Genomic DNA, 114,988 nt, shown 5'->3' with positions numbered 1-114,988 from the left:
CATCGACGCTCGTAAATCAGATCAAAACGTACGTGGCGCAACTGTTCTACCTAACGGTACAGGACGCGACGTTCGAGTAGCTGTATTCACTTCTGGCGCAAACGTAGATAAAGCAAAAGCTGCGGGCGCTGACTTAGTAGGCATGGAAGACCTTGCTGAACAGGTGAAGAAAGGTGAAATGAATTTTGACGTGGTAATCGCAACTCCAGACGCAATGCGCGTTGTTGGTCAGTTGGGTCAAGTATTAGGTCCTCGTGGTCTTATGCCTAACCCTAAAACTGGTACGGTTACTCCAGACGTTGAAACAGCTGTACAAAACGCGAAAGCTGGTCAGGTACGCTACCGTAACGACAAGAACGGTATCATTCACTGCACCATCGGTCGTGTAGATTTCGAAGATGCGAAATTGAAAGAAAACTTAGAAGCACTTTTGGTTGCATTGAAGAAAGCGAAGCCTTCTTCAGCCAAAGGTACTTACATCAGCCGCGTAAGCCTTTCAACCACTATGGGTGCTGGCGTTCGCGTTGATCAAGGTACTTTAGACGCGCGCGGTTAATCGCGACGTATAAAGCATGGTTTTAGGGTTGGAGTCGCCTCCTCAAGTAGTTGTTGAAGTGGCTCTCATCCAAGACCGCAGGTGTTCATGCCGCGAGGCACGAACTTAATTGCTTCTTCTTTGAGAAGGGCCTGCGCAGATGGTGATATCCGACTCAGACTCTCTGGGTAAGAGATTCACCGTGACAAAGCGGTGAGTAAGCATTATGCGAGCTCACCAAATTGTAACGATAGGGTACGGTTTTTCCGTTTCCCTTAAAAAACGAGGTGATACTAGTGGCACTAGGTTTAGAAGCAAAAAAGCTGATCGTTAAAGAAGTTAACGAAGTAGCTTCAGAAGCTCTATCCGTCGCTGTTGCTGAGTATCGTGGTATGGAAGTAGCGGACATGACCGTACTTCGTGCACAAGCTCGTGAGCAAGGTGTTTACTTAAAAGTTATTCGTAACACTTTGGCGAAGCGCGCTTTACAAGGCACTAAGTTCGAAGACATGGATCCGGCACTAACAGGTCCTCTTGTTTATGGCTTCTCTATTGAAGCACCTGGCGGAGCAGCTCGTCTGTTTAAAGATTTCGCTAAGGAAAACAAGAAACTGCAAGTGACTGCACTTTCTCTCGGCTCTGGCCTACTAGGTCCTGAGAAGTTAGACGCTGTAGCATCACTTCCAACACGCGACGAAGCGTTGGCCAAATTGCTTGCGACATTCAAAGCGCCTGTATCGAAATTTGTTCGTACTATCAACGAAGTACCTACGAAATTCGTTCGCGTTATGTCTGCAATCAAAGACGCCAAATAAGCGACTTAACAATTTATTTTTATTTACTTAAACCCGGGAGTTTAGAGAAATGGCTCTGACTAAAGAAGATATCTTAAACGCGATCGCTGAAATGCCAGTTATGGAATTGGTTGAGTTGATCGAAGCTGCTGAAGAAAAATTCGGTGTTGACGCTTCTGCTGCTGTTGCAGTAGCTGCTGGTCCAGCTGCAGGCGGTGACGCTGGTGCGGCGGAAGAGAAAACTGAATTTGACGTAGTACTTAAAGCTGCTGGCGGTAACAAAGTTGCTGCAATCAAAGCTGTACGCGGCGCAACTGGCCTTGGCTTGAAAGAAGCTAAAGCAATGGTTGAGTCTGCTCCAGTAGCAGTTAAAGAAGGCGTGTCTAAAGACGAAGCCGAAGAACTGAAGAAGCAGCTTGAAGAAGCTGGTGCTGAAGTTGAAGTTAAGTAATACTCTTAACTTGAATTAAGGCCGTAAAAGGCTTTAGGCTGGTGATTTTACAATCACCAGCCTTTTTGCGCTAAAAAGGATAGGTCGGTTTCCTGTGTTCCGACTTCATCTTACAACCGAACACAGGCGGACGGATTGTGACGAAATCTGTTGGCTGCTGCCAAAATATAGGCAGCTTGGGTCAGAAATCAGCTAGCTGAGGAACCCCATGGCGTACTCCTACTCTGAAAAAAAACGTATTCGTAAGGACTTCGGGAAACGTCCCCACGTACTAGAAGTTCCGTATTTGCTCTCAACACAGCTTGACTCATTTAAGAAGTTTATTGAACCAGACGACGAAGGCCAATATGGCTTAGAAGCAGCGTTTAGTTCGGTATTCCCTATTGCAAGCTACTCCGGCAACACCGAGCTGCAATACGTCAGCTATCGCCTTGGAGAGCCTGTTTTTGATGTTAATGAATGTCAAATTCGCGGTGTTACATATTCTGCTCCTTTGCGCGTAACTTTACGTCTTGTTATCTATGACAAAGACGCGCCGGCAGGCACCGTTAAAAACATTAAAGAACAAGAAGTGTACATGGGCGAAATTCCGCTCATGACTGAAAACGGTACCTTTGTTATTAATGGTACAGAGCGTGTTATCGTTTCTCAGCTACACCGCTCACCTGGTGTGTTCTTTGACCACGACCGTGGTAAAACACACTCTTCAGGTAAAGTTTTATATAACGCACGCGTTATCCCTTACCGTGGTTCATGGCTCGACTTCGAGTTTGACCCGAAAGACAACGTATTCGTGCGTATCGATCGCCGTCGTAAATTGCCTGCAACTATTATTTTGCGCGCACTTGAGTTCAACGACGAGCAAATTCTCGAAATGTTCTTCGAAACTACAAAATTCGAAGTACGCCGCGACAAGATCTTCATGGAACTGGTTCCAGAGCGTCTTCGTGGTGAAACTGCATTGTTCGAGATTAAGAGCCCAGACGGTGATGTGATCGTTGAAAAAGGCCGTCGTGTAACGGCGCGTCACATCAAGCAGATAGGCGACTTAAAAATCAAGGAAATGGAAGTACCAGTAGATTACTTGGTCGACAAAGTACTTGCGAAAGATTATGTGAACAAGAAGACAGGTGAAGTTGTAGCGCCTGCGAACAGCTTGCTCACATTAGAGCTACTTGCGGAACTGCGTGAAGCTGGCTTTAAGAAATTTGAAACGTTGTTTGTAAACGACCTAGACCATGGTCCTTACATCAGCGAAACCATGCGTATTGACTCAACTACCAACAAGTTAGAAGCGTTAGTTGAAATTTACCGCATGATGCGTCCGGGCGAGCCGCCAACTAAAGACGCAGCAGAAAGCTTGTTTGAAAACTTGTTCTTCACAGACGACCGCTATGACTTGTCTACAGTAGGTCGCATGAAGTTCAACCGCCGTTTAGGTCGTGACGAACAAACAGGTGCTGGCACATTAGCGAAAGAAGATATCGTTGATGTCATGAAGAAGCTTATCGAAATCCGTAACGGTATCGATGTAGTGGATGACATTGACCACTTGGGTAACCGCCGTATTCGTTCAGTAGGCGAAATGGCAGAGAACCAATTCCGTGTTGGCCTAGTTCGTGTAGAGCGCGCTGTGAAAGAGCGTTTAAGTCAAGGTGACTTAGACAGCATCATGCCGCAAGACCTAATTAACGCGAAGCCTATTTCAGCTGCGGTTAAAGAGTTCTTTGGTTCAAGCCAATTGTCTCAGTTCATGGACCAAAACAACCCGCTTTCAGAAGTTACGCACAAGCGTCGTATTTCTGCATTAGGTCCGGGTGGTTTAACACGTGAGCGTGCAGGCTTCGAAGTACGTGACGTACACCCAACACACTACGGTCGCCTATGTCCGATTGAAACACCGGAAGGTCCGAACATCGGTCTAATCAACTCTTTGTCTACGTTCTCACGTACCAATGAGTATGGTTTCCTAGAAACACCTTATCGTAAGGTTGTTGACGGTGTGGTTACCGACGACGTTGATTATTTGTCTGCGATTGAAGAAGGTAAATTCGCAATCGCACAGGCGAACATCGAATTGAACGACAAAGGCGAGATCGTTGAAGAATTAGTACCTTGTCGTTTCAACAACGAATTCACGTTAATGAACCGTAGCGAAATTCAGTTCATGGACGTTTCACCGCAGCAAATCGTATCGGTTGCAGCGAGCTTGATTCCGTTCCTAGAACACGATGACGCCAACCGTGCATTGATGGGCTCGAACATGCAACGTCAAGCAGTACCAAGCTTGCGCGCAGACAAACCTCTAGTAGGTACGGGTATCGAGCGCACAGTAGCGGTTGACTCAGGTGTAACTGTTGTTGCTAAACGCGGCGGTGTTGTAGATTTCGTTGACGCGGCGCGTATCGTTGTTCGTGTAAATGAAGAAGAAATGGTACCTGGAGAAGCGGGTATCGACATTTACAACCTGACTAAGTACACACGTTCTAACCAGAACACGTGTATTAACCAAATTCCTAACGTTCGCAGTGGCGAGCCAGTGCAACGTGGCGACGTACTTGCAGACGGTCCTTCTACGGACATGGGTGAACTAGCGCTTGGTCAAAACATGCGCGTAGCGTTCATGCCTTGGAATGGTTATAACTTTGAGGATTCAATCCTTATTAGTGAACGCGTAGTTCAAGAAGACCGTTTAACCACGATTCACATTCAAGAGTTAAGCTGTATTGCACGTGACACCAAACTTGGTTCTGAAGAAGTAACTTCAGATATTCCAAACGTGGGTGAGTCTGCATTGAGCAAGCTGGACGAATCTGGTGTTGTTTACATCGGTGCTGAAGTGAATGGCGGCGACATCCTTGTAGGTAAAGTTACACCTAAAGGTGAAACGCAACTTACACCTGAAGAGAAGCTACTACGTGCAATCTTTGGTGAGAAAGCGTCAGACGTTAAAGACAGCTCTTTGCGTGTACCAAATGGTGTAAATGGTACGGTTATCGACGTACAAGTATTTACTCGCGACGGTATCGAGAAAGACAAACGTGCGTTAGACATTGAAGCAATGCAACTTGAGCAAGTTAAGAAAGACTTAACTGACGAGTTCAAGATTCTTGAAGAAGGTATCTTCACTCGTGTTCGTAGCTTGTTGCTTGCAAACGGTTTTGATGAGTCGAAACTTGCTGCACTTGATCGCCCAAAATGGCTAACACAGAACTTGAAGAGCGAAGACGCTCAACAAGATCTTGAGCAACTTGCTGCTCAGCACGCGGACATTCGTGACGACTACGACAAGCGTTATGAAGCGAAGCGTCGCAAAATCACTCAAGGTGATGACCTACAGCCTGGCGTACTGAAAATTGTGAAAGTTTACCTAGCGGTTAAACGTCGCATTCAGCCTGGTGACAAAATGGCAGGTCGTCACGGGAACAAAGGTGTTATCTCTACAATCGTTCCTGTAGAAGATATGCCTTACGACGAAAACGGTGAGCCAGTGGATATCGTATTGAACCCACTAGGTGTACCGTCTCGTATGAACGTCGGTCAGATTCTTGAAACGCACCTTGGTGCAGCTGCTCGCGGTATCGGTCGTAAGATCGAGCACATGCTTGAAGCACAAGAAAAAGTGAAGTCTGTACGTGAGTTCCTACAGAAAGTTTACGACCTCGGAAGTGGTCGTCAGCAAGTTAATATTAAAGATTTCAGCGACGAAGAAGTATTACGTTTAGCTGGAAACTTGAAGAAAGGTCTTCCAATTGCAACGCCAGTATTCGACGGTGCTGTAGAGGAAGAAATTAAAGGCTTGCTAGAGCTAGCAGACCTACCACGTTCAGGTCAGATTACATTGTTTGACGGCCGTACCGGTGACTCTTTCGAGCGTCCAGTTACGGTGGGTTACATGTACATGCTGAAACTGAACCACTTGGTAGACGACAAAATGCATGCTCGTTCAACAGGTTCTTACAGCCTCGTAACGCAACAGCCATTGGGTGGTAAAGCTCAGTTCGGTGGTCAGCGTTTCGGTGAGATGGAAGTTTGGGCACTTGAAGCATACGGCGCAGCGTACACGTTGCAAGAAATGCTGACGGTGAAATCAGACGACGTCAACGGCCGTACGAAGATGTACAAGAACATTGTTGATGGTAACCATCAGATGGATCCAGGTATGCCGGAGTCGTTCAACGTATTGTTGAAAGAAATTCGCTCTCTCGGTATCAATATCGAGCTGGAAGACGATTAAAGACCCCGGGGTAGGAGCCCTGCGGGGCTCCTAGCAAGACTTAACTCCGACAGGAGATGAAACGTGAAAGATTTATTAAAGCTTTTGAAGCCGACAAAAGATGGTGATGAATTTGACCGCATTCGTATTGGTTTGGCGTCTCCAGACCAAATCCGAAGCTGGTCTTTTGGTGAAGTGAAGAAGCCAGAAACCATCAATTACCGTACGTTCAAGCCAGAACGTGACGGTCTTTTCTGTGCGCGTATCTTTGGTCCGGTCAAAGACTACGAGTGCTTGTGTGGTAAATACAAGCGTTTGAAGCATCGTGGTGTGATCTGTGAGAAATGTGGCGTTGAAGTTACATTGACTAAAGTTCGCCGTGAGCGCATGGGTCATATTGAACTCGCAAGCCCGGTTGCACACATTTGGTTCTTGAAGTCATTACCAAGCCGTATCGGTTTGATGATGGACATGACGCTTCGGGATATCGAGCGTATTCTTTACTTCGAATCTTATGTGGTTATAGACGCTGGCCTAACTTCACTAGAAGTTGGTTCATTGTTGTCTGAAGAAGAATACTTAGACGCACTAGAAGAGCACGGCGACGAGTTCGAAGCGAAAATGGGTGCAGAAGCTGTACTTCATTTATTACGTGCTATCGACCTTGAAGCTGAAATCCGCTCTATGCGTGAAGAGTTGCCAGAAACTAACTCTGAAACTAAGCGTAAGAAGATCAGCAAGCGCTTGAAATTGCTTGAGTCATTCCACTTCTCAGGAAACAAACCTGAGTGGATGATCTTGCGCGTATTACCAGTGCTTCCACCAGATTTACGTCCGCTTGTACCACTAGACGGTGGTCGTTTTGCGACCTCTGACTTAAACGACCTATACCGTCGTGTAATCAACCGTAATAACCGTTTGAAGCGTCTACTTGACCTTGCTGCGCCAGACATCATCGTGCGCAACGAAAAACGTATGTTACAAGAAGCGGTTGATGCGTTGCTAGACAACGGTCGTCGTGGTCGTGCAATTACGGGTTCTAACAAGCGTCCATTGAAATCTTTGGCTGACATGATCAAAGGTAAGCAAGGTCGTTTCCGTCAGAACCTACTTGGTAAGCGCGTTGACTACTCTGGCCGTTCTGTAATCACAGTTGGTCCTAAGTTACGCTTACACCAGTGTGGTCTTCCTAAGAAGATGGCACTTGAGCTATTCAAACCATTTATCTACGGCAAGCTAGAAGGACGCGGTTTAGCGACCACCATTAAAGCTGCGAAGAAAATGGTAGAGCGTGAAACTGCTGAAGTTTGGGATATCCTAGACGAAGTAATTCGCGAACACCCAGTACTACTAAACCGTGCACCAACACTTCACCGTTTGGGTATCCAAGCGTTTGAACCGGTGCTTATCGAAGGTAAAGCGATTCAGTTGCACCCACTAGTGTGTGCGGCATATAACGCCGACTTCGACGGTGACCAAATGGCTGTTCACGTTCCATTAACGCTTGAAGCGCAAATGGAAGCACGTGCGTTGATGATGTCAACGAACAACATTCTTTCACCAGCAAGTGGTGAGCCAATTATCGTTCCTTCACAAGACGTTGTCTTGGGTGTGTACTACATGACACGCGAGAAGGTAAACGGAAAAGGCGAGGGCATGGTATTTAAGAGCCCTAAAGAAGCCGAAAAAGCATATCGTGCTGGCCAGGCAGAGCTTCACTCACGCGTGAAGGTGCGTATTAACGACTCTCGCCTAGACGAAGAAGGTAACTTGGTTCGCGAAACGCATATCGTTGAAACAACGGTAGGTCGCGCAATCTTCTCTTTAATCATGCCTGAAGGCATGCCTTTCGAGTTGATTAACCAAGATATGGGTAAAAAGCAGATTTCACGTTTGTTGAACCGCTGTTACCGCGACTGTGGCTTGAAGCCAACAGTTATCTTCGCTGACCAATTGATGTACACCGGTTTCCATTTCGCAATGATTTCAGGTGCTTCTGTTGGTATCAACGACATGGAAATCCCAGCAGCGAAAGCAGAAATCATCGAAGACGCAGAAAACCAAGTTGCTGAAATTCAAGAACAGTTTGAGCAAGGCTTGGTAACTGCGGGCGAGAAATACAACAAAGTTATCGATATCTGGTCTACAGCGAACGAAAAAGTTTCTAAGGCCATGATGGAGAACCTGTCGAAAGAAACTGTAGTGAATGCGAAGGGCGAGCAAGAAGAGCAAAAAGCATTTAACTCAGTATTCATGATGGCGGACTCTGGAGCGCGTGGTTCACCTGCACAGATTCGTCAGCTAGCGGGTATGCGTGGTTTGATGGCTAAGCCAGACGGCTCAATCATCGAAACCCCAATCGTTGCGAACTTCCGTGAAGGTTTGAACGTACTTCAGTACTTCATCTCTACGCACGGTGCGCGTAAAGGTTTGGCGGATACCGCATTGAAGACAGCGAACTCAGGTTACCTAACACGTCGTCTAGTAGACGTTGCTCAAGATTTAGTTGTGAGCGAGTCTGACTGTGGCACGTTCGATGGGTTGTCAGTGAAGCCATTGATTGAAGGTGGTGACGTTGTAGAACCATTACGTGAGCGTGTTCTCGGACGTGTTGTTTGTGAAGACGTGATGAAGCCAGGTACTGAAGAAGTATTGGTTGCACGTAACACAATGCTTGACGAAAAATGGTGTGACGTTCTTGAAGAGAACTCAGTGGACGAAGTTAAAGTTCGTTCTGTAATTACCTGTGAGTCTCTACATGGTGTGTGTTCACACTGTTATGGCCGTGACCTTGCACGCGGACACTTAGTGAACGACGGTGAGTCGGTAGGTGTTATTGCTGCACAGTCAATCGGTGAACCAGGTACACAGTTAACGATGCGTACGTTCCACATCGGTGGTGCGGCATCTCGTGCGTCAGCTGAAAATAGTGTTCAAGTGAAAAACGCGGGTAGCATCAAGCTACATAACGCGAAGCACGTTGAAAACTCAGACAAGCACTTAGTCATTACTTCACGTTCAGCAGAGCTAACGCTTATTGACCAACACGGTGCAGAGCGCGAGCGCTACAAAGTGCCTTACGGTGCGGTGTTGAAGAAGCGTGATGAAGCTGAAGTAGAAGCTGGCGAAATCGTAGCGAACTGGGACCCGCATACACACCCAATCATTACCGAAGTAAAAGGTAAGATTAAATTTGTCGACATGATCGACGGTGTGACCATGCGTACACAAACGGACGAACTAACAGGCTTAACCAGCGTAGTTGTTCTAGAAACTGGTGAACGTACCAGTGCTGGTAAAGACATGCGTCCGGCTGTAAAACTTGTTGATGGTAAAGGTAAGGACGTAAACATCGCTGGAACAGATATGCCAGCGCAGTACTTCCTACCTGGTGGTGCAATCGTATCTCTTGGTGACGGTGAAGCGGTTAACGTGGGTGACACGTTGGCACGTATCCCTCAAGAAGGTTCGAAAACACGCGACATCACGGGTGGTCTACCACGTGTTGCTGACTTATTCGAAGCGCGTAAGCCGAAAGAACCTGCAATTCTTGCAGAAGAAACCGGTACGATTACCTTCGGTAAAGAAACTAAAGGTAAGCGCCGCTTAATCATCACTAAAGGTGATGGCGAGCAGTACGAAGAGATGATTCCGAAGTGGCGTCAACTTAACGTGTTCGAAGGTGAACAGGTTGCCAAAGGTGAAGTTATTGCCGACGGTCCTGAAGCACCTCACGACATCTTGCGTCTACGTGGTGTGTCTGCTGTAGCAAACTACATCACTAACGAAGTGCAAGAAGTTTACCGCTTACAGGGTGTAAAAATTAACGATAAGCACATCGAAGTCATCGTACGTCAGATGTTGCGTAAGGTAATTATTATGAGCCCGGGCGACTCTCAGTTGCTTGAAGGTGAACAGGTTGAGTACTCAGACGTAATTGAAGTAAACCGTGCGCTAGAAACTGCTGGCAAAATGCCTGCTACATTCGAGCGTCAGTTACTAGGTATTACCAAAGCGTCACTTTCAACTGAGTCGTTCATTTCTGCGGCGTCGTTCCAAGAAACAACGCGCGTACTGACAGAAGCTGCGGTACAAGGAAAAGAAGACAACTTACGTGGTCTGAAAGAGAACGTTATCGTAGGTCGTTTGATTCCTGCAGGTACAGGTTATGCTTACCACCAAGAGCGTTTGCGCAAGCGTCGCGAAACTATGGTCGAGCAAACCGTAACTGCCGAAGAAGCTTCCCAGCAGCTATCTGAAGAACTAAGCAGAAGCGAAGGTTCAGACGAAAGCGAAGCGCAAGACGATTAAGCAATTCATATTGCGAACAAAAACCCAGCCTCGGCTGGGTTTTTTATTGCCTAAATAAATATCGACTGCTAGCCTGATACAAGTTGTATAAAAAATAACCACAAATTTTCTAAAGAAAAAAGAAAAAAGAAAAAGGAAAAAGGAAAAAGGAAAAAGGAAAAAGGAAAAAGGAAAATGAAATTTTTAAAATCTTTAATATTTGTTTCACTCGTTATTTCAACTTTTATTCTCTCCTCGCCCGCTGAAGCTAATCCAACTCGTAGTGTATTGTCTGCTGAGCAATTGGAGTGTCAGTTGAATTGCACGGAAATCGTGAGAGTTGGACATCAATATTTGGTCGTTGCCCTAAACCATAGGGGTGAGATATTTTTCGTAGAACCAGTTGATATTCCTCGCAATGCGAGAAAAATTGAGGACTCCGCTTACGGCCAAACGGATCACTTGATGACTGCATCATCAGGAGCAGGCACCGTAGATGTGAGTACCGAAACTTATGTAACTTCCACTGAGATTGTAGTTGTTACAACTATCATTTTTTATAATGCCGATGGCGAAATTATCGATGTTCAGGTCAGTACCCACAGAACCTCGCTCGATGATCGGATAGAAGAGTAATCTAATAAAACCTCTCAGCGTTGAGTTACAAGCTTTATTGCCAAGCCTTGTAACTCAACGCATAGATCGCCGTTACGCCTTGACAGTCCATTTAATGACCTATAAAATTCGCCCTCCCCAAGTAGGGGAAACAGTTTGTTTTAGGTCACGATTTAGCGACTGAGACCATAAAACACGCATAAACATTGAAGTGGCGCTTGATGGGGAAACTCATGAAAGTGCCGCTCTTTTGTTGCAATTATTGATGTTAAAAGTGGAGAAACCATGGCAACAGTTAACCAATTAGTGCGTAAGCCACGCAAAAAGCCGGTGGAGAAAAGTTCTGTCCCCGCGCTTCAGGCTTGCCCACAACGTCGTGGTGTTTGTACTCGTGTGTACACCACCACTCCTAAGAAACCAAACTCAGCACTTCGTAAAGTTTGCCGTGTTCGTTTAACGAACGGCTACGAAGTAACTTCATACATCGGCGGTGAAGGCCATAACTTGCAAGAGCACAGTGTGGTACTTATCCGTGGCGGTCGTGTAAAAGACTTGCCAGGTGTTCGTTATCACACGGTTCGCGGCGCACTTGACTGTGCAGGCGTAAATGACCGTAGACAAGGCCGTTCTAAATACGGCGCGAAACGGCCTAAATCTTAACGGTTCTCCGTTCTAGTAAGGCCAAACTGAATTATAACGTTTTGGGTAATACCCTGAAGATATCGGAGAAATCTAATGCCTAGAAGACGCGTCATAGGTCAACGTAAAATCCTTCCAGATCCTAAGTTCGGATCAGAGTTGTTGGCTAAGTTCATCAACGTTGTCATGGTTGATGGTAAAAAATCAGTCGCTGAAAAAATCGTTTACGGTGCTTTAGACATCGTGGCCGAGAAAGCAGGAAAAGAGCACCTCGAAGTATTCGAGGACGCACTAGACAACATCCGTCCTGCGGTAGAGGTTAAATCTCGCCGTGTGGGTGGTTCTACATATCAAGTACCAGTAGAAGTACGTCCTGTACGTCGTAACACGCTAGCAATGCGCTGGATGGTAGACGCTGCACGTACTCGTGGTGAAAAATCAATGGCTGGCCGTTTGGCTGGCGAAATGCTTGACGCTTCACAGAACAAAGGTTCTGCAGTTAAGAAGCGTGAAGATGTTCACCGCATGGCTGACGCGAACAAAGCGTTTGCACACTACCGCTGGTAATCACGCTCTAACTAAGAGGATTGTATTGTGGCAAGAAAAACTTCGATTGAGCGTTACCGTAATATCGGTATCTGTGCTCACGTAGACGCAGGTAAAACAACCACGACTGAGCGTGTATTGTTCTACACTGGTATCTCTCACAAAATTGGTGAGGTACACGACGGTGCAGCAACAATGGACTGGATGGAGCAGGAACAAGAGCGTGGTATCACCATCACGTCTGCTGCTACTACATGTTTCTGGTCTGGTATGGCTCAGCAATTCCCTGAGCACCGCATCAACATCATCGACACCCCTGGTCACGTTGACTTTACTGTAGAAGTAGAGCGTTCACTACGTGTACTTGACGGTGCGGTAGTTGTACTTTGTGCATCATCTGGTGTTCAGCCGCAAACTGAAACAGTTTGGCGTCAGGCGAACAAATACGAAGTACCTCGCATGGTATTCGTAAACAAGATGGACCGCATGGGTGCGGACTTCATGAGCGTTGTTAACCAAATGAAAACGCGCTTGGCAGCTAACCCTGTACCTCTTCAGATTCCAATCGGAGCTGAAGACGACTACAAAGGGCTTGTTGACCTTGTAAAAATGAAGGCAATCAACTGGAACGAAGAAGACCAAGGTACTACGTTTACCCTTGACGAAATTCCAGCTGACCTTGTAGACGAAGCTGAAGAACTTCATTCAGAACTAGTGGAAGCTGCTGCTGAAGCTACTGAAGAGCTTATGAACAAATACCTTGAAGAAGGTGAGCTCACTGAAGAAGAGATCAAAGAAGGCTTACGTATTCGTACCCTAGGTAACGAAATCGTACCTGTTCTTTGTGGTTCTGCATTTAAGAACAAAGGTGTTCAGGCTGTATTGGACGCAGTTATCGACTACTTACCATCTCCTACGGAAGTTAAAGACATCCGTGGTGTTCTTGAGAATGGTGAAGAAGCGAGCTGTGCTTCAGACGACAACGAACCTTTCGCTGCACTAGCATTTAAGATCGCAACTGACCCGTTCGTAGGTACGTTGACGTTCTTCCGTGTTTACTCTGGTGTAGTTAACGCTGGTGATTCTGTATATAACTCTGTTAAGCAGAAGAAAGAGCGTTTTGGTCGTATCGTACAGATGCACTCAAACAACCGTGAAGAACTTAAAGAAGTTCGCGCGGGTGACATCGCAGCAGCTATCGGTCTTAAAGACGTAACTACTGGTGACACGCTATGTGCTCACGAACGTATTATCGTTCTAGAGCGTATGGAATTCCCAGAGCCTGTAATCTCTGTAGCGGTAGAGCCTAAAACTAAGGCTGACCAAGAGAAAATGGGTATCGCGCTTGGTAAATTGGCTGCGGAAGATCCGTCTTTCCGTGTTAAAACTGACGAAGAGTCAGGCCAAACGATCATCTCTGGTATGGGTGAGCTTCACCTAGATATCATCGTTGACCGTATGAAGCGTGAATTTAAAGTTGAATGTAACGTTGGTAAGCCGCAGGTAGCGTACCGTGAAAGCATCCGTCAATCTGTTGAAGTCGAAGGTAAATTCGTACGTCAATCAGGTGGTCGCGGTCAGTACGGTCACGTATGGCTTCGTCTTGAACCTCTAGCCCTTGATCAAGGCGAGAGCGACGATGAAGAAGACGAAGCGCCTACTTACGAGTTCGTAAACGAAATCGTAGGTGGTGTTGTACCAAAAGAGTACATCCCTGCTGTAGACAAAGGTATTCAGGAACAAATGCAGAACGGTGTTCTTGCAGGCTTCCCGGTACTTGGCGTTAAAGCAACGTTGTACGATGGTTCATACCACGATGTTGACTCGAACGAGATGGCGTTTAAAATCGCGGGTAGCATGGGCTTCAAAAAAGGTGCCTTGCAAGCGAAACCAGCAATTCTTGAACCTATCATGCAAGTTGAAGTTATCACTCCTGAAGACTTCATGGGTGATGTAGTTGGTGACTTAAACCGTCGTCGCGGCATGATCGAAGGTATGGAAGACGCTCCAGGTGGTTTGAAAGCTGTAAACGCAATGGTTCCGTTGTCAGAAATGTTTGGCTACGCAACTGACTTGCGCTCTCAAACACAGGGTCGCGCATCTTACTCGATGGAGTTCTTGAAGTATGCAGAAGCTCCGAACAACATCGCAGAAGCAATTATTGCTGCTCGCAGCACTAAAGAATAGTTGAGGTCTGGTCCCGGTCCTTGCGGGCCGGGCTTTTAACTTAAATAGGAAAGTAAAGTCATGGCAAAAGAAAAGTTTGAACGTTCAAAACCGCACGTTAACGTAGGCACAATCGGTCACGTTGACCACGGTAAAACTACTCTAACCGCTGCAATCACAACGGTTTTGGCAAAAACTTATGGTGGTGCTGCAAAAGACTTCGCAGCAATCGATAACGCACCAGAAGAGCGTGAGCGTGGTATCACGATTTCAACGTCACACGTTGAATACGACACGCCAACACGCCACTACGCGCACGTAGACTGCCCAGGTCACGCTGACTATGTTAAGAACATGATCACGGGTGCGGCGCAGATGGACGGCGCAATTTTGGTTGTAGCGTCTACTGACGGCCCAATGCCACAAACACGTGAGCACATCTTGTTGTCACGTCAGGTAGGTGTACCTTACATCGTAGTATTCATGAACAAATGTGACATGGTAGACGATGAAGAGTTGTTGGAATTGGTAGAAATGGAAGTACGTGAATTGCTTTCAGAATACGAATTCCCTGGTGATGACTTGCCAGTAATCCAAGGTTCAGCGTTGAAAGCGTTGGAAGGCGACGAAGCTTGGGAGAAGAAGATTGTAGAGCTAGCAGAAGCTTTAGATTCATACATCCCAGAGCCAGAGCGTGACATCGACAAGCCGTTCTTGATGCCGATTGAAGATGTATTCTCAATTTCAGGTCGTGGTACGGTAGTAACAGGTCGTGTAGAGCGCGGTATCGTAAACACTGGTGACGAAGTAGAAATCGTAGGTATCAAAGACACTACGAAGACTACAGTAACGGGTGTAGAGATGTTCCGTAAGCTTCTAGACGAAGGTCGTGCAGGTGAGAACATCGGTGCGTTGCTACGTGGTACGAAGCGTGAAGAGATTCAACGTGGTCAAGTATTGGCGAAGCCAGGCACAATTACTCCGCACACTAAATTTGAAGCGGAAGTATACGTACTGAGCAAAGAAGAAGGTGGACGTCACACTCCATTCTTCAAAGGCTACCGTCCACAGTTCTACTTCCGTACAACGGACGTAACAGGTGCGGTACAGTTGCCAGAAGGCGTAGAGATGGTCATGCCAGGTGACAACGTTAAATTCGTTGTAGACTTGATTGCGCCAATCGCGATGGACGAAGGTTTACGCTTTGCAATCCGTGAAGGTGGCCGTACAGTAGGTGCTGGCGTAGTATCTAAGATTGTAGACTAATCTAGAGCTAGCAAGCTGAATTGAAAAGCCCGCTTCGTGCGGGCTTTTTTGTATTTGGAGGCCAGCTTCACGGTTTGCGGGAAGGGCGAACGCGTTAAGAAAAGGGTCCGGTGGACCCTTTTTAGCAGGTGAGCGCCTTGAGCCTGCGAAAGGCCGGAGGCCGTACAGTAGGTGCTGGCGTAGTATCTAAGATTGTAGACTAATCTAGAGCTAGCAAGCTGAATTGAAAGCCCGCTTCGTGCGGGCTTTTTTGTACGCAAAAGAAGATGGGGTCAGAGCACTAGGTGCTCTGACCCCATTTGTTTTTTAGGAAAAGGTTCTTATAAACAATAGATTAAGAGGTAAACTCAGCTTCAACAGGGGGATTGCACGGAGCCTCTTAGAATTTCTCTGAAACCCCCAAAGCCTATGGCTTAGAGCGATATTGAAGACGGGGTCAGAGCACTTAGTGCTCTGACCCCATTTTGTTATTTACGTTTGAACCTGATGCTTACTAACAGTAGCCAAATGCCTGTGGTAATGAACCATAGAAAAGCAGCAGAGAAGGTCCAAGTCAGAGGGTTATTAAAGTTTTTGCCACCGTTATAGTCCATGAAGTGAAGCCTAAATGCCCAGTCATTCAGCGTTGACCACTTATTTCTATGCGTTATGACCTCACCATTTTTTTCAGCGACATAGACTGTGGTTTCCAACGTGTCGTCGAAGATCACTTCATAGACACCGTCACCTAGGTCGCTAAGCTCTTCATTAATAAGCACATCGATACCATTTGGATAAAAGTGAACATCAGTTGCACTGAGCGCACCATGATAGCTTTGCTCGGCAATAACGCGAGCAACTTGGGCGTTAGCCGTCCATGTGTCCCCTGTTTCTGCGCTGAGCCAGTTAGACCCTGTTGTGGTGACTATATTCCAAACAAGTTGGTTAGCTACGCGCTGAAGTGTTGCCGACTCAATTTCTTCGTGGTCTGGATACCATTCGGGGGCACTAAGCACTGCTGTATTATTAGGATGCATTCGGTTTTGTTCAGCATTAAGCCATTCATGACCTGTTAAGGAGAAGTAAAGCCCTGTAATAGACCAAATGAGAAACTGAGCTCCGACAACCACAGCAGTCCACTTATGGAGCATAAATAGCGTTTTACGTTTCATCGTGCACCCACCACTCTGCGCTTACGAGGCTTTAAACGGCGGACCGTTAAAACCGTTCCAGTGCCAATAAACCCGATAGAGAGTAGGGTGAGGAAAACTAGCCACGGAGTTTGAATATTAGCTCGGGTTTTATAATCCATAATGTGGAGCATCCAAAAGAAGTCGAACGCGCGCCAAAAGCTGAAGCGTCTTGTCACCAACTCAGCTGTTTCAGCTTTAAAATACAACGTCGTATTTACCCAGTCGTCAAACTCAACTTGCCATACCGGCAAATGTGAAGAAGATAGTTCGCCTGGACCGCTTTGATGAAGGAAGGTAATGCTACGAATCGATGCTTCGCTGGAGGCTGTATAAACACGGCTCGCGATGCGCTCAATGTCTTCGCGGCTTGGCTGAATGGGGAATAAAGACTCTGAAGAGAAGAGTATAAGCTCGTCTCTTGTTTTCACTTCGATTGCTCCTTCGGGAGCGTCTACCAAGCCTCGGTTAACCCATTTTATGTATTCAGCGTTGGGGTAACGTTCCGTAATCGTGCGAAATGCTTGCTGATTAATGGTTCCGGTCGTAATTTCGGCGTTTTCGGCTAAATGGCCGCCATGGATATAGCTAAGCTTCATCCACACCATGTAGGCGCCACTTATGCCCCAAAGTGCAACCTGTATGGATAATATCCACGCAATCCATTTATGTAACTTGCGAATTGTTATTCTTTTCATCGTGTACCAAATATTTTGTCGCCGGCATCGCCTAGGCCAGGAATAATGTAACCATGCTCATTCAAGTGTGAATCTAAGCTGGCGGTATAAATATCCACATCGGGGTGTGCTTCACTAACCTTTTTCACACCCTCTGGCGCGGCGACAAGCACTAACACCCTAATATCTCGGCAGCCTCTTTCTTTCAGCATATCGAGGGTTGCGATCATGGAGCCTCCCGTAGCTAGCATCGGATCTATCACCAACGCTACCCGTTCTTCTATGCTACCTGCGAATTTTTCAAAATAAGAAACTGGCTGTAAGGTTTCTTCATCACGGTATAAACCCACAACACTAACTCTTGCACCAGGAATAAGCGTCAATACTCCGTCGAGCATGCCCATGCCAGCTCTCAGAATAGGCACTACGGTTACCTTTTTACCCTTTAACGTTTTTACTTGGATAGGGTTGCCGCTCCAGCCTTTGATTTCTTTAGTTTCTAACGGCATGTCTTTGGTAGCTTCGTAAGTGAGAAGGTTGCCCAACTCATTCGCTAATTCGCGGAAATTCTTGATGCTGATGTCGTGTTCGCGGAGCAACCCGAGTTTGTGCTGAACCAGAGGATGGTCGATTACATGCAGCGCCATAGTACAGCTCCTTATTTGGATTCTTCTTTTTATTGATTAAGCTTAAGTTTCGCATAGTTAACATCTCATTATAACGGTCTGCTACCAAGAGTCACCGCTTTCATATAGAATGGTGCGCTTGATTTGTTTTGTTGTAACGAGAACGCGCCAGAAGAGCGCGACCAAAGGAGCGATTTATGTCTGCAGACAATACGCAGAATAACGACCTAATGGGACGTAGAGGTTGGTTTACTAGGTTTCTTGACGGTGTTGAGTGGCTTGGCAATTTGCTACCGCATCCAATTACTTTATTTGCGCTTTTTAGTGTTTTTGTCATCTTAGCGAGTGGTATCGCGAGCTATTTCGGTCTTGCTGTAGCTGATCCTCGCCCAGGTAGCGAAGGCGAAATGATTGCCGTAAACAACCTGTTAAGTGGTGATGGCTTACGCTATATCGTTTCTAATCTAGTCACTAACTTTACGAACTTCCCGCCTTTGGGCGTGGTGCTAGTGGCCATTCTTGGTGTGGGTATTGCCGAACGTAGTGGCCTGCTAGAAGCACTGCTTAGAGGCATGGTTATGCGTGCTTCTCCGCGTATGGTTACCGTTACTGTAGTATTCACTGGTGTTATTTCTAACACAGCGTCTGAGCTTGGTTATGTGGTGCTAGTACCATTAGCGGCGATGATCTTCCATTCACTGGGCCGTCACCCGCTAGCGGGTTTGGCTGCAGCATTTGCGGGGGTTTCTGCAGGCTATAGTGCTAACTTGTTCATTGGTACGGTAGACCCGCTTCTTGCCGGCTTCACCACTTCAGCGGCGCAACTTATTGACCCAGATTATGTGGTTGGCGCGGAAATGAACTGGTACTTCATGTTTGCGAGTACTTTCCTGATTGCTATTCTTGGTGCTTTTGTTACCGAGAAAATTGTTGAACCGAAGCTCGGTAAATACAATCCGGACGATATCGATCCAGACGCAGAAATCGACCCGAACGTTAAAATGGAAAAGCTGTCTAAGACAGAGAAGAAAGGTCTTATCTTCGCAGGCCTCACTTTTGTTGCGTTACTGGCGTTATTGGCGATCACCATCATCCCTGAAAACGGTGTATTACGAAATCAAGAAACAGGTGAAATTGCGAAATCACCGTTCTTGAACGGGATCGTGGTATTTATATTTATTACCTTTGCTATTCCAGGCTTTGTGTACGGTTATGTAACTAAAGTAATGCGTAACGACCGGGACGTCATTGACGCGATGGCGAAAACCATGAGTTCTATGGGCTTATACATTGTATTGGTTTTCTTTGCCGCTCAGTTTGTTGCGTTCTTTGGCTGGACTAACTTTGGTACGATTCTGGCCGTAAATGGCGCAAATTTCTTGCAGTCGATAAACCTTACTGGGCCTATGGTATTCATTTTGTTCATTATGATGTGTGCATTCGTGAACCTGATGATTGGTTCTGCGTCTGCGCAGTGGGCGGTAACAGCTCCTATATTCGTACCGATGCTGATGCTAATTGGTTATGCACCAGAGTTGATTCAAGCGGCGTATCGTATTGGTGACTCGGTAACGAATATAATTACTCCAATGATGAGTTATTTTGGTCTAATATTGGCTGTAGCAGCGCGTTACCAGAAGAACTTAGGTATCGGCACTCTGATATCGATTATGCTACCTTACAGCATGGTGTTCTTCGTAGGTTGGATGACCTTGTTCTTTATCTTTGTATTTGTGCTCGGCTTCCCTGTAGGTCCGGGTGCGGAAACATACTATACGATGCCAGGAAACTAGAGCCAGGTAGAAAACCAAAGAAAAGGTAGGCAGCTTAATAGGGTTGCCTACCCTAAGTTAAATAGTCTTGAGTTCATTGGAGCTTAAATGGCGAAATTGAGGTTTGTGTTTTTGCTTGTGGTACTGTGCAGCGCGCTGTGTAGCGCTAGCGTTTACGCACAAGAATCTGAGCCTCAAGTTATTCGCGTTGCAGCTTACGAATTCCCCCCATACTACTCGCCTCGTTCAGACCAACATATGGTCTCCGTAGTCGTCGACGCTCTGAATGAAATACAAGACGACTTTCGATTTGTGATTCATGAAGTGCGCCCCTCGGAACGATATGATTCGCTTAGTGAAAACGGTTGTTGCGACTTAATGATGTTCGAATCGCTGAGCTGGGGATGGAGTAGATATCCTAATGTAGTGGCGGGGCCTGTGCTGAATAAAGGTACGGAACGCTTGTATGGACTAAGGTCGCGACTCGATAGTGGCGAGATTGGCTTCACTGTAGATGGCTCATTAAAAGTGGGTGGGGTGTTAGGTTATCACTACCGATTCGCAGGTTTTAGCACTGCTCGCGACGTGCTCGAGCTTGACTACAACGTGTATAGTACCGACTCGCAAGCGTCTCTAATTACCATGCTAACGAACCGTAGAATTGACCTTGCGGTACTTACCGACGAATACGTACATTGGCTGGCATTGCGAGAGCATCTTGATATCAACGGTTTGTCACCTAATCCCGAGATTGACCATAGCTACACTACACACTTGATTTTGAGTGAGAGAATCGCGCACAACCATGCACGTATTAGAGCACTATTTGATGAACTTCATCATTCAGGACGTTTACCAATGGTGTACAGCGACTTCGGTATTTCTCATTCCTACTTATATTCACCGCGCTGTTTAGAAAACTGTTAGCTATAAACGCTTAAGCCAAGTTCTTCAGCGAGCTGCGTCACCATGTATACGCCTTTGTGAGGGTTGCCGAACGCATTTAACTTGGGACTCCAAGCACAAATCACGCCGTAGTCTGGAACTATTGCAACTAATCCACCGCCTACTCCGCTTTTGGCCGGTAAGCCCACGGTAAAAGCGAACTCACCAGACTGATCATACATACCACTGGTAGATAGCAGCGCGTTAATACGGTGAGTTGAGCGGTGATCGCAAATAGTTTCGTTAGTGCATGGGTGAACCCCACGGTTTGCCAGAAATGAAAGACTAGTGGCTAAGTCAACGCAGTTCATACTCACAGCGCATTGATAGAAATAGTGGTCGAGAACGTCTGGAACTTCCGCTTCAATATTGCTGAAGCTTTTCATCAAATACGCCATTGCTGCATTGCGGTTGCCATGCTCTAGCTCGGAGTGCCAAACTTCCTCGTCCGCAATAACGCTGTCGTTCTGCGCTAGGTTTCTGATAAATTGAATGAAAGCGGCTCTGCTTGCTGAGTAATGGCGCGTGAGCACATCGGCAACTACAAGCGCGCCTGCATTAATAAACGGATTGCGCGGAATACCATGCTCCCATTCCAGCTGTACAATCGAGTTAAACGCTTGCCCAGAAGGCTCCATGCGGACACGTTGCCATAAGTCGTCACCTAATCGCTGCATGGCTTGAATCAAGCTAAATATCTTGGAAATACTTTGAATTGAGAAAGGTACGTACGCGTCGCCGGCTGTATGAACATCGCCGTTAATTTCGACTACAGCTAATCCTAAATGCTCTGGGTTCACTGCCGCCAATGCCGGAATGTAGTCTGCTAGTTTACCGTCGTTCGGCAACGCACGAGCATTCTCGAGAATTTTCTCAAGCAGTGCTTGCGTACGTTTAGGGTGAACAACTGTACCTTCCATTCTTCTCCTATTAACCCTTTTCGCTTAAAGCATTACCTTTATAACATTGGCGCAAGGAATTTTGCGGTATGAGAGGTTTCGCTTTGGCTCACCTCTTCCGGTGTTCCTGCAATGAGGATTTCCCCGCCGCCGCTGCCGCCTTCTGGACCTAAATCAACAATCCAGTCTGCGGTTTTAATCACATCCAAGTTATGCTCAATGACAACGATCGTATTGCCATGGTCACGCAAACGATGAATCACTGCAAGTAACTGCTGGATGTCATGGAAGTGCAGGCCGGTGGTTGGTTCGTCCAGGATATACAGGGTTTTGCCCGTATCCCGTTTGGACAGCTCCCGCGAAAGTTTAACGCGCTGCGCTTCACCCCCAGACAAGGTCGTTGCCGACTGGCCTAAGCGAATATACGACAAGCCTACGTCCATGAGTGTTTGCAGTTTTCGCGCTATAGCAGGTACAGCATCGAAGAATTCTCGTGCGTCTTCAACCGTCATTTCTAGCACTTCGTCTATGGTTTTACCTTTGTAACGAACTTCCAGAGTTTCTCGGTTGTAGCGCTTACCTTTACAAATGTCGCAAGGCACGTACACGTCGGGTAAGAAGTGCATTTCAACTTTAATTACACCGTCGCCTTGGCATGCTTCACAGCGCCCACCTTTCACGTTAAAGCTGAAGCGGCCAGGTTTGTAACCTCGAGCTCTTGCTTCCGGGACACCCGCGAACAATTCCCGAATTGGGGTGAAAATTCCCGTGTAAGTAGCGGGGTTAGAGCGCGGTGTTCTACCAATAGGGCTTTGGTCAATATCAACGACTTTGTCGAGGTGTTCTAAGCCACGTATTTCATCGTGCGGCGCAACCGTGTCCGACGTTGCTCCATTGAGTTCTTTATGCGCTAATGGCCAAAGTGTGTCGTTAATGAGCGTCGATTTTCCTGACCCCGAAACACCCGTAATACAGGTCATAAGACCAATCGGCACACGCAGGTTAACATTCTTGAGGTTATTTCCCCGAGCACCATCAAGTTCTAGCCAGTCTTTACCAGCTTTCACACGTTGTTTCGGTACGTCAATGTTGAGCTTGCCTGAAAGGTATTGTCCTGTAAGTGAACGCTCACTTGCTAAGATGTCATCCATGGTACCTTGCGCGATGATCTCACCACCGTGCACTCCAGCACCCGGGCCAATGTCAATCACGTGGTCGGCTGCACGTATGGCGTCTTCGTCGTGTTCTACAACGAGCACCGTGTTGCCTAAGTCACGTAGGTGGGTAAGCGTGTTTAAAAGTCGTTCATTATCGCGTTGGTGTAATCCAATCGACGGCTCGTCCAGCACATACATAACTCCGACTAGGCCGGCACCGATTTGGCTTGCCAATCGTATACGCTGTGCTTCACCGCCAGACAGCGTTTCCGCACTACGGTTAAGTGTCAGGTAGTTCAAACCAACGTTCACCAAAAAGCGCAGTCGGTCATTAATTTCTTTTAATATTTTTTCCGCGATTTTTGCGCGCTGACCCGTAAGTTCGAGGGCGTTAAAGAAAGCCAGTGAGTCGGCAATTGATCGCTCAACAACTTCTGGCAAAGTAGTCTCTTGTACAAATACATTACGCGCTTCTTCACGTAGCCTAGTCCCCTCGCATGAACGGCAAGGTTTGGTGGCAATATACTTCGACAGATCTTCACGTACCGCGTTAGAGTCAGTTTCACGGTAGCGACGCTGCATATTGGGCACAATACCCTCGAAACTATGTTTGCGCGCAACCGTATCGCCTCGGTCGTTCACATAGGTAAATTTGATTTCCTCTGATCCGCTTCCGAAGAGTACCTTTTCACGGACTTCTTCCGGCAAGTTCTGGAACGGTGTATTGAGGTCAAATTCATAGTGTTTCGCCAACGAGCGAAGCATCTGGTAATAGTAGAAATTTCTCTTGTCCCAACCGCGTATGGCGCCACCGGTTAAACTTAGTTCGGCGTTGGTGACTACTTTTTCAGGATCAAAATATTGTTCAACCCCCAAACCGTCACAGGTAGGGCATGCTCCCGCTGGGTTGTTGAAAGAAAACATTCGAGGTTCGAGTGCCTGCATGCTATAGCCACATTGCGGGCATGCAAAGTTGGCAGAGAATAGTAGGTCTTCAAAGGTGTTTTCTTCCATAGAAACCACCATCGCAGTACCACCACTGAGCTCCAATGCTGTTTCGAAACTCTCAGCAAGGCGTTGTTCAATACCTTCACGAACTTTCAAGCGATCGACTACTACATCAATGTCGTGCTTTTTATGGAGTTCAAGTTCAGGTGGGTCACTTAAGTCGCATACGTTACCGTCGATACGAGCGCGCAAGAAACCTTGTGCTGAAAGGTTTTCTAATGTTTTTTGGTGTTCACCTTTGCGGCTTCTCACCACTGGCGCTAACAGCATAATCTTGCTGTTTTCGGGTAGTGTTAAAACTTGGTCTACCATTTGGGAAATAGTTTGCGCGGCTAGCGGTTCATGGTGTTTAGGGCAGCGTGGCTCGCCGACGCGAGCAAACATCAGTCGCAAATAGTCGTATATTTCTGTAATTGTACCCACGGTGGAGCGCGGGTTATGAGAAGTCGACTTCTGTTCAATAGATATCGCTGGCGACAAACCCTCAATGCTGTCCACGTCCGGCTTTTCCATTAAGCTCAGGAATTGACGAGCATAAGCCGACAAAGACTCTACATATCGCCGCTGCCCCTCTGCGTACAACGTGTCAAACGCAAGTGAAGACTTACCCGAACCTGAAAGCCCTGTAATAACAACTAGTTTGTCTCGCGGAATTTCAAGATGAATATTCTTTAAATTGTGTGTTCTTGCACCGCGGATATCAATTTTATCCATGTAACCAGCTTTCCTCGTGTGAAGAATAATCGACCATTATCGCACAGCGACAACCGCATTTTGAAGTACGTAAAGCATTAAAGAAAAGTGCAACAGCGAGGTTATGTTTCAGTGTGTCGAATTGCTCGCGGTTCTGGTAAACTTGCGTTCCATTTTTACCCCGCGTAACGGAATTGCAGTTTTGGCTTCAACCGACACCATGAATCAAACAGAAAAGCGCCATGCGGTATCGCTCGCGTCTATATTCGGCCTGCGTATGCTTGGCCTGTTTTTGATCATGCCCGTGTTAGCCATATTCGGTCAAAACTATCCTGACTATTCGCCAATGTTGGTCGGTATTGCCATTGGTGCATATGGTCTTACTCAAGCGTTTCTGCAAATTCCGATGGGAATGCTTTCCGACAGAATAGGCCGTAAACCGGTCATCGTTGCGGGCTTGCTTCTGTTTACAATCGGCAGCGTGGTTGCCGCAGCTGCGCCTACGCTCGGATGGGTTATTGTTGGGCGTGTTTTACAGGGTGCAGGTGCTATAGCTGGCGCAATTCTGGCACTTGCTGCAGACGTGGCTCGGCCGGAACAACGGCCCAAGGTCATGGCCACAATTGGTATGGGCATTGGCTTAAGTTTTGTGGTGGCGTTGGTCGCCGCCCCCGTTCTGGCTGAATATATTGGCATTTCCGGGATATTTTGGGTTACAGCAATCTTGAGCGCATTAGCGGCTTTATTTGTGGTGCAATTTATACAAGCGCCACAACAAGCAGCAGGCTCAAGAGAAGTGATTGCTGTGCCTGACGAAATGAAGCAGCTCTTAAAAAATACACAACTACTTAGACTTCAGTCTGGGGTCGGTGTGCTTCATTTAGTGTTAACCGCATGGTTTGTAAGCTTTCCCATAAACTTAATAGAAGCTGGACTAAACGCTTCGTGGCATGGATTAGCATACTTAGTCACAGTCCTGGTGTCGTTTGCAGTTATGATTCCTTTCATGCTGTGGGTGATACGTCGTCAGAAAACGGTTTTGGGGATTCGAGTAGGGGCATTATTTTTATTGATTGGTTTTGCAGTTATTGCGTCTTTTTCTCAGCAATTACCAGCGCTAATGCTAGGCGTAACGCTATTTTTTGTAGGCTTTAATTATTTGGAAGCTACATTACCCGCCCAACTAAGTCAGCACGCACCTGCGGGTAGCAAAGGATCTGCGAGTGGAATTTACACCACCTTTCAATTTTTCGGAGCTTTTTTAGGTGGTACATTGGGTGGTGCAATTTCTGCTTGGGGAGGGCACAATGCAGTTATGATTTTTTGCATTGTGCTGCTACTATGTTGGTTACTCGTAACAACAGGCATGAAAGCGGAAAAACCTACCACTCGAGTTACATTGTCGTTACCAGAAATGTCGGGCCAGCAGGCTAATTTAATGGCCGAACAGCTAACTCAGTTACAGGGTGTAGAGGAAGCCTCCGTAGTGCATACAGAGCAAACAGCTTATTTAAAAGTTGACCCCAAATTATATAAGCCTGAAGCAGTGAAAACATTGCTGTCAGGAGTTCAGTAAAATAGGAGAGGATTATGGCGAGTCGTGGTATCAACAAGGTTATTTTGATCGGTAACTTAGGTTCAGATCCAGAAGTCCGTTACACGCAAAATAGTCAAGCCATGGCCAACCTAAGTGTCGCAACGAGCGAAACTTGGAAAGACAAACAAACTGGTGAGCAGCGTGAAAATACCGAATGGCACCGTGTGGTTTGTTATCGCCGTGTGGCTGAAATTGCAGGTGAGTACCTGAAAAAGGGTTCTAAGGTTTATATCGAAGGCCGTTTGCAAACGCGTAAGTGGCAGGGCCAAGACGGGCAAGACCGTTACACCACTGAAATTGTTTGTAACGACCTACAAATGCTAGACAGTCGCGGTGACTTTGGAGGCCAAAGCCAAGGTTCTAATAACTGGCAGCAACAGCAGAAGCCTGCTCAGCAGCCTCAGCAAAACCAAGGCGGATACGGCCAACCACAGCAACAACAGCAAGGCGGTGGTTACGGTCAGCCTCAGCAACAGTCGCAAGGTAATCAGGGGGGACAAGGTGGTTATGGCCAGCCGGCTCAGCCGCAGCAGCAACCAGCTCCGCAACCTGCTCCAATGCCAAACAACGACTTTGATGACGATATTCCATTTTAATCAGAATGGAATATCACATAAACTAGATAAGCCTCGCATTTGCGGGGCTTTTTTATGTTGATAATTCAGTACACTAAGCGTGGATAACCTTTCGTTTTTAGTCTAATTTTAAAGTTATATGAAAATAGCTTGGACATGACTATGTTTGGTTTTCTAAAAAAAGAAAATGATAAACCTGCTCCTTCCTCTGCAAACGAAGTTTCTATTGATTATTTAAAGTCGATTAGACAACACGTTCCTTATATCGAGTTCACTCCCCAAGGTGTAATAGAACAAGTAAACCAGCTCTTTGCAGATGTTACCGGGTACAGCCCTTCCGATTTGATTGGGAAACATCATCGTATCCTCTGTGAGGACAAATATTCTAATTCTGAAGACTATAAAAAACACTGGCGTATGCTGGCGGAGGGACATGCCAGCTCAGGCAATATTCGTCGCGTTAAGAAAAACGGCGACCTCGTGTGGTTAAGTGCGACCTATTTTCCGGTAACGAATAGTAATAACGAAGTCGTAAAGGTCATGAAAATTGCTTCAGACATTACAGAGAGTAGACACAGATTACGAGAGCTAGAAGCTCTGACCGATGCACTGAACAGGTCGATGGGCGTTATAGAATTTACCCCTGAAGGCGTTATTGTCAGTGCTAACGAGAACTTTTTATCTCTTGTTGGTTATGAAGAAAGTGAGGTTGTGGGTAAACATCATAAAATGTTTTGTGACGAGTCGTTTTATAAGGAAAACCCAGACTTTTGGACCAAGCTTCAACGCGGTGAGTATTTTGATGGGCGGTTTCACAGAAGAGATAAACGCGGCAACGATATTTGGTTAGAGGCTACATATAATCCAATTTATAACCGTGATGGCGTAGTCAATCGTATTATTAAAGTGGCTTCCGATGTAACACATCGAGTCGTTGCGGTCAGAGACATTAGCGATCGCGTGAATACCCAATGTGACCATGCAAACTCTCAGTCTTCAACGTCCAAACAAAAATTGTCTTCTACCCGAGCCTCGGGAGAAGAACTTTCGGGCATGATTCGAACTGTGGGTGAATTGTCTTCGCAGCTCAACGAACAGTCTAAAGATATTGTAACCATTGTAACCACGATTAACGCAATTGCAGAGCAAACGAATTTATTGGCACTTAATGCTGCGATAGAAGCTGCGCGAGCGGGTGAATCAGGTCGAGGGTTTGCCGTAGTTGCAGACGAGGTGAGAACGCTTGCGAAAAGAACCCAAGAGGCGACTTCGAAAATTGAACATGTAGTTTCTCGTAACGCTAGTTTAATGGGTGAAATTTCGACCACTGTAGAAGAAGTTTCGGCAAGTTCAGACGCCAACGTAACGCAAATGGAAGAAGCTGTTTTAAGCTTCGGCCAGCTCGACCAAACCATCGAAGAGTTAAGAGTGCAGATGGGTAACTTGAACGAGCTGCTCAAATAATATTAGTTTGTGATGACGAGGTTACGGCCGCGCTCTTTCGCTTGGTAAAGGGCTTTGTCTGCTCTTGAAATAAGCTGAGTAGGTGTGTCGTTGGGATGCGCCGTAACCACTCCAAAGCTAAGCGTTACTGATTTACCGTCGAGAGTTTGTACGCGTTTAGCAACTTGGTCTCGTAATTTCTCAGCTAATGTCGCTGCACCTGTGGAAGCAGTGTCGGGACACACTAGTAAAAATTCTTCTCCGCCCCAGCGACCAATGATATCTGTCTCCCGTATTCCCGACCTTAAATCTTTCGCAGCTTGTTTAAGAACTCTGTCTCCTTCCAGATGACCAAACTCATCGTTAACGTTTTTAAAGTAATCTATGTCTGCTAGCACAATAGATAGAGGCGATGAATCCCGCTTTGCAAGTTGTAAGTGGTAGTCCAGTAAATCTTCCAATCGACCGCGGTTATGTAAACCGGTTAGACGGTCGGTAATGGACACCTTTTCGAGTGCTTGATACGCGTCTTGCCTAGCGCGTTCGTAATACCTAAATAGGAACCACAGCACTACAAATACTTCTGCGACGTTAAGTAATGCGCCAACTTTAAGTGGGTGTGGGTTCGAGTTAGGAAGTGAAAATCCCACATAAATTAATGCTAAAACAAAAGCGATTGCGGATACCCAAGAAGCTGCAGTTTTCCCGAGTAAGAAAAAGCTGAGCGGCGCTAAGACCGTAAACCAAATTAATGAATATGCTTGTCCTTTTGCAATAAAGATAAACATAAAGAGATTAAAAATTACGGCCAGAATGACCGACCATGAAGCAACATTAAGATTTTGGGTCCGTTTGAAATATAGAAGAATCACCAATCCCAGTACAGCTGAAGTGAAATTAAAAGATGCTATGGTGTTCGCTTGAAAAGAGACAACATTGATTGATCCTATGACTAATGAGAGCGTAATAACCAACCATAATGTCACAAAAAGAAGTTTTCTCTGGTGCTCAAGAGCCTGATATGCATTCATTTATTTTGTACTTTTTTTATGGTTAACTGCTCGATTCTATGACAATCGTCGTATTTAAGCTATTACCTCTGAACTCTATGGTTTAAGAGCTGTAAAATATCACTGTCCTGTACAGTCGGTCGCATTTGCGAACAAAGGATCCAATGAAAAAAAGCATAACAATATACTTAGCTGTTCCTTTGATGCTTTTAAGCATTGTAGGCATTGAATATGCACAATCTGCATACCGCGACCAACTCCTTTCAGAAGAAAGAGCTGAACGCTCGCTGAAATTTCAGCTCGCAAGAGCGCAACTAGAATCCATTATTTTTCATGACATCTACTTGTCTGAGTCCTTAGCAACTTATATATCTGCGAATCCGAATTCTGACTCAGAGGAATGGGAACCTATAGCAAGAGCTTTGTATGAGCGGGCGGACGCTATTCGTAATATCGGTCTGGCCCCTGACAATATTATTCGCTATGTCTATCCCCTAGAGGGCAATGAGGAAGCCATTGGCTTTGATTTTCGAACTAACCCAATTCAGTACGCATCTGTTCGCCAAGCGATGGAATCTAAGGAAATGGTGGTTTCAGGACCCGTAAACTTAGTGCAAGGTGGTACAGCCTTGATAGCACGAGTTCCTATTTTCGAGGTCAACAACCCTGATCGTTATTGGGGAGGAGCAAGTGTAGTTATCAATACAGATATCTTGTTTGATGAAGCAGGCCTGACGGAGTTAGCCGATCAAGGTGTTCGGTTTGCGTTACGGGGCAGACACGGGCGTGGTCGAGATGGAGATATATTTTACGGGGAAGAATCGATATTCGAAGGGGGTAACCCCGAGTTAGTTGTTAATTTACCCAATGGCAACTGGATCCTAGCTTATGAGAAGCTGACGGCTTTTTCTGAGCGCATCGCCTGGTACCGGGAACACCTTGTTCGTATTCTGGGTATATCTCTATTGTTCGCTATCCTAGCTATACTTGGATACACCGACTGGGCCTTGAATTTGGCGCGTAAACACGCACGCGAGGATAAACTCACCGGATTGACAAATTTAAGATATTTGGACCAATTCACAGAGCTTTTGATGTCCAAGAACGCAAAAGAAAGAATTCAGTTTGCCATTTTGTATATAGATTTAGACGGTTTTAAGCAAATTAATGACCTGTATGGGCATAAAGTTGGTGACGATATGCTAATTGCTGTCGCTGACACGCTGCGTAAGTCGATCTCAAGTACAGATGTGGCAGCTCGAATTGGAGGCGATGAGTTTTTACTGCTTCTTACTCGAATGCGTAGCTTTAAAGATTTAGATTTTGTGGTTGAGAAGATTCGTACAGCCATTGTGGAGACCACCATTGAGCACAACGGAAAGAAGCTTTATGTAGGCGCGAGTATAGGCACTGCTACCTATAGTGAAGAGGGTAAAAGCCTTGATGATCTGCTAAAAACAGCAGACAAGAAAATGTATGAAAATAAACGAGAAAGAAAAGAGAACGAGAGCTAGGTAAATTCCTAGCTCTTTTTTGTTTTTTCGTTAAATTAATCCGTACTTGTGCGCAATCGTGTCAAAGTAATTCAACGTATGCTTCGCGTACGCACGCTTTTCAATATAGCTGCCTGGGAAGAAATTCTTTTTAAACCCATAAGCAACCATATCTTTTAAACGTTTTACGGGTACCGGGAAGTTATCGAGTGCTAGTTTATACTCGTCACTGACAGTGGTTCTCGATACCAAACGGTTGTCAGTACATATCACGGTAGCCAGGCGGTTCTCTAGCATGTGCTTGAAGTTATGGTTCTTAATGTCACCAATAGCAGGGTTAGTTTGTAAGTTGCTGGTTAAGCAAACTTCTACCGCAATTCTTCTATCAGCAATATAAGACGCTAAGTGTTCGCTATACGCTTTCTTGTCTTTAATGCTGGCGTCTTCAATCATGTCAGGTGAGAACAAAGAATAGCCGTGGCCTAAACGATCTGCGTAGCACTTAGTAAGCGCTTCGAAAATACTTTCTGCACCATAGGCTTCGCCGGCATGTACGGTTTTGAGTAAAAAGTTCTGGTGTGCATACTCGTATACTTCCTTGAATTTTTTGGCAGGGTAACCATTTTCTTGTCCGGCTATGTCTAACCCTACGATAGGTAGACCTTCTTCGTCACGCATACGAATACTGGCGCGTATCATTTCCATAGCAGCAGCTTTGATCACTGCCATATCATCGTGGTCGCGCATTAAGTTAAATAGTTGCGTGTAATACGGAGAAAACCCTTTCTTACCAAACATACGCATTGCGCAGTTAATGATGCCGTATTCAAATGGAGGCTTTAACCCTTCACTTAACCCTACGTCTGGGCGCTGGTTATACTCACTTTTCGCTCGGGCTAAACCGTTGTTCACAGCATGCATAACTTCGTCGAAGCCAATGCCATTGGCTGGGTCCATCAGCAGTTGCGGGGCGAAACGAACTTCAATGTAGTTTACGCCTTCCTCTAGGTTGTCCATTGCCAATTCGTAAGACGCACGTTCCATATTCTCTAAATCACGTAGTACGGCACAGGTGTATTGGAAACCGTTCAGGTATTCACCTAGGTTCGCATAGTGCGACTTGAAAACCTTGTCGTACAAACCGTCTACGGTATAAGAAGGAAGCTCGATTTTACCTGCTTTAGCCATCTCAATAAGTGACTCAATACGTAAGCTGCCGTCTAAGTGCAAATGCAAGTCGGCTTTTGGCATTTCGCGAATAAAGTCGAGAGAAAACTTGGCGGGTGAATCTGAGGCTTTCGGGCTAAATGGCATAAGCGTCTCCGTGGCGTGAATTTAACCGAATATTATATCTGAAAATATACTGAATTGCTCGGTTTGGAAATTGTCTTCATGAGTCGGCTTCGGTAAAGTAATCGGGCAAATAGCTAAAATAAAAATAATCTCACCACGCTTTATAACGGACCAACAATGGCTTCACTTTATTTTACATACTCTGCAATGAATGCAGGGAAAAGTACTTCTTTGCTACAAGTTGCCCACAATTACGAAGAAAGAGGGCAGAAAGTTTTATTACTTACACCGAACTTAGATAACCGAGCAGGTGTTGGAAAAATTCAGTCTCGCTTGGGTATTGGGCGTGAAGCCATGCCGTTTACCGAAAATGAAAACTTAGCTGAACTAATTCAGAGCATCGAGCAAAAATGGCAGCAAACACGTAAAGCCCGGCCTGCTATAGACTGTGTACTTATCGACGAAGCTCAGTTTCTTACCGAACAACAAGTGTGGCAACTTACCCGTGTGGTCGACGAGCAGAACATTCCTGTAATGTGTTACGGCATTCGCACCGATGCCTTTGGTAAAGCATTTGCCGGTAGTGCTGTGCTGTTGGCTGTGGCTGACAAACTGGCTGAAATGAAAACGATTTGTCACTGTGGTCGTAAAGCTACGATGTCGTTGAGAGTCGACGAAAATGGCAATGCTGTAAAAGCCGGTGAGCAAATTGCCATTGGTGGTAACGACCGTTATATATCCTGCTGCAGACAACATTGGTCTGAGGCGATGTCAAAGTAACCGGTTTCCAGTATAATTCCTCGCACATTTATCGACTGAGGACTGTACATGGATACTTTGAGTATTATTCGCCCCGACGACTGGCACCTTCATTTACGAGACGATGACCTATTAGCCGGTACAGTTCCAGCTTCTGCGAAGGTGTTCAATCGTGCTGTCATTATGCCTAATCTGGTTCCGCCGGTAACTACGGTTGCTGCGGCTATGGAATATCGGCAGCGCATTATGGCCGCTCTTCCTCAGGGCCATACATTCCAGCCGTTGATGGCACTTTACCTCACGCAAACGACGTCAGTGAATGATATTCGCCAAGCAGCGGCGAATCCTGATGTTATTGGCTTTAAGCTCTACCCAGCAGGAGCAACTACAAATTCAGACGCAGGTGTAACTTCGGTAGCAGACATGGGACCTGTTTTTGAGGCCATGGAAGAAGAGGGCGTTCCATTGCTCGTCCACGGCGAAGTCACGGAGTCTGAAATCGATATCTTTGATCGTGAAAAAGAATTTATTGATCGCCACTTAGTTGGGATTGTAAACAAGCACCCACGTTTAAAACTGGTACTTGAGCACATTACTACAAAAGATGCAGCCGACTTTGTGAAAGAGTCTCACGCTGGCGTGGGTGCAACGATTACTCCGCAGCACCTATTAATGAACCGTAACGACTTATTAGTGGGTGGCGTAAGGCCGCATAACTTTTGCTTACCGGTATTGAAGCGCAGAACACACCAAGAAGCCTTACAAGCTGTTGCAGTTAGCGGTAGTCCGAAATTCTTTTTAGGTACAGACTCTGCACCACATGCTCGTCATAAAAAGGAAGCCGCATGTGGTTGTGCAGGTTGTTATTCGGCTCCTGCTGCTATTGAGTTATACGCTGAGTTCTTTAGCCGTATGGACGCATTAGATAAGTTAGAAAACTTCGCGAGCCGTTTTGGTGCAGAGTTTTATGGTTTACCCGTGAATGAAGACAAGATCACATTGAAACGTAGCACTTGGACAGTACCTGCAAGCGTTCAAATCGGTAGCGAACCTTTTGTTCCTTATTGGGCAAACGAGCAGCTGCAATGGAAATGTGAAAATTAAGTTCAAGCTCTGCTGGTAACATCCGATAGCTAGTTAAACCATTTGAAAAGAATTCCTGCCCCCGCAGGAACCCCTGCCACGCTCCGCGCTGTGAATTTCACGCCGGGGCGTGCACTTTTTTCACCCCTTAAAATACCCTCTTTGTTATATCGAAATTACAAGACTTTTAACACGATTGCCGTTAAAATAGACAAATGGATAAAATTCCTATGGTCAATTATTATTTTACCCTGGCGAAGGTCATGTGAAATAAGCGCAAACACACGGTGTTGTAGAATTCGCGGGGGATATCTTTCGCGAGCATAATTATAATAAAATTGAAGTACTGGTAGGACGCCAGTAATTCGCCGAAGGGAGCATGAGTTTTAACGTGTTTAAATGGCCGCAAAGAAATCAGCAGCAATATGTATATGCTGTTAGCGTGCAGAAAAAAGCACTTCATTTAGCTATCCTGAAATCTAAGAAAAAGGATGGCATAGCCTCTTCGTCAGTTCTTTCCTGGAATAGTAAAGCGTGGGAGCTTGTTGTTAATGACGAAATTGAAGTTGCTAACGACAACCATGCCAAAGCATTAGCTAAATTACTCAAGCGTTACGACAAATTCGACTTCAAACAACAGCCGTTGCAGATCGTTTTAAGCTCTGCATACGTTGAGCAAGTGAGTGTCGACAAGCCCGATGTTGCTGAAGATGACATTCCCGCCGCATTACAATGGACCTTGAAAGATTTGGTGAATATCGACGCCGCAGACATGGTTGTCGACTACTGCGACTTGCCTATTCAGGCCGGTAGCGAAAACAAAATTGTGGCTATCGCGGCTAGCCGTTCGTTTTTACAGCCTCTACTCGACATTATTCACGAACAGAAGTTTGATGTTCAGGGTATTGTAAATGCAGACGTCGCCTTTACGTATTGGTTTGCCCCTGATGAGCGTATTTTGGCACTTTCTCAAACCCAGCATGAAAGTAACGAACTACATATTATTGCGCAGCAAAGGTTAGTGTTGAACAGAGAGTTAACGCGTATTACCCAGATCGGGAAAATGTCTCCCGAAAACATGGACGAGGTCGAACAGCTGGCCTTGGAAATACAGCGCTCACTCGACTTCTATACAAGCCAACTTAGGCAAGCGCCGCTCACGCAAGTGGTTTTAGCCACCAATCATCCGCAAGCCCCGCAAATTGTCGATATGGTGGGCGCGCAACTGGGTATGCAGAGTAGTGTCTTGCAATACCCGGACTGGGCGAAAGAGCTTCGCGCGGGTGACTTTAGTGACCTCGCAGTATTAAGTGGCTTACTGTGGCTCATAGCAGCAGACTCTGACGCGGAGGCAGCGGCATGAAGTATCGCGTTAACCTCTACCAAGCGTCTTTAAAACCTGAAATAAAGCTTATATCGGCAAACAAAGTAAGTATTGCCGCAAGTTTGGTTGTAGTGTTTTTGGTCACAGCGCTGATTATGATTAAAGTGTCGACTGCATCGTTGCAGAGCAAAGTGAACAAACAACAGGCTGAGCTAACCGAGTTACAAAATGAAGTAGCTACATTAAACGCGCGCGTAAGTAACGCCCGGGTAGCACCTGAGTTAGTGAGAAGCGAACGTGTGTTAGAGCGAGAAGTAACTGCGAAAACAAGGTTGCTACAACGTTTTGACACAACGAACAGGTTGAGCAATATCGACTTTAGCCAAGTATTGGGTGATCTGTCTCGAGTGCATATTGAAGGCATTTGGTTAACGCGAATCTATGCTGACCAAAGTGGATTAGAAATATACGGAAAAACCGTGCAACCGGCAGCAATTCCAAATTGGATGGAGCGATTTAAGGAAGTAGATACGCTTAGTCCATATCGATTCTCAGTTGTTGAATTACAGCGAGACAGTGAACGTGCATTGAATTTCGCCATAGTCTCTAGCCCTAGAGAAGTTGCAAGTTCTGGAACCAGACAAGCTCGAGGTTCACAGCAATGAGAATTTGGGCACGGTTAAAAGATGGTTTTGACAGCCGCTCAATCAGAGAACAGTGGATTCTTGGTGTTTTATTGATCGGGATCATTGGCTGGATAGGCTTTTTGGTTATGATAGAACCAGCATTAGAAAAGCGGGCGCAAGTTAAAACCGAGCTAGACAATGTTCGTACTACTACCACCGCCCTTGAAGCTGGAATACCAGAGCTTACGGCGCGTGCGAATGTTGATTTGAATCGAAGTGCCGAGCAGCGTATTGAGCAATTACAACGACAGAATGCTCGTCTAACACAAAGTCTTGAGGCGCAGGCCGAATTTGTGCAGCCTAGTGAACTGTTAACTTGGATTCAGTCGCTTTTAATATCAACAGAGTCGTTAGAGCTGACCTACTTCGACGCAAAGCCGGCGGCACCGTTAACAACGACTCAAGATTCGGAACAAGCAACTGAGCAGGCGGCTATGGAAGTGTATCGTCACCCTGTAGAAGTTGTTCTCGAGGGTGATTTTGAAGGAATTCATAATTACCTAACGAACTTGAATGAATTGCCTTTAAGTTTTTATTGGAAGTCTTTAGATTATCAAGTAATACAGTACCCACAAGCTAGGGTAACTCTTAATTTATATACGCTGAGTTATGGCACAGTGGCGGCAGAAAGTGACGAGGGAGGCGAAAATGCGCAGTAGCATGGTGTTTTTGTTGTCTTTGGTCGGGCTTTTTAATGCGCATGCCATGGCGGAAGAGAAAATGGTTGATCCAACTCGTCCACCCGATGCGTTCCTCCAGGGGACAACGATCGAGCAGGGCTCTCTCGTAGAGAGTATGAGAAGCCTGCGTTTAACTTTGCAAAGCATCTGGTATGTTGAGAGTGCGGCAACAGCGACCATTAATAATGAGATTTACCGAGTAGGTGATCGCGTAGGCGAGTGGGCTGTTACAGACATCGGTGCCAATGAAGTTACGCTACAGCGAGAAGAAGAAATTATGCGCTTGACCGTTTTTGAGCAAGGGCAGTTGAGTATAAGCAAGGAATCGTCATGAAAAAGACAGTGAGCCTGATGCAGTTCTATATGGGCAAGACCTTATTGTTAGGAGGTCTTGTAATGGCTCTGTCTGGTTGCATGGGGACGCCGCCAGAAGAATTGTCTGAGCAAGCTAATGAAGCCCTGTCGAACAACCCTACAACGGCGCAAAGAGCAGAGCAACGAAACGTACCCGACGAGGTGCGTGCTCAGTTACGTCAGGGTGGTGATTTACAGTCTAATTCTGTACGTCAGTTGCTAGAAGAGCCGCGCTTTTCTATTCAAGCGCGAGACATGGCAGCGCGCGACTTTTTCGCCCAGCTTACCGCTGAGTCACCATACAGCGTAGTGGTTCACCCCGATGTCCGCGGCGGTATTACGCTGAACTTGCGCGACGTGACCATGCAAGAAACGTTAGACGTTGTTCAAGACATTTTCGGTTACGACATTCGCCAACAAGGCCGTATTTATAGAGTTTTTCCTGCGGGATTAAGAACAGAAACCGTGGCGCTGAATTACCTGTCTTTGCGTCGCTTAGGCTTAAGCCAAACACAAATTACTTCTGGTGGAGTGGCAGATCAAGCGGGTAATAATCGCTTAAACCAGAACAGTAATAGTCAGTCGAATAGTAATTATACTGGGTCGGACTTGTTGGGGAATCAAGGAAGTCAAAGCAATCGCAGTAATTCGAGCCAAATTGGCACGGGGCAGAGTGGAAGTTCTATTTCAACGTCTAACGAAACTGATTTTTGGAGCGAATTAGAAGACATTCTTACGGGAATCGTTGGCGACGGTGGCGGCCGTTCTGTTGTGGTTTCTCCTCAAGCCGGACTTGCGACAATTCGCGCGTACCCTGCTGAAATTCGTGCCGCGAAAGACTTTTTACAGTCTGCAGAACAAAGCTTACAGCGCCAGGTTGTTCTCGAAGCGCGTATTGTAGAGGTTACGTTGAATGACCAGTATCAACAAGGCGTAGACTGGTCTCGGATTACTTCAGCAAGCTCAGGTTTTGGCGCTTCATTCAGCGGCTCAAGCATTGAAAGTGGCAGCTTAGGCGGCGTGTTAGGTATTACGTTTAGCAACAGTGACTTTGCCGGCATGGTGCAATTGTTGTCGAACCAAGGTCAAGTTCAAGTGCTCTCTAGTCCTAGAGTTACCGCAACGAATAACCAAAAGTCGATTATTAAAGTCGGTGAAGACGAGTACTTTGTGACTGACGTTTCCACGACAACCATTACGGGTAACGCCACAACGTCGTCGCCAAACATTCAGCTAACTCCATTTTTCTCGGGTATTGCGCTCGACGTAACACCGCAAATAGGAGACAACGGTGACATTACGCTGCATGTTCACCCTTCAGTCACGGAAACCACTGAACAAGAAAAAATTATTTCCCTGAACGACGAGAGTTTCGTCCTACCGCTAGCGCGCAGCAATATTCGGGAATCAGACACAATTATCAGAGCTCGCGACGGTGAGGTGGTTGTCATTGGTGGTTTAATGCAAACCAGTTATACCGAAGATGTTTCTAGTGTGCCGGTGTTAGGGAGTATTCCTTTAGTGGGAGAGCTATTTAGTAACCGTCGTCAGCGTGAAGTGAAAAAAGAACTAGTGATTATGCTTCGCCCTACCATCGTTGGTGCGGAAACATGGGACACCGAATTAGAGCGCTCGCGTGAATTGCTGCGCCGTTGGTACGACGCGGAATAAAAGATGTATTTGTACCACTTTGGACTCAGAGAGCTACCTTTTACGCTCACCCCTAACACAAGTTTCTATTGTGACTTACAAGTTCACCATGAAGCTTTGGAGGTGCTTTCTACAGCACTGAAAACAGGGGAAGGTTTTATTAAAGTTACCGGTGAAGTAGGTACCGGTAAAACACTGTTGTGTCGTAAATTATTGAACGACATTCCCGATCACTTCGTTACTGCCTATATTCCGAACCCGTACTTGAGTCCTGCTGAGCTTCGGCAAGCTATTGCTTCAGAGCTTAATATTGAAAACGCAGACAACTTAGATCAGCACAAACTTACGCAGGCTATTGAGCGTGAGCTATTACGAATTAATCAGTCGGGCCGCAGCGTAGTTATTTTGCTCGACGAAGCACAAGCCTTACCGCAAGAAAGTTTAGAAGCACTACGTTTATTTTCCAATTTAGAAACCGAGTCGAGAAAATTAGTGCACTTGGTTTTAATGGGGCAGCCCGAATTAGACGAGCGTCTAGCTACTCGCGAGCTTCGCCAGTTAAGACAACGCATTACTTTCTCGTATACGCTAAGAACACTAGACGAAACAGAGCTTGCGACTTACCTGCACCATAGACTGCAAATAGCGGGTTACAAAGGCCCACCGATGTTCACGAATAAAACGGCACATTGGATTTATAAAGCGAGCCGAGGGGTACCGCGGTTGGCTAATGTGCTTGCTCATAAGGCGCTCTTGTCAGCTTTTGGTGCTGGTCGTCATCACCTGATTGCTAAAGATGTAAAAGCCGCAATTACAGATACCGAAGACGCAGCAGCGATTGGCATGGCGCCATGGATCTGGGGCGTAGTAGGTGCGGTACTGGGAAGTAGTGTTGTGCTTGGCGCAGCATGGTTGTTAGGGTGGTTTGCGCTATGAGCCTTATCAATCAGATGCTCAAAGATATCGACCAACGTGGCAGTGAACACAAGCAAGCGGGGCATGTGTCGTCAAAATATGTGCCCAGTAATAGGCCACGTTCATCTTGGTTTTACGCGCTGGTAGGTGTTGCTTCAAGTGTGGTTATTGTTTTGCTTGTTTTGTGGATGTTTAAGCCAGAGCAGACAACCTCTGAACAGCCGCAAATGACCGAAAGCCAGCCGCAACAATCAGAGCGACAAGCGCAACCTGCGGCGGTTACGCCGGCTAGAACAACCTCTGCAAACCACGCGCAGCCAGTGCCAATGGCAATCAACCAAGAAGCGGCTCAAAGCGAGCCTGAAACAGCTTCGCAGAATAGTCCGCAAGCGGAGACTCAACCGCAAATCGATATCGCCGATGTTGAAGTTCAGGAATCGCCTGCTTCTGAGCAAGAAGCTTCAGAAAAGCCGCAAGGTGATATGCAAATATCTAACAGCACAGCATCGCCGCGTGAAATAGCTCAACGTTATTACAACCAGGGTTTACAGTTGTTGTCCGAAGGGCAGCAGAGACAAGGTGCAGCACGATTGCAAGACGCATTGTTGCTTGCTCCAGAGTTTCACGACGCGCGTGAAGAGCTGGCCATTTATTACTTCAGTCGTGGGTTTCTGAGCGACGCATTATTAGTGTTAGAGCGAGGTTTAGAACGCTTTCCGAATCAACCTCGCCTGTTACTGCTGCAAGCTCGAATTTTAGAGCGCTCCGGGCAGGAACAAGTGGCGTTAGAATTATTGCGAGACGTGCCTGCTCGTTTTCCGCAACATGCCGATCTATTAAGTTTACGTGGCGTACTCGCCGAGCAACTACAAGATTACGAGTTAGCTATAGGTACGTACGAAACTTTGCTGAATTGGCGCACCGATCAAGGAACTTGGTGGCTAGGCTTGGCGTTGTCTTATGATGCTTTAGATCAAATAGAACAAGCGAAACAAGCCTACCGTTCTGCACTTTCCGACCCAACCTTGGCGCAAGTAAGCCGAGATTACATTCAACAACGACTGGAGGCGCTTCAATAATGGCACGTCCACGTTTAAAAATGCGACTCGGTGACTTACTGGTTCATGAAAACGTAATCACTGAAGCACAACTTGAACAAGCGTTGAATGAGCAGAAGTCTTCGGGGCGTAAGCTAGGGTATGTACTCACAGACTTAAACTTTGTCACCGACGACAGATTACTTCAGTTTCTTGCGCATCAGTTGAATGTACCTCTGGTAGACGTAACAGAGCGTAGACTAGACCCGAATGTGGCCCGCTTGCTGCCAGAAGTTCAGGCGCGGAGGCATCGGGCACTAGTTATTGAGGCAGACGACAATACAGCGCTTATTGGTATGAGCGATCCTGCCGATTTAACCGCTATTGATGCTATTAGCGCTATTTTAGCGCCGAGAAATGTGAATCTTGCGGTAGTGAAAGAAGAACAGTTGCTTGAAAGTTTCGATAATTTATACCGCAGAACTCAAGAGATTGAGCAGTTTGCGCAGCAACTACAAGAAGAAAGCGGTGAAGTTGAAGAATTCGACTTAGGTGCGCTCTCTGACTCTTCTGACGAGGGCGATGTCACCGTAGCAAGATTATTGCAGTCGATTTTTGCCGATGCGGTTCAAATTAGAGCTTCCGATATTCACCTTGAACCAGACGAGCATGGGTTAAGAATAAGACAGCGCGTCGACGGGCAATTACAAGAAAACATTCTTGATGAGAAGAATATCGCGGGTGCTTTGGTGTTGAAGTTGAAGCTTATGGCGGGCTTGGACATTTCCGAAAAGCGACTTCCGCAAGATGGTCGCTTTCAAATGCAGGTGAAGAATCACCGTATTGATGTGCGTTTGTCGACCATGCCAGTTCAATATGGCGAAGCGTGTGTCATGCGTTTGCTCGACCAGTCTTCAGGGTTATTGAAGCTTGAAGAAACGGGTATGCCGGCGGATATTATCAAGAAAGTGCGCTATCACCTGAGTAGACCATACGGCATGATCCTGGTTACCGGGCCTACAGGTTCGGGTAAAACCACCACGCTTTACGCTGCACTAAGTGAGCTCAACCAACCTGCGAAGAAAATCATTACGGTAGAAGACCCCGTTGAATACAGGCTGCCGCGAATCTCCCAGGTGCAGGTGAATTCTAAAATTGGCCTCAGTTTTGGGCGCGTGTTGCGTACCACTCTTCGGCAAGACCCCGACATTATCATGGTGGGGGAGATGCGTGACCAAGAAACCGTAGAAATTGGTCTGCGGGGCTCTATTACTGGTCACCTAGTGTTGTCTACGTTGCACACTAACGACGCCGTAACCAGTGCCATGCGTTTAATTGATATGGGCGCAGCACCTTACTTAGTAGCTAGTGCATTACGCGCGGTGTTAGCGCAGCGGCTATTGCGTAGAGTGTGTCCCCATTGTGTTCAAGACTATGAGCCAGATGCACATGAACAGGCGCTTATGCGTGCGAGTGTCAAACGTATTCCAGAAAATCCACAATGGAAAAAAGGAAAAGGGTGTCAGCGTTGTAATTACACCGGATACCGTGGTCGTGTGGGTGTTTTCGAGTTATTAGAAATTGATGACCCGATGGTTCAGGCGTTAAGACAAAGCGACACGTACGCATTTTCGGAAGCGGTTAAAGCGAATGAATCGTTTAAGTCGCTGGTGGATACGGCGCTCGAATTTGCTGCACAAGGTATAACCACGCTAGAGGAAGTGATGACTCTGATTGCCGGGCTTCCATATTTAGATGAATCTGAGATGGCTGCGGCAGAAGCATTGTTAGAGCAGCAATTAGAAAATAATAATGGTGAGCACGATGCCTGATTTTGCTTATCAAGGTCGCGACCGACAAGGTAAAACCGTGAAAGGCGTAGTCAACGCCTCGAGCGCAAGTACGGTTGCCGACCAATTGATTCGCAAAGGTATTGTTCCTCTTTCTATTTCAGAAGGTAAGGTTTCGGACGGGTTTGACTTTAAGCGTATTGTGAAAGTTATTTTTTCCCGACCTCTACCGCTTCCTGACTTAGTTATGTTTATTCGCCAGATGTACTCGCTGACCAAAGCGGGTATTTCTATGTTGCGCGCTATTGAGGGGCTTGCTGAAAACGCCAGTAACAAGAAACTACAAAGTGCGTTAAAAGATATCGCTACGCAGCTAGAGAAAGGTCGAAGCCTTTCTGCTTCTATGGCCGACCATCCAGAGTGTTTTCCTCGATTGGTCATTGCTGTTGTTCATGTGGGAGAAAACACGGGACAGCTAGAAGAGAGCTTTTCTCAGTTATCTTATTATTTAGAAAATGAGCAAGAAACCAGGAAGCGCCTGAAACAAGCAACGCGCTACCCTAGCTTTGTATTAGCTACGTTGGTGGTAGCCATATTCTTGCTTAACTTGTTTGTTATTCCGCAATTTGCACGCATGTTCCAAAGTATGAATGCAGAGTTGCCGTTAATCACAAAAATACTGCTGGGTAGTTCGAGTGTGTTTCAGCAGTATTGGTGGCTCATTATTCTTGCCGGTATAGCGGGTTGGTTTGGCTTGCGTTATCAGCTTCAATCAAAACAGTTTCAACGACGTTGGGACAAGTGGAAATTGAAAGTCCCAGCTATTGGCAACGTGTTGGAACGTTCTTTGTTAGCACGTTTTTGTAGAAGTTTCAGTGTAATGCTGAACGCAGGTGTTCCACTTACGCAAGCCTTGAATTTAGTAGCCGACGCGGTCGACAACCAATATATGGCAGAACGAATTGTAGACATGCGAAAAGGTGTAGAGCGCGGTGAAGCATTGTCGCGAGTGAGTAAAAGCAGTGGTTTGTTTAGCTTGTTGGTTCTGCAAATGATATCGGTGGGTGAAGAAACCGGTAACTTAGACGATTTGCTATTAGAAGCCGCCGAGTATTATGAGCGTGAGGTCGATTACGACTTGAAGAACTTACTAGCGAAGATCGAACCAATGCTTGTGGGCTTTGTGGCCATTATTGTAGGTGTGCTAGCGATGGGTATTTTCCTACCTATGTGGGGAATGATGGAAGCAGCGGGAGGATTGTAGTCGATGCGTATACCCAAGTTTGATCAAGCTTCGAGTGGTCGTGCTAGTCAACGCACGCTGTTAGTTTGGATAGTGTCCGGAATTTTAGTTGCTATTTTCGCCAGCGTTTTTTTATATAACCTGTTTAAAGACGACGTTGACTGGAAAGCCGCAGAGTTTGAAATGGCCACCAAGCGTTTTGAAGAGCATTTAATGCTGGCGCGAGTAGAATGGATGCGCACGGGGAGACCCGCTGAAGTTGGGTTGTTGTACGCTGACTGGGATAGGCATGGACGACCCGTTGAACCCATTAGCGGCTCGGTAAGAGTGCTGATGTCGAAAGATGGCTGGCCGCTAGCGAGAGCCTCGCGAGCAGAAGGATGTGCTGAGTTGTGGTACTTGTTGGCACGTACCGAACCGCTCGAAGAAGAACTCGATATTCGCTATCACTACGACGGCGACCGTGAACTCGATGTGTGCGAATTTTATTTTCGCGATGTTCTTAAATTTACGTTTTATCCCGAGAATGGTCGGGTGGTTAAAGCATAATCAAATGTTGACTGGTTTGTGGTCGCGTTGAGAAGCATCAAAATGTAACAAAACCCTCGTAATAAAAGGGTTTGCGCAATAAAAGAGAAGCGCGTAATATAACAATCTATATAGCTTGATCGAGTTCAAGTTATGATAGGATTTAAACATAATGGAGAAGCTACAATGGCCTCGGAATTAGAGCAACAAAAACAAACGAGCCGAGCAAATAAACAAGCGGGTTTCACGCTTATAGAGCTTATTATTGTTGTAGTGATCTTAGGACTATTAGCCGCTTCGGCGCTTCCTCGTTTTATTAACATTGCTCCTGACGCAGAAGACGCCTCTATTGAAGGTGTTGCGGGTGGCTTAGTCAGTGCTGTGGGTATTGTACGCGGCCAGTGGGAATTGGACGGCAGACCTAGCGGCACGAATGCAACTACAGGCGCTGGCGCTGTTGTAGTCATGGACTTGGTTGAAGTGAATGTAGACGGTAACCGTGGTTACCCTGTGAGTGGTAATGGTAACCCAGCTGCTCACGACGAAAACATGACTGCTGATGACTGTAGAACATTGTTTGGCGCTATTTTACAAGGCGCACCAACAGCTGCTTCTGACTTTTCAGAAGTAGAGCGAGTAAGATTTTATGTAACGGCTGAGAATAACGGCACAAACGACATTTGTGTTTATTATCAAGCTAGTACTGTAAAAGGCCTGACAGCAGCACCGTCGGGTGACGACTACTTAACTGTGGGTAATAACTTTGTGTATAACCCGCGTACGGGTAGTGTAAACGTAAATTTGAATCGTAATTAATTTCGATTTCTCGAATGGACCCGGGTTTTTTAGGGGAGACTCAGCCAGGACGGCTAGCCAGGGGCTTTAAATACTAAAACGCTTGTAAAAGGTGAGTAATATGACACAGCAAAAAGGTTTTACTTTGATCGAATTGATCATCGTAATTGTGATTTTGGGTATCCTGGCAGTAACAGCAGCTCCTAGGTTTTTTGATTTTGGTTCAGATGCGCGTGCTGCGACTCTTGGTGGGTTAGAATCGAGTGTTAAGGGAGCAATGGAGATTACATATGCGCGAGCTTTGGTTGCTGGAGAATCAGAAACTGCGTCGGTCTCTTTATCTAATCCAGCGGTAGATATCGTGTTTGGATATCCGGCAGCTACTGCTACGGGAATTATGGAAGCGTTAGCTGATGATTCAGACTGGGGTTCAGTAGTTGCAACTGCGGATGTTGGTGCTGTAACAACTGATGATTTGTTAATATATCCATCAGACGTTTCTGTCACAGCAACGGTATCTCCAGACACTGAATGCTATTTAATTTATACAGAAGCTGCCGATGCTTCGACGCCACCTTCGGTTGAAGTTGTCAGCACTGGTTGTTAAGTGATTAGAAATAAAAAGAGGGGCTTCGGCCCCTTTTTTATTGCCTGAAAATCAAAGCTGAAATAGTTTTCGTAAGGATCGCTGTGCGGTCTGCACCGTGGTCCTGGATTTTGGCGTTTTGTACTTGTCGCTAGTCACGTAGCAATAACACTCATCGGATAGTCATTGATACGTAACCACCCAGCACGCACAAATCTAACAAGCTAAAATCTTCAACCATGCGTTCTGCTGAATTTGTTCTATGCTTAATTTGAAAAATCTTCAATTAACTCAAGGAACAAGCGTATGTTTGAACTTACAGGTTTATTTGGATTAATACTGCTAATTCTAGATGTTTACGCGATTGTGAAAACGGCACAGAGTGGAGCTGGAACTGGTTCTAAAGTGTTATGGATTGTGTTGATTATCTTGCTACCTTTCGCAGGCTTTATTTTATGGCTACTCCTTGGGCCGAAAGCTTGAAACCTGAGAGACTCAAATTTATAAGGAAAGTTTGCGGACGAAGGTAGGGTGATTCAATCCAATTTCAAACCAGAGGCTTGGCTTTAGGCATTAGAAGAGCACTCGATGTGTTCTTCTAATGCAGTGACTCTCTACATGTGGATTAATGGCTACACTACCCCAAAGCGTGGTTCATGAAAGCGGATTTTGATGTCCCTGATCACAAAGTGTTGGAGGGTGAAAACCGCGCGGAGCGAGCATTGCTCGCTCAGGTTTTTACGTGAGGCATGGATGCCGAACCGGAGGGATGCTACATGGATGTATTCTTAGTCATCATCTTGGAGACCGCACGGCGGTCCGTACAAACAGATTCTCGCAACGGTCATCGGATAGCCATTGATACGTAACCACCCAACAAGAACAAACCCATTAAGCCCAAACTATCATTTAATCCCAAGCTTTCCTTTTTTCAGCTTAATCCGCACTTCCTCTGCAATTTCACTTGGAACTATAACCTTGTTGAATGGGAAAATAGCCACGCCCATCAGTTTCCAATGCGCGGGAATATTCGGAATCGTGACAATAAGCCAGAAAAACACCAAGTTCATAATCGATGCAAAGAAGTGCAAGATCGCCAGAATTAAGCCCACCGGAATCCAAAGAATATTTAGAACAGTACCCACGCCTCGGCCGAACGTATGCACTTTGCTCGAAACATGTTCCGTGTCCGTTAACCGCTTGTAGGCTTCTAATTCACTTTTACTGATCACGTTCTGACCAAAAGGCCATAGTGCAAATAGAGCGATTCTAAAAATGGGTAGAAAAATCGGGAAAAAGATAATAGCAGCTAAGGTATAAGCTAAGAATAAAGCCCAACCACCGAGAAGGAGCCAAAGTATATTTCCGAGTAGACGCATGTTTTGTCCTTGTATTTTGCTGAATACTAACTAATTTTATTAATTACTCATCATCATAATAGAAGTTAACTGAAAAGTACTATCTATGCGACAGAACAAATTGTTGCAAGATTTAACTTTAGTGAGCATTTGAAACGGAGTACTCAGCGTGAAGCATTTGATCGGGGTTTTATCATTGATATTTGTTTTCTCTTGGAGTCACCAAGCATACGCAATAAGCACTTGCTTACACTCCGATGTTGAGGAAATTGAGTTTTCAGACTCGGAAATAGCTTGGCTAGTTTTAAACGTGGGTGCTGATGAAGTTAACCTGACGGGCACAAATGATGACATTGCTACCCTTACCGTTCGCAAATGCGCCTCCAATCCTGATGTGCTTGATCAAATGGTATTCGATACCGACAAACGAGGCGACAGGTTACGAGTGAGTATGACCGACAGTTCCATTCAGCGCGGCGGCTTTTTTCGTTGGTTGATAGGTCAGGGTAATCAATATAGCTATTTTAGAATCGAGGGCAGCATACCCAAGTCGTGGGGTGTTGAAATTGACTTAGGGTCTGGGTTTGCCAGGTTTGAACATGTTCGAGCGCTTCGGTTTGAGGTTGGGAGTGGGAACCTAGAGGCAAACTACATCAACGGAATGATTACCGGCGAATTAGGGTCAGGAGATGTAGAACTTAGAAGTGTAGGTGCTATTACGATGTCCGACATTGGCTCGGGAGATATGATCGTTCGTGAGGCAGGGGGCGATGTGTTAATTGAGGACATAGGTTCAGGTGATTTTACCATTCGTAACTTGATGGGTAATTTGCTCGTAGAAAGCTTGGGATCTGGAGATGTCTCTGCATACTCTGTGGCTGGGTCGGTGACCGTAATGGAAAAAGGAAGTGGAGATGTTTCCGTAAGTGACGTGCAAGGTGAAGTGAATATCGATGGAGCCAGATGAACATAAAATTATTCATTGAAATAATTATAGAGGAATTTTAAACATTACCGATAACTAGACTAAGCTTGTGAAGAAAAGGCGCTACTATAATAACTATAAGCTCAAGCACCTTGTAAACATACATAGATATTAATTTTAAGAAGGCTAGCGCATGAGAAACAACCAACCGGTTACTCAAAAGGAATATAAGTTTCCGTCCCATCAGCGTTTAATTTCGTCTACCGACACGCGCGGTGCAATTAAGTATTTCAATAGCGCGTTTCAGCAGGTGAGTGGTTTCACTGACGATGAATTGATGGACTCTCCCCACAATTTAGTGCGCCATCCAGATATGCCACCCGCGGTTTATGAAAACATGTGGGCAACGTTGAAGTCGGGCAAGCCATGGATGGGTATCGTTAAAAACCGCAGAAAGAACGGCGATCATTATTGGGTTAGCGCCTATGTAACGCCTATTTTCGAGCAAGATAAAATTGTCGGCTACGAGTCCGTACGTGTAGTGCCTGAAGAGTATCAAAAGCGATTAGCCGATAAGATTTATAAACGTATACGTGAAGGAAAGCGCCCGTTAAGCCGCACTCAAGAGATTACCTATTACGCGAAGGAGCTCATGCATGTTTGGGTTCCTACTTTGGTAGGTACGGTGATTGGTGGTTTTGTCTGGGGTGCTGGTGCAGCAGGTCTTATTGGAGGTTTGGGTATACTGGCACTGATTGCGAGTATCATCAAAAATGAGCAAACTTGGAGTGATATCGAGAAGCTCATGCCAGAGGGTTTCAATAACCCGTATGTGGCTCGTACATACTCTGAAGCTGTGGGTGCAAAAGCGGTTGTTGAACTCATGATTCGTAGTGAGTCGTCGCGCGGGCGAACGGCGCTTACGCGTATTCAAGATGCGACGGAGACGTTATATGCGCGTGTCACTGAGTCGCGAGAGCAAGCAGAAGCAAGCAATCAGCTTATTGAACGTCAGTCGCAGGCTACGCAAACAGCGGCATCTGCCATTAATGAAATGACCACGTCTATCCAAGAAGTTGCGGATAACGTCGAGATAAACGCGCAGCGTTCAAATGAAGCTTCATCGAACGTAAATACCAGTGCAGACACCGCGCAAAAAGCTTTGGAAGCGATTAATCGCTTAAGTGACACGGTGGGATCAATTGCGCACACCGTGAATGAGCTTGCCGAGTCGACTGACACGATCGGCCAAGCGGCAGACATCATTACTCAGATTGCAGATCAAACGAACTTGCTTGCACTGAATGCAGCTATTGAAGCAGCGCGAGCAGGAGAGCATGGTCGCGGGTTTAGCGTGGTGGCTGACGAGGTTCGAGCTCTAGCTTCGAAGACTCGTGACAGCACCGACAAAATTCACAAAATTATCGGTGAATTTAGAACTAAAGCGGAAGACGCCGTGCATATTTCTGAGGAAGGCAGAAGAGTTGCCGAGGAAGGTGTGGCCATGGTGACTGACACGGAGAAAGCTCTTTCAGAGATTCGAGTTGCAGTGCATGGAATTGCGGAAGGTAACCAAAATATGGCTGCGGCAGTTGAAGAGCAGTCTAATGTTGCCGAGCATATTAACCAGCAAGTGACTGATATTTCGGACGACTCTCGAGCAGCTTCTGAAAACGTGAGTGCAACCCTAGATAGTGCGAAACGTTTGGAAGAAACGATTAACCAGCTTAATTCGTTGGTACGACGCTTTTCAGCTTAACTGAATAAAGTGCTTAATAAAAAACGGGCCCAAAAGGCCCGTTTTTTTATTCAGGAGCTTTACCAGCCCCTTTCTAACCAATAAATAACACGGTCATTACCGCGGTATTGCCCAAAACCAGCTTGAGCTGTTGGGTCTACAAGTGTGTCGTCATTATTCCAGTCGTAACGTAACCAAGGTAGTGCAAGCAATTCGTACGTGAATTCGAAGCTTCCGCTGGCACTGGGTGCGTCATTTATCCAAGCGAAATTTCCACTAGGCAACTCACCGTTGATAAAGCTTTCGGTCATCGGTGAAGCGGTCGCTGAAACCGTGATAGCCGGATCAACGTTAAATACTGAGAAATCCGCTATCCCTAATATGGTTTGATCGTCAGGGTTGTGCGCTACAAAGCTAGTGCCATTGTAGTACTCCACGTACGCTAGAATATCTAATGGTTCGCTTTCTGGACCAGAAAGGTTTTCAAGACGAAGGCGTGCGTAACGCTGCTCTGGATATAGAATGTTGTTAAATTCCACGTTTTGGCAGCTGTCCGCAGGAGCCGTTTTCACACATACGTTGTCTGCGTCGGTTAACCACGCAGCCTGAAAGGTAAGGTTTAACTCAAGCTCGGTGTCAGTTATTGGCGACGTTAGCTCAGGCGTTTTGTCGAACAACAACTCTGTATTTTCTAAGAAGACTCTCAATTCACTGTTGGCCGGCACGGCATCGGTGTTAAAGGTTCCAGCCGTGTCGACACTTGCTGTTTGCGTTGCGTAATTTGCATCCAGCACATTCACAGCAAGGTCGCTATCTGCTATTTCATCGGTCGGTGCCACATAGCGCATAAAGGGGCTGAAGAAATAATTAAATATCTGCTGCCCGTCTTCGGCGCGAGGCACCAAAATAGCTTCTGGCGCCGTACTAAAGATCATAGGTTGGCCTAAGTAGTGTACTGACGTCGCTACGTCGGTCATGGAGCCTGCAAGCTCGGCGGTGCTAATGGTGTGACTGAAATATGATGGAATGAAGCGACCGATATCATTCGATGTGGAAGCAACTCCAGAACCCGTTAGGTAGCTTGCCGTGCTGGCGGAGATCGACATCACACCAACTTCGCTATAGCTTGATGTAACGGATGCTATGCCGTTTGAGAATGTGGCGTTAGTTTCACTGAGATTGCCGGTAATAGTTCCTGCACCTGTAGGAGCAACTAAATTCGCAGTAAGTAATGCGGTTGTAGGTGTAACTTCGTTACCAAAATTAGGTGTTAGGTTGCCTAGACTATTGCGCGCCTCTATTTGATAATCAAACGATTGACCGGCAGCGCAGAAAACCTCAAAGCCGCCAACCGAATCAGTTCCAGTATATGTGTTTTCACAACTTAAATTAGTAAATGCGTAGCTAGCGGGGCGAGATATAAACTCCCCATCCCCAACGACTACAGTTCCTGCGTCTCCGTTAGTCGAATTACCCGTGTAGCTCGCATTCAAAGACATAAGCCCCGCGTCTGGATAGGTCATAGTCGGAAGTGTGGCGATACCCGAAGCATTGAAACTTAAATTAAAAGCCTGAGGCGTGCTTAAATCGGTTCCTCCAACATTAATGAATTGAGTTCCAGAGCTTGGGTTACTGTAGCTCTGCGTTAACGTGACATTGCGGCTTACGTTTTCAAATAAAGGCGTGCATTGGTTACTTGTATTCACGCCAACGGCTTGAATCGTGTTGGTGGTCTCGCTGGCGCCTGCGACTCCGTCGGCAAGGTTTACTACGAAGCCAGCTCGACTCACGCTCACTTCACAAGATGTTGTGCTATTCACCGTACCCGCGACATCACACTGGTTGATCGCGCCAGGAGCCTCTGTTTCGTTTCGGGTACGTAGAATAGCGGTTTGGTTGCTGCTACCCAGGTTGCCGTTAAACGGCATAAAAATAGATACGGAGGTTTGGCCTGCACCTGCTGCGATAGACCAGGCAATAATATTATTGGCGGTTTGTCCGTCGGCTTCTAACTCTCCACTGACCGCGTCACTGTATAGGTTGGTGCAGTTAGCATTGGTACACGCTTGGATGGTGACGCTCTCGGCTACGCAGGCACTTGCGGAACCAGATTGAATAATACGGAAATGGTCAATACCTCCACCTCCGCCACCGCAGGGGCCGTCGTTGTCGTTAATATCGCAAACAGGTCCGTTAACGTCGTCCCCGCCATTGACTTCGGGTGCGTTAACATAGCCGTTAATTTCGCCGTTGTTATTTACCGTGCCATCAGCGTTAACATTGCCATTAATTGTACCGTTGTTGTTTATTGTACCAGTAGCTTCAATATCACTATTAATGACTGTATTGTTGCCGTTTATATTGATGTTTTCCGCTTCAATACCGTCGGCATAAATCTCATTATTTTGACCGAAATTGATATTGGTCGCTGTGATTGAGCATGAATCTTGTGTGGTCTCTGAGCAAAAGGTTACGTTCTCTCCCGTTTGCAATGTGCCACTTACGGTTACATTACCCTCAATCGAACTGTTGTTCCCAAGATTTAGGTTCCCCGAAATCACTAAGTTACCGGTTAAGGCTCCATTGTTTCCTGCATTCACGGAGCCCGCAATGGTTAAGTCAGCGTTTATAATAGCGTTATTGGTCGGATTCAAATTCCCACTTACGAAAATATGAAGGTTTTCGGCATTGCCGCCAGGGTTAACTTCGAAATTATTTCCAAAACTTAAGTCGCCAGATATGTTTAAGGTTGTTTCTTGCGATACTAATAAAGTGTCGTTGTTGCCAAAAATCAAATTTCCTGTGCAGGTAATCACTGTGCCAGCAACCGAACAATTGTTCCACGGAGAGCTGCTAGGTATTCCAGGTAAGGTGTATGTTGCCGCATTTACTTTAAACGCACACAGCGCCATAACCACAAGGGCTAAATGGAGCCATTTTTGATATGAACGTGAGCGTTTAAATTCAGTCATTAATGTTTGCTTCTATTGCTAACTGTCTGGAATACCTGCTGTCACCGATATCACATACTCCGACGCTTTCTACTTGGAAGTGTGTTCCTGAAAAGTCACCAGGCAGAGGAAATTCAGAGCAAGTTACATTGGCTTCGCAGTTGTCCAGTCCGTCTATGTTGAAAGTATAGCTTTGCGCGACGCAGTTTGGTGTGTCGTCGTTGGGCGGAAACAACTCGTCTGCCATAAAAACCTCTATACCGCTTGCTGCTGCATGGTAAGCCCGAGCTCCATAAACTTCTGCTACAACCCCTTGAGCCGCATCGTTGATAACGCGTGTTAATGCAATGCCCACAACAGAAAGCACCACAATAATAAATATTGCGACGACCAATGCGCTGCCTTGTTGTTTGCCATGATTGCTATGGAACATTAGGAACATGCACCTCGTGTTGAATTCTTAAAGGTTCGTTGCCACTGTCACGAGCGAACCGAAAGTCGAACTGTACCAAACTGTTGCGTTGCAAAGTCGCTTCGAAAACTTGGAAAGGGTACTGCGCACTTTGGCTCAGGTCGTTGTCGAGCTGCGCAGCCATAACTTCCCCAGAAACAGAACCCAGTAACGTTGCTAACGACGGTTGGTTAATATTGAAACCATAACCACTAAAGCGAACAAGTTGCTGGTTAGGACGCGTACCTTGCATGCACCAACTTACTGGCGTACTGGTGACGAAATAACGTCGCGCAGGACTTTCTGTAGGAAAATGTGTTGGGCTGTCCGAATAGTTAAATGTGGTTAGCCCTGCGTTTGGCGTGTCTGCAGAAAGCGTATCTATGTTTTTCTTACGAGAAGAATTGCCGTAGATGTGGTTTAACGTAGTGGCATAAACATACAAGCTGCCGCCAACTAAACTAACGTTCGAGGGCACGGAAGGAGTTACACCTACGAAGTCGTCACTACTTGTTGGGCCCGGAAGTGGAATTTGAACATAGCTGCTTGCGGCTAATATAGGAACGAATTCAATACAGCGTTGGTTGTCGGTAGCACTTACTCGGATGCTACGAGGTAGTGCGTTTTTTAATTCACGGCTTAGCCTTTCAACCGCAAACCGGCTTTGACTCAGTAATTGCTCGCGCTCAACACTGTCGGAAAAAATACGTGCTCCAAAACCTAAATAACTAAAGGTAAAAGTGCCGACTATTCCCAATAGAACAATAACGACGATCAGTTCGATTAAGGTAAAGCCTTTACCGCTGCGCATTAAAAGTTACCTCGTATACCGGTAAAGTCGAAATCTTGGCCTAATGGCGTAGTAATGGTGACTTGGGTGCGCTTGAAATTGGTAACTCCTGCCTGGCAAACGCCTACATTATTGCTGTAACAGACATCAATGGCATAACTAAAACCCGGATAGCGAGAGCTTAAGTCTTCATTCAGTGTATTGGTTATATTAGGAATAACCACTTGCAGCTGATGGTAGTCGTCTACATCGTTAAAGCTTGCGCGGTCCTCGCCGTCGTCGCCTAAGTTGGCGGGTAGTGTACATGCTGGCGCACCCGTTTCACCGCAACGTAAACCACCGCCAGAGCGGTCACTATTTTCGTCAAAGCTTTGGCTGCGAATTTCGCTCATTAATGCGATGCCTAATTCCGACGCTCGCATCTGCAGAATGGGTTCGGCACCTCGTTTTGCCTGCGGAAATAGCAACGTGCTTAGAATTGTTAATGCAATTCCAAGTGTAACAATGCCCACAATAATTTCGACAAGCGTAAATCCTTGTTGCTGGCGCGGAACCATAAACCCTCTAGAGAAAGCGCTAATGTACTTCTAAGCATACATTTTTTGTGCGATTTTTCATATTTATAGCTATGAATTGTGCAATATTTACAAGCAAGTTGAACGCCCTTGTACATTGGCAGGTTTATTGTCATTATTCCTAATGAACTTTTACATTAAATAAGAAGCGTATGAAACGCCGAATAAGCAGCGGATTTACATTAATAGAACTTATTATTGTGGTCGTCATTATTGGAATACTGACGGTTTCTGTTGCGCCTCGCTTTTTTACCGGAGACGGCTCAACCAATGTTGCAACGGTGCATGCCCAAGCTTTAAGCATGCTGCGCCTGCAACAACAGCGAGCTATGCAAGACACGGCGTTTCGGTGCTATGGTGTTTTAACTGGAGCTAGTATTCAACGCACAGCGTCTTCGAATACGAGTATTTGCGACGTTGTAGCAGTATCCGAAGGTGCAATTGACCTAAGTGCTGTGTCTTTTACTGTAACTTCGGGGCCGACCAGCGGCTTCTTATTTAACGGGCTTGGATGTCCGGTGTCTTTGGCACACGAAAGTTCAATAGAGGCGTGTGGCTCTAGCTCGATACAATGGGAATTTGCGTCTGGAGGCAGTACACGGTACGTATGTATACAGTCACAAGGCTATATACGTTCAGGGGTGTGTTGACGTAGAATAGGCGTTATATTCATGTTGCGTGTTTATCATGCTTGCGCTTTTTGCCTTCAACAAATAGCATAGGCATACACTGTACTGAATTAATTCAGAAAATGACCGGAAAATAATGATGATGCGAATGGCTCGATTGGCACTGGCAGTGGTAACAACACTAGCCTGGGTTTCGGCGGCGAACGCAGACGAAGCCTCAGTGAACGAAATTCAGTCTCAGATAGAACGCTTACAAGCGCAATATCAGAGCTCAGAACAACAAGAACAAGCTTTGCGCAATGAAGAGCGTGAAATGCGAACTCAACTTGAAGCCCTGCGTACGCGGAGTGAAGAGTTAGAGCAAGCGCGACGCGTCGCTTTAGCGGAAATGAACGAGCGCTATCAGCTCGTGGTAACCGACCCAAATACAGACATCTCTAGCGCTGTTGCGGCTTATCAAGAAGCTGTTGATGCACATCAACAAAACCTGAATCGTATTCGCGAGCAGGTGACAAGCTTGTCTCAGAAGCAGGAAGAAATTCAACAGAACAGCATGAGCCGTCACGCTTTAGTGAACCGCTTGGAAAGCTATGAAGAGCAATTAGAGTTCGCTCGTGTTGAAAGAATCCGTAACGAATTTAACCGCGTTGGAAGCATCGACGCGCAGCAGTCGTTAACGTGTGCTCGTACCGACACCATTCAAGCATGTGAAGAGCGTGGCAAGCAATTAGCTAGACAACGCGCTTCTCGTGAGTTTACCAACAACTTGTTTGCTAGCCTTTCAGAGTCTGAAATTGCGGTACAAAACCGTGAAGCTAGTGGCGCAAGCGTGCGTGTTTTAGGTGCTCGCGTGGTGAACTCTGGCTTTAGCGGTCAGGGCGAATACAGCGTTAACCTACGCGTAGAGCTTGAAGGTCAGCTAAACGGCAACCAAGCATGCACACTTTTACAAATCGATTCTCGTTATTGCAGCGACGGTACTAACCGCACCGCTGAAAATGCTGAAGCAGCCGCTGGTGATGATGGCGTGTTGTACCAGTTAACCGTACGTTCAAATGTGTACGACGACGAGGTTTTTATTAATGGTGTCAGTTACGGCTCCACTCCGCTGCAACTCATGCTACCAGCGGGGGAACATGACATCGTAGTAAGCAAGCATGGTTTTGAGGGAGACTCTCAACGCGTAAGCTTACGGGAAGCCAAAACATTAAGATTTGAATTAGCACGCTCTAACAACGTGTTTACTACCGGCGAGCGCATCCAAGATGCGCTTTATGGTGAAGCTAAAGGTCCAGACCTAGTTATCGTGCCAGCAGGCCGTGCTCAGGTAGGCGACCAAACCGGTGAAGGCCGTGCCAACGAACAGCCTGTGCGCTCTGTACTGATTGGCGAAATGTTCGGTATGGGTGTTTTCCCAGTCACTGTTGAACAGTTCCGTGATTTCGTTGCGGCAACAGAATATGTCACCGAAGCTGAAATGGCTCGCGGTTGTGCAGCAATTAATGGCGAAGGCCGCAGCGAATGGAGCGCAGATCGTAATTGGCGTAATCCAGGGTTCGAACAAAACGGTAACGCACCTGTTGTGTGTGTAAGTTACAACGACGCGCTTGAGTATGTAGCGTGGTTAAGCAGCACTACCGGTAATGAATATCGTTTGCCAACTGAAGCGCAATGGGAATATTCAGCAAAAGCAAGCACCGATACTAACTATTGGTGGGGTAACAGCATTGGCGTAGGCCGTGCAAATTGCCGTACCTGTGGTGGCCAGTTTGCCAATGTTAAACCGTCTCCGGTGGGCTCATTTCCTGCAAACAGCTGGGGTATTTACGATACCGTAGGTAATGTTTGGGAATGGACTGCTGACGAACGTTCAGGAGCGCCTGTATTGAAAGGCGGAGCGTTCAATTTTGCAGCAAGTTTAGCGAGAGCTGCGGCAAGGTTGGAAATGCCAGCTGATTTTCGCGGTAACTACGTGGGTATGAGAGTTATAAGAACTCCGTAAACGCGCTTGCTCACAAACCCGCACCTTGCTAAAGTTAGCGGGTTTTTCCGATCAGAATAATTATGGGATCCCTTCAGTATGTTCAAGAAGTTGCGCGGCTTGTTTTCAAATGACCTATCTATCGATTTAGGTACAGCCAACACCCTTATCTACGTTAAAGATAAAGGCATCGTGTTGAACGAGCCGTCAGTAGTAGCGATTCGTCAAGATCGCACTGGGGGAACCAAGAGTGTTGCGGCTGTCGGCCATGAAGCGAAGCTGATGCTAGGTCGTACGCCAGGTAACATTAAAGCAATTCGTCCAATGAAAGACGGTGTAATTGCAGATTTCCACGTTACCGAAAAAATGCTCCAAACCTTCATTAAAAAGGTTCATGACAACAACTTCTTAAGACCAAGCCCAATGGTACTTGTATGTGTACCTTATGGTGCTACTCAGGTTGAACGCCGTGCTATTCGTGAGTCTGCGTTGGGTGCTGGCGCTCGTCGCGTAGTACTTATCGAAGAGCCAATGGCAGCAGCTATTGGTGCCGACTTGCCGGTTTCTGAGCCAACAGGTTCAATGGTTGTCGACATCGGTGGTGGTACAACTGAAGTCGCTATTATCTCTTTGAACGGCGTGGTTTACTCTTCTTCAGTTCGCATTGGTGGCGACAAGTTTGACGAAGCAATTATTAGTTATGTTCGTCGTAAGTTCGGCTCACTTATTGGTGACGCTACAGCAGAACGCATTAAGCAAGAAATTGGTACTGCGTATGCCAGCGACGAATTACGTGAAATTGAAGTGCGCGGCCGTAACCTTGCTGAAGGTGTACCTCGCTCGTTCACACTCACCAGCAATGAAATTTTAGAAGCACTTAAAGAACCACTGGCTGGTATCGTAAGTGCAGTTCGTGTTGCTCTCGAGCAATCACCTCCTGAATTGGCTTCAGACATTTCAGAGCGCGGTATGGTACTTACCGGTGGTGGCGCGTTATTGCGTGACCTAGACCGCTTACTCATGGAAAAAACAGGTATTCCGGTCATCGTTGCAGACGACCCATTAACCTGTGTGGCTCGCGGTGGTGGTAAAGCTCTAGAACTTATCGACCAACACGGCGGTGACCTGTTTAGCGAAGATTAAAAGAGCGACCTGTGACTCCTTTATTTATTCGAACGGTTTCCCTAAGGTTCAGATTAACGCTAGCCCTGTTGCTAGCGTTTTTGCTTTTAGTTTTAGACCACCGTCTTTCCGTAATGGAGCCAACACGGGCTGTTTTAAACTCGATTATTAGCCCCATTCAGTATTTGGCGGTTGTACCTGAACAGCTGCTCTCACGCCTCGACCAAAACCTACAAAGCCGCAAAAATCTGCGTCAAGAAAATGAAACGTTGAAGCTGGATATGCTCGAGATGCAAGGGCAAATGCAACGCTATCAATTTTTAGTGCGCGAAAATGAACGACTACGCAATTTATTAGCCTCGGAAGCTCGAGAAGACAGTTTACGCATGGTGGCGGAAGTTATCGCGGTCGACTCGAATAACTTTTCTCATCAAGTTGTGGTGAACAAAGGTAGTGCGCACGGAGTGTTTATCGGACAGCCCGTACTCGACGATCAAGGTGTAGTGGGGCAAGTGATTAGCGTCGGCGTGTCTACCGCACGTATTTTACTGATTTCCGATCAAAACCACGCGCTACCTACCCGAAGCGCGCGCAGCGGTATACGTGTTGTGGTACAGGGTATCGGTGAAACCAGCGAGCTTGATGTTATGCACGTGCCGCATTCAAGCGACTTGGCTGAAGGTGATTTGTTGCTGTCATCTGGTCTTGGTGGGGTATTCCCGGAAGGTTATCCAGTAGCTCGAATTGTTACCATCGACCGAGACGACTCTTTACCTTTTGCACGCGTTTCCGCAAGGCCTATTGCACACTTAGACCGTATCCGGATGTTATTACTTGTATGGCAAGCCGGCGGTGAGCAACAACCGGTATTTAATCCGATACAAGAGTATCGTGAGCGCTTAGAGGGTGCGCCTGAGTCTGAAGGGACCAACCCAGAAACAGAGGAGACTGCAGGCGAATGATAGAAACTAGCAGCTCTATGGGCCAGCGCTTTGTGATTTTTATGACCTTTGTGGTGGCGCTCGTTCTAGCCACCATGCCCATGTCGTTTTGGGCGGCAGCCATTCGACCCGACTGGCCGTTATTGGTTTTGCTTTATTGGGTGATTGCGCTTCCTCATCGCGTGAGCATTGGCATCGCGTTTATACTGGGTATCAGTGTCGACATTCTTATCGGTTCAAGCTTTGGGATTCACGCCGGCGCGTATGCTCTAGTTAGCTACAGCGCAGCCCGTCATTACCAAAGAATACGAAACTTCTCGCTATTACAGCAGTCTTTATTAATGGCTGCTTTAGTTGCGGTTGAGCGAATTATTGTTTTCCTAATTGAATATTACCTCAACGACGCGCAGTTCTTTGGTCAGTATTTCTGGCCTGTACTTAGCTCCGCTATTTTGTGGCCGTGGTTGTTTCTGATTCTTAGAAAGGTTCGCCGTCGATTCCAAATGATATGAGTAAGTTATGTCTTGCCTCGGCGTCTCCAAGGCGCCGAGAGTTATTGTCTATGTTACCGGTTTCTTTTGATGTTCAGCCGGTCAATATAGAAGAAAAGCGCAAGCCCAATGAGGCTGCGGCAGACTATGTACAACGCCTAGCGCTTGAAAAAGCGGATGCTGGGCTGCAGCGTTTTAGTGAGTTTAATGCCTTTCTGGGCTCCGACACTATTGTCACTTTAGGCGACGAAGTATTTGAAAAGCCGGAAAACTTCGACCATTTTTACTCTATGATGCAGTCACTTTCAGGCGTTCAGCACGAAGTAATGACCGCCGTTGCAGTGGTCAAAAGAGCAAAACGCGAAACCTTCAGTTGCACTGTGCCAACCCAAGTTGAATTTCGTAAGCTGAGCGAAGCAGATATTCAATGGTATTGGAACACCAAAGAGCCTTTAGACAAAGCCGGCGGATACGGCATACAAGGTTTAGGTGGCCGATTCATTAAACGTATTTCAGGTAGCTATAGCGCGGTTGTAGGTCTGCCTTTGTGTGAAACCGAGTCGCTATTGGCAAAAGCCGAATTACTGGAGTTGTAACCATGACAGCAGAAGTACTTGTCAACGTAACCCCAAGCGAAACCCGCGTGGTTGTCGTGGAAAACGGCATTTTGCAAGAAGTTCATATTGAACGAGAAGCAAAGCGTGGTCTGGTGGGTAACATTTATGTAGGCAAGGTTAGCCGTGTATTACCGGGAATGCAGGCTGCATTCGTGGATATTGGTTTAGACAAAGCGGCATTTCTTCACGCGTCTGATATTTTGCAGCCGGTGACGTCACAGACGGGATCGCAAAACGACGGCCCGGCACACAAAGACATTACTGAACTGGTGTCTCAAGGCCAGTTTATTATGGTGCAGGTGGTGAAAGATCCTTTAGGCACAAAAGGTGCCCGATTAACCACAGAAATTACCATTCCCTCTCGTTATTTGGTGCTCATGCCACGCTCTGAACATGTGGGGGTGTCGCAGCGCATTGAAAACGACGAAGAGCGCGAACGCCTCAAAGGTTTAACCGAAAGTTTGTCTGACGATGAAGTGGGCTTCATTGTGCGCACGGCAGCCGAAAGTGTGCAAGAAGACGAACTCAAGCAAGACGCAGAGTTTCTTCGCCGAGTATGGAAAAAGGTGAGAGAGCGCAGACAACGTAAGTCGAAAGGTGGTGTGTTGTACCAAGACCTGAACCTAGCTTCTCGGGTGTTAAGAGACATGGTGGGCGTAGAGGTAGAACGCATTCGCGTGGACTCTAAGTTAGCGCATCAGCAACTTGTCGACTTTGTTGAGGAATTTATTCCCGAAGTGGTTAACCGTGTTGAGCTGTACGAAGGCGAGCGTCCTATTTTCGACCTGTTTGACGTAGAAAATGAAATTCAGCGAGCGCTAGATCGTCGGGTAACGTTAAAGTCGGGTGGAAGTTTGATTATCGACCAAACGGAAGCCATGACCACTATTGATATTAATACGGGTGCTTTTGTAGGTCATCGCAACCTAGAAGAAACCATTTTTAATACCAACGTAGAGGCAACTCAGGCTATTGCGCGGCAACTGCGCTTACGCAACTTGGGCGGCATTATTATTGTTGACTTCATTGATATGCAAAATGCCGATCATAAGCGTCGAGTTTTGCATAGCTTAGAGCAAGCGTTAGCGAAAGACCGCGCGCGTACCAGCATTAGCGGCTTTACCTCTCTAGGCTTAGTGGAAGTTACCCGCAAGCGCACCCGTGAAAGCTTAGAACATGTGTTGTCGTCAGAGTGTCCAGTGTGTAAAGGGCGCGGCACCATGAAAACGGTGGAAACCGTTTGCTATGAAATTATGCGCGAGATTGTGCGTGTACACCGTGCTTACGATGCCGACAAATTTGTGGTGTATGTTTCTGCAATGGTCGCCGAACGCTTATTGAATGAAGAGTCGCATGCCTTAGCAGAACTAGAAGTATTCGTTGGTAAGCAGATCAAAATTCAAACTGAATCGTTGTATCACCAAGAGCAGTTTGACGTGGTGATGATGTAGTGAAAATTACCCGTGCCTTAGCTTATGCCATCAATAAACTTTGGCTGACTGTAGCAGTATTGCTGGTTACGGCCGCAATATTGCTGTCTATTGCCCGCATCGCACTACCTTATGCAGACCGATATAAGTCGGAAATTGAAGCATTAGTCCTTTCCCAATATGGCCAGCCCGTAGACATCGGCGAGCTTTCCGCTACATGGTCGATGAATGGCCCCGCATTGGTGCTTAAAGACGTTCAGTTATTGAATGAGAACTCAGAGCAAATCAGTTTTACTTTAGGTGAAACTCGAGCACGCCTAAATTTTTGGGACAGCTTGTTAGGCTGGCATATTGTTTTTGATGACTTCGAATTGGTGAGTGTTGAGTTAGACATATACCGACACAGCGAAGGCGAACTGCCGGCATTGCCGCTATTAGAAGCTATCGAACGATTGTTGTTCGAGCAGTTAACCCAGTTTAGCGTAGAGCAGAGCCTCATTAGGCTGCATGACCAGCAAGGCGGTGTGCGCACAATTTCGATACAAGACTTAAGTTGGCTGAACCGAAATGGACGTCGCCAGGGCGTTGGTCGTTTCAATATACCAAACGTAACCGCTAATCACTTAGACTTCATTATCGACTTGAACTCGAGCGTCGGAGAGCCGCTCGCGGGAAGTATGTATGTAGAGGCAAGTCACCTCGACATTTCTCCGTGGATTACCCAGTTAACGCACACTGCAGAAATTCAAAAAGCGGAATTTAACTTACGCGGTTGGTTAGACTTCGCCGACGGTCAGTTTACCCAAGGGCAAGTTCACTTCGACGAGAACAGGTTAGAGTGGGTTCGTGGCGAAAGTGAGCATGTACTTACTACCAGCCCGACAACTTGGTTGTTGTCACCACAGGTAGACGGTTGGTTAATGAATTCCAACCCTATGTTTATTCGTTTAGACCAAGAAAATTGGCCTGTAGACACGGTAGCCTGGGAATACCTAAATGGTACGCATACCTGGAACGTGAGCAACTTAGAAATTCCTAATGCCAGCCCTGTTTGGGGACTCTTTGGTTCTCCTGGGGAGGAAATGAGTGCTTGGTCTGAGGGTATTCAGCCCACCGGTGACATTCATGAAATTCAGTTGCGCCTTACGCAAGAACAACAATGGCAATTTTATTTGTTAGCAGACGATTTAAGCTGGCAACCTCATCGCGGTATCCCAGGGGTAGACGGATTAAAGTTTGAATTTTGGAGTGAGCGAAACCAAGGACGCTTCGAAATTTCCGGTGAGCAGGTCATGCTCAGTTCGCCCAGTACTTTCGCTTCTGATCAATTACTCAAGAGCTTACGTTGGGAAGGCTTTTGGAGTCGCAACGAAGAAGGCTGGACCGTGCGACTACCCAATGCACGTTTCAACTTACCAGACGCAGCTATAGTACAAAGCTTACGTGTGGAAGGCGGGAAGAACCGTAGCCCTCATGTCGAGTGGTCTGTGAGTAGCGGTGAAGAATCGCTAAACACCTTAGACGGATTAAGCCTTTTACCATTGCAACTTGGCCAAGGAGTAAGTGATTACTTACAGGGCGCAATGCGTTCAGGCAATGTCGAAAACTTGCGTATGCTGTGGCGAGGTGCGTTAAACGATTTCCCTTATCGTGGTGGTTCTGGTGTATTTCAGGCAAGCGCGCAGCTTTATGATTTAGAGTTCCGCTTCTCACCGAACTGGCCTACGCTTCGTACAGAAACGGCAACTATTTCCTATCAGAATGAAGAGCTATCGATTTCCACGCCAGCAGCAATGCTCGCGGAAGTAGAAATGAGCAATGTTGTTACACGTATTCCGGAAATATCACAGCCTGAACGACAATTGATAATTAGCGCCGAAACCCAGGAAAACCCTGCCACGCTACAGCAACTTTTTGCACAATCTCCGCTTGCGAATTCTGTAGGTGCAGCCATGGAACAAGTTGTTGGCTCGGCGCCGGTTACGGGCGCATTTACGCTAACGATACCTTTGGCAGATCCGCAAAATACGCAAGTTGAAGGGTATGCGAATATCGTAAGCCAAGATGTCTTCATTCAACCCATCAATACTGAGTTTACAGGCGTTTCGGGTCGACTTGAATTTACCAAGGACACACTAAGCTTTGCAGCGAGTCGAGTAGGTTGGAAGGGCTTGCTGTTCAATGTCGAGGTCACCGGACAGGGGAGCGAGACTGACTCCTCCGCAGGGCAATATCAACTGACTATTGCTATGGATTCGCTATGGAATTCAACGCGGTTGGTGAACTCTCTTAATTTAGACGCTCTAGCGCCCATGGTACGCGGCGACGTGCGTTCCAGTGGCGAGCTAACATTAACCTTTAACGGCGAAGGTGTGCTTTACGACGGCTTATTCCGCTCTGATTTAACCCCTGTGGAGAGTGATTTACCCGAACCATTCCTGAAGGCCCCGGGAGAAATTTGGTTCTGGGAAACAACGCTTTCGGGGAATTTAGATGGCTTGCGATTAACCACGGGCGTTGAAGATCATTTTCAGTTTGATGCAAGTAAAGTTACTGGCGTTGAAGGCTTTAATGCCGCTACTTTGCAGCTCGGTGAAACCAGTGACGCAGTAGAATTAGCCACAGGTGAGAGCCAATTAGCGGTGGAGCTAGCGTCTTTCGACATAGAAGCTTGGCAACCTTTAAGCACATTGAAAACTGACGGGGAAGAGAGCGAGAGAGCCGCTTTCATTCCTGCTTTAAGTTCCATATCCGCGAATATAGATGAAGTTAACGTTGTAGGACTGCCGTTTCATGAAGTAAGCATTAACTTACAGCGAGCTGACAACCTGTGGCAGGGAAGAATCGACGCCACCGAAACACGCATTGAGGTGGACTATGCCGAGCATAGTGACTCAGTTCGGTTAACAGCAGACTTCTTAGAGCTGAGTGGAAAAGAGATTCTCGGTGAGCGTTCACCAGAAGAGCCAACGCAAGAACAGCAAGAGCAACAAGAAAGTAGCGTTGGTGAAACCAAGTCAGCGTGGCTCAACTCTTTGCCTCCTTTCGAGTTTATTTGCCGTATATGCAGATATAACGGCAATGACTTTGGTCGCGTAACTTTAGGTTTCGATCCTCGCATCGAAGACGGGCAGTTACGCCATTTGCGTATACTCAAAAGCGGAGCGCGTGTTGAGTTAACCGGCGGTTGGATAGAAACCGATGGCGAAGTTTACAGCAACCTAGAAGGCGAGTTTGAAACGTCGAATATTAGTGCGTTATTGCAACAATGGGGTTTCGACTCAGTAGTGCGCGACGCGGCTATGGAAGTAGAAAGTACCTTGATATGGGAAGGTGGCTTACTCGACTTCAATATGCAATCGTTGGACGGTAGCACGCGCTATAACATGGAATCGGGTTATCTACGTGATGTCGACGATGGCGGCGCACGATTGTTCTCGGTACTTAGCTTAGACAGTTTAGTACGTAAGCTTACGTTAGATTTTCGTGACATTTTTGCCCGGGGTATGTTCTTTAATAGCTTTGCCGGAAACCTAGAAATTGTCGATGGTGTGTTTACCACCAACAACAGCACCATGTTAGGCTCGGCAGGTGACTTAGAAATACAAGGTTCGACCGACTGGAATACGCAGCTTATCGACTACAAGCTAAGTTACACACCAAAAGTAACTTCGAGTTTACCGGTGTTGTTAGCCTGGATGGTGAATCCGCCAAGTGGCATTGCAGCCTTGCTTATCGACAGGGTGTTACACGACGCAAAGGTTATATCGCGCCTTGAATATCGTATGACGGGTACGGTACAAAACCCTGAAGTGAATGAAGTTCGACGTGATTCAACCGAGGTTGAGTTACCGGAAGAAGCCATACAAGAGCTCGAGCAGTTACAAGAGTCTTCAGAAGCTCAAGGCGATAGTACGAATGAAAATTCTCCAGAAGAAGCCGGCGGAGCCGCAGAAGATGAAAGCACAGCCGCAGAAGGAGAGACTAATGAAGAATCAAACGAAGAAGGAAACGGCGGTAATGGCGAATAAGCCATGCATTACGTTACTTCAATGGACTTCTTTAGCCAGTTGGCAAGACAACCAGCAGAAGCTCATGGAGTTTATAGAGAAACTTCCCGAGTGCAGACCTCAATTGGTTATTCTTCCCGAAATGTTCGCGCAATTTGGCGCAGGCGAAAAGCGCCAAGGCGCATTAGCGGAACCGTATGGGAACGGGCCGATTCAAACTTGGCTGGCAGAAGTTGCCAAGCAACATAATATTTGGATTCTCGCAGGAACAATGCCCATACAAGCAGGTGAAAGGTATGCTGCTGCATCCATACTTTTCAATGCGCAAGGCGAGCAAGTAACGCGTTATGACAAAATACACTTGTTCGATGCTTCCGTAGACGACGGAACAAAAACCTACCAAGAGTCGAAGTTTACCCGACCGGGAAATGAAATTACCGTAATCGAAACGCCTTGGGGGAGTTTAGGGCTAGCTGTATGTTACGATCTTCGCTTTCCTGGCATGTTTCAGGCGTTACGGCAGCAGGGCGCGGACATTATTACCCTGCCTTCAGCCTTTACTAAGGTGACAGGCAACGCCCATTGGGAAGCATTGATTAGAGCCCGCGCTATTGAAAACCAAGTGTATATGCTGGCGCCCAACCAAACCGGAAAACATGCGGACAATCGAGAAACCTGGGGACATTCTATGGTGGTCGACCCATGGGGCTCGGTAGTAGAACAATTAGGCAGTGAGGAAGGTATGCTCACTGTAGAGTTAGATTTAGAACCTGTACGCAGCATTCGCGAAAAAATGCCTGTTGTGCAGCACAATCGATTTGAGGTGAATTTCGTTGAGTATGCACCAGCAAGTAAGTGATGTTTTGCTAAGCGCAAACCAAATAGACGAAGCCGTGTTACAGCAGGGCTTAGACACCATGTATTCGGGCTCACTAGACTTTGCCGACATTTATTTGCAGCAAAGCGTACATGAAATGTGGGCACTCGAAGACGGCATTGTAAAAAGTGGTAGCTATACCATTGAGTCTGGCTTAGGTGTTCGTGCTGTTGTAGGTGAGAAAACCGGTTTTGCCTATGCCGACAGTATTTCCGCACAGTCATTACAAGACTCGGCAAGAGCCGCGCGTGGTATTACCGACGTAGGTCAGTCGAAGAAAACTAAGATTCTTAGCGCCTCAGAAACGAAGCCGCTTTATATTCCAGACGACCCGCTGAGAAGTTTGTCGGAAGCGAAGAAAATTGAAATGCTTCAACAAATGGACAAACAAGCACGTAAGCTAGACCCGCGCATTTGCGAAGTGTCGGTAAGCCTTACTGGTGTTTGGGAGCATATTCTCGTGGCGGCGACAGACGGCACGTTAGCCTCTGACATTCGTCCACTTGTGCGCCTTAATATTACCGTACTGGCAGAACAAGACGGTCGCCGTGAGCGCGGCAGTGCCGGCGGTGGTGGTCGTGTAAACTACCAATACTTTGCCGACCCAGAAGTAGGGCAGAAGCCACGCTATATCGCGTATGTTGAACAAGCCGTTCGCCAAGCATTAATTATGTTAGAGGCAAAACCAGCACCTGCAGGCGCTATGCCGGTAGTGTTAGGTGCAGGTTGGCCTGGTGTGTTGCTGCATGAAGCGGTGGGTCATGGTTTAGAGGGTGACTTCAACCGTAAAGGCGCTTCTGCTTATGCCGGTAAAATGGGTGAGCAAGTAGCAGCGAAAGGTTGCACCATTGTCGACGACGGCACCATTTTAAATCGCCGTGGTTCGTTGTCGGTAGACGACGAAGGCACCCCTTCAGGTTACAACACGCTAATCGAAGACGGGCGCCTGGTGGGTTACATGCAAGACAAAATGAATGCCCGTTTAATGGGCGTAAACCCAACGGGAAATGGCCGTCGTGAGTCTTATGCTCATTTACCCATGCCACGCATGACCAACACGTACATGCTGGGCGGGGACTATGAGCGCGACGAAATCATAGCGTCGGTGAAACAAGGTATTTATGCGCCACAGTTTTCTGGCGGTCAGGTCGACATTACCTCGGGCAAGTTTGTGTTTAGTGCTTCAGAGGCTTACCTCATTGAAGACGGTAAAATTACCGCGCCAATTAAAGGTGCGACACTGATTGGTAATGGGCCAGAGTCGATGCGCCAAGTGTCGATGATAGGTAATGACTTAGATTTAGACACAGGTATTGGTGTGTGTGGCAAAGATGGCCAAAGCGTACCTGTGGGTGTCGGGCAGCCAACGCTCAAAATTGACATGATGACCGTTGGCGGCACTGAGTAAGGTGCTGAGTAAGTATTTAAGGTTTAGAAACTTCCCTTAAATATTTGAAGAGTTCGCGGTAAGCAGCGGGTGGTTTGTTCTGCTCTTTTTGCTTTGCCGCAGTGCGCACGAGCTGGCGCATGTGTTGACGGTCGGCGTGAGGATATTCGTCGATAAACGCTTGAATGGCCTCGTCACCTTGTTCAAGTATACGGTCACGCCATTGCTCTAACGCATGAAAGTGTTTTTGTTCGTGCAGATGCGCATTTTCCTTCTCGGCGATAGCGTCGAGAATAGGTTGCGGATCGTCGTTACGTAAAACTTTGCCAATGTATTGAATTTGGCGTTTAAAACCAACGTGCTTATTACGGATTTTTTTCGCGAGTTTTACCGCCTCTAGCAATTCGTCGCTAAGCGGTAATTCAGCAAGCTGGTTTGGGGTAAGGTCTACAAGCTTGCGCCCTAAGTCAGTAATGGCCAGCACTTCACGCTTTCGGTCTGATTTGCTGGTATATAACTCGTCGTCTTCAATGTCCATGATGTGTCCGCACGTAGGTAATACGAAATAAAAATGAATTTTAGCAGTTTAATGGCTAAGTAGTAAGGAGGCAGTGTTGTCTAGTCGCGCCCAGTTACAAGAAGAAGTAGAACGTTCACAACAGGCGGTTGCAGAAGCGTTGAGCCAAGCTAAGAAGTTAGGCGCTAGTGCTGCTGAGTGTGCGTTGAATTTTAGCCAAGGGTTGTCGGTTTCGTCGCGCTTAGGTGAAGTGGAAACCGTTGAGTTTAACCAAGACGGCGGTTTGGGTATCAGCGTTTATCGTGGTCAAAGAAAGGGTAACGCCAGTACTGCCGATCTTTCACCAAAAGCTATCGCGGCAGCAGTAGAAAAAGCCTGTGAAATTGCCAAATGGACAGAAGCGGATCAATACGCCGGGCTTGCCCCAAAAGAGCTGATGGCTACAGACATTCCAGACCTAGAGTTGTTCTACGAGGCGAACCAAACTCCAGAATATGCAACCGAGCAGGCGTTAACCTGTGAACGCGCAATGCTCGACATGGACGAGCGCATTGTGAATTCTGACGGTGCCAGCTACAGCACGCATTGCGGCTTTAGAATGTACGGCAATACGCACGGGTTTACGGGGCACTATTTAAGTTCTCGCCAAAGTTTAAGCTGCATGCCTATTGCCAAAGAAGGCGAGCGTATGGAGCGGGACTATGCTTACACGCTAGCGCGCAATCCGGAACTATTGGCGTCACCACAAAGTGTAGCGGCTGAAGCTGTTCAGTCTACGGTAAGCCGACTTGGTGCAAGAAAGCTGAAAACGATGAATGCGCCGGTTATTTTCCACCGCGACGTAGCGCACGGTTTATTTGGCCACTTTGTGAGTGCCATTAGCGGCGGTAATTTGTATCGCAAAACCAGCTTCTTGCTAGACCATTTGAACGAGCAAGTATTCCCAGAGTGGCTCAATATTCATGAAAACCCGCTGTTAAAAGGTGGTTTGGCGTCGACTGCATTCGACCACGAAGGTTTGCAAACTGTAGAGCGTGACATTGTTTCGGGCGGTAAGCTCAACACATACTTGCTCACCAGCTACGCAGCACGCCGCATGAACATGAACCCAACTGGCCACGCTGGTGGTATTCATAACTGGCAAATTGGAACCGGTGACTTAAGCTTTGACGCGATGTTGAAGGAAATGGGCACGGGTTTGGTGGTTACGGAACTGATGGGTCAAGGTATTAACATGGTTACGGGTGACTATAGCCGTGGTGCGAGTGGCTTCTGGGTTGAAAACGGCGAGATTCAGTTCCCGGTTACGGAAGTGACAATTGCGGGTAATTTAAGAGATATGTTCAAGCAGATTACGGCGATTGGCAACGACATAGACAAGCGCCATGCTGTGCAGTCGGGTTCGATTTGGATTGATAATATGAAGATTGCTGGGGAGTAGGATTTGGCTGTAGGTTAGGTAGGTATCGAGTCACGTACGGACCGCTGTGCGGTCTGCACGGTGATGGTTAAAGGTGCTAGGCATCTGATCACGTTTCAACGGCTAACCGATGAGGCTTGCGAGAATCTGCCGCAGGGACGCCGTGAACCCATCCATGGGGGCTTCTCTTCGACGTCCCTGTCTCAGAGACCCTGCGGTCAGAAACCTCGCAATCCTCTGATATCGGTCAGCCGTTGCATCAAACAACATCAACACAAAGAAAAAGTCACAGCACAAGCAAAGTGCATCGAGCACTTCACTTGCGCATGTGTGCCGGACATCAAGCTAGGGAGTCTGTACGGACCGCTGTGCGGTCTCCACGGTGACGGTTACACCAGACTTGCCCCAACCCAACCAATCTTGTAAGTTAGTGCTTAAATAATAAACGCGCGCCGATGGAGTATGGCAAGCGAATAGCAGTTGAACAATCTACTGCAAAGAACCAGCTCAGATAGTTTCCTCATGGAAGAGCCTTTCTTACTTTTCGCTTTTGTATGCCTGTTTTGCTCTCTTTGAAGCGTATTCTTGCGCTCGGTTTATCGTGAGAATCGATCACCATACATAGGTTTTATGATTGTTCATCGTGGAAAATGAGCATGCTTGTTATTGTGCATGCGCATGTATCGGAGATATGAGGCACGCTTAGTATTAAAATGTTAGCACTCAAGGAGCTACATCAATGAAACATACCCAAAAAGAAATAAGCCAAATCTGGGATAAAGTGAAGAACAATAAATATGCAGGTTCTTCAGCTGAACACCAGCCGGTGATATGCAGCGACGATGACGCGGAGCAATGTATTAGCATTCCGAACTCAGAGGGTACCGACCGAGAAGTTTATTCACGCAAAAACGAAGAGGAAGAATGGAAAGTCGTACCATATGTAGGTGAACGTCACGCATTAAACTGGAGTTAACTTCTTACAAGGCCTAGCGCGGCTATACGGTATCAGAAAGGAAAGGTAATGGCACAGTTGGACAAGCTTGCTCAAATAATCACTCGGCGAAAAGCAAAAAAATTATCTGAGTTAAATTCGGGAATCCTAGCGATCATAGGTTCAGGATCATTTCTTATAGCGGGTTATTGGGGGCTTATGCTGTCGACAGTCGTCCCAGATATGGTGAAAGCGACAAATGAGCATGGTCTCCCTCCGCTGGCAATTGGGATATGGCTGCTCTTGGGCGGGTATTCGGCTATTGTATGGTATTTTGGCTGCATCGCCTCACGTTGCCATTCTTTATTATACGAGCGTTGGTTCAAGTGATCTGCTGTGCTAACAATCGCAGGCATGGCGACGCCTTTTCCATTGCGGCTTCGCCTCCATTCCAAAGCCGCGCATGCTGCGGGCGTTAGCGGTCAAAGGAAAGATAGTGCCTAAACGTAAAAATGAAAAGAGTTTAATTCCACTATTAGCTGTCGTAGGCATCTTAGCTGCGCCATTAATATTCATACTTGGCATTGTTGTTGGTAGCCAGATTCAGTTAGCCAACATTCTGACTGCAGATTCGTTGTCTTCATGGGTTAGTGCTGTAGCTACAGTTGCTATAGCAGTATTGACGTTTGTGCTTGCGAAAGAAACTTGGTATCTACGAGAGGCTCAAATTGAGCAAGTCAACGAACTTCGGGTGCAGAGTATTCGGCCTAACGTGGCCGTAAAATTTTTCAGCAGCAAAATATCATTCAATTTGATGATGCTCGAGATTAGCAACCTTGGTAAAGGAATTGCTCGAAATGTTCGATTTAGATTCTATGACAGAAATAATAACGAAATTGAAGGATCTCAGAATTCTATTGTTGATGAGTTCCTGAAGTTGCACGCTATATCTAAAGGCCTGCATTCACTTGGAATTAATCAAAAGTTTGAGAGCTTTTTATTTAGTTTTTTAGAGGTGAAAGGCAAAGTCGATGGCGAGGATGTTTTTTCAACATATTTCAAGATTTTAACATCTTATGAGGATGTTGAAGGAAACTCATATTCTGATGAATTAATCATAGATTTCAAAGAGTTTGAGGGTGTGATAGAAGTCGGAGGTGGTGACCCTCTTCATAAAATTTCTGGAGACATTAAAAAACTCAGAGAGCAAGTTGAAAGGATGACAAAATCACCCTCAAAGCGGCTCCATGTGAACACATATTCATCTGAAGATAGAGAACTGGAAAGAGAAGAGCACCAGAAATGGTTAGAAGAAATGAAAGCAAAACGTGAGCAAGCAACTGCTAACAAGAAAAGTCAGGCGGACAACTGACGCGACCGCTGCTTTAAGGGCGTTAGCAGTCTGGAGAATATATGGACTTATTTGAAAGCTTCTTAGTTGGATCAGCTTCTACAATTGTTGGCGGTATCGTTTTAGCCGTATTCTTCTTTTGGATGCGTGAAAAATGTTTTGGAGATGCTGATGTAACGGGGAAGTGGCACTTCAATATGATTACGGAAAGAACAGCATACAACCCATATAAAGGCATGGAACTGCGTTACGTTTGTGTTGTTTGGCGAGAGGGTAATAACCTTTGCGGTTCTGTTGAAAAAGTCTACGAAATATCTAGAACAGGTGAACGTGAATACGTAGGAAAAAATCGCTCAAGAGGCAAATTGACTGGTGCATATGAGAAAAATTATTTCAGCAAAGACCGAGTTCATATTCATATTAGTGAACAGGGCACTGGGCGCGAGTCAACTAACTACTTCACGTTGACTGTAAATAAACCGTTGTTATCTGGTAAATTCAGCTCCTTTATAGCAGATCAAGAAGGGGGCTCCATTTGGCAAAGAGAACCGTTTTAAGGCTAGTGTATTTGTTATTTTCGCTCCCGATGATTGCCGCAGCGCTCTTATGCTACTTGTTTAATTTTGGAAACGTCCGCTTTTATTACAAACAATGTATTAATGCCGCTCGTAAAAACAATAAAATGTATTCACAAGAACTAATTCAATGCCTTTACTTTGGCGAAGATAAACGAGGTCAAAGCCATTTTGGTGTAGATTATATAGGCGTTTTTAGAGCAATTTTGGCTATTACAAAAGGTCAGCTCCAAGGAGCTAGTACCATTGAGCAACAGTTTGTACGCACTGCTATTGGGCGCTATGAAAGAACTCTGACAAGGAAGTTGCTTGAGCAATTACTTGCCCATTTAGTTTGTTTAAGGCTTACGAAGCTCCAAATTGCCGAGAGCTACCTGTCTATTGCCTTCTTTGGTACGCACATGCAAGGAGTAACCTCGCTATGTGACCGATTGGCCTTTAAGTCTTATGATTTAAGTTTTTATGCTGGTGTTGTTGCAAGGCTCAAATACCCGCAACCGAAAATGGAATCTCAAGCTTGGGCTGCAAAACACCTCAATAGAACAGAATGGATCATGCGCCAATACGATTCTGCTAACATGTCGTTCAAGAATGACAAAAAACGCTTGGCGTTTTTTGCATCTTAACTCAGCGTTACGTGTCTTAGGCAGTCAAGGAGATATAGATGTTTCTATCACTATTAGGAATTACTTTTTTAGTTTCGTTGGTCGTATGTTTCATCGTAGCGAAATTATTTGCGAAACCAATAGATGGAATTTTGGAGAGAATTGTAGCCAACGACATAGCCTACGCATGGACTAAGTACCTGAAATTTGCGATCTATGTAGTTGGTATATCTGGCGGTGTGCGGATTCACTACTTAGAAAATTTTCTACGCGATCCAACAGAGCACTTTACACCTCCGGTTCTTAGTACAGATCGTTGGGTTTTGGAAATCTACCGTACGATCATAGAATCTTTGCAATCTATAGCCTGGATGTTATTGGTATTCTTTATATTCGCACTAATTGCATACGTTATAGTTCGGGCATTTGAGCTACGTGCAAAAAACAAGGCGCAATCCAATGCAGAGAGGTCCACTTAACTAGGATCTGCACAACGCGGCTGTACCGTTCAGACAGCTTAAACGTTGCTTCGGCTGCCCTTGTGTACGGCGTTAACTCTAAGAGGTTTTATGGCATCAATTTATGACAAGCCAGTCCGCACCCTTATGCATGAGATGGTGTCTGACATAGATTTGAAACCGGATACTGTGATTTCGCGTGATCGAGTCCGTTCTTGGTTTAAGGAAAACTATCCAAAAATAAAAGACGGAACGATCGCCGCCCATCTGCTTCGAATGTCGGTCAACTCGAAAAGCCGGGTACATTACGGGGCGAAACCGGGAGAGGATGACCTCTTCTTTCAAGTCGACCCCAAACATTTTCGTCTCTATAGGCGTCAGAATGACCCAGCACCAATTTACCCAGGGGATGATGTTGAACAGTCTATAAAGGGGGAAGTTGAAGAGCTAGCAGAGGAAGGTAGCCCAGAATTTGCGTATGAAAAGGACCTGCAGAATTATCTCGCGAGGAACCTTCACCTTATAGAGTCAGGACTCACACTGTTCGAAGATGAAGGGATCAATGGCTTAGAGTTTCCTGTAGGTGGAAGGTTTATCGATATACTGGGCACGGATTCTGATGGCAACTACGTGGTCATAGAGTTAAAAGTATCTAAAGGCTACGACAGGGTTGTAGGTCAATTACTGCGCTACATGGCCTGGATAAGGAAAAATCAGACAGAATCTGGGCAGTCGGTTCGAGGCATTATTGTTGCACGGCATATCTCGGAGGATTTGCTACTTGCTTGTTCTGGAGTAGAAGGAGTGCAACTGTTTGAATATGAGCTATCCGTCAGTCTGTGTGAGGCTCGACTTGAGTAAGAATTTAACCATACGTATCAAACCAATGTCTTTTTCTCCGTCTAGCTGTGCAAACGTCACCCGGCGAGCTTATTGTTAACGCTAAGTCATGAAAACTACGAAGCAGCAGAGCACTCATCAGTGATGAAAACAAATATATACGCAAGGTTATTAAAGTACAGAAAAGACGGCTTTACGCTCGCGGGCCAGTACAAAAGGCACCTGCCTTTAATTCTATTTCGCTTACTGAGCATACTTCTGGTAGTTTTTAGCGATTTGTTTTTGCCTCAGGTATTCCCTACTGAAATTAAGTTTCTGTTTATAGGACTTGTCGTGGGTTCTCAGGTTCAAGAAATCATTTGGATTTATAAGCACTTTAAAACGTGGAATTTGTTAGTCGACACTACTGACTGGGATAAAGTTGAAGCTAAAAGTCGCTGTGAGTAATCGCTTATTAATACATCCACATTATGTTTAGTATTCCCCTCCACCAACTTGTCGTAAGCGACCTCATCCCGTAAGATTACAAAATAATAACAACAGCAAAAAGATGGAACTTAAGCGTAGCGATGATGATAAACGCGAGTTCGCTTATTTTACTTAAGGAAGAGCCTACCTCGTTATTCCTATTCTCCTCCTTTTAGCCTGTCTTTTTAGCAAAATCAGCTTTGGAAATTTGTTTTTAGGGGAATCGAATGGATTTAAATATCATCCTTTCTATCACTGTAATTCTTAGTGGTGGATATTGTATCTTGGCATTCATACCAGCTACGGGAATCAAAATTTTTCCTAAGCTTCACGACGAAGATGCTAGCGCGAGCCAAAGACTATCTATTTTGGTTACGGGGATTTTGTCTATTGGCTTTGGCTTATACAGCTTGTTTATTAACCCTGTGTTGTCGTTTGCTTAGTCCAAAGACCGGTGGCAGCAAATTATTAAGTTCAGCAACAAGTTTTAAATTGCATTGTAATGTATACGGTTTTATTGATTTGGAAAGGAGAATCAAATTGAGACTTGTCTTAGTTTTATTTCTGGTCTTTGCCTCGACGAGCTTGATGGCGAGTGAGTTAGCTACTAGGGAGCAGATATCAAATAGGGTCAACGCTCTTTTTCATTCGGGTGAATATGAACAGTTGAGTAATTTGGGAAACGAATTCATAGACACAGAAGCAAGAACTTCGAGTGGTCTTTGGAAGCTCAGGCTCTTCTATGTCAGTCTTTATGGAATTTCCAACCGAAATATTCCTGATCTCGATTATTGGAATAACTTAAAGTCCGAGATGAAAGAGTGGACTGAGATGGAGCCAGACTCTAGTGTCGCTCATCTCGCGTATGTAGAGACACTAATTGCGCAAGCTTGGATGTATAGGAGACATACCGTCCGTGATGAGGACCGGGTGCTATTTGACCAAAATATCGAAGAGGCCAGACTCTACTTGTTGGAGCATGAGTCTATGAAGAGCCGCGATCCACATTGGTTTCATAGAATGATTGACGTTGCACGAGCCCAAAGTTGGGAGGAGTCGAGATTTAATGCATTGATCGATGAAGCATTTACGCAGCATCCTGCATACTATCCTATTTACTTTAGCGCTCTAAGATACCTCCTTCCAAATTGGCACGGCTCCGCAGAAAAAATTGAGAATTTTGCTAATTATGCTGTCGAAAAATCCGAAGAGTCTGAAGGGTATGGTTTGTACGCAAGAATATATTGGGTTGCATACAGTGATCATTACAGCTTTAACCTTTTCTCGCACTCCGATATTAGTTGGGAGAAAATGAAGTCAGGTATTGATGATGTTCTTCAAGATTACCCGGACCAATGGAACATCAATTACTTTGCGTTGTTCTCGTGTTTAGCAGGTGACAGAGAAGAAACCCTTAGGTTAATGAACATGATTGAAGGCAGACCTATTATTGATGCATGGAGAACGGGATTTAATTATAGTCGCTGTGCAGAGTGGAGCGCTGTAGAGGACCCCGCAATTTAAAACCAACGGAGATATTTTACATGGAAAATAGAGAATACGCCGGCTTCTGGATACGGTTTGGAGCTGTGATCATTGATGCGGTCGTCATCTTCATCGTTTTGACCATTCCTTTGAGGTTGATATATGGGCAGCAATACTTTGTTGGAGACGAGCTCATTTACGGCTTCTGGGATGTAGTCCTCGGCTATATAGTTCCATTTATAGCAACAATCTGGTTTTGGGTTCGGTATTTGGGGACCCCTGGTAAAATGGCTACACGATTAGAAATTGTGGATGCCAAGACGGGGAAAAAGATGAGTACCCTTCAAGCTGTTGCTAGGTATTTCGCTTATATCGTTTCGATCCTTTCGTTTGGTTTAGGCTTTATATGGGTAGGTATCGATCACAAAAAGCGCGGATGGCACGATATGCTCGTTGGTACAGTCGTTATTCGCAATACTCAGAAAGCGCCTGTAGAGTTCGATGAGAGTGAAGAGAACTCAGGATCTGAATTGGATAGAGCTCTAGAGCGTTAATATAAAACTGAAAAGTGCCCTGATATCGGGGCACAACCTCCTAAACTAAAACCTTTAACCATCCCGTGGAGACCGCACAGCGGTCCGTACAAGCCCTATGAACGGATGCCTAGCACCTTTAACCACATGGGGACGGGCTGAAGCCAGTCCCCAGCCTAAGCTTCTTCGTCAAACCTATCTTGAATCAGCTGTTCAATCGCATCTAAGGCAGCTTCAGCGTCGTTACCCTCAGCCGTAACGTTGATGTCTTTACCTTGTTGACTTGCTAGCAGCATAAGCCCCATAACGCTCGAAGCATCCACCTTCTGGCCGTTCTGCTCAATCGTTACGGTAGCTTCGAATTGGTTACTTAACTTGGCTAACTTAGTTGCTGCACGCGCATGTAAACCCAACTTGTTTCTTATGGTCATGACGCGATCAAGCTTAGCCATGTTACTTCTCCAATTCTCTGTGTTTTACACGAACCTTATGCCCTTTAGTGCTGTAACGGTTGGCAAGGCTTTCTGCAATGTACACCGAACGGTGTTGGCCGCCAGTACAACCGATAGCAATAGTCAGATAGCTACGGTTGCTGCGTTCAAAGTACGGCAACCAGGTGTCGATGAACGTACCCACCTGCTGAATGAACTTCGTAACCAACGGCTGTTCTTGCAGATAGTTGATTACCGGTTGGTCTAGCCCCGTAAGTGCCTTTAGTTCCGGTTCCCAATGAGGGTTTGGCAGTATGCGTGCGTCTAGCACCGTGTCGGCGTTTGCTGGCGCACCATGTTTAAAGCCAAAAGAGAGAAACGTCAGAATCAGTTGTCCGTCTTTATGGCCTAACACATGCTCGCGAACCATTTCGCTAAGTTCGTGAACACTCAACTTACTCGAGTCGATGTGCCAAGTGGTTCTAGAAACTAATGGTTCTAGCAGTTTGTGCTCCAACGCAATGGCGTCGGGTAGCGAGCTTTCTTGTTTCGAAAGCGGGTGCATACGGCGCGTTTCGCCGTAGCGGCGCAAGAGCACTTCGTCAGAAGAGTCGATAAAGAGGAATTCTGCTTCTATTTTACCCGGAAGAAAGTCGAGCGCGTCGGCTAGTTCGTCTTCGTCTTTGGGTAGGTTTCTAACGTCTACACTAACGGCTACCGATTCATAATCGTTTACACAATGGATAAGTGCAGGAAGCAGTTGTAAGGGCAGGTTGTCGACACAGTAAAAACCTAAGTCTTCGAGAACGCGTAACGCAATAGTTTTACCTGAGCCAGACCGGCCGCTTACAATAATTAGTTGCATTTTTCTTTGTCATCCGTGAATAAGTTATAGAGATCTAGGTCTTCCGAGGCCGCTCTCAACTTCCTGCAACATTCACGGCTATTTAACCGCTGTGCAACTACAGAAAGCGTTTGTAAATGTTTCTCTGGTTCATTTTCGGGTACTAATAAGGCAAAAATAATGTCAACCGGTTGGTTGTCTATCGCTTCAAACTCAATGGGTGCGTCTAAAGTAATAAGCACCGCGACAGGGTGGCTGGCGTTACTCAGGCGGCCATGGGGAATAGCGATACCCAGACCAATACCTGTACTTCCAAGCCTCTCCCTTTGCAACAAGCTTTCAAAAACGTCGTCGCGTGAGACTCCACCTAGTTTGGGCGCCACCATTTGGCTGATGGTTTCCAAAACTTTCTTTTTGCTGAGTTCCGGAACTGCACATTTCGTGCAGTCCGGAGTAAGAATTTCCCGAAGGTCCATAACTACCTAGTGCTGTTTAAGCTTTTCTTTGTGTTTAATAACTTGACGGTCGAGTTTGTCGATTAAACCATCAATGGCTGCGTACATGTCGGTGTGTTCAGATGTGGCGAACACCTCACCCCCATTCAGGTGCACAGTAGCTTCGGCTTTTTGGTTGAGTTTTTCAACATTGAGTATGACGTGCACGTTGTTGATATGGTCAAAATGTCGCTCGAGTTTCGCGAATTTAGTATCGACGTAGTCGCGTAAGGCTTCAGTAATTTCAATGTGATGACCGGTGAGGTTAATTTGCATAATACGTCTTCCTTCTGTTGCCGTTTATAAAAGGCTTTTTCGTTGATTGGAAGGGGGAATATTCATAGCTTCCCGATACTTCGCAATCGTCCGCCGTGCTACTTTGATACCCTGATCAGCCATGAGTTCAGCAATTTTACTGTCGCTCAATGGTTTTTCAGAGCGTTCCGCTGCAATAAGTTTGCGTATAAACGCACGAATCGCAGTTGATGAACACTCGCCGCCGTCTTCCGTGCCGACATGGCTTGAAAAGAAATACTTCAATTCAAATATGCCGCGCGGCGTGTGCATAAACTTCTGCGTTGTAACTCGTGAAACCGTAGATTCATGCATGTCGATGCTTTCTGCTACATCGTTAAGAACCATGGGTTTCATGGCCTCTTCACCATATTCAAAGAATGCCTGTTGTCGTTGCACAATACAATTGGTTACTTTCAAAAGCGTTTCGTTTCGGCTCTCTAAACTTTTGATAAACCAGCGCGCTTCTTGCACATGGTTTTTAATGTATTGGCTGTCTTCGGAGTTGCGCGCGCTTTTAGAAAGGGCCGCATATTCCTCGTTTACTCTTATTTTAGGCAAAGCATCTGGATTTAGCTCAACAATCCAGCGATTTTTGTGTTTTCTTACAGAAACATCGGGAATGACATATTCAGATTCACGCTGAGTGAAGTTCTCACCAGGCCTTGGTTGTAAGGTGTGAATGAGCCGAATCACCTCTTTCAATTCAGGTTCTTTTAGGCGTGTTTTACGAGCCAGTGTGCGGTAGTCGCGGTTGGCTAGCAGCTGTAAATGCTCAGAAACCACTGTTTTTGCTTCATTTAACCAAGGCGTTTCAGGCGCTAACTGATTAAGCTGCAAACACATACATTCGCCCACGTCACGTGCAGCTACACCGATAGGGTCGAAGTATTGAATGCGCTTCAGTACCACGCAAACTTCGTCCATTTCTGTTTCGGGGAACTCTTTTTGCACTGCCGCAAGGATGTCTTCTAAGTCTTGTTGCAAGTAGCCGTTTTCGTCGATGCCGTCGATGATCATTTCACCGATACGCTCGTCAAGTTCCGTGAAGTGAGACAACCGCATTTGCCACAGCAAGTAGTCTTGCAATGATTCGCTCGTTTCACCTTGATAAACGTAGTCGTCTTCGCTCGCTACACCAGAGCCTGTGCCTTTCGAGATCGGAGCACTCTCTGCCGACCAGGTGTCTTCCCAAGTTGAGTCGGTGGGCAAGTCGTTCGGCATGTCTTCATTGGCCATCGCTTGGTCGGTGTCCATTGCGCTGGTGTCTTCTGAAGACGTGTTTGATTCTTGTGGAGTGTCGCCCTCGAACTCTTCTGCGGTTTCAAGCAGAGGGTTACTGTCGAGTGCGTCTTGAATTTCCTGTTGTAAGTCTAGCGAGGACAGCTGAAGTAGACGAATCGCCTGCTGCAGCTGAGGCGTCATCGTGAGTTGTTGGCCAATTTTTAACTGCAGACTTTGCTTCATATACGAATACAGCTCATTATTTTTTTAATCTCTACTTATATGATTGCGCTTTTGCGGCGAATTACAAGGAGAATTGTTCGCCTAAGTATACGTCTTTTACTTTTTGATTCGCTAAAACTTGCTGCGCGGTTCCTGTTGCTATCATTTGCCCTTGGCTCACAATGTAAGCTTGCTCGCACACAGACAAGGTTTCTCGTACGTTGTGGTCGGTAATCAGTACCCCAATACCACGTTGTTTGAGTTGCTGAATTATTTTCTTAATGTCGATAACCGAAATAGGGTCTACGCCGGCAAAAGGCTCGTCGAGTAGAATAAACTTCGGGTCTGCGGCTAGCGCGCGAGCAATTTCTACACGACGTCTTTCACCGCCGGAAAGTGCCATTCCTAAATTATTAATAATGTGGCCAATGCTGAATTCACTTACCAAGCTGTCAAGCTTGTCTTCTCGTTGTGCTGGAGTGAGGTCTTTACGGGTTTCGAGAATAGCCATGATATTGTCGCGAACCGACAACTTTCGGAATACAGATGCTTCTTGAGGTAAATAACCAATACCTTCACGGGCTCTTTCGTGCATCGGCTTTAACGTAATGTCTTCGTTGTTTAGCGTTATTTTCCCTTTGTCGTTGGGCACTAAACCGACAATCATGTAGAACGTTGTTGTTTTACCCGCACCATTTGGGCCTAACAAACCTACAACTTGGCCTGCGTCTACGGTAAGAGAAACGTCGCTTACTACCGTGCGACCTTTATAAGCTTTTGCTAGGTTTTCCGCTTTAAGTTGCACCGTCATTAATTATTATTCCCAGAATTTTCTTCTGTTGAGTCGTCGCTTTCACGCGGTTGGAAAGTGGTTTGCACGCGTTGGCTTTCGTCTCGCTCTGCACTAACCTGCTGCGAGCCAATATTATAAGTAATGGTGGCCGCTTTTAGTTGGTTACCGCTTTGGAAAAGTTCTGCGTTACCGGTAAGGGTAAGGGTACGAAGCGTGGCGTCGTAAATAATTTCGTTGGCGCTCGCAGTTACAATAATGCCCGGTGCAATTTCTTGGCTATACGTTGCTGGCGTACCGACGGCGACAAACTTTTCAGCAGGGGCTTCTTCGTTACTAAAACCCTGCACTTCAAGTCGGTCTGCAAGAATAGTTAGCGAGCCTTGTTTAATTTCCACATGGCCTTCGGCAACATAAATATTTTCACGTAGATCGAGCGACTCGCGGTCGGAGCTGACATGCACAGGCTGTCGGAAGTCTTCTTCCAACTGACTGCTTTGCGCACTCGCCGGTGTAGCGAGTAAGTTAGTCGCGAGTAATAGCGCTAGGGTAGTAAATGCTTTCCACATGCTCGATTAATTCCAATTGCTGACTTTCTAAGTCTACACGAAAACCTATTCCCTTGATGTTAATTTGTGGCCCCGTAATCTGTACCGGCTCGGAGCTTGTCATTTCTCGTTTAGGGATGTCAATTTGTAATGCTTGGGTTTCAATATTTTGAATGTAACCCATTTGTGACAGGTTACTGATTTGTACTGAATTCATGAGCTCTAGTCGTTCGTCGTCGAGGAATTCACCAAGCTCTGCAGATATTTGCCAGAGGTTGCCCGTGGACGCCGACAATTCGCGTAAATAACTCGTGTAAATGGGCTGAATTAGCTCTGTGCGGTTCTGTTGAATGTAATGCGACATTTCTTGCGCTTGAATACGATGAGACAGTCGGCCTGTTTGGTCGTAAATTCTCGTTTCTAAGTTTTCTGCAATGAAGTCCGGTACTAATTGCTCAGAAGCCTGTGACTCTTCTTCAATAACTTGCTCACGCTGAGGCTGCCATAAAAGGAATATCGCCACTATGGATATAGCGAGAATAAGAAGAATCGTTCTTAAATTCACGTACTCGACTCCACCACTTGGCTGAGTTTACCTTGCGCCAATAATATAAGATCAGCTATTTCGCGAACGGCACCGAAACCGCCGCGTTGAATGGTGACATAGTCTGCAGCAAGCTGAACAGAAGGGTGTGCGTCGAATACCGCTACACCTAAGCCACAACTTTTAATAAGCTCGAGATCTGGAGTGTCGTCGCCAATGTAACCGGTTTGTTCCGGAGTCAGATTAAGCGTTTTACATACCGAGTCGTAACTTGCTTGTTTATTCTCTTGTCCTTGGAAAATATATGGAACGCCTAGGGCTGTCATGCGGGTTTCGACGATCTTTGATTTCCGACCAGTAATCACGGCGACTTCCACTCCAGCACTACGTAATGCTTTCACGCCTAAGCCGTCGCGTGTGTGAAAAGCTTTAAGCTCCTCCCCGTCGTTACCCATGTAAATACGACCGTCGGAAAACACGCCGTCGATGTCACACACCAGCAGTTTAATTTTTTGCAGGCGATCGAATAGCTCTTCGGTAATTTCGCCATACCAAGTACTAATCATTAAATTACTCCTGCTTGTAGCATGTCTTGCATATTAAATGCGCCCACTGGACGATGTTCTTCGTCAACTACAATAAGACCATTAATTTTCCGCGACTCCATAAGCTGCAATGCTTCAGCAGCTAGTAAGTTTTGCTTCACGGTGACGCAGCCTTGAGTCATCACTTCTTTAATAGAGGTTTTATGCACGTCTACGCGCTGGTCCAAAATACGACGCAAATCGCCGTCGGTAAACAATCCGGATAGTTTCTGGTTTGCGTCGACCACTGTGGTCATGCCTAGGCCCTTTCTAGACATTTCCAATAAAGCCTCGGAAATGATGGCTGTTTCTGGCACCACAGGAACACGCTCGCCTGCATGCATAAGGTCGTTGACGTGAAGTAACAATCGTTTGCCTAAACTTCCGCCCGGATGAGACAGGGCGAAGTCGTCGGCAGTAAAGCCGCGAGCACGCAACAAGCTTACGGCTAGGGCGTCGCCCATAACCAAGGTTGCTGTGGTGCTTGCCGTAGGTGCTAAACCCAACGGACATGCCTCTTCTTTTACCGCAACTTTAATGTGCACGTCTGCTAGTGTAGCCAGTGTCGAGTCTGGTCGACCGGTCATGGCTATCATGGGTACATTCAAGCGCTTCAAGACCGGTATGATACTGACTAACTCGCCGGTTTCGCCGGAGTTTGAGATAGCGAGCACCACGTCTTGCTTGGTGATCATGCCGAGGTCGCCGTGGCTTGCTTCGCCTGGGTGCACGAAAAATGCTGGGGTTCCTGTACTCGCTAAAGTAGCGGCTATTTTGCCGCCGATATGACCTGACTTACCCATGCCCGTTACGACAACACGCCCTTGGCAGTGCATCATCAGTTCGCATGCTGCGGTGAACTTTTCGTCTAAGCTTCCGTATAACTCGTCGATGGCCGCACGTTCGATATCGAGTACGTTTCGCGCTTGAGAAAGGTAATCAGTATTCGCCATATCGTTTCCTAAGAAAGTTCCACTTACTTGTTCGGCTAATTTTGAGCCCTGAGTATATCACTGCGGAGCAGGATTGCAGACCTATATCCTTTACTTTTAGCCAAGTTACTATTACTATACCAACCAGACGGTAAACACAAGTTTAAGGATTTGTAATATGCAGCAAGACACGATTATTAAGCCCGTAAGAGCCAGAGGCGGTCGACCTAGTAAACGCGACATGATTTTAGAAAGCGCAGAAGAGCTTGTGCATTCAAAAGGTGCCGCACACCTTACGTTCGACGCACTTACTGAAATCACGGGTATCAGTAAAGGTGGGTTGCTTTACCACTTCGAAAGTAAAGACGCTTTAATCAGTGCCATGCTAGAGCGCTATGTTGAGCAAAGAATGAAGCTTAAAGCTGAAATTCAAGGTGAAGCAACAGGAGTTGATGCTGAAATTAATGCCATGATTCGCGCGGAATTAGCGCACAACAAACGTGGTAAGCTTGGTGTCGACAGTGCTATTTTGGCGGCAGTAGCAAGTAACCCCGAACTTACAGAGATTGTGCAGCCGCGCCAACAAGAGCTGTTTAGATTACTTGACCAGTGTGGCGTAGGTCCTATTCAGGCACGCGTTGCTTGGTACGCTGTTATAGGACACCGTTTGGCACGCCAATTTGGTATGAACCATGGCGAAGAAGATAACGACGAGGCGCTGACTCGATATTTGTTGAAGTTAATTACGCCGGAGTCTTAATCGACCGTTATTCAAACTTGTCGTTGCGCAACATTTTATTACTGGATACGCAATGACACCGCAGGGTATTGTTCGCTATACTTTGCGCTCTTTAAAAAGGACAGTAGAGGCATTGTGGAGAATCTTGTAGAAGTTAAAGACGTGTTCTTCAGTCGGGGCGAAACTCCGATATATGAAGGTGTGTCTTTACGCATCCCTCGAGGTAAAGTGACCGGCGTTATGGGTCCAAGCGGCTGTGGTAAAACGACACTGCTCAGGCTTATCGGTGGTCAGCTAAAAGCGCACGCAGGCGAAGTAGAGTTTGCAGGACAAAATGTTGCGCAGTTAGGTCGTTCAGACCTATACGAAGCCCGCAAAAGAATGAGCATGCTGTTTCAAAGCGGCGCGTTATTTTCAGACCTTACCGTATTCGAAAATGTGGCTTTCCCATTGCGTGAGCACACGCAGTTAAGCGACAACATTATTCGCACGATCGTAAAAATGAAACTTCAGTCGGTAGGCCTGCGCGGTGCAGGGCATTTGTATCCGTCTGAATTGTCTGGTGGTATGGCACGAAGAGCGGCGTTAGCGCGGTCAATTGCGCTGGATCCGGAACTGATCATGTACGACGAACCCTTTGCCGGACAAGATCCAATTTCTATGGGAATGCTGGTGAAGCTGATTAAGTCTTTAAATGAAACGCTAGGCTTAACCAGTATTGTGGTTTCGCACGATATTCATGAAGTTATGTCGATAGCTGATCACTTGGTGATTTTTGCCAACAAGCAGGTTATTGCAGAGGGTTCACCGGAAGAATTAAGAAACCATGACTCGGAACTTGTGCAGCAGTTTTTAACAGGCGCTGCCGACGGTCCTGTACCTTTCCACTACAAGTCGAACCCTTACCATGAAGACTTGTTGGGAGGTGCGCAATGATTAATGCATTGGTGAAACTTGGCAGAAATACTCTGTCGGTATTAGCAGGCGTTGGTTCTGCTTCTATCATGCTGTTTCAATCTATTGTGGGTAAACCGCAACCGCTGAAAATGTTCCCACTGCTCATTCGCCAACTTTATGTGGTGGGTGTGCAGTCGATGCTTATTATTCTAATTTCAGGATTGTTTATAGGCATGGTGCTCGGTTTGCAGGGCTACACCATTTTGGTGGACTTCGGTGCGGAACAAGCTCTAGGTCCTATGGTTTCGTTGTCGTTACTGCGTGAGTTAGGCCCTGTGGTTACAGCATTGCTTTTCGCAGGTCGAGCAGGCTCTGCTTTAACGGCGGAAATTGGGTTAATGAAAGCGACAGAACAGTTGTCGAGTTTGGAAATGATGGCAGTTGACCCATTACGTCGTGTGGTAGCTCCGCGTTTTTGGGCTGGCTTTATAAGTATGCCGTTACTGGCTTTAATGTTCAGCGCAATAGGTATCTATGGCGGATTTATAGTGGGCGTGCAGTGGCTAGGTGTCGACGACGGTGCTTTCTGGTCGGTAATGCAAGCTAACGTAGAATGGGGCCAAGATATTTTGAATGGCTTTATCAAAAGCTTGGTTTTTGCGCTCGTGGTGACATGGATTGCCTTGTACAAGGGTTATACCGCAGAGCCTACGTCGCCGGGTATTAGTGCCGCAACCACACAAACGGTAGTGTACAGTTCGCTAGCCGTGCTTGGATTAGACTTTGTATTAACTGCAATTATGTTTAGTTAATGCATTTTGTAACGAATTAGAAAATTGAGATTAGGTGAAATATGACCACACGCACAATGGAATTATTAGTAGGTGTTTTCGTTGCAGCGGCAATTGCAGCATTGGTGTTTTTAGCACTGCAAGTTGCAAATAACTCCGACGCGACCCGAGGTGAAACTTACACGCTAGTGGCTAAGTTCGACAATATTGGTGGCTTAAAAGTGCGCTCGCCAGTTAAGGTTGGCGGTGTTGTAGTAGGACGAGTGTCGAGCATTCAATTAACGGGTGAATATTACGAGCCTATCGTAGAGATGCAAATAAGCACTCAGTACGACGCATTTCCTGAAACCAGTACTGCGTCTATTCTGACTTCTGGTTTGTTAGGCGAGCAATATGTAGGTTTAGAGCCAGGTTTCATCGACGACTTTGTGATGATGCTTGAAGATGGTGATGAAGTTCCGAACACGAACTCGGCCATTGTATTGGAAAACCTGATCGGCCAGTTCCTATTCAGTCAAGGTGAAGAAGGCTAATGAGTGAGTTACAGGTTCATTCGTTGTCGGCTGGCGTTAAGTTTCAGGGTACTCTGAATCGTAATACCGTACCTAAGGTATGGCGCGAGCGGAAAACGTGGATGACAACAGACAAAACGTTTACCGCCGATCTAGAAAATATAGACAGCGTAGACTCTGCGGGGCTCGCCATGCTTATTCAGCTTAAGTCTGAGCTGGAGCAAAATAAGCAAGAGCTGACGTTGCAGGGGGCGAACGAGCAACTTAAGGCATTCGCTGAAATGAGCGGTGTAACTGAATTGCTCGGGCTGAATGACTAAGCGCACATAGACGCGAAGAAAGGTATAAAAATGGAAACACAGGACATCGAGAAAATTTTACTTGAAGCATTGGAGCTAGACGAAGTTCATGTGAAGAGTGACGGTTCGCATTATCAAGTTATCGCGGTAAGTGACAAATTTGCTGAACTAAGTCGTGTAAAACAACAGCAAATGATTTACGGGCCATTGAACGATAAGATTGCTGATGGCAGTATTCACGCATTAACCATTAAAGCGATGACGCCCGACACGTGGAAACGTGACAAAGGCCTATACCTCTAGAGAAACAAACACTCCATGGAAAAATTTATAATTGAAGGCGGTACGCGCTTAGAAGGCGAAGTTACCATTTCGGGCGCAAAAAATGCGGCACTTCCCATTTTATTAGCGTCACTTCTAGCCGACGAGCCGGTAGTTATTCATAACGTTCCTCGCCTTCAAGATGTGGTGACTTCATTAGCATTGCTAGAGAAGCTAGGTATTCCTACTGACCGTGTTGAGCAAGCTAGTTACAAAATTGACCCTTCATCGAAGCATGGACATATCGCACCGTATGAATTGGTGAAAACCATGCGCGCATCGGTTTTAGTTCTAGGCCCGCTGTTAGCGAAATGCCATGAAGCCGAGGTTAGTTTGCCGGGTGGTTGTGCTATTGGCGCACGCCCTGTGAATTTGCATATTGAAGGTTTGCGCCAAATGGGCGGGGAGATCGTGGTTGAAGAGGGTTACATAAAAGCCAAAGCACCACATGGTTTGAAAGGTGCGCTTATTCTGATGGATATGGTAAGTGTAACCGGCACAGAAAACTTGATGGCTGCAGCAACGCTTGCTGAAGGCGAAACCATTATTGAGAACGCTGCACGTGAGCCAGAAGTGGTCGACCTTGCAAACTTCTTGAATGCGTTAGGCGCTCAAATTACCGGTGCAGGCACAGACACCATTCGTATTCAGGGTGTTAAGCGTTTGCACGGCGGCGAATATAGCGTACTACCTGATCGTATCGAAACAGGCACGTTTTTGGTGGCTGCATTAGCAACACAAGGTTTTGTGAAATGTAACCACGCAGATCCAAAGCAGTTGGACGCAGTGTTGAAAAAGTTGAACGAAGCTGGCGCTGAAATTGAGAGAACAGAAAACAGTATTACTTTAAAAAGTGTTGCCGCACCGCGGTCGGTAAATATTGTGACCGCGCCGCATCCTGCTTTCCCTACTGACATGCAAGCGCAATTCACCGCGCTCAATGCTATTGCCGAGGGAACTGGCTGGGTTCGTGAAACCATTTTTGAAAACCGGTTTATGCACGTTCCTGAGTTAAAGCGCATGGGTGCCGATATCGACTTGGAAGGTAACACTGCAATTTGCCGAGGCGCAGCCCGTTTAAGTGGTGCGCAGGTGATGTGTACAGATTTACGCGCTTCTGCTTCGTTGGTTATTGCGGGTATGGTGGCTGAAGGTAAAACCGAGGTCGAGCGTATTTACCATATCGACCGCGGTTATGAACGTATCGAAGCTAAACTGTCAGCATTGGGCGCTAACATTCAACGCGTGCAAATGTAGTTAGCCGCGCGTGTCTAGGCGTTGAATCGTCACTTCGGTTTGCATTTCTTCTTCATTTCGAATGAAGTCTATTTGTAAGGTCGTACCCGGGCGTGTTTGGGCAACAATGTCCAGCGCCTGGTTAACACTGTGAATCATCACTTCATCAATATGCGTAATCACGTCACCTTGTCTTAGCCCGCCGATTTCCGCAGGGCTATTCGGCGTAACGCCGTCGACAGTAATTCCACTTTGGTTAAGTCCGGTAATGTCTTGGCCTGCGTCTATGCCCAGATATCCTCGGGTGACTACGCCTTCACCGATAATTTGATTCATAATTTCTTCAGCTTGGCGTGCCTCAACTGAGAAGTGAATGCCTGTTGCGCCTTGCTCTGCCATAAAACGAGCACTGTTAATACCTACTAATTCACCGCGGCTGTTGACCAGCGCACCGCCTGAATTGCCGTCACTAATGGCAGCGTCCATTTGAATAAACTCTGCATATCCACTTTGTTCCGGACTTCTCCCAGCTACAGGAATATTCACTGAACCTGCCGCTGAGATAATACCTTGAGTCACCGCTTGTCCAATATTAAATGGGTTACCGATGGCTAGAACCACGTCGCCAACGCGTGGACGATATTCACTATTTCTCGGAATAACCGGTAGATTGTCTGCGTCTATGCGAAGCACGGCTAGGTCTGTAAATTGATCAATTCCTACGAGATCGGCAGACAAAAAGCGTCCGTCTTGAAGAGCAACATGGATATGGTCGACCGATGCAACTACGTGAAGTGCGGTAAGAATATAGCCTCGTGCATCCATGATAACGCCAGAGCCCAAGCGCACAGAAGATGTGGTTCTTCCTGGTGCGCGCCGATCGGCATATGCTCTTTCGGTATAAATATTCACTACCGCTGGCGCAGCAACTTCGACCGCTTCCGCATAAGACATTAATGCGCTTGGTGCTACGCGCTGTGGTTCTGAATCGCTGTTTTGCAAAATAGGCAAAATGAGCAACACCAGAGCGGCAACAATAAAGCCCAGCAAAGCCGGTTTTATAATGTATTGAGTCAATGGTGATTTGCGATTCAAAGGCATGTTCGTGTCGGTTAGAAACTTATGTTCGGAATGTTAGCACCGATTCCATCGTGTCGGTAGTCGTGAATAAAAAATGGGGTCAGAGCACTTTTTGCTCTGACCCCAAAGTGCTCTGACCCCATTTGGGGTTAGTTGGGGAGTAGTAGGTAAAGCTGGCTGTTGCCGCGAATTATAGTAAGCGCGGTAACGCCTTTGCTGTTGTCTATACCTTCTTGTAGGGCACTCATGGTATTTACTGGCTGACGATTCACGGCTGCAATAATGTCACCCGTGGTTAAACCGATGCGTTCAGCCGGTGAGTTCGGTGTAACTTCGCGTACTTCAATGCCACGACCTTCTTCAGAAAAGGTCGCACCCTGAAGTGCTGGGTGTGATAGTTGAGTAACTGGCGCTGCTGAGCCTTGTTGCAACTCTACATCGATAGACAGTGTTTCGCCGTCACGTAAAATACCCAGCTCAACTTCTGTTCCTGCGCCGGCACTACCGATTTTAGCGGCAAGCTCTCCAAATGACTGAATTGGCGCATCGTTCATACTGACGATGACATCTCCGGCTTGTATACCTGCTTCATCTGCAGCACCACCTTCAACCACTTCGCTTACCCAAGCGCCACGTGAAATGTTGATGTCGAGCGCTTCTGCAAGTTCTTGGTTCAGGTTTCTACCGCGTACACCAAGTACACCGCGTCGTACTTCGCCAAATTCTACAATTTGGTCCACGAGGTTCTTCATCATGTTGGAAGGAATAGCGAAACCGATACCAATATTACCCGCAGCACCAAGAATGGCCGTGTTGATGCCAATGAGGTTGCCTTCTAGGTCGACCAATGCACCACCTGAGTTACCACGGTTAATAGCAGCGTCGGTTTGAATGAAGTTCTGTAGCTGGTCGTTACCAATACCCGAGCGGCCGAGTGCTGAAATTATGCCTGAAGTAACGGTTTGACCGAGTCCGAATGGGTTTCCGATAGCTACCGCAAAGTCGCCCACGCGTAGCTCGTCGGAGTCACCGATTTCAATTTCAGTTAAGTCTTCTGGGTCTGCTAATTGAAGTAACGCGATATCAGAGTCAGGGTCTGTACCCAGTACCGTAGCTTCGAAGGTACGGCCGTCTTTAAGTGTTACGACAATTTCGGTTGCACCGTCGACGACATGGTTGTTGGTCACAACGTAGCCTTCGTCTGCGTCAATAATTACGCCCGAACCTAAACCTTGGAAGGGCTCTTCGCGAACTTGCTCTTGTGGACCACGTTGTCCGAAGAAGTAGCGGAATGCCTCTGGAATTCGCTGACGTGTAACGCGACGACCTTCCACTGAAATGTTCACTACAGCGGGGGTTACGTCCTCTAGCATAGGTGCTAGCGTCGGTGTTTCATTAGAACGGAAAAATGGAATTTGTGCTGTTGCAGGCAAGCTTAGCGCTGCAAAACTAAGCACAGCAATAGAAAACCAAGCGAAGTACTTTTTCATTGATTTATTACTCCTAAGTCCATCAACTAAAAACGTATGCGGTACAGACGCAATGTACTAATGACCTATAAGAAGCAAAATAAGTTCTGAAAAAAGTATTTCAAGGTGTAAATAAAAAAGCCCTGCGTATATAGGCAGGGCTTCTGAATATCGATCATTATGAACGCTAGGCGTTAGGCTTTGTTTTCTGACTCTTGTTTCTCAGTTTCAGCAGCTTTAAATAACCCGCTACCTGGCTCTGAGTAATCGCGAGGAGGTAAAGACGCGTCTCCGTCTCGGTCTCTGCGATCAGGGTCTAAAATACTTGCCTGGCGCAATTGCTTCATGGTGTCTTCTGAGAAGAATGGCAAAGGTTGTTGCCACTCCTTGTCGCTTTGCAACAATTGCTCGCTGTCACCTAAGAACTTGCTTAGTTTGCCTTGAACGTCGGCAACCTGCTCAGAAAGTTGTCTTGCCGTTGCAATGTGATCAACCACGTCGCGCTTGTACGCTTCAAACTGCTGTTTGCTGTCGTCTAACTGCGCTTGCAAGTCGGCTTGGTCACTGTGCTGCATAATCCAGTAACGCGCTGCAAAGAAGCCAATCACCGCGCCGAGTAAAACTAAAATAATTCCGACCAGCCATCCCATGTTCAATCTCCTTGCCACCGATAGGTTGTCGATTACATTAATGGTATCATTTATTTTAAATCGAAGTCGTCAGATGTGAGAGTATTTTTATGGTAGACCATACACCTTGGTCTTTGTATCAACATGATCTTGCCGAAAATGGTTTCCAACATGATGAAGCCCAAGAGCAGGCGGTAAAACATCTTCAGCGTTTGTTTGACGAACTTGTTGCTTTCGAAAAGGAGCATACAACGTCTTTACGCTCGCCCATACGCGCACTAAAGAAAATATTCACTAAAGAGGAAGCTACCCACAATATTCAGGGGCTCTACTTTTGGGGTGGCGTAGGAAGAGGCAAAACCTATTTAGTGGATACTTTCTACAACGCCTTGCCGTTTGAGAATAAATGGCGTGTTCACTTTCACCGTTTTATGTACAGAGTTCATCAAGAGCTTGAGAAGTTGAAAGGGCAGTCGGACCCGCTAGACAAAATTGCTGCTGCATTCGCCAAAGAGGTGCGTGTTATTTGTTTCGATGAGTTCTTTGTACAAGACATCGCCGATGCAATGATATTGGCAACCTTGTTGAAAGGTCTATTTAAGCGCGGTGTGGTGCTTGTAGCAACATCTAATATTGTGCCTGACGAGCTCTATCGCAATGGGCTCCAACGCGCCAGGTTTGTGCCAGCGATTGAACTTATCAACCAACACTGTGAAGTAGTGAACGTAGACAGCGGTGTCGATTACCGTTTGCGCACATTAGAGAAAGCTGAAATCTACCATTCGCCACTCGACGAAGACGCGGACAAAAACTTAGTGCGCTACTTCCATGAACTAGCTCCTGACCACCAAGCGCATGCTGAAAACACGCATATTGTAATAAACGGGAGAAATATTCAGGCACGAATGGAATCGGACGACGTGGTTCTGTTTTCGTTTAAAGACATTTGCGAAACAGCACGTAGCCAAAACGACTACATTGAAATAGCTCGGATATACCATGCGGTGCTTATTAGCGACGTGAAAATCATGAATGCCGATACCGACGACACAGCACGCCGGTTTATTGCGCTCGTTGACGAATTCTATGAGCGCAAAGTAAAGCTGATTATGTCGGGCGAGACAGATTTAGAGCATATCTATGCGGGTGGCAAGTTAACGTTCGAGTTTAAGCGTTGTTTAAGCCGCTTATTAGAAATGCAGTCGCGTGAATATTTGGGGTACGCACACAAAGCATAAACACGCTTATTTAATGCGCAAAACGCTTTGATCTAGCCATTGAATTTCTGTATACTCCGCGCTGCCCACGTTACTTCCCCTGCGTTTTTCCCAACGCGGTTGGTGCTAAGCACCTTAGGGAACTAAGCGGCATTCTCGCGGGGAAGCTCGGAGAAGCCACGGCTAACTAATTGAATTCTGGGTATTTAAAATGAAAACCTTTGTTGCAAAACCGGAAAGTGTAACACGCGACTGGTATGTTGTTGACGCTGCGGGTAAAACCCTTGGTCGTTTAGCAACTGAAATCGCAAGTCGTTTACGTGGTAAACATAAAGCTATTTATACGCCACACGTTGACACTGGTGACTACATTATCGTAATCAATGCTGAGCAGATCGCTGTGACTGGTAACAAGGCACAGGACAAAATGTATCACGCTCACAGTGGTTACCCAGGTGGTTTGAAGTCAATCAGCTTTGAAAAACTTCAAGCGAAAAAACCTGAAATGATCATTGAAGCTGCTGTAAAAGGAATGTTACCTCGTGGACCTCTAGGTCGCGAAATGTTCCGCAAGCTTAAAGTATATGCGGGCAGTGAGCATAAGCATGCCGCACAGCAACCTAAAACCCTAGAAATTTAACGGAGCAGATGACTATGGCAGATACTCAATACTACGGTACAGGTCGTCGCAAAAGCTCTACAGCGCGGGTTTTCCTGCGCGCGGGTAGCGGTGCGATCAAGATCAACAACCGAACTTTAGAAGAATACTTCGGTCGTGAAACAGCGCGTATGGTTGTTCGTCAACCTCTAGAGTTGTTGGAAATGGCTGATAAATTCGATTTGCACATCACTGTAACTGGCGGTGGTACTACTGGCCAAGCAGGTGCAATTCGTCACGGTATCACGCGTGCGTTGATGCAATATGACGAAGCTCTACGTGGTGACTTACGTCGTGCGGGTTATGTAACTCGTGACGCGCGTCAAGTTGAGCGTAAGAAAATCGGTCTTCACAAAGCGCGTAAGCGCCCACAATTCTCGAAGCGTTAATTTTTCAACGCCAAAGAATTTTTCAAAAACCCGGCCTTGTGCCGGGTTTTTTGTGTTTTGGTGTTCGTTTCGGGGGTTAATTACCTTGTAAAAGCAAGGGCTTTTCTTTATGATCGTGTGGCATTTTTTTGTCGCGAGTATTAGGTACTTGTGCTGCGGTAATAGCCGCACAGCGTCCAAAATTGGAGAAAGATGGATGAGCAATGCGCCTGTAGATAAAGGCCGCCGCCGTTTCTTAACTGTTGGAACCTCAGTAGTAGGTGCTATCGGTGCAGTCGGTGCAGCCGTTCCTTTTATAGCTTCGTGGAACCCGAGCGCTAAAGCGCGAATTGCGGGTGCGCCAGTTGAAGTGAAAATAGATAAAGTTGAGCCAGGTCAGCTAGTACGTGCTGAATGGCGTGGTAGCCCTGTATGGGTTGTGCGCCGTACGCCGGAAATGTTGGCGAGCTTAGATACTACGAACGATCAAGTTCGTGACCCGCAATCAGAAAAGCCACAGCAGCCTGAATATGCGCAAAACCAACACCGTTCAAGAAACCCAGAGTGGTTTATTGCGGTTGGTATTTGTACGCACCTAGGTTGTTCACCTACGTTTATGCCGGAGAACTTTGCTACAGCAGACGGCGTAGAATCAGGTTTCTTCTGTCCGTGTCACGGTTCTAGGTTTGATATCGCGGGGCGTGTATTCAAAAGCGTTCCAGCGCCAAGCAACCTAGTTATACCACCGCATTACTTCATTGACGATGCAACGGTACTGATTGGTGAAGATGGAGGTAATGCGTAATGAAAGCATTGATTGAATGGATCGATAAGCGCATTCCAATGACCAACACCATGCGCTTGCATGTGACTCAGTATCCTGCTCCGAAGAACTTTAACTTCTGGTACTTAATGGGCTCATTGGCTCTAGTCGTGCTTGTTAACCAAATCGTTACTGGTATTTGGTTAACTATGAACTACACGCCAAGTGCTGAAGATGCGTTCCGCTCTGTTGAATACATTATGCGTGACGTAGAGTACGGTTGGTTGCTGCGTTATATGCACTCCACAGGTGCTTCTGCATTCTTTGTGGTTGTATACTTACACATGATGCGCGGTCTAATGTACGGTTCTTACCAGAAGCCACGCGAATTGCTGTGGGTTTTCGGCATGCTTATCTTCCTCGTGTTGATGGCTGAAGCGTTCATGGGTTACATCCTACCTTGGGGACAAATGTCTTACTGGGGAGCCCAGGTTATTATTTCCTTGTTTGGTGCTATTCCTTATGTGGGTGACGCACTAACCACTTGGATACGTGGTGACTACGTTATTTCTGGCGCTACGCTAAACCGTTTCTTCGCATTGCATGTTATTGCGTTGCCGTTGGTACTGGTTATTCTTGTATTCTTACACCTTATTGCACTTCACGAAGTGGGTTCGAATAACCCAGACGGCGTTGAAGTTAAGCGTAAGAAAGGAAGTATTCCTAAAGAAGAACAGTCGAAGTTTGAATTCCACGAACGTTACACAAGTAAATACGACATCGTCGACTCAATTCCTTTCCACCCGTATTACACGGTGAAAGACTTAGTTGGCCTTGCTGGATTCTTAATCCTGTTTGCTGCGGTAATCTTCTTCGCGCCAACGATGGGCGGCTACTTCCTAGAGCCACCTAACTTTGAAATTGCGAACCCAATGAAGACTCCAGAGCATATTGCTCCGGTATGGTACTTCACGCCGTTCTACGCAATTTTGCGCGCAGTACCGATTAAGCTACTGGGTGTAATTTTGATGTTCGCGTCAATTGTGTTCTTGTTCCTTATTCCTTGGATCGACCGCGCTAAAGTACGCTCTACGCGCTACCGTAGCGGTTTCCACAAGGCGAACCTGACACAGTTTGTGATTAGCTTTATTGTGCTTGGTTATTTGGGTGTTCAGCCTGCAGAAGGTATCTACGTACTATTAGCGCAGATCTTTACCTTCTTATACTTTGCGTTCTTTGTGTTCCTTTGGTTCTACAGTAAGAACGAAAAAACCAAGCCACTTCCAGAGAGGTTGACGAAATGATGAAAAGATTTCTTCTAGCTCTGGCGTTCATTATGCCGTCTGCGGTTTTCGCAGCCGGCTATAGTGGGCCACTAGACAAAGCTGAGATTGACTTAACGGACAATGCTTCGTTACAGCGTGGCGCACAAATTTTCATGAACTACTGCATGGGTTGTCACAACGCTCAGTACCAGCGTTACCAAAGAACGTTTAACGACATTGGTATTCCGCTAGAGTTGGGTGAAGAGTACATGCAGTTTACGGGCGAAGCTGTGGGCGACCACATGTATTCAGCTATCGACACTGAAGCCGCGGGTGAGTGGTTCGGTATTGCGCCTCCAGACCTTACAATGGTTGCGCGTGTTCGTGGTGCTGATTGGTTGTACACCTTTTTCCGGAGCTTCTACGTTGACCAGGCTCGTCCTTTTGGCGTGAATAATGAAGTGTTCTCAAACGTAGGTATGCCGTGGGTTCTTGAAGAACTACAAGGCACGCCACGTAAAACTTGGGAACGCCGCATGGTTGACGGTGAAATGAAAGACGTTTACGTAGGTATTCGTTCAGACGGCAACGGCCGACTAAGCTCAGAAGAGTTTGACCAAGCAATGTTAGATCTAACTAACTTCTTGGTATACATGGGTGAACCAATGCAACTTGAGCGTAAACGTTTAGGTTACTTCGTCATTGGCTTCCTTATTGTATTGCTACTGTGGACTATCTTCCTGAAGAAAGAATATTGGCGAGATATCAAGTAGTAACGTGCTTTCCAATGTACGTATAAGAATACGGGGGCGTTTATCGCCCCCTTTGCTGTTTGCATAGAATGGAGAAAAACATGGCTGCATCTGCCAACAAACGTTCGGTTATGACTTTATATTCAGGTCGTGACGATTTATTCAGCCATCAGGCCCGTATTGTGCTTGCCGAAAAAGGCGTAACTTACGAAATCAACTTCGTAGAAAGCGACAACGTGCCAGAAGACTTAACGCAATTAAATCCATACCCAGACAATGTACCTACTTTGGTTGACCGCGACTTAGTTCTTTATAACGCGCGTATCATTGTTGAGTATCTAGATGAGCGTTTCCCGCATCCTCCACTTATGCCAGTATACCCTGTTAGCCGCGGTACTAGCCGTTTAACAATGTATCGCATTGAGCGCGACTGGTATGCGCTCACAGACGTGATTTTGAAAGGTGGTAAGAAAGCAGAACAAGCGCGCCAAGAGCTTAAAGAAAGCCTTTTAGCGTTAGCTCCTGCATTTGCTGACCAGCCTTACTTTATGAGTGAAGAATTCACTTTAGTAGACTGCTACCTAGCTCCATTATTGTGGAGACTTCCTATGTACGGCATCGAACTAACGGGTGCGGGTGCGAAAGAAGTTAAAGGTTACATGCTACGTGTATTTGAACGTCAGTCGTTCCAAGACTCACTGACCGAAGCCGAGCGCGAGCTTGGTAAAGCATAAGTAAGTTATGAATATGACACCAAAACGTCCGTATCTAGTCCGTGCCCTATATGAGTGGTTGTTAGACAATCAAATGACCCCGCATATTGTAATTGACGCGAATTGGCCGGGTGCCGAAGTGCCACAAGAGTTCGTTCAGGACGGTCAAATCGTTCTGAACGTACATCCAGAAGCAACAACTGCTTTTGAAATGGGCGATTTCGACGTGCGCTTCCAAGCACGTTTTGGTGGTGTTCCTCGTAAAGTTGTCGCGCCTTATGGTTCTTTGCTAGCCATATATGCGCGCGAGAACGGTGCAGGTTCAATATTTGAGCCAGAACAAGCCTATGACGACCCTGAAGCACAGTATCCGGAGAGTGGACGAGACGTAGAGCTCGCGCCTGTTCCTGATGATGCAGGAGAGAGCAAATTGGGGCAAGGCAAGTCAGAATCAGATGATGGCGACGGAGATGAACCAACGCCACCCCCTCGCGGTAAGCCAACTCTAAAAGTGATTAAATAACTAGTTAGTTGTTTCTCTAAATAGTACGTCGACAACTCGGGTTACGCCTCGAACGTTTCGAGCTACCTCGACTGCGTGCGCTGCTGTAGGTTCGTCAACCAACCCTAGTAGATACACTTCATTGTTTTCAGTTACTACTTTGATGCCTGCGGTGTCGTATTCAGGTGCTCTGAGTAATAACGTTTTAACCTTTGTAGTAATCCAAGTATCTTGAGAGCGATCTGCCAGCGATGAAATCTCGCCAACGGTCAATTGATTAAAAACGTTCATGGCTTCGTTACTGTCACGAACCAATTGTTCGGCTTGTCGTTTCATACTCTCAGAAGCAACTTGGCCTACCAATAACACATCGCCATTGAATGGAACAATTCGAATGCGTTGCTCTGCTAGTGTCTCGTTACTATTCACTAAGCTGCTTAACCGTAGGCGCATACCAGAGTCTTCGATTTGTGTACCTACATCGCGTGTATCTAGTACGACTGAAGTGGTAGCAACAGCGCCGCCAACAACCACCGCCGCACAACCTGATAGTAGCGCTAAAAATGTGAGTGCCAGAGCGAGCCTAAAAATATTCATACTACATACCCCCGAATATTTGATTTTCAATCAGGTCACAAAAGGTTTGGCTTAAGAAGAGCTGTTGTTCGACAATTCTAGCGCGCGAGTTTGAAGGTATTCTTACTTCTACGTCGTTCGGACCGAGTAAGCCTGTTATTTCTCCTGCGTCTTCACCCGTAATGGTAATAATCTGCATGTCTCTGGACACTGCAGCTGTCATGGCTTGGTGTAGGCTTTCACTTTGCTTTTGTGAAACAAACACCACTAGCACATCACGTTCTTGCCCAAGTGCACTCACTTGTCTAGAAAAGCATTCCTGATTGACGGAGTCCCGGGCTTGGCTGACAAGGTGAATGGCTGGGAAAGGAGGGCGCTCAAGTTCAGAGCCATGCACGAGTAGCTCTGCAAAATGTGCCGCGACAAACTGACTACTATCGTCGCCACAGCTAAATACACGGTTGCCATTCAAAAGAGCGGCAACAAGTTTAGAGGTTGCTGACTCGATTATGTCGCCTAAGCTATCTGCGGTCGCAACTTGAGTTTGAATACTGTCATTAAAAAGCGTTTGAATTGTTTCTTGGCTCATTCAAAAAGCGTCCTGTAACCATTCAATTTCAAAGGGTTTGCCTGTAACACCAACAAAGTCGAAGCGACACCGTGTGTCGTGTTCATTTATCTGATGTTGATATAAAAATAACCTTGCTGTTCTTCTTATTCTGGCACGTTGTTCGGTCGTTAAAATCTCTTTTACGTCTCTAAAGTGGTTATTTGCTCGATATTTAACTTCGACAAACACCCAGTAATCACGGTGCCTCATAATAAGGTCAATTTCACCGTCATTTACTTTAAAGTTTCGTGTAACGAGTTCTAGTTTATGTTGTTCTAAGAATTCTAACGCGATGGTTTCGTTATTATCGCCGACCTGCTTCGTTGACATAACCTATAGGCTCCATTTGAATTGTACTTCCTTCAAACGTAGCCCAAGATAATCGACGTACCACTGTGTTGTTTTCTATCCGTAATCGACCAGTTAATCCGTTGTATTCATAACCGTGAATAAGGCGCATTAAATTAAAGCGTGGCGCCAAACGAATACTGTCGTAACCCATTGCTGTAAGCCGTTGTTGGTTTCGGTCCCAACCATTTAAGAGTCCCACCATTTCTTGGTGAAGATCGGCTTGCTCGTGGTTTGGTAATAGCCACGGTGCATCTGAGAACAGTACACCATCAAGGTCGGCTTCGCCTTCGGTAACAGCTTCGCGGTTCACGGTAGAGTTAGCGTATACCGGAATGCGGTTGGCAAACGCACTGATGCTTACGTCGATAAATGGTTTAAGTAATCTTGCTTGAGTCGCATCGCCAAGTAGGTAAATAGCGTCGATGTCCTGGCGACTACGAAATTCCATTTCAATGTCTTCACCACTAAATTGGCTTTCAAGATATGCTTGGCGATCTTCACTAGCTTGCACGCCCATAGACTGCCTGACCACGTCACGCATTTCATTACTGGTGCTGTAAAAGTGCGCGTCGACTGACTCGCGTGGGTGGTTATCACTCCAAAAGTCGGTAAATAGTTCAGCAAGCTGCTGACCTCTGTTGTTGTTTGGTCCAAGCAATAAAATGTTGCGATGACCATTTAAGTTCATTGCATACGCTGCTGCTTGCGTTTCTGCGGAGAGGTCTAGTGCGAAATATGCTGTATTGTCGAGTTGAATATCGTCTGGCGCATGGTTCAAAGTGAGCTGTGACCACTGACGATCTTCAATTCCTGCAACGCGCTGTACAGCTGGGCGATCTAAAGGCCCAATGACAACTTGTGCGTCGAATAATTCTAGCTGCTCTGCGATTTCGTCACGATTAAATTGGCTAGTATCAATAAATCGAACGTCGACCTGACCACGCTGAGAGAGGGCAGCTAGCATACCGTATCTAACAGCTTCGCCCTGTGCCGCGTACTGGCCTGAAAGTGGTAGTAAAACTGCTACTCGTTGAGCCAGGGTACTCAAACTTGGGTTACCTAGAATGTCAGCCGCGATGCGCGTCGCTTGATGGTCTGGGTAGTTTGTCTGCCAGCTTTCGATAGCGAAACTCATGTTCTCTAAGCGATCTAGGGCTCGCGTGAGTGTTTTCATGAACTCGAACCAGCCACGTTCAATATCGTTTCGGGCTCTCACATCTTCGCGCCATACGTCGACTGGTACTTTGCGTAAATGATTCCAAATGTCTTGTGTGAGGTCATTACCCTCTGTAGCTTCTTGTAACGCTATAAGCTGGGTAGCTGCAGAGAAATGCGCTTCTTTTGCTGCCGCCAGCTGATAATTGATTTGCATGCCCTGTAATTGATCTTCGATGTCACTTAATCGTGGAACAAGGTCTGTCATCATGCTTTCGGCAGATTCCCAGTCTTCAATCGCCACGAAAAAACGTGCACGCTGTAGTCGGTACTTTTGAAGTTCTTCTGGTCGTAACAAGCGCGGAGTCATTTGGGTGAGAATCGCGCCGGCATGATGATGGCGGTTTTCGTTTAGGAATTCAGTCGCACTCATGAGCAGGTTAGACTGGGCTTCGTAGGCAGACGTAGTTTCTTGCGCCATTTCTAGCCACTCTTCTGCCGTAGGAGGAATAACTTCTACAGGTTCGGGTTCAACCGTTACAGGAGTAACTGTTTCAACAGGTTCAGGCGTGCTTCCGCAACCTGTAAGTATTAAAATAGCGATGCACGTAAACAGCTTCTTTGGCACAATGCAATTCTCTTCCATAATTAGCCTGTGCATACTATAAACTGCTAGGCGTCCACAGACAAACAAAGGTGTTCAATGACAGCGGGAATTCTCTATATTGTGCCCACACCAATCGGCAACCTTGAAGACATGAGCTCTAGGGCATTGCGTGTGCTTGAGGAGGTTGATGCGATAGCGGCAGAAGACACGCGTCATTCGAAAACGTTATTAAGCCACTTTGGTATCACTACTCCTTTGTTTGCAGTACACGAGCACAATGAGCGCCAGAAAGTTGATTCCGTGGTGGCTAAGTTGCTGGAAGGACAATCTATTGCATTGATTAGCGACGCTGGAACGCCGTTAATTAGCGACCCTGGCTTTCCGTTAGTAAGAGGTTGTCGCGAACACAATATTCAGGTGGTCAGTTTACCAGGCCCTTGCGCCGCTGTGGTTGCGCTTGCGGGGTCGGGATTACCTACAGACCAGTTCAAATTCTGCGGTTTTTTGCCTGCTAAAAGTGGGGCGCGTAAAAAAGTATTAAAGAACTATGCCGAAGCTACAGAAACGCTAGTTTTCTACGAAGCACCGCGGCGGATTTTAGATTGTTTGGCAGACATTTCAGAAGTTTTGGGCGATGAACGAGAAATAGTTCTTGGTCGAGAGCTTACCAAACAATTCGAAACCTTCCTTTCGGGAACCGCACAGCAATTAGCGGAGAAAATTGAAAAAGATCCGAATCAGCAAAAGGGTGAAATGGTGCTGATGATAGCGGGTCAGTCGCCACAAAAAGATGATATTCCGCAAGAAGCTATACGACTTCTTGAGGCACTTCGTGCCGAGTTGCCTCCGAAGAAAGCAGCCAAGATAGTTGCCCAGCATTATGACCTAAGTGCAAACGAGCTATATAAGCTGAATTTATAGCTCTTATTCCGGTGCTCATGTATACTCCGCTGCGGAGTCGGCCAAGGCAATCGCTGCTTGCTTATGCAAGGGGAGGAAAGTCCGGGCTCCAAAGGGCAGGGTGCCAGGTAACGCCTGGGCGGCGAAAGCCGACGACTAGTGCAACAGAGAGTAAACCGCCGATGACTCGCTTGCGAGCACAGGTAAGGGTGAAAGGGTGCGGTAAGAGCGCACCGCGCAACTGGTAACAGTTTGTGGCACGGTAAACTCCACTCGGAGCAAGACCAAATAGGGATCCTCGTTGTGGCCCGCATCGGATCCGGGTAGGTTGCTAGAGGCTGCAGGTGACTGTAGTCGTAGAGGAATGATTGCCCACGACAAAACCCGGCTTACTGGCCGACTCCAACTCTTTCCGCTGCAAACCCTGTTTCAGGGTGATACATACTAACTAAGTCTTCTAAAGCGACAGGGCGGGCGTAAAGAAAACCCTGCATAAAGTGGCAACCCATAAGCTTTAAGCGATCTGCTTGGTTTTGCTGCTCAATTCCTTCGGCCACTACTTCGAGTTCCAATGCTTTAGCCATTTTCATAATCGCTTCAACTAAAGCAACTTGTTGAGGGCTCTCAGGCACTCCAATTAAGAAAGCGCGGTCAATTTTTAATTGCTTGACTGGGAAATTTCGTAAATAAGTCACCGACGAATACCCAGTACCGAAATCATCAATAGAGAGTGTTACGCCGCTTTGAGCTAACTCTTCCAGCATTTGATGCTGTCGCTCTTTGTCGGGCATAAGAATCGACTCTGTGATTTCAAAGGTAATGTCATGTCTTGGCACTTGCATGGCGTCGATGGTTTCAAGCCAGTTCTTGGCTGCTTGTGGGTCGTTAAACTCTCTAGAAGAACGGTTAATTGAAACAGGAAGGCACATGCCTTGGTTAGATAACTTGTGATAGTCCTCACATACCTGTTTAAGCACAAATTCGCCTAGTTCCCGAATAGTTCCTGTTTTCTCAGCGATAGGAATAAAATGCGCTGGGCTTACGATTCCATATTCAGGATGATGCCAGCGTATAAGTGCTTCTACCTTCACTACCTGTCCATTTGGAGCATGATCCGAATACTCGATTATGGGCTGATAAAATACGCGGAATTGGTTTTCTTGCAGGCCTTTCAATATCTCACGGTGTAACTGCAGGTGCGACTCAGCTTGACTTCGCAATGAGTCGTTAAAGAAGTATGACGTGCCTCGCCCAGAAGACTTCGCGGCATACATGGCTAAGTCGGCGTGTTTGATAAGGTCGCTAGCCGAATCTCCGTCGTTGGGGAAAATGGCAATGCCAATAGAGCCTTGAATAATGACATCGTGGCTTGCTACTTCAATGACGGGACTCAGGACTTTTAGAATTTTATTGGCAAGCAGTTCGGCGTCTAACGGGTCCTCAAGATCTTTTAACATTACTACAAATTCGTCGCCGCCAAAACGAGCCACTAAGTCGCTACCGCGTAACGAAGTTTTCAAGCGTTCAGAAACTTTCACCAATAATTCATCACCGGCTTCATGACCCAAAGAGTCGTTTATTTCTTTAAAGTGGTCTAAGTCGATAAACAAAACCGCAAGGGCCGACTTGGTTCGCGCTTTCTCGCGGATGGTGTCGTTAAGCACCTGCATAAAATAGTGCCGATTGGGTAATGAAGTGAGGCTGTCGTAGCGAGCTTGGTGACTAATGGTTTCAAAAGCAGACTGTAATCGGCAAAAGCTATTGAGCAAGAAGAAAACGAGCAAGCTAAATAGTATTGTGATTAAACCGCCAGAAAGCCAGTGCAGTGTGTAGGTGGAAATAGGAGCTTGCCAGCTACCTGATTTAGGGAATGCTCCTAAAGTCCACACGCCAGACGGAAGCGCAACATGAGAAACAACAGGAGACTGTTGCCAAATGGCTTCCGCGCCACTTATATGCGCACCTTGCTCTCCGGTACCATTTACACCCCGTATCGCGATATCGAATCGCTCGCTTTGATGCAGCCCTGCGTCTTCGAGTAGGCTTTCGTGCTCGATAACCTGTGAAATGATGCCCCAGAACTCGTCTGTCTCGTGGTGGTATACGGGAACACGCGCAATCAATGCTTCGCCACCTTGCACTAAGGTTATTGGCCCATTAATCACAATGTCGCGAGCACGCATAGCGGCTTGTACCGAAGCGTATTGCTCAGGAATGGTTCGGTAATCTAAGCCTAATGCCCCTACGTTGCCTTCTTGTGGAAATACATTGGAAATGACTAGGTTCGGAGCAATGGCAACGTGGCGGGTATGGAGTTCACCAGATAAAAGTTGGCTGGTTAGCGCGTTGAAGCGTTGGGTGTTCACTTCCGGATTTAAGCTGAACTCGACTTGCAGGCTGCGCATACTCAACAAGTTGGCGTCGAGAAGGCCCTCAATGCGAGCGCGCACGGTACTTAATTCTTGAAGCGCGTTAAAGCGTGTAAGCTCCGCGTCACGACGCTGTTCAATTTGTACTACACGGAACACAATAATGCTGAAGATTAGCGCGATTAATAGTGTAACGGCGATATTACGTTGTAAATGCACCCAAAAGCCCTAGTCGCTGAAGCGTTTTAACCATATTCGATGTTATAGTCTAATTGTTCAACTATACAAATTATATATACCCACTTCCTCCACTATTTCCCACATGAAATCACACACTTGTAGATCGCGCGTAAAACAAGGCGTTTGTGGGTTAAATATTATTCTTATTTTTTCTTGACGAGGATCATCGAGAGACCTAGACTGTATCATTGTGGGGAAAAGTGGAGAAAAGTGGATCGTTATCGATCCGACTAAAAAATCATTATGTTCCGTGGAGCTAGTTCAATCAGTCTTGATGATAAAGGTCGCTTAGCTATCCCAGCTAAGTACCGTAACTTATTGTCTATTGATTGCGAGGGGAAACTTGTATGCACGATTGATACTAAACAACCGTGCCTATTGCTGTACCCGCTTCCTGAATGGAAAGTGATTGAACAACGCTTAGCTGGATTTTCCAGCATGATCCCCGCAGAGCGTCGTATGCAAAGGTTGCTACTGGGCTATGCGGAAGACTGTGATATGGACAAGAATGGTCGTGTTCTTATTGCACCTACCCTTAGACAGCATGCTCAACTGAACAAAAAGCTTATGCTCGTTGGCCAGCTTAATAAATTCGAAATTTGGGATGAACAAGCTTGGCAAGAGCAGGTAGCCGCGGATATGGCTGCCGAGCAAGCAGACGACTTGACGTTAACTGATCGAATCAAAGATTTCACATTATAATGGCACAGTCGACGCAGCACATCTCTGTATTGCTCGCCGAGTCTATACAAGGTCTCGCTATTGATCCTGCTGGGATTTATATCGACGCAACCTTCGGACGCGGTGGGCATAGTCGTGCCATTTTAAGTCAACTTAACGAGCAAGGGCATTTGTACGCCTTTGACCGTGATCCTTCTGCCGCTAAGGCTGCTCAAGAATTAGCGCACGATCCTCGGTTTACTTTTTTCCACACAGCGTTTTCTGCGCTTCCCCACATTGCAGCGGAAAACAACCTTACACAGCAAGTAGCTGGAGTACTATTCGACTTAGGCGTGTCTTCCCCACAATTAGACAATGCCGATCGTGGCTTCAGCTTTATGAATGATGGTCCACTAGACATGCGCATGAACCCTGAGCAGGGGCTTTCGGCCGCACAGTGGTTAGCTACCACTGAAATGGGTGAAATGGCGCGGGTCTTCAGAGAATATGGAGAAGAAAAGTTTGCTGGTCGTATCGCTCGTGCTATATGCGAGAAGAGAGAAGAGCAGCCATTAGAAAGAACCTCGCAGTTGGCGCAGCTTATTTCAGACGCTAGTCCCAAGAAAGAACGTCATAAACACCCTGCAACACGTGTGTTTCAAGCGATTCGTATTGCTATCAACGAAGAGTTACAGGAAGCAGAGCTTGCGTTAGAAGCGGCGGTAGATGTGTTACGCCCTGGTGGACGCTTAGCTGTTATTAGCTTTCATAGCTTGGAAGACCGACTGACTAAACGTTTGATGCGTCGGTTGAGTCAACGGGAACAAATACCTGCGGGTTTACCACTGCGAGAAGACGAAATTCCAGATCACCGAAAACTGAAATTGGTGGGTAAAGCTATAAAGCCCAGCGTGGAGGAGATAGCTGAAAATCCTCGGTGTCGCAGTTCGGTACTCAGAGTTGCGGAGCGTTTACCATGAAAAAGCTCATGCAATTCGAACTTCCTATTCATAACCAATTAGTCGTGGCTTTGTACCGCGACTTAAAGCGTTATCGAGGCCTACTCTTTTTTACCGTGGTTGCGATAGCAAGTGCGTTAACGATTATTTACCAAACGCACAGCTACCGTGAACTCATGGGCGAGCGAGAGTCGTTGTTACAAGAGCGAGACCAACTCGACGTAGAGTGGCGCCACTTGCTTGTTGAGCAAAATGCACTCAGTGAACATAGTCGCATTGAGACTATTGCACGCAACGAGCTTGGTATGAACCGTCCTGATGAAGAACAGGAGGTGCTTGTACCATGGCAATAAAACGCAACCAGAAAATTTTACGGCCAGAGCCGATGAAAGGGCGCTTTATCACTATTTTACTGTGCATGGGCATGGTGTTTTTCGCGCTTGTTGCTCGTGCTGCATATATTCAGGTTATTGAGCCAGACCGCTTGCGCCACGAAGGCGACTTACGAACGGTTCGCGTAAGTGAAGACCGCGTGCAGCGCGGCACAATTTCCGACCGAAATGGCGTAGAGCTTGCGGTCAGCGTTCCAGTACAAACAGTTTGGGCCGATCCTCAGCGTGTGCATAACGAAGGCGGTTTAAATGACATGCGTCGTTGGGAAGCGCTAGCTGAAGTGTTTAACACGCCGTTAGAGCAATTATTAGGTAAAGTTGAAAATCCGGAACGACGTTTCGTGTACCTTGAGCGCATGGTGACTCCTGCTGTAGCGCGCTACGTTCGCGAATTGGATATTCCAGGCGTTTCGTTAAAAGAAGAGTCGAGACGTTTTTACCCAACCGGTGAAATTTCTGCGCATCTTGTGGGCATTACCAATATCGATGGAACCGGACTTGATGGTGTAGAAGCGTTGTACAACGAATATTTAACTGGCACAGCAGGACAAAGAACCTATCGTAGAGATGGCCAGGGTCGTGTAATTGAAGAGCTTGAAGTTACCGAAGCTCAACCGCCGCAGTCTATTGAACTTAGCATTGACCAGCGCATTCAAACGTTTGCGTATAGAGAGCTTAAAAGAGCTGTGGGCTATCACCAAGCAACCTCGGGTTCGGTGGTTATTGTCGACGTGAACACCAGTGAAGTGCTAGCGATGGCGAATAGCCCTTCCTATAACCCGAATAACCGCAGTAATTTGCAACCTCATCAAATTCGTAATCGCGCCATTGCCGATGCCTTTGAACCTGGTTCAACGGTAAAACCTTTGGTGATTATGCAGGCACTAGCGAGTGGCGAGTACGACGAATCTTCGTTAATCGATACAAGCCCGGGCTGGATGACAGTAGGTGGTCGACGGGTTCAAGATGCTAAGAATGAAGGTGTGTTGACATTAGGCGGCGTACTCGCTCGCTCAAGTAACGTCGGTACGTCGCAACTAGCGCTCGATTTGGGTATCGACGAACTGTTAGAGAATTACTATTCGGTTGGCTTTGGTAATGACACTGGAACCGCTTTATTTGGCGAGGCTATGGGTCAACTTCGCCATCGCACACGCTGGTCGGAACATGAAATTGCGGCGCTTTCTTATGGTTACGGTTTAACAACCACCTCGATGCAGCTGGCGCAGATGTACACCATTTTAGGTAGTGGAGGCTTAAGCCGCCCACTAAGTATTTTACGTCGCGAGCAACCTGCAGAAGCAGTACGAGTGTTTCCAGAAGACATTACTGAACGAGTCGTGGCTCTAATGCAAGAAGTTACAGCAGAGGGTGGTACAGGATCTCGTGCGCAAGTTCCTGGTTATCGTGTTGCAGGTAAAACGGGAACAACACGAAAAGCGATTGCTGGTGGTTATGGGGATGAGTATGTAGCTCTGTTTGCTGGATTAATTCCTGCCAATGACCCACAACTGGCCATTGTTGTCATGATTAATGAACCAGCTGGTGACAGTTACCACGGCGGCAGTGTTTCAGCTCCTGTTTTCTCAGCTATTGCGGAGCAAGCGACACGTATTTTGAATATAGCTCCAGACGCGGTGGAAGGCTCTGGTGTACGTGTTGCAGGATTTAGTGGAGGGCGTTCACAATGAAACTGAATAGCTTACTTCACGTTTTACATTGCACGCTCGAGCTTCCTGATATCGACGTGAAAGGACTGAAATTAGACAGTCGAAAAGTAGCTGTCGGTGATGCCTTTATTGCAGTTCCCGGGCACGATGTAGACGGCAGGGACTTTATAAGTGGTGCTGTAGCTGCAGGCGCGATTGTGGTGTTGGCAGAAGGCTCGAATTGGGGAATCGAAAACATTGAGTCTGTGCCTATGATTCATATTCCAGACTTGTCTAAACACCTATCTAAACTGGCTAGTCACTTCTATGGTTATCCCTCACAGGGTATGGACGTTTATGGCGTAACTGGCACCAATGGTAAAACTACGGTGAGTCATTTGCTGGCTCAGTTGTTTGACCGCGTTACACCGCCTACCGCCGTTATTGGCACCGTGGGTAGTGGCATGATCAAAGCGCTAATTCCAGAAACATTAACTACGCCAGATCCCGTGACTTTACAACAACGGCTGGCGAGTTTACGCGCCGAAGGCGCTGCTTGCGTGTGTATTGAAGTGTCATCGCATGCGCTAGCTCAAGGCCGTGTGGAAGGTATTCAATTTGCCGGTGTAGTAGCGACTAATTTGAGTCGTGACCACCTTGACTACCACGGCACTATGGAAGCTTACGAAAGCGCTAAAAAACGTTTATTTACCGAGTTTCATTCACCCATTCAAGTTGTGAACTTAGATGATGTGATTATTCGCGAGTGGCGACAACAAGACACCATCGGCTTTAGCTTGAATGACGAATGGCTGGGTAATCCAAACACGCTTGTCGCCACTGACATTGAATTTACCCATGAAGGTTCAAGATTCACGTTGAACTGGGAGAATGAAAGCGTGCGAACCCATACTCAATTGTTGGGTGAGTTCAATATTGCCAACATTTTGGGTGCGTGCGCGACAGCATTAGCAAAAGGGATGTCGCTTGCAGAGTTAGGTGCGCTTATTGGCGAACTTACGGCGGTTCCTGGTCGCATGGAAACTTTCAAATTACAGAATGGTGCGCTCGCTATTGTTGACTATGCGCATACGCCAGACGCGTTAGATCATGTATTGCAAGCTGCGCGCAGACATTGCAAAGGTGAACTTTGGTGTTTGTTTGGCTGTGGCGGTGACCGCGACCGTGGTAAGCGTCCGCAAATGGGGCAAGTTGCCGCTCAATTTGCAGACCGTATTGTGATTACGGATGACAACCCTAGAACTGAAGATCCTCAGCAGATAATTAACGATATTGTCTCGGGTATGCCGGGTGGTATTGCATACGAGGCAACGGAAGGGCGCGCCAATGCAGTGCGCCAGACATTAGCAAAATTAAAGCCGAACGATGTAGCGGTGCTTGCAGGTAAAGGGCATGAAACCTACCAAGTGATCGGCACAAGAAGAACAGACTACGACGAAAGAACCTACGTGACACAACTCATCGAGGAGTCAGCTCATGATTAAGGTTAGCTTGAAGTGGATAGCAGAAGCCGTGCAGGGTGAACTTGTTCCTGAGAATTCACAGAACGTGACTGTGGAAAGCGTAACTATCGACAGCAGGCAAATTCGATCGGGAGATTTGTTTATCGCCATTAAGGGACCAAACTTTGATGGCCATACTTTTGCTGAGCAAGCTGAAGCTGAAGGTGCAGCCGCACTGATTGTTGAGTCGCAACAAAACTTGAGTATTCCGCAGATTATTGTTGCTGACACACGCCATGCTTTAGGGCAGCTAGCTGGAGCGGTAAAGGATGAAGTCGCACCGAAAACTATAGCGGTAACAGGAAGCAGCGGAAAAACAACAGTGAAAGAAATGCTTGCGAGTATTTTGCGCGAGCAAGGAGAAGTTTTAGCCACTCAAGGTAACTTCAATAATGATATTGGAGTGCCTTTAACCTTGCTACGCATAGAACCTCAACATCAGTATGCAGTGATTGAATTAGGGGCGAATCACCGGGGTGAGATTGCTTACACCACGGGACTTACAAAACCAGATGTAGCCATGATTAATAATGTGTCGCCCGCACACGTTGAAGGTTTTGGTGATATTTGCGGTATAGCGAGAGCGAAAACAGAAATATTTAGAGGCCTTGGCGATACAGGAACGGCAGTTACTTCTGCAGACTCGGAGTTCCATGAGTTTTGGATGCGTGAGCTTGCAGACAAAAGACATCAGCTGTTTTCCTCACAGCATAAAGAAGCCGATGTGTGGGCTGAAGATGTTTCTGTAGATAGTCATGGGTGTGCGCAGTTTACACTTTGTACACCGCACCAACGCGAAGCTGTACGCCTCAATATTCCGGGCAAGCATAACGTGAATAACGCGTTGGCTGCCGCAACTTGCTGCTTTGCACTGGGTATTCCTATAGCGCAAGTCGTACGAGGGTTAGGCGGCTTGTCACCGGTACCCGGAAGAATGTGGGTACACGAGCCAAAAGTAGGACTGCGTATTATCGATGACGCCTACAACGCTAACGTAGGCTCAGTTCGCGCAGCTCTAGACGTGCTCTCAACATTGCCAGGCAAGCGTATCTTTGTGCTTGGTGACATGGGCGAGCTCGGTGAAAACGCACGAGGCTACCATGAAGAAGTTGGCGAATACGCGATTCACTCGGGTATTGATGCGTTGTTCACACTGGGCGTGTTAAGCCAAAGTGCGAGTGAAGTATTTAATGGTCGAGGTGGTAAGCACTTTGAGCATAAAGAAGAGTTGATTGCAGCTCTTCATCAGCAAATAGCGGAACATTCAGAGCTTACGATTTTAGTCAAAGGATCGCGCAGTGCGCACATGGAAAGTGTGGTCGAAGCCTTATTAGAAAGCTATGCGCCCTCTCAAAATAATAAAAATAGTCGGGGGAAAGAGGCATGTTAGTTTGGCTAGCAGAGTTTCTACAAGCAACGGTAGCGTCTGGATTTAACGTTCTTTCGTACCTCACCATGCGCTCAATACTCAGTGTACTTACTGCGCTGATTCTTTCACTTTGGCTCGGCCCTGCACTTATTCGCGGGTTGCAGAAGCTGCAAATGGGTCAAGTTGTGCGTGATGACGGACCAGAGAGTCATTTGAGTAAGTCTGGTACACCCACCATGGGCGGCATTCTGATTCTCGGAGCCATTCTGGTGTCAGTGGTGTTATGGACTGATTTAACCAACCGCTATATATGGGCTGTACTGGCGATTTTACTTGGCTTCGGATGGGTTGGGTTTATCGACGACTACCGAAAAGTGGTGCGTAAAAATCCACGCGGTCTACCCGCGAAGTGGAAGTACTTTTGGCAAAGCGTGATTGCCGCCACGGTTGCTACTTACCTGTTCTTTAGTGCCCAGCAACCTGCTGAAACAAGCTTGTTAGTGCCTTTCTTCAAAGACGTTATGCCGCAGCTAGGCTTGTTTTACATTTTGTTAGCTTACTTCGTCATGGTAGGTACAAGTAATGCCGTGAATCTTACCGACGGGTTAGATGGTTTGGCGATTATGCCCACTATTATGGTTGCTGGCGCGTTAGGTGTGTTTGCGTATGTCACAGGGCACGTAAACTTCTCAGCTTATTTACAAATACCTTATATTCCAGAAGCTGCGGAGCTTACTGTAGTTTGTGCAGCCATCGTGGGGGCAGGACTCGGATTTCTTTGGTTTAACACTTACCCAGCGCAAGTGTTTATGGGCGATGTTGGCTCACTAGCATTGGGCGGAATACTGGGTGTTATCGCGGTAATGGTTCGCCAAGAGTTGGTGTTATTTATCATGGGCGGTGTGTTCGTCATGGAAACCGTGTCGGTAATGCTACAAGTAGGCTCTTACAAGCTGCGCGGGAAACGTATTTTTAGAATGGCGCCTATTCACCATCACTATGAATTGAAAGGTTGGCCTGAACCTAGAGTAATCGTTCGTTTTTGGATTATTTCACTCATTTTAGTGCTTATTGGCTTAGCGACGCTGAAGCTTAGATAAGGAACATATTGATGCAAGCAAACTTGAAACAGTATGACAATATCGTGATTGCCGGTTTCGGCATGACTGGTGTTGCGTGTGCGCGTTTCTTGCTTGCAAAAGGCGTGGTTCCGGTAGTTTTAGACTCTCGAGCAGAACCGCCGGGAGCGAAAGAAGCCCCTGAACTGCTCAGTCAGGTTGAGGCCTATTTTGGTGACTTTGCGTTAGAGCATTTACTTGCTGCAGACCTGATTGTTGTAAGCCCAGGTTTAGACACGCGTTTTGGTAACTTGCGCATGGCTGCAGACGCAGGTATTCGATTGATTTCTGATATCGAAATGATGGCCTGGTTCGTCAAAGTGCCTGTAATAGCAGTGACTGGTTCGAATGGTAAGTCGACGGTCACGGAGCTTTGTTACCACATCCTTAAGAAGTCGGGTATGCGAGCAGCGATGGGTGGCAATATTGGTATTCCAGCTTTAGATCTACTGCTTGCTAAGCCAGCGTACGAAGCTATTGTGTTGGAATTGTCGAGTTTCCAACTGGAGCTTACCGAAAGTTTGCGCCTCGAAGCCGCCTGTATTTTAAATATAACGGCAGACCACTTAGATCGTTACGATGATGAGCGCGGCTATCAACGTGCTAAGCAACGTATATATCGCCACGCAAAAAGTAGAGTATGGAATTGCGACGACGCACTTACAAAACCACGCGGTAGCTCAGCTAAATCTAGAAATACCAAGTTTGGCAGCAGCGCATTACCCGACGGCTTTGGTTTGCAACAAGAGAAGAATGAGTTTTGGTTGAGCTGGCGCGGACTTCGTTTGATTCGCACACGCGACCTTCCGCTTGCCGGTGTGCATAACTGGCTCAACATTATGGCTGCATGTGGGCTTTGTCGCCCATTGGGTATAGAACCAGCGGACGCAGTAAAACTGATTAAGGATTTTAAAGCATTACCTCATCGTTGTGAGGTGGTTTTTGACCGCTTTGGTGTGCGTTGGATTGACGACTCAAAGGCAACGAATGCTGGTGCAACCATTGCTGCGATTAACGGTATGCGACCCGATGTAAAAGGGAAGCTGATACTCATTGCTGGTGGTGATGCCAAAGGAGCAGACTTAAGTGTATTAGCTCCAGTACTAGAACAAGTGGATGTGCTTATTACGTTAGGGCGCGACGGTCACAAAATAGCCGTGCTGAAAGAAGGTGCCATAACGGTAAAAACTATGGACGAAGCCGTAGAAGCGGCTAAAGGACAGTTGAATAAAGGCGCTGTGGTCTTGCTTTCTCCTGCATGCGCAAGCCTTGATATGTTTAAAGATTACAAGCACCGAGGTATGGCATTTAAGAAGGCTGTGGAGGTTGCTTATGGCAGCTAATGAACAGCAGCTAGACCTAACTATGAGTGCCAACGACTCGATGTTGCAGGGGCTGAAAAGCTTCTGGAATGGTGGCAATGACCAGCAAGCGTTTGATCGCTTATTGCTGTGGTGCGCAATATTCCTGCTGAGTTTCGGTTTAATTATGGTGGCGTCATCTTCGATGCCAGTGGCTGAGCGATTAACAGGCAACCCTTTCCACTTTGTATTTCGCCATAGCTTTTACTTGCTGGTGAGTGGCTTTATGGCAACCGTAACGTTGCTTGTGCCCACGGCAATCTGGGATCGTCATAACTTATTTTTATGTGTGGTCGCAATCGTGATGTTAATGGCTGTACTAGTGATTGGTCATACCGTAAATGGCGCGACTCGTTGGCTGAAGGTAGGTCCACTAACGTTGCAGGTTGCAGAGTTTGCCAAACTATTCTTCTTTGTATTTTTGGCAAGTTACCTTAACCGCAGACATGATGAAGTAAGAAAGAACTGGCGCGGATTTATGAAAGCACTGCTGGTTATGGGGATTATTACTTTCCTTATTCTTCTTCAGCCAGATTTGGGCTCGGTTATTGTATTAACGGTTACAGCAATGGCCATGTTGTTTATTGCAGGCGCAAGAATTCCTCACTTTATTGCGTTGGCGTTAACCATGTTGGTGCTGTTCATTGGCTTAATTATTTTCGAGCCATACCGGATGCGCCGAGTCACTTCATTTCTTGACCCGTGGGAAGACCCATTCGGCAGTGGCTATCAGTTAACGCAGTCGCTCATGGCGTTTGGGCGTGGCGATGTGTTTGGTCAGGGCTTAGGTAATAGTGTTCAGAAGTTACAGTTCTTACCTGAAGCTCACACCGACTTTATTATGGCGGTTATTGGTGAAGAGCTTGGTTTTACTGGCGTGGTTGCAGTTATTGCGTTGGTATTGGTTCTAGTTCTTAAGGCGCTGATGTTGGGACAAAAAGCGTTACGTCAGAAAAAGCCTTTTGCAGGTTATCTAGCACACGGTATTGGTATTTGGTTTTTCTTCCAAGCAGCGGTGAACGTAGGTGCGTCTGCAGGTTTAATACCAACCAAAGGCTTAACATTACCGTTGGTAAGTTATGGCGGAAGTAGTTTGATGGTGACCTGTATTGGTGTAGCCCTGCTACTTCGCATCGACTATGAAGTGCGAAATGGTTTTAAGTGGAAATCTGCGGAGGGTCAGGCATGAAGCATGTACTGATTACCGCAGGCGGAACGGGCGGACATGTATTTCCAGCACTTGCGGTTGCGCAAGAGCTCAAAGACG

The 114,988-nt window shown here is 46.6% G+C and carries 111 protein-coding genes, 1 other RNA gene and 2 pseudogenes (2 of these 114 only partly in view); 83 read left to right on the top strand and 31 right to left on the bottom strand.

Going from position 1 to position 114,988, the window contains the following annotated elements:
- The 10 genes from rplA to tuf all read left to right on the top strand — a co-directional run.
- Positions 1–556, top strand: the 3' portion of a protein-coding gene (gene rplA / locus DQX04_RS07630; protein WP_111915298.1) for a 50S ribosomal protein L1. It extends 146 nt beyond the left edge of the window; the window shows 556 of its 702 coding nt (coding positions 147–702); its start codon lies off the left edge, out of view; it ends in the stop codon at positions 554–556.
- A gap of 275 nt (positions 557–831) precedes the next feature.
- Positions 832–1,350, top strand: a complete 519-nt coding sequence (gene rplJ / locus DQX04_RS07625) for a 50S ribosomal protein L10 (protein ID WP_111915297.1) — start codon at positions 832–834, stop codon at positions 1,348–1,350.
- 49 nt (positions 1,351–1,399) lie between these two features.
- Positions 1,400–1,780 (top strand): 50S ribosomal protein L7/L12, encoded by a 381-nt coding sequence (rplL, locus tag DQX04_RS07620; RefSeq protein WP_111915296.1) that lies wholly within the window; start codon positions 1,400–1,402, stop codon positions 1,778–1,780.
- A gap of 208 nt (positions 1,781–1,988) precedes the next feature.
- Positions 1,989–6,017, top strand: a complete 4,029-nt coding sequence (gene rpoB / locus DQX04_RS07615) for a DNA-directed RNA polymerase subunit beta (protein WP_111915295.1) — start codon at positions 1,989–1,991, stop codon at positions 6,015–6,017.
- A 63-nt stretch (positions 6,018–6,080) separates the two neighbouring features.
- A complete protein-coding gene (gene rpoC / locus DQX04_RS07610; RefSeq protein ID WP_111915294.1) occupies positions 6,081–10,307 on the top strand; it encodes a DNA-directed RNA polymerase subunit beta' in 4,227 nt (1,408 codons plus the stop codon).
- 174 nt (positions 10,308–10,481) lie between these two features.
- Positions 10,482–10,922, top strand: a complete 441-nt coding sequence (locus DQX04_RS07605) for a hypothetical protein (protein ID WP_111915293.1) — start codon at positions 10,482–10,484, stop codon at positions 10,920–10,922.
- A gap of 264 nt (positions 10,923–11,186) precedes the next feature.
- Complete coding sequence (gene rpsL, locus DQX04_RS07600) at positions 11,187–11,561, top strand: 30S ribosomal protein S12 (RefSeq protein ID WP_111915292.1); 375 nt, start codon at positions 11,187–11,189, stop codon at positions 11,559–11,561.
- Between the two features lie 75 nt (positions 11,562–11,636).
- Positions 11,637–12,107: a 30S ribosomal protein S7 gene (gene rpsG / locus DQX04_RS07595; protein WP_111915291.1), complete on the top strand. Its 471-nt coding sequence runs from the start codon at positions 11,637–11,639 to the stop codon at positions 12,105–12,107.
- A gap of 27 nt (positions 12,108–12,134) precedes the next feature.
- On the top strand, positions 12,135–14,273 hold the full coding sequence (gene fusA, locus DQX04_RS07590; protein ID WP_111915290.1) for an elongation factor G: 2,139 nt from the start codon (positions 12,135–12,137) through the stop codon (positions 14,271–14,273).
- A 60-nt stretch (positions 14,274–14,333) separates the two neighbouring features.
- Complete coding sequence (gene tuf / locus DQX04_RS07585; RefSeq protein WP_111915289.1) at positions 14,334–15,518, top strand: elongation factor Tu; 1,185 nt, start codon at positions 14,334–14,336, stop codon at positions 15,516–15,518.
- 467 nt (positions 15,519–15,985) lie between these two features.
- Here tuf and DQX04_RS07580 read toward each other — a convergent pair whose 3' ends face one another.
- Genes DQX04_RS07580 through upp form a run of 3 tightly spaced genes read right to left on the bottom strand, consistent with a single transcriptional unit; the run spans position 15,986 to position 18,011 of the window.
- Complete coding sequence (locus DQX04_RS07580) at positions 15,986–16,669, bottom strand: PepSY domain-containing protein (protein WP_111915288.1); 684 nt, start codon at positions 16,667–16,669, stop codon at positions 15,986–15,988.
- Positions 16,666–17,385 (bottom strand): hypothetical protein, encoded by a 720-nt coding sequence (locus DQX04_RS07575; protein ID WP_111915287.1) that lies wholly within the window; start codon positions 17,383–17,385, stop codon positions 16,666–16,668. Before DQX04_RS07575 ends, DQX04_RS07580 begins: the two co-directional genes overlap by 4 nt.
- Entirely contained in the window at positions 17,382–18,011 is a 630-nt protein-coding gene (gene upp / locus DQX04_RS07570; RefSeq protein ID WP_111915286.1) for a uracil phosphoribosyltransferase, read from the bottom strand. Before upp ends, DQX04_RS07575 begins: the two co-directional genes overlap by 4 nt.
- A 176-nt stretch (positions 18,012–18,187) precedes the next feature.
- On the opposite strand from upp, the gene DQX04_RS07565 reads away from it, so the two are divergent.
- Positions 18,188–19,783, top strand: coding sequence for an AbgT family transporter (locus DQX04_RS07565; RefSeq protein WP_111915285.1), 1,596 nt, complete (start codon positions 18,188–18,190; stop codon positions 19,781–19,783).
- 87 nt (positions 19,784–19,870) lie between these two features.
- Positions 19,871–20,689: a hypothetical protein gene (locus tag DQX04_RS07560; protein ID WP_111915284.1), complete on the top strand. Its 819-nt coding sequence runs from the start codon at positions 19,871–19,873 to the stop codon at positions 20,687–20,689.
- On the opposite strand, the gene glsB is transcribed toward DQX04_RS07560, so the two are convergent.
- Together glsB and uvrA are read right to left on the bottom strand one after the other, a co-directional pair.
- Positions 20,686–21,627 carry a glutaminase B gene (gene glsB, locus DQX04_RS07555; RefSeq protein ID WP_111915283.1) on the bottom strand — a complete coding sequence of 314 codons (942 nt, stop codon included), beginning with the start codon at positions 21,625–21,627 and terminating at the stop codon, positions 20,686–20,688. The genes DQX04_RS07560 and glsB overlap by 4 nt on opposite strands.
- A gap of 38 nt (positions 21,628–21,665) precedes the next feature.
- Positions 21,666–24,485: an excinuclease ABC subunit UvrA gene (gene uvrA / locus DQX04_RS07550; RefSeq protein ID WP_111915282.1), complete on the bottom strand. Its 2,820-nt coding sequence runs from the start codon at positions 24,483–24,485 to the stop codon at positions 21,666–21,668.
- Positions 24,486–24,588: 103 nt separating this feature from the next.
- Here uvrA and DQX04_RS07545 point away from each other — a divergent pair, with 103 nt between their 5' ends.
- The 4 genes and pseudogenes from DQX04_RS07545 to DQX04_RS12620 all read left to right on the top strand — a co-directional run bounded on the left by DQX04_RS07545 (position 24,589) and on the right by DQX04_RS12620 (position 28,100).
- Complete coding sequence (locus tag DQX04_RS07545) at positions 24,589–26,040, top strand: MFS transporter (RefSeq protein WP_243618930.1); 1,452 nt, start codon at positions 24,589–24,591, stop codon at positions 26,038–26,040.
- Positions 26,041–26,054: 14 nt separating this feature from the next.
- A complete protein-coding gene (gene ssb / locus DQX04_RS07540) occupies positions 26,055–26,657 on the top strand; it encodes a single-stranded DNA-binding protein (RefSeq protein ID WP_111915281.1) in 603 nt (200 codons plus the stop codon).
- A 135-nt stretch (positions 26,658–26,792) separates the two neighbouring features.
- Positions 26,793–27,563: pseudogene (locus tag DQX04_RS12625) on the top strand (PAS domain-containing protein); the annotation flags it as partial.
- Positions 27,564–27,689: 126 nt separating this feature from the next.
- Positions 27,690–28,100 carry a methyl-accepting chemotaxis protein gene (locus tag DQX04_RS12620; protein WP_370443885.1) on the top strand — a complete coding sequence of 137 codons (411 nt, stop codon included), beginning with the start codon at positions 27,690–27,692 and terminating at the stop codon, positions 28,098–28,100.
- A 2-nt stretch (positions 28,101–28,102) separates the two neighbouring features.
- Here the strand turns inward: DQX04_RS12620 and DQX04_RS07530 are convergent, their stop codons facing one another.
- Positions 28,103–29,110 (bottom strand): GGDEF domain-containing protein, encoded by a 1,008-nt coding sequence (locus DQX04_RS07530; RefSeq protein WP_111915279.1) that lies wholly within the window; start codon positions 29,108–29,110, stop codon positions 28,103–28,105.
- A gap of 143 nt (positions 29,111–29,253) precedes the next feature.
- Here DQX04_RS07530 and DQX04_RS07525 point away from each other — a divergent pair, with 143 nt between their 5' ends.
- Positions 29,254–30,603, top strand: coding sequence for a diguanylate cyclase domain-containing protein (locus DQX04_RS07525; protein ID WP_111915278.1), 1,350 nt, complete (start codon positions 29,254–29,256; stop codon positions 30,601–30,603).
- A gap of 30 nt (positions 30,604–30,633) precedes the next feature.
- On the opposite strand, the gene DQX04_RS07520 is transcribed toward DQX04_RS07525, so the two are convergent.
- Positions 30,634–31,896, bottom strand: coding sequence for an adenosine deaminase family protein (locus tag DQX04_RS07520; RefSeq protein WP_111915277.1), 1,263 nt, complete (start codon positions 31,894–31,896; stop codon positions 30,634–30,636).
- 156 nt (positions 31,897–32,052) lie between these two features.
- Between DQX04_RS07520 and DQX04_RS07515 the strand changes: the two genes are divergently transcribed.
- From DQX04_RS07515 to DQX04_RS07445, 15 genes are all read left to right on the top strand, one after another.
- Positions 32,053–32,655: a thymidine kinase gene (locus DQX04_RS07515; protein WP_111915276.1), complete on the top strand. Its 603-nt coding sequence runs from the start codon at positions 32,053–32,055 to the stop codon at positions 32,653–32,655.
- 48 nt (positions 32,656–32,703) lie between these two features.
- A complete protein-coding gene (gene pyrC, locus DQX04_RS07510; RefSeq protein WP_111915275.1) occupies positions 32,704–33,738 on the top strand; it encodes a dihydroorotase in 1,035 nt (344 codons plus the stop codon).
- Positions 33,739–34,096: 358 nt separating this feature from the next.
- On the top strand, positions 34,097–35,080 hold the full coding sequence (locus tag DQX04_RS07505; protein ID WP_111915274.1) for a hypothetical protein: 984 nt from the start codon (positions 34,097–34,099) through the stop codon (positions 35,078–35,080).
- Positions 35,077–35,706, top strand: coding sequence for a PilN domain-containing protein (locus tag DQX04_RS07500; RefSeq protein ID WP_111915273.1), 630 nt, complete (start codon positions 35,077–35,079; stop codon positions 35,704–35,706). The genes DQX04_RS07505 and DQX04_RS07500 overlap by 4 nt, the downstream gene beginning before the upstream one ends.
- On the top strand, positions 35,703–36,386 hold the full coding sequence (gspM, locus tag DQX04_RS07495) for a type II secretion system protein GspM (RefSeq protein WP_111915272.1): 684 nt from the start codon (positions 35,703–35,705) through the stop codon (positions 36,384–36,386). The genes DQX04_RS07500 and gspM overlap by 4 nt, the downstream gene beginning before the upstream one ends.
- Entirely contained in the window at positions 36,376–36,741 is a 366-nt protein-coding gene (locus tag DQX04_RS07490; RefSeq protein ID WP_111915271.1) for a hypothetical protein, read from the top strand. The genes gspM and DQX04_RS07490 overlap by 11 nt, the downstream gene beginning before the upstream one ends.
- Positions 36,738–38,432: a pilus (MSHA type) biogenesis protein MshL gene (gene mshL / locus DQX04_RS07485; RefSeq protein ID WP_243618928.1), complete on the top strand. Its 1,695-nt coding sequence runs from the start codon at positions 36,738–36,740 to the stop codon at positions 38,430–38,432. The genes DQX04_RS07490 and mshL overlap by 4 nt, the downstream gene beginning before the upstream one ends.
- 3 nt (positions 38,433–38,435) lie before the next feature.
- Positions 38,436–39,347: an ExeA family protein gene (locus tag DQX04_RS07480; RefSeq protein ID WP_111915270.1), complete on the top strand. Its 912-nt coding sequence runs from the start codon at positions 38,436–38,438 to the stop codon at positions 39,345–39,347.
- Entirely contained in the window at positions 39,344–40,405 is a 1,062-nt protein-coding gene (locus tag DQX04_RS07475) for a lipopolysaccharide assembly protein LapB (RefSeq protein WP_165831962.1), read from the top strand. The genes DQX04_RS07480 and DQX04_RS07475 overlap by 4 nt, the downstream gene beginning before the upstream one ends.
- Complete coding sequence (locus tag DQX04_RS07470; protein ID WP_111915268.1) at positions 40,405–42,195, top strand: GspE/PulE family protein; 1,791 nt, start codon at positions 40,405–40,407, stop codon at positions 42,193–42,195. The genes DQX04_RS07475 and DQX04_RS07470 overlap by 1 nt, the downstream gene beginning before the upstream one ends.
- Entirely contained in the window at positions 42,188–43,417 is a 1,230-nt protein-coding gene (locus tag DQX04_RS07465) for a type II secretion system F family protein (RefSeq protein ID WP_111915267.1), read from the top strand. The genes DQX04_RS07470 and DQX04_RS07465 overlap by 8 nt, the downstream gene beginning before the upstream one ends.
- Before the next feature lie 3 nt (positions 43,418–43,420).
- Positions 43,421–43,945: a hypothetical protein gene (locus DQX04_RS07460; protein WP_111915266.1), complete on the top strand. Its 525-nt coding sequence runs from the start codon at positions 43,421–43,423 to the stop codon at positions 43,943–43,945.
- 165 nt (positions 43,946–44,110) lie between these two features.
- A complete protein-coding gene (locus tag DQX04_RS07455; RefSeq protein ID WP_111915265.1) occupies positions 44,111–44,740 on the top strand; it encodes a type II secretion system protein in 630 nt (209 codons plus the stop codon).
- Positions 44,741–44,840: 100 nt separating this feature from the next.
- Positions 44,841–45,326: a prepilin-type N-terminal cleavage/methylation domain-containing protein gene (locus DQX04_RS12580; RefSeq protein ID WP_111915264.1), complete on the top strand. Its 486-nt coding sequence runs from the start codon at positions 44,841–44,843 to the stop codon at positions 45,324–45,326.
- Positions 45,327–45,611: 285 nt separating this feature from the next.
- The gene (locus DQX04_RS07445) at positions 45,612–45,788 is read left to right on the top strand and encodes a PLD nuclease N-terminal domain-containing protein (RefSeq protein WP_111915263.1); all 177 of its coding nucleotides are present in this window, start codon (positions 45,612–45,614) and stop codon (positions 45,786–45,788) included.
- Positions 45,789–46,210: 422 nt separating this feature from the next.
- Here DQX04_RS07445 and DQX04_RS07440 read toward each other — a convergent pair whose 3' ends face one another.
- Positions 46,211–46,684, bottom strand: coding sequence for a YccF domain-containing protein (locus DQX04_RS07440; RefSeq protein ID WP_111915262.1), 474 nt, complete (start codon positions 46,682–46,684; stop codon positions 46,211–46,213).
- A gap of 148 nt (positions 46,685–46,832) precedes the next feature.
- On the opposite strand from DQX04_RS07440, the gene DQX04_RS07435 reads away from it, so the two are divergent.
- Positions 46,833–47,630: a hypothetical protein gene (locus tag DQX04_RS07435; protein WP_111915261.1), complete on the top strand. Its 798-nt coding sequence runs from the start codon at positions 46,833–46,835 to the stop codon at positions 47,628–47,630.
- A gap of 151 nt (positions 47,631–47,781) precedes the next feature.
- Positions 47,782–49,347, top strand: a complete 1,566-nt coding sequence (locus DQX04_RS07430) for a PAS domain-containing methyl-accepting chemotaxis protein (RefSeq protein WP_111915260.1) — start codon at positions 47,782–47,784, stop codon at positions 49,345–49,347.
- A gap of 59 nt (positions 49,348–49,406) precedes the next feature.
- Here DQX04_RS07430 and DQX04_RS07425 read toward each other — a convergent pair whose 3' ends face one another.
- Genes DQX04_RS07425 through DQX04_RS07410 form a run of 4 tightly spaced genes read right to left on the bottom strand, consistent with a single transcriptional unit; the run spans position 49,407 to position 54,075 of the window.
- On the bottom strand, positions 49,407–52,298 hold the full coding sequence (locus DQX04_RS07425) for a polymer-forming cytoskeletal protein (RefSeq protein ID WP_111915259.1): 2,892 nt from the start codon (positions 52,296–52,298) through the stop codon (positions 49,407–49,409).
- The gene (locus DQX04_RS07420; protein WP_111915258.1) at positions 52,291–52,710 is read right to left on the bottom strand and encodes a pilus assembly PilX N-terminal domain-containing protein; all 420 of its coding nucleotides are present in this window, start codon (positions 52,708–52,710) and stop codon (positions 52,291–52,293) included. The genes DQX04_RS07425 and DQX04_RS07420 overlap by 8 nt, the downstream gene beginning before the upstream one ends.
- Positions 52,700–53,539: a PilW family protein gene (locus tag DQX04_RS07415; protein WP_111915257.1), complete on the bottom strand. Its 840-nt coding sequence runs from the start codon at positions 53,537–53,539 to the stop codon at positions 52,700–52,702. The genes DQX04_RS07420 and DQX04_RS07415 overlap by 11 nt, the downstream gene beginning before the upstream one ends.
- Entirely contained in the window at positions 53,539–54,075 is a 537-nt protein-coding gene (locus tag DQX04_RS07410) for a type II secretion system protein (protein ID WP_111915256.1), read from the bottom strand. Before DQX04_RS07410 ends, DQX04_RS07415 begins: the two co-directional genes overlap by 1 nt.
- Positions 54,076–54,245: 170 nt before the next feature.
- On the opposite strand from DQX04_RS07410, the gene DQX04_RS12575 reads away from it, so the two are divergent.
- The 10 genes from DQX04_RS12575 to tldD all read left to right on the top strand — a co-directional run bounded on the left by DQX04_RS12575 (position 54,246) and on the right by tldD (position 67,599).
- Complete coding sequence (locus DQX04_RS12575) at positions 54,246–54,743, top strand: prepilin-type N-terminal cleavage/methylation domain-containing protein (RefSeq protein ID WP_111915255.1); 498 nt, start codon at positions 54,246–54,248, stop codon at positions 54,741–54,743.
- A 115-nt stretch (positions 54,744–54,858) separates the two neighbouring features.
- Positions 54,859–56,724 carry an SUMF1/EgtB/PvdO family nonheme iron enzyme gene (locus DQX04_RS07400; RefSeq protein ID WP_243618925.1) on the top strand — a complete coding sequence of 622 codons (1,866 nt, stop codon included), beginning with the start codon at positions 54,859–54,861 and terminating at the stop codon, positions 56,722–56,724.
- Positions 56,725–56,802: 78 nt separating this feature from the next.
- The gene (locus tag DQX04_RS07395) at positions 56,803–57,846 is read left to right on the top strand and encodes a rod shape-determining protein (protein WP_111915254.1); all 1,044 of its coding nucleotides are present in this window, start codon (positions 56,803–56,805) and stop codon (positions 57,844–57,846) included.
- 11 nt (positions 57,847–57,857) lie between these two features.
- Positions 57,858–58,787, top strand: coding sequence for a rod shape-determining protein MreC (mreC, locus tag DQX04_RS07390; RefSeq protein WP_111915253.1), 930 nt, complete (start codon positions 57,858–57,860; stop codon positions 58,785–58,787).
- A complete protein-coding gene (gene mreD, locus DQX04_RS07385) occupies positions 58,784–59,278 on the top strand; it encodes a rod shape-determining protein MreD (RefSeq protein ID WP_207916264.1) in 495 nt (164 codons plus the stop codon). Before mreC ends, mreD begins: the two co-directional genes overlap by 4 nt.
- Complete coding sequence (locus DQX04_RS07380; RefSeq protein WP_111915252.1) at positions 59,275–59,853, top strand: nucleoside triphosphate pyrophosphatase; 579 nt, start codon at positions 59,275–59,277, stop codon at positions 59,851–59,853. Before mreD ends, DQX04_RS07380 begins: the two co-directional genes overlap by 4 nt.
- 2 nt (positions 59,854–59,855) lie before the next feature.
- Positions 59,856–61,325, top strand: a complete 1,470-nt coding sequence (gene rng, locus DQX04_RS07375; protein WP_111915251.1) for a ribonuclease G — start codon at positions 59,856–59,858, stop codon at positions 61,323–61,325.
- Positions 61,325–65,335, top strand: a complete 4,011-nt coding sequence (locus tag DQX04_RS07370; RefSeq protein ID WP_111915250.1) for a YhdP family protein — start codon at positions 61,325–61,327, stop codon at positions 65,333–65,335. Before rng ends, DQX04_RS07370 begins: the two co-directional genes overlap by 1 nt.
- Positions 65,292–66,173 (top strand): carbon-nitrogen hydrolase family protein, encoded by an 882-nt coding sequence (locus DQX04_RS07365; RefSeq protein ID WP_207916262.1) that lies wholly within the window; start codon positions 65,292–65,294, stop codon positions 66,171–66,173. Before DQX04_RS07370 ends, DQX04_RS07365 begins: the two co-directional genes overlap by 44 nt.
- The gene (gene tldD, locus DQX04_RS07360) at positions 66,154–67,599 is read left to right on the top strand and encodes a metalloprotease TldD (RefSeq protein ID WP_111915248.1); all 1,446 of its coding nucleotides are present in this window, start codon (positions 66,154–66,156) and stop codon (positions 67,597–67,599) included. Before DQX04_RS07365 ends, tldD begins: the two co-directional genes overlap by 20 nt.
- Positions 67,600–67,615: 16 nt before the next feature.
- On the opposite strand, the gene yjgA is transcribed toward tldD, so the two are convergent.
- A complete protein-coding gene (gene yjgA, locus DQX04_RS07355) occupies positions 67,616–68,116 on the bottom strand; it encodes a ribosome biogenesis factor YjgA (protein WP_111915247.1) in 501 nt (166 codons plus the stop codon).
- 73 nt (positions 68,117–68,189) lie between these two features.
- Between yjgA and pmbA the strand changes: the two genes are divergently transcribed.
- The 12 genes from pmbA (at position 68,190) to DQX04_RS07295 (ending at position 76,785) form a co-directional block, all read left to right on the top strand.
- The gene (gene pmbA / locus DQX04_RS07350) at positions 68,190–69,536 is read left to right on the top strand and encodes a metalloprotease PmbA (RefSeq protein ID WP_111915246.1); all 1,347 of its coding nucleotides are present in this window, start codon (positions 68,190–68,192) and stop codon (positions 69,534–69,536) included.
- Between the two features lie 718 nt (positions 69,537–70,254).
- Complete coding sequence (locus DQX04_RS07345) at positions 70,255–70,491, top strand: hypothetical protein (protein WP_111915245.1); 237 nt, start codon at positions 70,255–70,257, stop codon at positions 70,489–70,491.
- Between the two features lie 48 nt (positions 70,492–70,539).
- Positions 70,540–70,839 (top strand): hypothetical protein, encoded by a 300-nt coding sequence (locus tag DQX04_RS07340; protein WP_111915244.1) that lies wholly within the window; start codon positions 70,540–70,542, stop codon positions 70,837–70,839.
- Positions 70,840–70,945: 106 nt separating this feature from the next.
- The gene (locus DQX04_RS07335) at positions 70,946–71,821 is read left to right on the top strand and encodes a hypothetical protein (RefSeq protein ID WP_111915243.1); all 876 of its coding nucleotides are present in this window, start codon (positions 70,946–70,948) and stop codon (positions 71,819–71,821) included.
- A gap of 41 nt (positions 71,822–71,862) precedes the next feature.
- Positions 71,863–72,357, top strand: a complete 495-nt coding sequence (locus DQX04_RS07330) for a hypothetical protein (RefSeq protein WP_111915242.1) — start codon at positions 71,863–71,865, stop codon at positions 72,355–72,357.
- Complete coding sequence (locus DQX04_RS07325) at positions 72,336–73,001, top strand: transglycosylase domain-containing protein (protein ID WP_165831960.1); 666 nt, start codon at positions 72,336–72,338, stop codon at positions 72,999–73,001. Before DQX04_RS07330 ends, DQX04_RS07325 begins: the two co-directional genes overlap by 22 nt.
- A gap of 38 nt (positions 73,002–73,039) precedes the next feature.
- Positions 73,040–73,459, top strand: coding sequence for a hypothetical protein (locus DQX04_RS07320; protein ID WP_111915240.1), 420 nt, complete (start codon positions 73,040–73,042; stop codon positions 73,457–73,459).
- Between the two features lie 90 nt (positions 73,460–73,549).
- Positions 73,550–74,299: an endonuclease NucS domain-containing protein gene (locus DQX04_RS07315; RefSeq protein WP_111915239.1), complete on the top strand. Its 750-nt coding sequence runs from the start codon at positions 73,550–73,552 to the stop codon at positions 74,297–74,299.
- Positions 74,300–74,371: 72 nt separating this feature from the next.
- Complete coding sequence (locus DQX04_RS07310; RefSeq protein ID WP_111915238.1) at positions 74,372–74,725, top strand: hypothetical protein; 354 nt, start codon at positions 74,372–74,374, stop codon at positions 74,723–74,725.
- Positions 74,726–74,973: 248 nt separating this feature from the next.
- Positions 74,974–75,189 (top strand): hypothetical protein, encoded by a 216-nt coding sequence (locus tag DQX04_RS07305; RefSeq protein ID WP_111915237.1) that lies wholly within the window; start codon positions 74,974–74,976, stop codon positions 75,187–75,189.
- 97 nt (positions 75,190–75,286) lie between these two features.
- Positions 75,287–76,270, top strand: a complete 984-nt coding sequence (locus tag DQX04_RS07300; protein WP_111915236.1) for a hypothetical protein — start codon at positions 75,287–75,289, stop codon at positions 76,268–76,270.
- A gap of 20 nt (positions 76,271–76,290) precedes the next feature.
- On the top strand, positions 76,291–76,785 hold the full coding sequence (locus tag DQX04_RS07295; protein WP_111915235.1) for an RDD family protein: 495 nt from the start codon (positions 76,291–76,293) through the stop codon (positions 76,783–76,785).
- 155 nt (positions 76,786–76,940) lie between these two features.
- Here DQX04_RS07295 and DQX04_RS07290 read toward each other — a convergent pair whose 3' ends face one another.
- From DQX04_RS07290 to DQX04_RS07245, 10 genes are all read right to left on the bottom strand, one after another.
- Positions 76,941–77,216 (bottom strand): HPr family phosphocarrier protein, encoded by a 276-nt coding sequence (locus DQX04_RS07290; protein WP_111915234.1) that lies wholly within the window; start codon positions 77,214–77,216, stop codon positions 76,941–76,943.
- Position 77,217: 1 nt separating this feature from the next.
- Positions 77,218–78,060, bottom strand: a complete 843-nt coding sequence (gene rapZ / locus DQX04_RS07285) for an RNase adapter RapZ (RefSeq protein ID WP_111915233.1) — start codon at positions 78,058–78,060, stop codon at positions 77,218–77,220.
- Entirely contained in the window at positions 78,051–78,515 is a 465-nt protein-coding gene (gene ptsN / locus DQX04_RS07280) for a PTS IIA-like nitrogen regulatory protein PtsN (protein ID WP_111915232.1), read from the bottom strand. The genes rapZ and ptsN overlap by 10 nt, the downstream gene beginning before the upstream one ends.
- Before the next feature lie 6 nt (positions 78,516–78,521).
- Positions 78,522–78,809 carry a ribosome hibernation promoting factor gene (gene hpf / locus DQX04_RS07275; RefSeq protein ID WP_111915231.1) on the bottom strand — a complete coding sequence of 96 codons (288 nt, stop codon included), beginning with the start codon at positions 78,807–78,809 and terminating at the stop codon, positions 78,522–78,524.
- Positions 78,810–78,833: 24 nt separating this feature from the next.
- The gene (locus DQX04_RS07270; RefSeq protein ID WP_111915230.1) at positions 78,834–80,294 is read right to left on the bottom strand and encodes an RNA polymerase factor sigma-54; all 1,461 of its coding nucleotides are present in this window, start codon (positions 80,292–80,294) and stop codon (positions 78,834–78,836) included.
- A 61-nt stretch (positions 80,295–80,355) separates the two neighbouring features.
- Complete coding sequence (gene lptB, locus DQX04_RS07265; RefSeq protein WP_207801094.1) at positions 80,356–81,084, bottom strand: LPS export ABC transporter ATP-binding protein; 729 nt, start codon at positions 81,082–81,084, stop codon at positions 80,356–80,358.
- Positions 81,084–81,632, bottom strand: a complete 549-nt coding sequence (lptA, locus tag DQX04_RS07260; RefSeq protein ID WP_111915229.1) for a lipopolysaccharide transport periplasmic protein LptA — start codon at positions 81,630–81,632, stop codon at positions 81,084–81,086. Before lptA ends, lptB begins: the two co-directional genes overlap by 1 nt.
- Positions 81,589–82,176 (bottom strand): LPS export ABC transporter periplasmic protein LptC, encoded by a 588-nt coding sequence (lptC, locus tag DQX04_RS07255; RefSeq protein ID WP_111915228.1) that lies wholly within the window; start codon positions 82,174–82,176, stop codon positions 81,589–81,591. The genes lptA and lptC overlap by 44 nt, the downstream gene beginning before the upstream one ends.
- Positions 82,173–82,721, bottom strand: a complete 549-nt coding sequence (gene kdsC / locus DQX04_RS07250) for a 3-deoxy-manno-octulosonate-8-phosphatase KdsC (RefSeq protein WP_111915227.1) — start codon at positions 82,719–82,721, stop codon at positions 82,173–82,175. Before kdsC ends, lptC begins: the two co-directional genes overlap by 4 nt.
- Positions 82,721–83,692, bottom strand: a complete 972-nt coding sequence (locus DQX04_RS07245; RefSeq protein ID WP_111915226.1) for a KpsF/GutQ family sugar-phosphate isomerase — start codon at positions 83,690–83,692, stop codon at positions 82,721–82,723. Before DQX04_RS07245 ends, kdsC begins: the two co-directional genes overlap by 1 nt.
- A gap of 157 nt (positions 83,693–83,849) precedes the next feature.
- Between DQX04_RS07245 and DQX04_RS07240 the strand changes: the two genes are divergently transcribed.
- The 7 genes from DQX04_RS07240 (at position 83,850) to murA (ending at position 88,487) form a co-directional block, all read left to right on the top strand.
- Positions 83,850–84,431 (top strand): TetR/AcrR family transcriptional regulator, encoded by a 582-nt coding sequence (locus DQX04_RS07240; protein ID WP_111915225.1) that lies wholly within the window; start codon positions 83,850–83,852, stop codon positions 84,429–84,431.
- A 111-nt stretch (positions 84,432–84,542) separates the two neighbouring features.
- Positions 84,543–85,346 carry an ATP-binding cassette domain-containing protein gene (locus DQX04_RS07235; protein ID WP_111915224.1) on the top strand — a complete coding sequence of 268 codons (804 nt, stop codon included), beginning with the start codon at positions 84,543–84,545 and terminating at the stop codon, positions 85,344–85,346.
- Entirely contained in the window at positions 85,346–86,119 is a 774-nt protein-coding gene (gene mlaE / locus DQX04_RS07230) for a lipid asymmetry maintenance ABC transporter permease subunit MlaE (RefSeq protein ID WP_370443884.1), read from the top strand. The genes DQX04_RS07235 and mlaE overlap by 1 nt, the downstream gene beginning before the upstream one ends.
- A gap of 41 nt (positions 86,120–86,160) precedes the next feature.
- Positions 86,161–86,631 carry an outer membrane lipid asymmetry maintenance protein MlaD gene (gene mlaD / locus DQX04_RS07225; RefSeq protein WP_111915222.1) on the top strand — a complete coding sequence of 157 codons (471 nt, stop codon included), beginning with the start codon at positions 86,161–86,163 and terminating at the stop codon, positions 86,629–86,631.
- Positions 86,631–86,930, top strand: coding sequence for a lipid asymmetry maintenance protein MlaB (locus DQX04_RS07220; RefSeq protein WP_111915221.1), 300 nt, complete (start codon positions 86,631–86,633; stop codon positions 86,928–86,930). Before mlaD ends, DQX04_RS07220 begins: the two co-directional genes overlap by 1 nt.
- Positions 86,931–86,960: 30 nt before the next feature.
- Entirely contained in the window at positions 86,961–87,212 is a 252-nt protein-coding gene (locus DQX04_RS07215; protein WP_111915220.1) for a BolA family protein, read from the top strand.
- Positions 87,213–87,227: 15 nt separating this feature from the next.
- Positions 87,228–88,487 (top strand): UDP-N-acetylglucosamine 1-carboxyvinyltransferase, encoded by a 1,260-nt coding sequence (murA, locus tag DQX04_RS07210; RefSeq protein ID WP_111915219.1) that lies wholly within the window; start codon positions 87,228–87,230, stop codon positions 88,485–88,487.
- Here murA and DQX04_RS07205 read toward each other — a convergent pair whose 3' ends face one another.
- The 3 genes from DQX04_RS07205 to DQX04_RS07195 all read right to left on the bottom strand — a co-directional run bounded on the left by DQX04_RS07205 (position 88,488) and on the right by DQX04_RS07195 (position 91,665).
- On the bottom strand, positions 88,488–89,567 hold the full coding sequence (locus DQX04_RS07205) for a trypsin-like peptidase domain-containing protein (protein ID WP_111915218.1): 1,080 nt from the start codon (positions 89,565–89,567) through the stop codon (positions 88,488–88,490). It lies immediately after the preceding gene.
- Between the two features lie 128 nt (positions 89,568–89,695).
- Positions 89,696–91,036, bottom strand: coding sequence for a Do family serine endopeptidase (locus DQX04_RS07200; RefSeq protein ID WP_111915217.1), 1,341 nt, complete (start codon positions 91,034–91,036; stop codon positions 89,696–89,698).
- A 173-nt stretch (positions 91,037–91,209) separates the two neighbouring features.
- Positions 91,210–91,665, bottom strand: coding sequence for a YhcB family protein (locus DQX04_RS07195; protein WP_111915216.1), 456 nt, complete (start codon positions 91,663–91,665; stop codon positions 91,210–91,212).
- Between the two features lie 89 nt (positions 91,666–91,754).
- Between DQX04_RS07195 and zapE the strand changes: the two genes are divergently transcribed.
- The 8 genes from zapE (at position 91,755) to DQX04_RS07155 (ending at position 97,903) form a co-directional block, all read left to right on the top strand.
- Positions 91,755–92,882, top strand: coding sequence for a cell division protein ZapE (zapE, locus tag DQX04_RS07190; protein WP_111915215.1), 1,128 nt, complete (start codon positions 91,755–91,757; stop codon positions 92,880–92,882).
- Between the two features lie 190 nt (positions 92,883–93,072).
- On the top strand, positions 93,073–93,501 hold the full coding sequence (gene rplM / locus DQX04_RS07185; RefSeq protein ID WP_111915214.1) for a 50S ribosomal protein L13: 429 nt from the start codon (positions 93,073–93,075) through the stop codon (positions 93,499–93,501).
- 14 nt (positions 93,502–93,515) lie between these two features.
- On the top strand, positions 93,516–93,908 hold the full coding sequence (gene rpsI / locus DQX04_RS07180) for a 30S ribosomal protein S9 (RefSeq protein WP_111915213.1): 393 nt from the start codon (positions 93,516–93,518) through the stop codon (positions 93,906–93,908).
- 196 nt (positions 93,909–94,104) lie between these two features.
- Positions 94,105–94,692: a ubiquinol-cytochrome c reductase iron-sulfur subunit gene (petA, locus tag DQX04_RS07175; protein WP_111915212.1), complete on the top strand. Its 588-nt coding sequence runs from the start codon at positions 94,105–94,107 to the stop codon at positions 94,690–94,692.
- Positions 94,692–95,954: a cytochrome bc complex cytochrome b subunit gene (locus tag DQX04_RS07170; RefSeq protein WP_111915211.1), complete on the top strand. Its 1,263-nt coding sequence runs from the start codon at positions 94,692–94,694 to the stop codon at positions 95,952–95,954. The genes petA and DQX04_RS07170 overlap by 1 nt, the downstream gene beginning before the upstream one ends.
- Positions 95,954–96,688: a cytochrome c1 gene (locus DQX04_RS07165; RefSeq protein WP_111915671.1), complete on the top strand. Its 735-nt coding sequence runs from the start codon at positions 95,954–95,956 to the stop codon at positions 96,686–96,688. Before DQX04_RS07170 ends, DQX04_RS07165 begins: the two co-directional genes overlap by 1 nt.
- Positions 96,689–96,768: 80 nt before the next feature.
- Entirely contained in the window at positions 96,769–97,401 is a 633-nt protein-coding gene (sspA, locus tag DQX04_RS07160; RefSeq protein WP_111915210.1) for a stringent starvation protein SspA, read from the top strand.
- Positions 97,402–97,414: 13 nt separating this feature from the next.
- Complete coding sequence (locus tag DQX04_RS07155; RefSeq protein WP_207801093.1) at positions 97,415–97,903, top strand: ClpXP protease specificity-enhancing factor; 489 nt, start codon at positions 97,415–97,417, stop codon at positions 97,901–97,903.
- Here DQX04_RS07155 and DQX04_RS07150 read toward each other — a convergent pair whose 3' ends face one another.
- Genes DQX04_RS07150 through DQX04_RS07135 form a run of 4 tightly spaced genes read right to left on the bottom strand, consistent with a single transcriptional unit; the run spans position 97,904 to position 101,235 of the window.
- On the bottom strand, positions 97,904–98,479 hold the full coding sequence (locus DQX04_RS07150; RefSeq protein ID WP_111915208.1) for a BON domain-containing protein: 576 nt from the start codon (positions 98,477–98,479) through the stop codon (positions 97,904–97,906).
- Position 98,480: 1 nt separating this feature from the next.
- Positions 98,481–99,047: an SIS domain-containing protein gene (locus DQX04_RS07145; RefSeq protein ID WP_111915207.1), complete on the bottom strand. Its 567-nt coding sequence runs from the start codon at positions 99,045–99,047 to the stop codon at positions 98,481–98,483.
- The gene (locus DQX04_RS07140) at positions 99,048–99,398 is read right to left on the bottom strand and encodes a YraN family protein (RefSeq protein ID WP_111915206.1); all 351 of its coding nucleotides are present in this window, start codon (positions 99,396–99,398) and stop codon (positions 99,048–99,050) included.
- Entirely contained in the window at positions 99,373–101,235 is a 1,863-nt protein-coding gene (locus DQX04_RS07135; RefSeq protein WP_111915205.1) for a penicillin-binding protein activator, read from the bottom strand. Before DQX04_RS07135 ends, DQX04_RS07140 begins: the two co-directional genes overlap by 26 nt.
- 42 nt (positions 101,236–101,277) lie before the next feature.
- Between DQX04_RS07135 and rsmI the strand changes: the two genes are divergently transcribed.
- Positions 101,278–102,102, top strand: coding sequence for a 16S rRNA (cytidine(1402)-2'-O)-methyltransferase (rsmI, locus tag DQX04_RS07130; protein ID WP_111915204.1), 825 nt, complete (start codon positions 101,278–101,280; stop codon positions 102,100–102,102).
- A 33-nt stretch (positions 102,103–102,135) separates the two neighbouring features.
- Positions 102,136–102,489: RNase P RNA component class A (gene rnpB / locus DQX04_RS07125), an RNA gene on the top strand.
- Between the two features lie 71 nt (positions 102,490–102,560).
- Here rnpB and DQX04_RS12605 read toward each other — a convergent pair.
- Positions 102,561–104,486, bottom strand: a pseudogene (locus DQX04_RS12605) (putative bifunctional diguanylate cyclase/phosphodiesterase); the annotation flags it as partial.
- Positions 104,487–104,933: 447 nt separating this feature from the next.
- Here DQX04_RS12605 and mraZ point away from each other — a divergent pair.
- The 10 genes in view from mraZ to murG are tightly spaced (at most 11 nt apart) and all read left to right on the top strand, a layout consistent with a single transcriptional unit that may run on beyond the window.
- Complete coding sequence (gene mraZ / locus DQX04_RS07110; RefSeq protein WP_111915203.1) at positions 104,934–105,392, top strand: division/cell wall cluster transcriptional repressor MraZ; 459 nt, start codon at positions 104,934–104,936, stop codon at positions 105,390–105,392.
- Entirely contained in the window at positions 105,392–106,330 is a 939-nt protein-coding gene (gene rsmH / locus DQX04_RS07105; RefSeq protein ID WP_111915202.1) for a 16S rRNA (cytosine(1402)-N(4))-methyltransferase RsmH, read from the top strand. The genes mraZ and rsmH overlap by 1 nt, the downstream gene beginning before the upstream one ends.
- On the top strand, positions 106,327–106,662 hold the full coding sequence (gene ftsL, locus DQX04_RS07100; protein ID WP_207916256.1) for a cell division protein FtsL: 336 nt from the start codon (positions 106,327–106,329) through the stop codon (positions 106,660–106,662). The genes rsmH and ftsL overlap by 4 nt, the downstream gene beginning before the upstream one ends.
- Positions 106,653–108,392, top strand: coding sequence for a penicillin-binding transpeptidase domain-containing protein (locus tag DQX04_RS07095; RefSeq protein WP_111915201.1), 1,740 nt, complete (start codon positions 106,653–106,655; stop codon positions 108,390–108,392). Before ftsL ends, DQX04_RS07095 begins: the two co-directional genes overlap by 10 nt.
- Entirely contained in the window at positions 108,389–109,855 is a 1,467-nt protein-coding gene (locus DQX04_RS07090; RefSeq protein WP_111915200.1) for a UDP-N-acetylmuramoyl-L-alanyl-D-glutamate--2,6-diaminopimelate ligase, read from the top strand. Before DQX04_RS07095 ends, DQX04_RS07090 begins: the two co-directional genes overlap by 4 nt.
- Positions 109,848–111,263 (top strand): UDP-N-acetylmuramoyl-tripeptide--D-alanyl-D-alanine ligase, encoded by a 1,416-nt coding sequence (gene murF, locus DQX04_RS07085; RefSeq protein WP_111915199.1) that lies wholly within the window; start codon positions 109,848–109,850, stop codon positions 111,261–111,263. The genes DQX04_RS07090 and murF overlap by 8 nt, the downstream gene beginning before the upstream one ends.
- A complete protein-coding gene (gene mraY / locus DQX04_RS07080) occupies positions 111,257–112,342 on the top strand; it encodes a phospho-N-acetylmuramoyl-pentapeptide-transferase (protein ID WP_111915198.1) in 1,086 nt (361 codons plus the stop codon). Before murF ends, mraY begins: the two co-directional genes overlap by 7 nt.
- An 11-nt stretch (positions 112,343–112,353) precedes the next feature.
- Positions 112,354–113,703, top strand: coding sequence for a UDP-N-acetylmuramoyl-L-alanine--D-glutamate ligase (murD, locus tag DQX04_RS07075; protein ID WP_111915197.1), 1,350 nt, complete (start codon positions 112,354–112,356; stop codon positions 113,701–113,703).
- Positions 113,693–114,910, top strand: a complete 1,218-nt coding sequence (gene ftsW, locus DQX04_RS07070; RefSeq protein WP_111915196.1) for a putative lipid II flippase FtsW — start codon at positions 113,693–113,695, stop codon at positions 114,908–114,910. Before murD ends, ftsW begins: the two co-directional genes overlap by 11 nt.
- Positions 114,907–114,988: the 5' end (the start) of an undecaprenyldiphospho-muramoylpentapeptide beta-N-acetylglucosaminyltransferase gene (gene murG / locus DQX04_RS07065; protein WP_111915195.1), read on the top strand. The gene runs 1,016 nt beyond the window's last position; only the first 82 of its 1,098 coding nucleotides appear in the window; its start codon is at positions 114,907–114,909; the stop codon falls past the right edge of the window. Before ftsW ends, murG begins: the two co-directional genes overlap by 4 nt.

The organism is Aliidiomarina sp. B3213, from assembly GCF_003290085.1.
Lineage (GTDB): Bacteria > Pseudomonadota > Gammaproteobacteria > Enterobacterales > Alteromonadaceae > Aliidiomarina.
Note: the sequence above shows the minus strand (reverse complement) of the source record. Positions and strands in the feature narration are given on the sequence as shown.

What these genes read in the sequence shown, in the direction of transcription:
- rplL (WP_111915296.1), top strand. Translation starts at nt 1,400, where the DNA reads ATGGCTCTGACTAAAGAAGATATCTTAAACGCGATCGCTGAAATGCCA.
- rpoB (WP_111915295.1), top strand. Translation starts at nt 1,989, where the DNA reads ATGGCGTACTCCTACTCTGAAAAAAAACGTATTCGTAAGGACTTCGGG.
- DQX04_RS07605 (WP_111915293.1), top strand. Translation starts at nt 10,482, where the DNA reads ATGAAATTTTTAAAATCTTTAATATTTGTTTCACTCGTTATTTCAACT.
- rpsL (WP_111915292.1), top strand. Translation starts at nt 11,187, where the DNA reads ATGGCAACAGTTAACCAATTAGTGCGTAAGCCACGCAAAAAGCCGGTG.
- rpsG (WP_111915291.1), top strand. Translation starts at nt 11,637, where the DNA reads ATGCCTAGAAGACGCGTCATAGGTCAACGTAAAATCCTTCCAGATCCT.
- tuf (WP_111915289.1), top strand. Translation starts at nt 14,334, where the DNA reads ATGGCAAAAGAAAAGTTTGAACGTTCAAAACCGCACGTTAACGTAGGC.
- DQX04_RS07580 (WP_111915288.1), bottom strand. Translation starts at nt 16,669, where the DNA reads ATGAAACGTAAAACGCTATTTATGCTCCATAAGTGGACTGCTGTGGTT.
- DQX04_RS07575 (WP_111915287.1), bottom strand. Translation starts at nt 17,385, where the DNA reads ATGAAAAGAATAACAATTCGCAAGTTACATAAATGGATTGCGTGGATA.
- upp (WP_111915286.1), bottom strand. Translation starts at nt 18,011, where the DNA reads ATGGCGCTGCATGTAATCGACCATCCTCTGGTTCAGCACAAACTCGGG.
- DQX04_RS07565 (WP_111915285.1), top strand. Translation starts at nt 18,188, where the DNA reads ATGTCTGCAGACAATACGCAGAATAACGACCTAATGGGACGTAGAGGT.
- DQX04_RS07560 (WP_111915284.1), top strand. Translation starts at nt 19,871, where the DNA reads ATGGCGAAATTGAGGTTTGTGTTTTTGCTTGTGGTACTGTGCAGCGCG.
- glsB (WP_111915283.1), bottom strand. Translation starts at nt 21,627, where the DNA reads ATGGAAGGTACAGTTGTTCACCCTAAACGTACGCAAGCACTGCTTGAG.
- uvrA (WP_111915282.1), bottom strand. Translation starts at nt 24,485, where the DNA reads ATGGATAAAATTGATATCCGCGGTGCAAGAACACACAATTTAAAGAAT.
- DQX04_RS07545 (WP_243618930.1), top strand. Translation starts at nt 24,589, where the DNA reads ATGTTTCAGTGTGTCGAATTGCTCGCGGTTCTGGTAAACTTGCGTTCC.
- ssb (WP_111915281.1), top strand. Translation starts at nt 26,055, where the DNA reads ATGGCGAGTCGTGGTATCAACAAGGTTATTTTGATCGGTAACTTAGGT.
- DQX04_RS12620 (WP_370443885.1), top strand. Translation starts at nt 27,690, where the DNA reads ATGATTCGAACTGTGGGTGAATTGTCTTCGCAGCTCAACGAACAGTCT.
- DQX04_RS07530 (WP_111915279.1), bottom strand. Translation starts at nt 29,110, where the DNA reads ATGAATGCATATCAGGCTCTTGAGCACCAGAGAAAACTTCTTTTTGTG.
- DQX04_RS07525 (WP_111915278.1), top strand. Translation starts at nt 29,254, where the DNA reads ATGAAAAAAAGCATAACAATATACTTAGCTGTTCCTTTGATGCTTTTA.
- DQX04_RS07520 (WP_111915277.1), bottom strand. Translation starts at nt 31,896, where the DNA reads ATGCCATTTAGCCCGAAAGCCTCAGATTCACCCGCCAAGTTTTCTCTC.
- DQX04_RS07515 (WP_111915276.1), top strand. Translation starts at nt 32,053, where the DNA reads ATGGCTTCACTTTATTTTACATACTCTGCAATGAATGCAGGGAAAAGT.
- pyrC (WP_111915275.1), top strand. Translation starts at nt 32,704, where the DNA reads ATGGATACTTTGAGTATTATTCGCCCCGACGACTGGCACCTTCATTTA.
- DQX04_RS07505 (WP_111915274.1), top strand. Translation starts at nt 34,097, where the DNA reads ATGAGTTTTAACGTGTTTAAATGGCCGCAAAGAAATCAGCAGCAATAT.
- DQX04_RS07500 (WP_111915273.1), top strand. Translation starts at nt 35,077, where the DNA reads ATGAAGTATCGCGTTAACCTCTACCAAGCGTCTTTAAAACCTGAAATA.
- gspM (WP_111915272.1), top strand. Translation starts at nt 35,703, where the DNA reads ATGAGAATTTGGGCACGGTTAAAAGATGGTTTTGACAGCCGCTCAATC.
- DQX04_RS07490 (WP_111915271.1), top strand. Translation starts at nt 36,376, where the DNA reads ATGCGCAGTAGCATGGTGTTTTTGTTGTCTTTGGTCGGGCTTTTTAAT.
- mshL (WP_243618928.1), top strand. Translation starts at nt 36,738, where the DNA reads ATGAAAAAGACAGTGAGCCTGATGCAGTTCTATATGGGCAAGACCTTA.
- DQX04_RS07480 (WP_111915270.1), top strand. Translation starts at nt 38,436, where the DNA reads ATGTATTTGTACCACTTTGGACTCAGAGAGCTACCTTTTACGCTCACC.
- DQX04_RS07475 (WP_165831962.1), top strand. Translation starts at nt 39,344, where the DNA reads ATGAGCCTTATCAATCAGATGCTCAAAGATATCGACCAACGTGGCAGT.
- DQX04_RS07470 (WP_111915268.1), top strand. Translation starts at nt 40,405, where the DNA reads ATGGCACGTCCACGTTTAAAAATGCGACTCGGTGACTTACTGGTTCAT.
- DQX04_RS07465 (WP_111915267.1), top strand. Translation starts at nt 42,188, where the DNA reads ATGCCTGATTTTGCTTATCAAGGTCGCGACCGACAAGGTAAAACCGTG.
- DQX04_RS07460 (WP_111915266.1), top strand. Translation starts at nt 43,421, where the DNA reads ATGCGTATACCCAAGTTTGATCAAGCTTCGAGTGGTCGTGCTAGTCAA.
- DQX04_RS07455 (WP_111915265.1), top strand. Translation starts at nt 44,111, where the DNA reads ATGGCCTCGGAATTAGAGCAACAAAAACAAACGAGCCGAGCAAATAAA.
- DQX04_RS12580 (WP_111915264.1), top strand. Translation starts at nt 44,841, where the DNA reads ATGACACAGCAAAAAGGTTTTACTTTGATCGAATTGATCATCGTAATT.
- DQX04_RS07445 (WP_111915263.1), top strand. Translation starts at nt 45,612, where the DNA reads ATGTTTGAACTTACAGGTTTATTTGGATTAATACTGCTAATTCTAGAT.
- DQX04_RS07440 (WP_111915262.1), bottom strand. Translation starts at nt 46,684, where the DNA reads ATGCGTCTACTCGGAAATATACTTTGGCTCCTTCTCGGTGGTTGGGCT.
- DQX04_RS07430 (WP_111915260.1), top strand. Translation starts at nt 47,782, where the DNA reads ATGAGAAACAACCAACCGGTTACTCAAAAGGAATATAAGTTTCCGTCC.
- DQX04_RS07425 (WP_111915259.1), bottom strand. Translation starts at nt 52,298, where the DNA reads ATGACTGAATTTAAACGCTCACGTTCATATCAAAAATGGCTCCATTTA.
- DQX04_RS07420 (WP_111915258.1), bottom strand. Translation starts at nt 52,710, where the DNA reads ATGTTCCATAGCAATCATGGCAAACAACAAGGCAGCGCATTGGTCGTC.
- DQX04_RS07415 (WP_111915257.1), bottom strand. Translation starts at nt 53,539, where the DNA reads ATGCGCAGCGGTAAAGGCTTTACCTTAATCGAACTGATCGTCGTTATT.
- DQX04_RS07410 (WP_111915256.1), bottom strand. Translation starts at nt 54,075, where the DNA reads ATGGTTCCGCGCCAGCAACAAGGATTTACGCTTGTCGAAATTATTGTG.
- DQX04_RS12575 (WP_111915255.1), top strand. Translation starts at nt 54,246, where the DNA reads ATGAAACGCCGAATAAGCAGCGGATTTACATTAATAGAACTTATTATT.
- DQX04_RS07400 (WP_243618925.1), top strand. Translation starts at nt 54,859, where the DNA reads ATGATGATGCGAATGGCTCGATTGGCACTGGCAGTGGTAACAACACTA.
- DQX04_RS07395 (WP_111915254.1), top strand. Translation starts at nt 56,803, where the DNA reads ATGTTCAAGAAGTTGCGCGGCTTGTTTTCAAATGACCTATCTATCGAT.
- mreD (WP_207916264.1), top strand. Translation starts at nt 58,784, where the DNA reads ATGATAGAAACTAGCAGCTCTATGGGCCAGCGCTTTGTGATTTTTATG.
- DQX04_RS07380 (WP_111915252.1), top strand. Translation starts at nt 59,275, where the DNA reads ATGAGTAAGTTATGTCTTGCCTCGGCGTCTCCAAGGCGCCGAGAGTTA.
- rng (WP_111915251.1), top strand. Translation starts at nt 59,856, where the DNA reads ATGACAGCAGAAGTACTTGTCAACGTAACCCCAAGCGAAACCCGCGTG.
- DQX04_RS07365 (WP_207916262.1), top strand. Translation starts at nt 65,292, where the DNA reads ATGAAGAATCAAACGAAGAAGGAAACGGCGGTAATGGCGAATAAGCCA.
- tldD (WP_111915248.1), top strand. Translation starts at nt 66,154, where the DNA reads ATGCACCAGCAAGTAAGTGATGTTTTGCTAAGCGCAAACCAAATAGAC.
- yjgA (WP_111915247.1), bottom strand. Translation starts at nt 68,116, where the DNA reads ATGGACATTGAAGACGACGAGTTATATACCAGCAAATCAGACCGAAAG.
- DQX04_RS07345 (WP_111915245.1), top strand. Translation starts at nt 70,255, where the DNA reads ATGAAACATACCCAAAAAGAAATAAGCCAAATCTGGGATAAAGTGAAG.
- DQX04_RS07340 (WP_111915244.1), top strand. Translation starts at nt 70,540, where the DNA reads ATGGCACAGTTGGACAAGCTTGCTCAAATAATCACTCGGCGAAAAGCA.
- DQX04_RS07330 (WP_111915242.1), top strand. Translation starts at nt 71,863, where the DNA reads ATGGACTTATTTGAAAGCTTCTTAGTTGGATCAGCTTCTACAATTGTT.
- DQX04_RS07320 (WP_111915240.1), top strand. Translation starts at nt 73,040, where the DNA reads ATGTTTCTATCACTATTAGGAATTACTTTTTTAGTTTCGTTGGTCGTA.
- DQX04_RS07315 (WP_111915239.1), top strand. Translation starts at nt 73,550, where the DNA reads ATGGCATCAATTTATGACAAGCCAGTCCGCACCCTTATGCATGAGATG.
- DQX04_RS07305 (WP_111915237.1), top strand. Translation starts at nt 74,974, where the DNA reads ATGGATTTAAATATCATCCTTTCTATCACTGTAATTCTTAGTGGTGGA.
- DQX04_RS07295 (WP_111915235.1), top strand. Translation starts at nt 76,291, where the DNA reads ATGGAAAATAGAGAATACGCCGGCTTCTGGATACGGTTTGGAGCTGTG.
- DQX04_RS07290 (WP_111915234.1), bottom strand. Translation starts at nt 77,216, where the DNA reads ATGGCTAAGCTTGATCGCGTCATGACCATAAGAAACAAGTTGGGTTTA.
- rapZ (WP_111915233.1), bottom strand. Translation starts at nt 78,060, where the DNA reads ATGCAACTAATTATTGTAAGCGGCCGGTCTGGCTCAGGTAAAACTATT.
- ptsN (WP_111915232.1), bottom strand. Translation starts at nt 78,515, where the DNA reads ATGGACCTTCGGGAAATTCTTACTCCGGACTGCACGAAATGTGCAGTT.
- hpf (WP_111915231.1), bottom strand. Translation starts at nt 78,809, where the DNA reads ATGCAAATTAACCTCACCGGTCATCACATTGAAATTACTGAAGCCTTA.
- DQX04_RS07270 (WP_111915230.1), bottom strand. Translation starts at nt 80,294, where the DNA reads ATGAAGCAAAGTCTGCAGTTAAAAATTGGCCAACAACTCACGATGACG.
- lptB (WP_207801094.1), bottom strand. Translation starts at nt 81,084, where the DNA reads ATGACGGTGCAACTTAAAGCGGAAAACCTAGCAAAAGCTTATAAAGGT.
- lptA (WP_111915229.1), bottom strand. Translation starts at nt 81,632, where the DNA reads ATGTGGAAAGCATTTACTACCCTAGCGCTATTACTCGCGACTAACTTA.
- kdsC (WP_111915227.1), bottom strand. Translation starts at nt 82,721, where the DNA reads ATGATTAGTACTTGGTATGGCGAAATTACCGAAGAGCTATTCGATCGC.
- DQX04_RS07245 (WP_111915226.1), bottom strand. Translation starts at nt 83,692, where the DNA reads ATGGCGAATACTGATTACCTTTCTCAAGCGCGAAACGTACTCGATATC.
- DQX04_RS07240 (WP_111915225.1), top strand. Translation starts at nt 83,850, where the DNA reads ATGCAGCAAGACACGATTATTAAGCCCGTAAGAGCCAGAGGCGGTCGA.
- mlaD (WP_111915222.1), top strand. Translation starts at nt 86,161, where the DNA reads ATGACCACACGCACAATGGAATTATTAGTAGGTGTTTTCGTTGCAGCG.
- DQX04_RS07220 (WP_111915221.1), top strand. Translation starts at nt 86,631, where the DNA reads ATGAGTGAGTTACAGGTTCATTCGTTGTCGGCTGGCGTTAAGTTTCAG.
- DQX04_RS07215 (WP_111915220.1), top strand. Translation starts at nt 86,961, where the DNA reads ATGGAAACACAGGACATCGAGAAAATTTTACTTGAAGCATTGGAGCTA.
- murA (WP_111915219.1), top strand. Translation starts at nt 87,228, where the DNA reads ATGGAAAAATTTATAATTGAAGGCGGTACGCGCTTAGAAGGCGAAGTT.
- DQX04_RS07205 (WP_111915218.1), bottom strand. Translation starts at nt 89,567, where the DNA reads ATGCCTTTGAATCGCAAATCACCATTGACTCAATACATTATAAAACCG.
- DQX04_RS07200 (WP_111915217.1), bottom strand. Translation starts at nt 91,036, where the DNA reads ATGAAAAAGTACTTCGCTTGGTTTTCTATTGCTGTGCTTAGTTTTGCA.
- DQX04_RS07195 (WP_111915216.1), bottom strand. Translation starts at nt 91,665, where the DNA reads ATGGGATGGCTGGTCGGAATTATTTTAGTTTTACTCGGCGCGGTGATT.
- zapE (WP_111915215.1), top strand. Translation starts at nt 91,755, where the DNA reads ATGGTAGACCATACACCTTGGTCTTTGTATCAACATGATCTTGCCGAA.
- rplM (WP_111915214.1), top strand. Translation starts at nt 93,073, where the DNA reads ATGAAAACCTTTGTTGCAAAACCGGAAAGTGTAACACGCGACTGGTAT.
- rpsI (WP_111915213.1), top strand. Translation starts at nt 93,516, where the DNA reads ATGGCAGATACTCAATACTACGGTACAGGTCGTCGCAAAAGCTCTACA.
- petA (WP_111915212.1), top strand. Translation starts at nt 94,105, where the DNA reads ATGAGCAATGCGCCTGTAGATAAAGGCCGCCGCCGTTTCTTAACTGTT.
- DQX04_RS07170 (WP_111915211.1), top strand. Translation starts at nt 94,692, where the DNA reads ATGAAAGCATTGATTGAATGGATCGATAAGCGCATTCCAATGACCAAC.
- DQX04_RS07165 (WP_111915671.1), top strand. Translation starts at nt 95,954, where the DNA reads ATGAAAAGATTTCTTCTAGCTCTGGCGTTCATTATGCCGTCTGCGGTT.
- sspA (WP_111915210.1), top strand. Translation starts at nt 96,769, where the DNA reads ATGGCTGCATCTGCCAACAAACGTTCGGTTATGACTTTATATTCAGGT.
- DQX04_RS07155 (WP_207801093.1), top strand. Translation starts at nt 97,415, where the DNA reads ATGACACCAAAACGTCCGTATCTAGTCCGTGCCCTATATGAGTGGTTG.
- DQX04_RS07150 (WP_111915208.1), bottom strand. Translation starts at nt 98,479, where the DNA reads ATGAATATTTTTAGGCTCGCTCTGGCACTCACATTTTTAGCGCTACTA.
- DQX04_RS07145 (WP_111915207.1), bottom strand. Translation starts at nt 99,047, where the DNA reads ATGAGCCAAGAAACAATTCAAACGCTTTTTAATGACAGTATTCAAACT.
- DQX04_RS07140 (WP_111915206.1), bottom strand. Translation starts at nt 99,398, where the DNA reads ATGTCAACGAAGCAGGTCGGCGATAATAACGAAACCATCGCGTTAGAA.
- DQX04_RS07135 (WP_111915205.1), bottom strand. Translation starts at nt 101,235, where the DNA reads ATGCACAGGCTAATTATGGAAGAGAATTGCATTGTGCCAAAGAAGCTG.
- rsmI (WP_111915204.1), top strand. Translation starts at nt 101,278, where the DNA reads ATGACAGCGGGAATTCTCTATATTGTGCCCACACCAATCGGCAACCTT.
- mraZ (WP_111915203.1), top strand. Translation starts at nt 104,934, where the DNA reads ATGTTCCGTGGAGCTAGTTCAATCAGTCTTGATGATAAAGGTCGCTTA.
- rsmH (WP_111915202.1), top strand. Translation starts at nt 105,392, where the DNA reads ATGGCACAGTCGACGCAGCACATCTCTGTATTGCTCGCCGAGTCTATA.
- ftsL (WP_207916256.1), top strand. Translation starts at nt 106,327, where the DNA reads ATGAAAAAGCTCATGCAATTCGAACTTCCTATTCATAACCAATTAGTC.
- DQX04_RS07095 (WP_111915201.1), top strand. Translation starts at nt 106,653, where the DNA reads ATGGCAATAAAACGCAACCAGAAAATTTTACGGCCAGAGCCGATGAAA.
- DQX04_RS07090 (WP_111915200.1), top strand. Translation starts at nt 108,389, where the DNA reads ATGAAACTGAATAGCTTACTTCACGTTTTACATTGCACGCTCGAGCTT.
- murF (WP_111915199.1), top strand. Translation starts at nt 109,848, where the DNA reads ATGATTAAGGTTAGCTTGAAGTGGATAGCAGAAGCCGTGCAGGGTGAA.
- mraY (WP_111915198.1), top strand. Translation starts at nt 111,257, where the DNA reads ATGTTAGTTTGGCTAGCAGAGTTTCTACAAGCAACGGTAGCGTCTGGA.
- murD (WP_111915197.1), top strand. Translation starts at nt 112,354, where the DNA reads ATGCAAGCAAACTTGAAACAGTATGACAATATCGTGATTGCCGGTTTC.
- ftsW (WP_111915196.1), top strand. Translation starts at nt 113,693, where the DNA reads ATGGCAGCTAATGAACAGCAGCTAGACCTAACTATGAGTGCCAACGAC.